The organism is Vibrio sp. YT-15, from assembly GCF_033337445.1.
In the GTDB taxonomy this organism is placed as follows: domain Bacteria; phylum Pseudomonadota; class Gammaproteobacteria; order Enterobacterales; family Vibrionaceae; genus Vibrio; species Vibrio alginolyticus.
In genome coordinates, this window is sequence record NZ_JAWOQR010000005.1 from 230,686 (window position 1) to 311,992 (window position 81,307).

At 45.1% G+C, this 81,307-nt stretch carries 64 protein-coding genes (1 of these 64 cut by a window edge); 30 read left to right on the forward strand and 34 right to left on the reverse strand.

Going from position 1 to position 81,307, the window contains the following annotated elements; translation table 11 throughout:
* From R7D93_RS12185 to R7D93_RS12235, 11 genes are all read left to right on the forward strand, one after another.
* On the forward strand, window positions 1-3,013 hold the 3' portion of the coding sequence (locus tag R7D93_RS12185) for a response regulator (protein WP_005380036.1). 374 nt of this gene lie to the left of the window's left edge; the window shows 3,013 of its 3,387 coding nt (coding positions 375-3,387); its start codon lies off the left edge, out of view; the stop codon is at window positions 3,011-3,013.
* 781 nt (window positions 3,014-3,794) lie between these two features.
* A complete protein-coding gene (locus tag R7D93_RS12190; RefSeq protein WP_005380037.1) occupies window positions 3,795-5,477 on the forward strand; it encodes an ABC transporter substrate-binding protein in 1,683 nt (560 codons plus the stop codon).
* Between the two features lie 170 nt (window positions 5,478-5,647).
* The gene (locus R7D93_RS12195) at window positions 5,648-6,634 is read left to right on the forward strand and encodes an ABC transporter permease (protein WP_005380038.1); all 987 of its coding nucleotides are present in this window, start codon (window positions 5,648-5,650) and stop codon (window positions 6,632-6,634) included.
* 2 nt (window positions 6,635-6,636) lie between these two features.
* On the forward strand, window positions 6,637-7,662 hold the full coding sequence (locus R7D93_RS12200) for an ABC transporter permease (RefSeq protein ID WP_005380039.1): 1,026 nt from the start codon (window positions 6,637-6,639) through the stop codon (window positions 7,660-7,662).
* A 2-nt stretch (window positions 7,663-7,664) separates the two neighbouring features.
* On the forward strand, window positions 7,665-8,648 hold the full coding sequence (locus tag R7D93_RS12205; RefSeq protein ID WP_005380040.1) for an ABC transporter ATP-binding protein: 984 nt from the start codon (window positions 7,665-7,667) through the stop codon (window positions 8,646-8,648).
* 47 nt (window positions 8,649-8,695) lie between these two features.
* Window positions 8,696-9,691, forward strand: a complete 996-nt coding sequence (locus R7D93_RS12210) for an ABC transporter ATP-binding protein (protein ID WP_005380041.1) — start codon at window positions 8,696-8,698, stop codon at window positions 9,689-9,691.
* 63 nt (window positions 9,692-9,754) lie between these two features.
* Entirely contained in the window at window positions 9,755-11,494 is a 1,740-nt protein-coding gene (locus tag R7D93_RS12215) for a glycoside hydrolase family 9 protein (protein ID WP_005380043.1), read from the forward strand.
* A gap of 2 nt (window positions 11,495-11,496) precedes the next feature.
* A complete protein-coding gene (locus R7D93_RS12220) occupies window positions 11,497-12,387 on the forward strand; it encodes an N-acetylglucosamine kinase (protein WP_005380046.1) in 891 nt (296 codons plus the stop codon).
* Between the two features lie 8 nt (window positions 12,388-12,395).
* The gene (locus R7D93_RS12225; RefSeq protein WP_005380048.1) at window positions 12,396-14,315 is read left to right on the forward strand and encodes a beta-N-acetylhexosaminidase; all 1,920 of its coding nucleotides are present in this window, start codon (window positions 12,396-12,398) and stop codon (window positions 14,313-14,315) included.
* 84 nt (window positions 14,316-14,399) lie between these two features.
* The gene (locus tag R7D93_RS12230) at window positions 14,400-16,808 is read left to right on the forward strand and encodes a GH36-type glycosyl hydrolase domain-containing protein (protein ID WP_149192415.1); all 2,409 of its coding nucleotides are present in this window, start codon (window positions 14,400-14,402) and stop codon (window positions 16,806-16,808) included.
* 125 nt (window positions 16,809-16,933) lie between these two features.
* Window positions 16,934-18,346, forward strand: a complete 1,413-nt coding sequence (locus tag R7D93_RS12235) for a phosphoglucomutase/phosphomannomutase family protein (RefSeq protein ID WP_017635906.1) — start codon at window positions 16,934-16,936, stop codon at window positions 18,344-18,346.
* A 157-nt stretch (window positions 18,347-18,503) separates the two neighbouring features.
* On the opposite strand, the gene R7D93_RS12240 is transcribed toward R7D93_RS12235, so the two are convergent.
* The 10 genes from R7D93_RS12240 to hrpB all read right to left on the reverse strand — a co-directional run bounded on the left by R7D93_RS12240 (window position 18,504) and on the right by hrpB (window position 34,830).
* Window positions 18,504-19,535 carry an ABC transporter ATP-binding protein gene (locus R7D93_RS12240; protein ID WP_005380055.1) on the reverse strand — a complete coding sequence of 344 codons (1,032 nt, stop codon included), beginning with the start codon at window positions 19,533-19,535 and terminating at the stop codon, window positions 18,504-18,506.
* Complete coding sequence (locus tag R7D93_RS12245) at window positions 19,535-21,160, reverse strand: ABC transporter permease (protein WP_005386564.1); 1,626 nt, start codon at window positions 21,158-21,160, stop codon at window positions 19,535-19,537. The genes R7D93_RS12240 and R7D93_RS12245 overlap by 1 nt, the downstream gene beginning before the upstream one ends.
* 99 nt (window positions 21,161-21,259) lie before the next feature.
* Window positions 21,260-22,273: a Fe(3+) ABC transporter substrate-binding protein gene (locus R7D93_RS12250; RefSeq protein ID WP_005386566.1), complete on the reverse strand. Its 1,014-nt coding sequence runs from the start codon at window positions 22,271-22,273 to the stop codon at window positions 21,260-21,262.
* Window positions 22,274-22,425: 152 nt separating this feature from the next.
* Window positions 22,426-23,655, reverse strand: coding sequence for an ammonium transporter (locus tag R7D93_RS12255; RefSeq protein WP_005386568.1), 1,230 nt, complete (start codon window positions 23,653-23,655; stop codon window positions 22,426-22,428).
* Window positions 23,656-23,682: 27 nt separating this feature from the next.
* Window positions 23,683-24,021 (reverse strand): P-II family nitrogen regulator, encoded by a 339-nt coding sequence (locus R7D93_RS12260; RefSeq protein WP_005386570.1) that lies wholly within the window; start codon window positions 24,019-24,021, stop codon window positions 23,683-23,685.
* 188 nt (window positions 24,022-24,209) lie between these two features.
* On the reverse strand, window positions 24,210-24,578 hold the full coding sequence (locus tag R7D93_RS12265; protein ID WP_054579081.1) for a YacL family protein: 369 nt from the start codon (window positions 24,576-24,578) through the stop codon (window positions 24,210-24,212).
* 99 nt (window positions 24,579-24,677) lie between these two features.
* Window positions 24,678-27,275, reverse strand: a complete 2,598-nt coding sequence (gene acnB / locus R7D93_RS12270) for a bifunctional aconitate hydratase 2/2-methylisocitrate dehydratase (RefSeq protein ID WP_005380009.1) — start codon at window positions 27,273-27,275, stop codon at window positions 24,678-24,680.
* A gap of 268 nt (window positions 27,276-27,543) precedes the next feature.
* The gene (locus R7D93_RS12275; protein ID WP_047102650.1) at window positions 27,544-29,874 is read right to left on the reverse strand and encodes a patatin-like phospholipase family protein; all 2,331 of its coding nucleotides are present in this window, start codon (window positions 29,872-29,874) and stop codon (window positions 27,544-27,546) included.
* Between the two features lie 122 nt (window positions 29,875-29,996).
* Window positions 29,997-32,369 carry a penicillin-binding protein 1B gene (mrcB, locus tag R7D93_RS12280; RefSeq protein ID WP_005380020.1) on the reverse strand — a complete coding sequence of 791 codons (2,373 nt, stop codon included), beginning with the start codon at window positions 32,367-32,369 and terminating at the stop codon, window positions 29,997-29,999.
* A complete protein-coding gene (hrpB, locus tag R7D93_RS12285; protein ID WP_213868670.1) occupies window positions 32,362-34,830 on the reverse strand; it encodes an ATP-dependent helicase HrpB in 2,469 nt (822 codons plus the stop codon). Before hrpB ends, mrcB begins: the two co-directional genes overlap by 8 nt.
* A gap of 66 nt (window positions 34,831-34,896) precedes the next feature.
* Here hrpB and sfsA point away from each other — a divergent pair, with 66 nt between their 5' ends.
* The 7 genes from sfsA to panC all read left to right on the forward strand — a co-directional run bounded on the left by sfsA (window position 34,897) and on the right by panC (window position 40,843).
* Complete coding sequence (gene sfsA, locus R7D93_RS12290; RefSeq protein ID WP_017635909.1) at window positions 34,897-35,613, forward strand: DNA/RNA nuclease SfsA; 717 nt, start codon at window positions 34,897-34,899, stop codon at window positions 35,611-35,613.
* A 136-nt stretch (window positions 35,614-35,749) separates the two neighbouring features.
* The gene (gene dksA / locus R7D93_RS12295) at window positions 35,750-36,196 is read left to right on the forward strand and encodes an RNA polymerase-binding protein DksA (protein WP_005386584.1); all 447 of its coding nucleotides are present in this window, start codon (window positions 35,750-35,752) and stop codon (window positions 36,194-36,196) included.
* Between the two features lie 95 nt (window positions 36,197-36,291).
* Window positions 36,292-37,155 (forward strand): tRNA glutamyl-Q(34) synthetase GluQRS, encoded by an 864-nt coding sequence (gluQRS, locus tag R7D93_RS12300; protein WP_005386586.1) that lies wholly within the window; start codon window positions 36,292-36,294, stop codon window positions 37,153-37,155.
* A 102-nt stretch (window positions 37,156-37,257) separates the two neighbouring features.
* Entirely contained in the window at window positions 37,258-38,625 is a 1,368-nt protein-coding gene (pcnB, locus tag R7D93_RS12305) for a polynucleotide adenylyltransferase PcnB (protein ID WP_225496684.1), read from the forward strand.
* On the forward strand, window positions 38,622-39,107 hold the full coding sequence (folK, locus tag R7D93_RS12310) for a 2-amino-4-hydroxy-6-hydroxymethyldihydropteridine diphosphokinase (RefSeq protein ID WP_017635910.1): 486 nt from the start codon (window positions 38,622-38,624) through the stop codon (window positions 39,105-39,107). Before pcnB ends, folK begins: the two co-directional genes overlap by 4 nt.
* Window positions 39,108-39,131: 24 nt before the next feature.
* Window positions 39,132-39,926 carry a 3-methyl-2-oxobutanoate hydroxymethyltransferase gene (gene panB, locus R7D93_RS12315; RefSeq protein WP_005386592.1) on the forward strand — a complete coding sequence of 265 codons (795 nt, stop codon included), beginning with the start codon at window positions 39,132-39,134 and terminating at the stop codon, window positions 39,924-39,926.
* Between the two features lie 11 nt (window positions 39,927-39,937).
* Window positions 39,938-40,843, forward strand: coding sequence for a pantoate--beta-alanine ligase (panC, locus tag R7D93_RS12320; protein WP_005380005.1), 906 nt, complete (start codon window positions 39,938-39,940; stop codon window positions 40,841-40,843).
* 53 nt (window positions 40,844-40,896) lie between these two features.
* On the opposite strand, the gene R7D93_RS12325 is transcribed toward panC, so the two are convergent.
* From R7D93_RS12325 to R7D93_RS12340, 4 genes are all read right to left on the reverse strand, one after another.
* Window positions 40,897-41,826: a Kdo(2)-lipid IV(A) acyltransferase gene (locus tag R7D93_RS12325; RefSeq protein ID WP_104975578.1), complete on the reverse strand. Its 930-nt coding sequence runs from the start codon at window positions 41,824-41,826 to the stop codon at window positions 40,897-40,899.
* Window positions 41,827-41,953: 127 nt separating this feature from the next.
* Window positions 41,954-42,724 (reverse strand): ABC transporter permease, encoded by a 771-nt coding sequence (locus R7D93_RS12330; RefSeq protein ID WP_005380002.1) that lies wholly within the window; start codon window positions 42,722-42,724, stop codon window positions 41,954-41,956.
* A complete protein-coding gene (locus R7D93_RS12335; RefSeq protein ID WP_005380000.1) occupies window positions 42,725-43,642 on the reverse strand; it encodes an ABC transporter ATP-binding protein in 918 nt (305 codons plus the stop codon).
* Between the two features lie 250 nt (window positions 43,643-43,892).
* Window positions 43,893-45,563, reverse strand: coding sequence for a SulP family inorganic anion transporter (locus R7D93_RS12340; RefSeq protein ID WP_005379997.1), 1,671 nt, complete (start codon window positions 45,561-45,563; stop codon window positions 43,893-43,895).
* Window positions 45,564-45,844: 281 nt separating this feature from the next.
* On the opposite strand from R7D93_RS12340, the gene can reads away from it, so the two are divergent.
* Complete coding sequence (gene can, locus R7D93_RS12345; RefSeq protein WP_005379996.1) at window positions 45,845-46,513, forward strand: carbonate dehydratase; 669 nt, start codon at window positions 45,845-45,847, stop codon at window positions 46,511-46,513.
* Between the two features lie 77 nt (window positions 46,514-46,590).
* Here can and hpt read toward each other — a convergent pair whose 3' ends face one another.
* Window positions 46,591-47,121 (reverse strand): hypoxanthine phosphoribosyltransferase, encoded by a 531-nt coding sequence (hpt, locus tag R7D93_RS12350; RefSeq protein WP_005379995.1) that lies wholly within the window; start codon window positions 47,119-47,121, stop codon window positions 46,591-46,593.
* Window positions 47,122-47,440: 319 nt separating this feature from the next.
* Between hpt and opaR the strand changes: the two genes are divergently transcribed.
* Window positions 47,441-48,055: a transcriptional regulator OpaR gene (opaR, locus tag R7D93_RS12355; protein ID WP_005379994.1), complete on the forward strand. Its 615-nt coding sequence runs from the start codon at window positions 47,441-47,443 to the stop codon at window positions 48,053-48,055.
* A gap of 145 nt (window positions 48,056-48,200) precedes the next feature.
* On the opposite strand, the gene lpdA is transcribed toward opaR, so the two are convergent.
* From lpdA to ampD, 5 genes are all read right to left on the reverse strand, one after another.
* The gene (lpdA, locus tag R7D93_RS12360; RefSeq protein ID WP_005379993.1) at window positions 48,201-49,628 is read right to left on the reverse strand and encodes a dihydrolipoyl dehydrogenase; all 1,428 of its coding nucleotides are present in this window, start codon (window positions 49,626-49,628) and stop codon (window positions 48,201-48,203) included.
* A gap of 267 nt (window positions 49,629-49,895) precedes the next feature.
* Window positions 49,896-51,794 carry a pyruvate dehydrogenase complex dihydrolipoyllysine-residue acetyltransferase gene (aceF, locus tag R7D93_RS12365; protein WP_225496686.1) on the reverse strand — a complete coding sequence of 633 codons (1,899 nt, stop codon included), beginning with the start codon at window positions 51,792-51,794 and terminating at the stop codon, window positions 49,896-49,898.
* A gap of 19 nt (window positions 51,795-51,813) precedes the next feature.
* Window positions 51,814-54,477 carry a pyruvate dehydrogenase (acetyl-transferring), homodimeric type gene (gene aceE, locus R7D93_RS12370; RefSeq protein WP_005386612.1) on the reverse strand — a complete coding sequence of 888 codons (2,664 nt, stop codon included), beginning with the start codon at window positions 54,475-54,477 and terminating at the stop codon, window positions 51,814-51,816.
* A 48-nt stretch (window positions 54,478-54,525) separates the two neighbouring features.
* Window positions 54,526-55,293, reverse strand: coding sequence for a pyruvate dehydrogenase complex transcriptional repressor PdhR (gene pdhR / locus R7D93_RS12375; protein ID WP_005379989.1), 768 nt, complete (start codon window positions 55,291-55,293; stop codon window positions 54,526-54,528).
* Window positions 55,294-55,698: 405 nt separating this feature from the next.
* On the reverse strand, window positions 55,699-56,250 hold the full coding sequence (gene ampD, locus R7D93_RS12380) for a 1,6-anhydro-N-acetylmuramyl-L-alanine amidase AmpD (RefSeq protein ID WP_042521337.1): 552 nt from the start codon (window positions 56,248-56,250) through the stop codon (window positions 55,699-55,701).
* A 92-nt stretch (window positions 56,251-56,342) separates the two neighbouring features.
* Here ampD and nadC point away from each other — a divergent pair, with 92 nt between their 5' ends.
* The 8 genes from nadC to yacG all read left to right on the forward strand — a co-directional run bounded on the left by nadC (window position 56,343) and on the right by yacG (window position 63,558).
* Entirely contained in the window at window positions 56,343-57,230 is an 888-nt protein-coding gene (nadC, locus tag R7D93_RS12385; protein ID WP_054576329.1) for a carboxylating nicotinate-nucleotide diphosphorylase, read from the forward strand.
* 261 nt (window positions 57,231-57,491) lie between these two features.
* Window positions 57,492-57,950, forward strand: coding sequence for a pilin (locus R7D93_RS12390; RefSeq protein WP_047008977.1), 459 nt, complete (start codon window positions 57,492-57,494; stop codon window positions 57,948-57,950).
* Window positions 57,951-57,955: 5 nt separating this feature from the next.
* A complete protein-coding gene (pilB, locus tag R7D93_RS12395) occupies window positions 57,956-59,641 on the forward strand; it encodes a type IV-A pilus assembly ATPase PilB (protein WP_225496688.1) in 1,686 nt (561 codons plus the stop codon).
* Window positions 59,642-59,664: 23 nt separating this feature from the next.
* On the forward strand, window positions 59,665-60,888 hold the full coding sequence (locus R7D93_RS12400; protein ID WP_193838125.1) for a type II secretion system F family protein: 1,224 nt from the start codon (window positions 59,665-59,667) through the stop codon (window positions 60,886-60,888).
* Between the two features lie 64 nt (window positions 60,889-60,952).
* Window positions 60,953-61,822 carry a prepilin peptidase gene (locus R7D93_RS12405; protein WP_017635919.1) on the forward strand — a complete coding sequence of 290 codons (870 nt, stop codon included), beginning with the start codon at window positions 60,953-60,955 and terminating at the stop codon, window positions 61,820-61,822.
* Complete coding sequence (gene coaE, locus R7D93_RS12410; RefSeq protein WP_047102660.1) at window positions 61,823-62,437, forward strand: dephospho-CoA kinase; 615 nt, start codon at window positions 61,823-61,825, stop codon at window positions 62,435-62,437.
* Window positions 62,438-62,464: 27 nt separating this feature from the next.
* The gene (gene zapD, locus R7D93_RS12415; protein WP_005373086.1) at window positions 62,465-63,205 is read left to right on the forward strand and encodes a cell division protein ZapD; all 741 of its coding nucleotides are present in this window, start codon (window positions 62,465-62,467) and stop codon (window positions 63,203-63,205) included.
* A gap of 158 nt (window positions 63,206-63,363) precedes the next feature.
* Window positions 63,364-63,558, forward strand: coding sequence for a DNA gyrase inhibitor YacG (yacG, locus tag R7D93_RS12420; RefSeq protein ID WP_017635922.1), 195 nt, complete (start codon window positions 63,364-63,366; stop codon window positions 63,556-63,558).
* A gap of 482 nt (window positions 63,559-64,040) precedes the next feature.
* Here the strand turns inward: yacG and rplS are convergent, their stop codons facing one another.
* The 5 genes from rplS to ffh all read right to left on the reverse strand — a co-directional run bounded on the left by rplS (window position 64,041) and on the right by ffh (window position 67,643).
* Window positions 64,041-64,394, reverse strand: coding sequence for a 50S ribosomal protein L19 (gene rplS, locus R7D93_RS12425; RefSeq protein ID WP_005379971.1), 354 nt, complete (start codon window positions 64,392-64,394; stop codon window positions 64,041-64,043).
* Between the two features lie 41 nt (window positions 64,395-64,435).
* A complete protein-coding gene (gene trmD / locus R7D93_RS12430) occupies window positions 64,436-65,197 on the reverse strand; it encodes a tRNA (guanosine(37)-N1)-methyltransferase TrmD (RefSeq protein ID WP_005385420.1) in 762 nt (253 codons plus the stop codon).
* A gap of 27 nt (window positions 65,198-65,224) precedes the next feature.
* Window positions 65,225-65,773 carry a ribosome maturation factor RimM gene (gene rimM, locus R7D93_RS12435; protein ID WP_005379964.1) on the reverse strand — a complete coding sequence of 183 codons (549 nt, stop codon included), beginning with the start codon at window positions 65,771-65,773 and terminating at the stop codon, window positions 65,225-65,227.
* 29 nt (window positions 65,774-65,802) lie between these two features.
* Window positions 65,803-66,051, reverse strand: coding sequence for a 30S ribosomal protein S16 (gene rpsP / locus R7D93_RS12440; RefSeq protein ID WP_005379962.1), 249 nt, complete (start codon window positions 66,049-66,051; stop codon window positions 65,803-65,805).
* Window positions 66,052-66,260: 209 nt separating this feature from the next.
* The gene (gene ffh / locus R7D93_RS12445; protein WP_005385423.1) at window positions 66,261-67,643 is read right to left on the reverse strand and encodes a signal recognition particle protein; all 1,383 of its coding nucleotides are present in this window, start codon (window positions 67,641-67,643) and stop codon (window positions 66,261-66,263) included.
* Between the two features lie 224 nt (window positions 67,644-67,867).
* On the opposite strand from ffh, the gene R7D93_RS12450 reads away from it, so the two are divergent.
* Together R7D93_RS12450 and R7D93_RS12455 are read left to right on the forward strand one after the other, a co-directional pair.
* Window positions 67,868-68,662, forward strand: a complete 795-nt coding sequence (locus R7D93_RS12450) for an inner membrane protein YpjD (RefSeq protein WP_005379950.1) — start codon at window positions 67,868-67,870, stop codon at window positions 68,660-68,662.
* A 124-nt stretch (window positions 68,663-68,786) separates the two neighbouring features.
* Window positions 68,787-70,067 carry an HlyC/CorC family transporter gene (locus tag R7D93_RS12455; protein ID WP_005379948.1) on the forward strand — a complete coding sequence of 427 codons (1,281 nt, stop codon included), beginning with the start codon at window positions 68,787-68,789 and terminating at the stop codon, window positions 70,065-70,067.
* A 68-nt stretch (window positions 70,068-70,135) separates the two neighbouring features.
* On the opposite strand, the gene luxS is transcribed toward R7D93_RS12455, so the two are convergent.
* The 9 genes from luxS to R7D93_RS12500 form a co-directional block, all read right to left on the reverse strand.
* Window positions 70,136-70,654, reverse strand: a complete 519-nt coding sequence (gene luxS, locus R7D93_RS12460; protein WP_017820391.1) for an S-ribosylhomocysteine lyase — start codon at window positions 70,652-70,654, stop codon at window positions 70,136-70,138.
* Between the two features lie 84 nt (window positions 70,655-70,738).
* Window positions 70,739-71,344 carry a hypothetical protein gene (locus R7D93_RS12465; protein ID WP_171343190.1) on the reverse strand — a complete coding sequence of 202 codons (606 nt, stop codon included), beginning with the start codon at window positions 71,342-71,344 and terminating at the stop codon, window positions 70,739-70,741.
* Between the two features lie 23 nt (window positions 71,345-71,367).
* Window positions 71,368-72,936 (reverse strand): glutamate--cysteine ligase, encoded by a 1,569-nt coding sequence (gshA, locus tag R7D93_RS12470; RefSeq protein WP_213868683.1) that lies wholly within the window; start codon window positions 72,934-72,936, stop codon window positions 71,368-71,370.
* Between the two features lie 156 nt (window positions 72,937-73,092).
* Window positions 73,093-75,936, reverse strand: coding sequence for a M16 family metallopeptidase (locus tag R7D93_RS12475; RefSeq protein ID WP_017820389.1), 2,844 nt, complete (start codon window positions 75,934-75,936; stop codon window positions 73,093-73,095).
* A gap of 9 nt (window positions 75,937-75,945) precedes the next feature.
* Window positions 75,946-76,407, reverse strand: a complete 462-nt coding sequence (locus R7D93_RS12480) for a YqaA family protein (RefSeq protein WP_005379938.1) — start codon at window positions 76,405-76,407, stop codon at window positions 75,946-75,948.
* Window positions 76,401-77,351 carry an NADP-dependent oxidoreductase gene (locus tag R7D93_RS12485; RefSeq protein ID WP_005385434.1) on the reverse strand — a complete coding sequence of 317 codons (951 nt, stop codon included), beginning with the start codon at window positions 77,349-77,351 and terminating at the stop codon, window positions 76,401-76,403. Before R7D93_RS12485 ends, R7D93_RS12480 begins: the two co-directional genes overlap by 7 nt.
* Before the next feature lie 123 nt (window positions 77,352-77,474).
* A complete protein-coding gene (locus R7D93_RS12490) occupies window positions 77,475-78,605 on the reverse strand; it encodes a sodium ion-translocating decarboxylase subunit beta (protein WP_005379935.1) in 1,131 nt (376 codons plus the stop codon).
* A 9-nt stretch (window positions 78,606-78,614) separates the two neighbouring features.
* The gene (oadA, locus tag R7D93_RS12495; protein WP_213868690.1) at window positions 78,615-80,399 is read right to left on the reverse strand and encodes a sodium-extruding oxaloacetate decarboxylase subunit alpha; all 1,785 of its coding nucleotides are present in this window, start codon (window positions 80,397-80,399) and stop codon (window positions 78,615-78,617) included.
* A gap of 22 nt (window positions 80,400-80,421) precedes the next feature.
* Window positions 80,422-80,679 (reverse strand): oxaloacetate decarboxylase subunit gamma, encoded by a 258-nt coding sequence (locus R7D93_RS12500; protein ID WP_005379932.1) that lies wholly within the window; start codon window positions 80,677-80,679, stop codon window positions 80,422-80,424.
* Window positions 80,680-81,307: the final 628 nt, after the last annotated feature.

The window sequence follows — 81,307 nt, forward strand, 5'->3', positions numbered from 1 at the left end:
CTCAACGTTACCCGAGTCATCCAACTATGTAGGAAGTGAACGTTACCGACTTTTGCATAAACGCTATCATTGGGCCTACTTGGAGCTCCTCAAGCGCTCTGATTTTAATGACATTTTGCTGGTCGACATCAATGGTAACGTCACCTACTCGATCAACAAAGACGATAACTACGGAACGAACTTGTTATCAGGCCCCTACAAAGACTCGGCACTTGGCAAAACTTTCAAGCGTCTCGCCGATGATGTGACTGAACGTCGAAAAGTAAACGAAGACTACACTCCTGTGATTGTGTCTGACTTCGAGCTGGAAGGGGGTAAATCAGTCGCTTGGCTAGGTGCACCAATTGTTCAGCAAGGTTATCTACACAGCTATGCCATGTTCCGCTTGCCAAATAATGGCATCACTAAGTTAGCCGCAGACGCTAATCGAGAGTCATCCATTAACACCTTGCTGGTTGGAAATGATCACCAACCTCGCACAATTAACACGAAACAAGACGACATTAAGAACAGTTTAGAAGTGATCGATAAAGCACTCTCTGGTGCATTTGGTGTCGGCACTTACACAAACGGTTTAGGTGAAGAGATCATCGCGGCTTATGCACCGATTGAAACTCGTGGTGTGATTTGGGCGCTCGTCGTACAGTTACCAGAAAACGAAGCTTTCGCTCGTATCCATCAACTCGAAAAACTATTCGTTATCGCTATGTTGATCGCCATTATCCTTGTGGTGATCGCTTCTCACTATTTATCAAACTTTATCACTTCTCCGTTGCTGAAATTGACTTGGGTTGCCGAAAAGGTCTCTGCAGGGGATCTTGATGACACGTCTTTTAATACGGTTCGTAAAGATGAAATTGGTCGGCTTGCGTTAAGCTTTGAACGAATGCAACGCTCTATTCGAGAGAAGATTCAAACCATTAAGAAGCAAAATGAAGAACTAGAAAGCAACATACAGATCATTCAAAAACAGAATGAAGAACTGCAATTGGCCGATAAATTAAAAGATGAATTCTTAGCCACGACTTCTCATGAACTTCGTACACCGTTACACGGCATGGTCGGGATTGCTGAAACCTTAGCGTCCGGCGCCAATGGTGCGATCCCCGCTAGCCAGAAATATCAGCTTGATATCATCATTAAAAGTGGTCAGCGTCTCGCTAATCTAGTCGATGACTTGTTGGATTATCATAAAATGCGTTATGGAAGCATGGATATCCAGAAATCAGCAGTGAGTTTGGGCAGTGCAACACGATTGGTTTTAGAGCTTTCTAGTCATTTACTTGGAAGTAAAACCATCCGCATCATCAACCAAGTCCCAGCGGATTTAAAAGCAGTATCAGCTGACCCGCAACGCCTTGAACAAGTGCTATATAACCTGATTGGCAATGCGATTAAATACACCTCAGAAGGTAAAATTGTTATCTCCGCTAATGTGGTAGATGATCATGTACGCGTACAAGTCGTGGATACTGGACAAGGAATTCCCGCAGAACAACTTGAGCATATTTTTGAACCACTTATCCAAGCAGGGCAAGACGCGAGCCGTTATCGTCAAGGTGCAGGGCTTGGGCTCTCCATTAGCCGGCAATTGATCGAATTAATGGGAGGCTCGTTATACGTCAGTAGCCAACCAATGGTCGGAACTACCTTCAGTTTCACTTTACCGCTCGCCAGTGAAGAAGAAATCCAAGCAACCCAGACTCTAGCTGCGCACGGACACTTCCAAATCCCTGAAGTTAATGTAGAGAACAGTGAAGACTTATCACTTCCAGAGAACCCAGACGGCCCGTTACTGTATGTTGCTGACGATGAACCAGTAAACTTACGCGTGCTTGAAAGCTTTTTACGTTTAGAGGGCTATCGTGTGCGTACCGTCTCCGATGGGCCAGAAACGTTAGCGCTCGTCGAGCAAGAGAAGCCGGAACTTCTGTTATTGGATATCATGATGCCAGGCATGAGTGGCTACCAAGTTTGTAGTGAACTACGTGAAACCTATGATCATGCCGAGTTGCCAATCATTATGCTCACCGCACTCAGTCAAACAGAAGATCGTGTAAGAGGTTTTGAGGCAGGAGCCAACGACTATTTATCGAAACCATTTAATAAACAAGAGTTGGCGGCACGTATCCAAGCGCATTTAACGGCAAGTAAAGCAGAAATGCGCCATATGGAAAACAAAGTGCTAGAGTCTGAACTTAGACAGCGTGCAGTCGTTGAAGCAAGCTTACTTGAGACTCAAGGTCGTTTGTTGGAACAGCTAGAATCGGCTCCTGAAGCTATCATCTGTCTACGTGAAGACAAGCGTATTCGCTTTGCTAACGAAGCTGCTTGTAAGCTATTCAAGCGCAGCTTAGAACAGCTAAAGCGCTCATCTGCTGATGAGCTGATTGCCCCTAAATATCTGACCGTCAAACAACCTCATTACTGTGGCAAGATTGATATCTATATTGAAGATATTCGTCAGAACATCGAAGCAGACATTCTTAAGCTCCCTGAAGGTTCAGGGTTAGATATCATGTACATCTTTAATGTCGGCGGTGGAGCCAGTGCCGCTCGCATACATAATCTAGAAACCGCCGTAGAAGTGCTTTCAAGTTATGCATTTGATGGTGACAAAGACCAATTGCAAAAGCTAAAAGAGCTTGGCGGAGAATTTACGCGCCTTGCAGACAAAGCGCTCGGTAATAAAAAAGACAAGCAAGAACTTATGCGAGAAGTTCTAGTAGACGCAATGACACATGCTTTAGAGTATTGGGAATCTGTAACGGGTGAAAGTAAGTTCGCATTTGCAGAGCAAAGTGGCTTGTGGCGCGTTTATCTAGACCGTAGTACTTTGCAAACACGCACTTTAGATAAATACATGCGTATAGAAACATTACCCAAAACACCACGTTGGAGAACGGTGCTAAGCTCGATAGAGTTCATTCTCGAACACTGCAAAGAACAGAGCCCCGAGAGAGCATACATAGAAGCACAACGAGATAAACTACAGCGACTATTGACCAGCTAATATTTATCAAAAAAACTAGCCCAGCGTGCATGCTGGGCTTTTTTGTTATTCGAGTATTCCCTTCCTAGAGATAAAAGAGACCGCCTCTTCCTACCCCATTAACATATTTCCAATAACGAACATTCGGTTAGACATCGCTATCTATTGTTGGTCTTCAAAACGTACGATCTTATCCATTTAACTGGCCTTAATTAGGTAAGTTCGAGCAACCAAAAAACTTCATTCATACAATAAAAAAAGGACGACAAACGGAAGAAAACTGTCGATAAAAAAGGCCATTTTTCAGATAACAAGCGGATTTTGACGAACTATTGATAGAGATTGCGAACTTAATCACAACAGAACGGCAGATTAATTTTTAGCTGATTAATTAACACCATTTCTGCATGTGAGCGAGATCTCCGAACCTAGAAACCAAGCAAGAAACGTATATTTTAAATGGATTACCAGGTTAGTAATCACCAACACTCATTATTAACAAGGATATAAACTGCGACGCATATCAACGTTTATTTTTTGTCCCTCTACTGGTTAAAATTAGCCAAAATAACGTTTATAACGGAGAGCTCAGAGATTTTAACGTTTTTAACGGGAATCAAGTTTGATTATTTTATGGATAAGGTGTTTTCTTACTCCTGCCTAAGGCCTACAGGCCACTCTTGGCGAAACTCAATGTTGTAATGAGTAAGGCATGTACAAGAGGTAGGTCTTAGAGAGTGTTTATCAATTGATGACATTCAATTCCATTTAGTGAAATGAAAGCAAATAGTAAGGAACAGCTATGCTTGCCAATATTAAAAAAACAGCACTAGCAACAGCAATTATTGCAACGGCTACTACAGGTTTTGCATCGGTAGCTACTGCGGCTGAACGCAGTGAACTGACTATCCACCCTAAAGAGTTTACAACTTTCGTTCGTAACTTTAACCCTTTCTTGGGTGCAACTAACCTGCACACAACAACCGACTTTATTTACGAGCCGCTCGTTGTTTTTAACGAAATGCACGGTAACACGCCTGTATTTCGTCTAGCAGAAAACTTTACCATGGCTGATGACCTGATGAGCGTAACCTTCGATATCCGTAAGGGCGTAAAATGGTCTGATGGCAAAGCGTTTACCGCTGATGATGTTGTTTACTCTTTCAACCTAGTTAAAGAGAAGCCAGAGCTAGACCAATCTGGTATCAACTCTTGGGTGACTGGCGTAGAAAAAGTTAACGACTACCAAGTTAAATTCCGTCTAAGCGAAGCAAACTCAAACGTTCCTTACGAAATTGCGAAAGTACCCGTCGTACCTAAGCACGTATGGAGCAAAGTAAAAGATCCAGCAACATTCACAAACGAAAATCCAGTAGGCAGTGGTCCATTTACCGAAATCGACACTTTCACACCGCAGCTATATATCCAGTGTGAGAACCCGAATTATTGGGATGCAGACAACCTAGATGTAGACTGTCTGCGTGTCCCGCAAATCGCGAACAACGACCAATTCTTGGGCAAAATCGTTAACGGCGAAATGGACTGGACGTCTTCATTCGTACCAGACATCGACCGTACGTACGCTGCAGCAAGTCCGAATCACCACTACTGGTACCCACCAGCGGGTACTCAAGCATTTGTAGTGAACTTCAAAAACCCAGACGCTGCGAAAAACGAAGCGCTAACTAACGTTGACTTCCGTCGTGCGTTCTCTATGGCGCTAGACCGTCAAACTATTATTGATATCGCTTTCTACGGCGGCGGTACAGTGAACGACTTCGCATCTGGCCTTGGCTACGCATTCGAAGCTTGGTCTGATGAAGAGACGCACAACAAGTACAAAGGCTACAACACATACAACGCGGAAGGTGCGAAAAAGCTTCTAGCTAAAGCTGGCTTCAAAGATGTAAACAAAGATGGCTTTGTGGATACACCATCTGGCAAGTCTTTCGAGCTTCTAATTCAATCACCAAACGGTTGGACTGACTTCAACAACACAGTACAACTAGCCGTTGAGCAACTAGCAGAAGTGGGTATTAAAGCTCGTGCTCGTACACCGGACTTCTCGGTATACAACCAAGCAATGCTAGAAGGTACTTACGACGTTGCTTACACCAACTACTTCCACGGTGCAGATCCACACTTGTACTGGGATAGTGGCTACAACTCGAAGCTACAAGCTGGTGACGGCATGCCTCGCTTTGCAATGCACTTCTACAAGAACGATAAGCTAGACGGTCTTCTTAACAGCTTCTACAAGACAGCAGATAAGCAAGAACAGCTAGAGATCGCTCATGGCATTCAGAAGATCATTGCTCAGGACCAAGTAACTATTCCTGTGCTATCTGGCGCGTACATGTACCAATACAACACAACTCGCTTCACTGGTTGGTGGAACGAAGAAAACCCTAAGGGCCGTCCAAACATTTGGGCAGGTATCCCAGAGCGTCTACTTCACGTACTGGACCTAAAACCAGTTAAATAAGTAGAAGTTCATTTCAAGCGGCATACATCCCGTGTGCCGCCTATAAAAATCCCTTGTTAACGAAACCAATATGTGGCGCTCGTCGTCAGGGGATTTTTCGCTCTAAATTTCGCTAGGAGCGACCTGAAACCAGAAACAGGGAAAAAATCTGGGTGAGTAAGGTGTGAGTTATGGGTTATTTTTTAAGACGTTTGTCGTTCTATCTTGTCGCGCTCTTAGTTGCAGCGACGTTAAACTTTATTATTCCGCGAGCAATGCCTGGTGACCCAGTTACCATGATGTTTGCTAATGCTTCAGTACAGGTGACTCCAGAACGAATCGCAGCAATGAAAGAACTGCTCGGTTTCGTTGATGGGCCAATTTACATTCAGTACTTCTCGTACATTAAAAACATTCTAAGTTGGGAATTGGGCACCTCAATCCAGTTCTACCCACTTTCAGTTAATTCTTTACTAGGTAGTGCATTTGGCTGGTCACTATTTCTAGCTGGTACTGCGGTTGTACTTTCTTTCTCCATCGCTTCTGTCCTTGGTATTTTTGCCGCCTGGAAGCGCGGTAGTAAGTACGATGCATTCGTAACGCCTGGCACATTGATCATTCAAGCTATTCCACAAATGGTTATCGCAATGTTAGCGCTGTTTACCTTTGCGATTGGCCTGAAATGGTTCCCATCTGGCTATGCTTACACGCCAGGTACTATTCCTGATTGGACAAGCTGGGAGTTCATCAAGAACGTGGGTTACCACGCTGTACTACCTCTATTCTGTGCAACCATCGTTCAAATTGGTGGCTTCCTAGTTAACATGCGTAACAACATGATCAACCTTCTCGCCGAAGACTATATCACGATGGCTAAAGGTAAAGGGCTGAGTGAAAACCGCGTCGTCTTTAATTACGCCGCACGTAACGCACTACTTCCAAGTGTTACCGCACTGTCTATGTCTTTAGGTATGGCCATTGGAGGTCAATTAATCATCGAGATGATTTTCAACTACCCAGGCCTAGGTACTGTTCTATTGAACGCAATTCACGCTCGTGACTACCAAGTACTTCAAGGTCAGTTAATTATCATGACGATGTTCATGCTGTGCTTCAACTTAATGGCTGACATGCTGTACATGATTCTAGACCCTCGCCTACGTACGGGAGGCAAATAATCATGAAAGAACTATTCAAACTTATTTTAGGTAACTCATTCGCTCGAATCGGTCTTGGTATTGTTACCGTATTCGTATTCGTTGCGATCGCAGCTCCTTTACTTACGAAACATGCGCCAGACAAGCGAACCGGTAATCCACACGAATACCCTAGCTTTGTCGTAAAACAGGCACAAAACAACCCTGATGGTTGGGTCGCTAAAAACCTAGCAGACGATCGTCGTACACTGCTTATGTCTAAAAAGGCCGACCACGTATTAGGTACTAGCCGAATGGGTCGCGATATCTGGTCGCAGGTGGCTTACGGTGCACGAGTATCACTGGGTGTAGGCTTTGGTGCTGGCATCATCGTGTGTTTCTTAGCAACAGTCATTGGTATATCGGCAGGTTACTTCGGCGGTAAAGTGGATGACATATTGAGTGCCGCAATGAACATCATGTTAGTAATTCCGCAGTATCCATTGCTATTCGTGCTGGCGGCCTTTATCGGTGAAGCAGGCCCACTCACCATTGCCTTGATTATCGCTGGTACTTCTTGGGCATGGGGTGCACGTGTTGTCCGCTCTCAAACTATGGCACTACGCGAGAAAGAGTTCGTTAAAGCTGCCGAAGTATTGGGAGAGTCTTCATTCCGTATCATCTTCGTTGAGATTTTACCAAACCTTATCCCGATTGTCGGTGCGAGCTTCATTGGCTCAGTAATGCTGGCGATCAACACTGAAGCGGTCATTTCGTTCCTAGGTTTGGGTGATGCCAACACGATCAGTTGGGGCATCATGCTTTACAACGTGCAAACCTCATCAGCCATGCTGATTGGCGCATGGTGGGAAGTACTAGCACCTTGTATTGCCCTAACACTACTGGTTACTGGTCTTGCTCTGTTGAACTTTGCCGTTGACGAAATTGCGAACCCTCAACTTCGTTCTCACAAAGGCATGAAACGCTGGAAAAAACTAGCAGCAAAAGACAAGAAAGAACGTGAGCCTGAACTGGCACCACAAAATGCACTATGGAGCGGAGATAAATAATCATGACTGCACCACTAATTTCCATCCGTAACCTATGCGTAGACTACATCACAGACGCGGGCGATGTCCGCGCCTGTAACAACGTGAGCTTCGACATTGCACCAGGTGAAGTATTCGGTCTGGCTGGTGAATCTGGCTGTGGCAAATCCACTGTTGCCTTCTCACTAATGCGCCTTCATAAGCCGCCAGCGTTTATCACAGGTGGTGAGGTGATCTTCAACGGTGAAGATATCCTTCAGTACAGCGATGATCGCATGCAAGCGTTCCGCTGGAGTGAAATGTCGATGGTATTCCAGAGTGCGATGAACGCTTTGAACCCTGTTCTAACCATGGAAGAGCAGTTCTGTGACGTCATCATGCGTCATACCAATATGACTCGCGCTCAAGCAAAAACACGCGCTGAAGGTCTGCTGGAAATCGTTGATATCCACCCTAGCCGATTGAGTGATTACCCGCACCAGTTCTCTGGTGGTATGCGTCAACGTCTAGTAATCGCAATCGCTTTGGCTCTGAACCCAAAAATGATCATCATGGACGAACCGACTACCGCATTGGATGTAGTGGTTCAACGTGAAATTCTACAAAAAATTTACGCGCTTAAAGAAGAGTTTGGTTTCTCAATTCTGTTCATCACACATGACTTGTCATTGATGGTCGAGTTCTCGGATCGTATCGGCATCATGTACTCAGGTGAGTTGATTGAAGTCGCGCCTTCTAAGCAAATTCTGGAAAGTCCTTACCACCCTTACACCAAAGGTTTGGGTAGCTCTTTCCCTCCACTAACTGGACCAAAGACCAAATTGACTGGTATTCCAGGTAACCCGTTGAACTTGCTAGAAGTACCACGGGGCTGCCGCTTCCAAGCTCGTTGCGATCGCGTACATGAAGCATGTACACGTGTACCAACCCAATTACGTCAAATTGAACCAGGTCGCCTCTCAAATTGCCATTTGTACGGCGACACCATTGCTCAAGCTAAGGTTTAACAACAAAAAAACGCTAGCTAAGAACAAAAATTACACTGGAGAGAATTATGAGCAAACAATTCGGCGAACTGCTGATTGAGGGTAAAAATGTCGTTAAGGACTTCCCTTTAAACAGTAACTCAATCAAACAATCTAAGATGCGCGCAATCAACGACGTCTCTTTCAAAATGTACAAGAGCCGCGGCTTGTCAGTGGTAGGTGAATCTGGTTCAGGTAAGTCTACTACTGCAAAAATGATTGCAAAAATGTACGCACCAACCGATGGCATCATTGAATACAAAGGTCGTGATATCCAAGACATCACCTCTCGTCACGATTTAATGACCTACCGTGAAGGTGTACAAATGGTGTGGCAAGACCCGTTTGGCTCGCTAAACCCAACGCACAATATCTTCCACCATATTGCGCGCCCGCTGCTGATTCATAAGAAAGTAGCACCGGGCAACAAGAAAGAACTGGAAGAGCGTGTGTACGACCTACTTGAACAAGTTGGTCTTATTCCACCAAAAGAAACGGCGCAAAAGTTCCCGCACCAGCTATCTGGCGGTCAGCGTCAACGTGTAAACCTAGCTCGTAACATCGCAGTTGGTGCAGAAGTGGTATTGGCGGATGAGCCAACATCGATGCTCGATGTATCAATCCGTGCCGGTGTTCTGAACTTGATGGAAGAGATGAAGTTCGAGAAACAAATGTCTCTGCTTTACATCACTCACGACATCGCAACAGCGCGTTACATTGCTGAAGATCTCGCGGTCATGTACGTAGGTCACATGGTTGAATGGGGCGATACTGAAGAAATCATTCACGATCCTCAACACCCATATACGCAACTGTTGGTATCTGCGGTTCCAGATCCATCGAAGTCTATTCACGAGAAACTGAAAGGCAACAAAGGGGAAATCCCACTTTGGACACCAGAATCTGTCGGCTGTCCATTTGCTGGACGTTGTGTACACGCTACCGACAAATGTCGCGAACGACTACCGGGCGTCACTCAACTGTCCGACAACCACTTTGTCCGCTGTTACTTATTTGAAGATTAATCATAACGAGGGTCAGGTTCAGCCTGGCCCATTCCTGTTTTTATCGTTTCCCGGAGACATTGAATGCTGCTACTGACTAACCACATTGGTTATGAACGTCTGGGCCCAAAGAAAGCCATTATCCAGACCGAACAACCACACTTGTCTTCTTACACTGCTCAATTGATTTGTGCCACTAGCGAGCAAACCGTGGCAACTTTTGCGGTTGAAGAACAAGGTAAAGTGGCGAACTGGCATCAGGGCTATTTCTACCTCATCGACTTTTCCTCTTTCACAACGTCAGGTGACTATTTCTTGCAAGTAGAAGATACGCGCTCTTCCTCTTTCATCGTTGGCGAACACATTCTGTTGGATCAAACTTTGTCAGATGTGATCCACTACTTCAAATCGCAACGTTGCGGCGGGATCTTCGATCAACAAGATCGACAACTTCCAGTACTAAACTCCAATAAAAAGGTTGATGTACACGGCGGCTGGTACGACGCATCAGGAGACGTTAGCAAGTATTTAAGTCACCTTTCATACGCGAATTATTTGAATCCTCAACAAACCCCAATGGTGGTTTGGAACATCCTAAAAGGGGTTTCGTTGCTTGAAGGAAGCGAAGACATTGCAGCTTTCACACGTACACGTCTGATTGAAGAAGCCCTGGTCGGTGCAGACTTTCTTGTGCGTATGCAAAACGAAAAAGGCTTTTTCTACATGACGGTCTTTGACAAGTGGAGCAAAGATACTGCGCAACGCGAGATTTGCGCGTACGAAACTCAACTTGGTCACAAATTTGACGACTATCAAGCAGGCTTTCGACAAGGTGGCGGTGTCGCCATTGCAGCGCTAGCGGCAGCATCGCGTTTAAGTGTTCACGGTGAATACGATCAACAAAAATACCGCAACGCTGCCGAAAATGGTTACTGGCACTTAAAAGAGCACAATACGCAGTACCTCAATGATGGGGAAGAAAACATTATCGACGAATACTGTGCGCTACTGGCTTGTGTAGAACTGTTTAAAGCAACCAAAGAAACTCGCTACTTGGAAGAGAGCCGTTTGTGGGCGCAACGTTTAGTTGCACGCCAAATGAGCGACGAACAGATTCAACACTTTTGGTCAGCAAACCAAGACGGCAGCCGTCCATATTTTCACGCAGCCGAAGCTGGTCTACCAGTTATTGCCCTATGCGAATATCTATCAATTGAAGACGACTCAGCACGAGCGGAATCGGTAAAACGTATCGTAAACCTAGCGTGTGAGTTTGAGATCACAATATCGAATAGAGTGATCAACCCATTCGGTTACCCTCGCCAATATGTTAAAGGCGTAAATGAGTCAAAACGCGAGGCATTTTTTGTCGCACACAACAATGAATCCGGCTATTGGTGGCAAGGCGAGAATGCTCGACTGGGCTCACTCGCGACCATGGCGTACCTTGCTCAACCGCATATAGCGTCGCAAGAAGTACAGCAACAACTTTCTGTGTTTGCTCAAGATGCATTGAACTGGGTTGTAGGCTTAAACCCATACGACATGTGCATGCTAGATGGCCATGGTCGTAACAACCCTGATTACCTCCCTCAATATGGTTTCTTCAACGCAAAAGGTGGCGTGTGTAACGGAATCACTGGCGGCTTTGAAGACGAGGAAGACATTGCATTTAACCCACCAGCACAAAAAGAAGACGTGTTACAAAACTGGCGCTGGGGCGAACAATGGATCCCGCATGGCGCTTGGTACTTACTCGCGATAATGAGTCAAGCTCAGCATGTTTCTCAGTTGGCGACCTCTAAAAATATGAAGGAAGAATAATCATGGGAATGTATTTTGTCGGTATCGATGGTGGCGGCACGTCATGTCGAGCCAGGATTAAAGATTCACAAGGTAATTTTCTTGGCGAGGCCAAAAGCGGCAGTGCCAACATCATGCTAGGTGCTGAAATAGCAATGGCTTCGATTCTTGAATCCATCACTTCGGCTACCGAGCAAGGCGGTCTGACACAACAAGATTTCGCGTCGATGCACGTCGGCTTAGCCCTTGCTGGCGCAGAGCACAAAGCATCTTGGCAAGCCTTCATGTCTCTTCCTCATCCATTTGCCAGTATGACTCTGAATACCGATGCTTACGGTGCGTGCGTTGGTGCGCACAATGGCGAAGATGGCGCAATCATGATTGCGGGAACCGGTTCTTGTGGCATCTACCTTAACGGATTGGAGCAACATGTTGTCGGTGGTCGTGAGTTCCCTATTTCGGATCAAGGTGGCGGCGCAGTGATGGGGCTACGCCTAGTTCAGCAAGTTTTGTTAGCTGAAGATGGCATCAGAGAAAAAACGCCCCTAGCACAACACGTTATGACGCATTTCGAAAATGAGGTCGACAACGTGGTGGCGTGGTCAAAACAGGCGCTTCCTCGTGATTATGGGCAGTTTTCTCCGGCTATTTTCCAACATGCGGAACAAGGCGATGCACTGGCCATTGAAATGCTGAAGCAAACCGCAGCGGATATAGAAATGTTTCTCGTGGCATTAAACAAGCGCGGCGCAACACGTATTTGTTTAATGGGCAGCATAGCTGAACGCATTGTACGTTGGCTTTCACCACCAGTTCAGCAATGGATTGTTGAGCCACAGTTTGACGCGATTGAAGGCGCAATTATGTTTGCTGGCAAACCAGAACATAACCTTTACTCGCTCAGTGCGGCGTAGGAGTAGATATGGAATATCGTGTTGATCTCGTAGTCCTTTCTGAGCAGAAACAAAACTGCCGCTTTGGCCTCACCTTTCATAACTTGAGCGACCAAGACCTAAACAGCTGGAGCTTAACTTTCGCTTTCGATCGTTACATTCTTCCAGACAGCGTTTCAAATGGTCAACTGACTCAAATTGGTAGTTTTTGCACACTTAAGCCAGAAGGGGTGGTACTGGCTGCCAACCATCACTATTACTGTGAATTCAGTATTGGTTCGAACCCATTCCGTTATTACTCGGATGGCTTTAACGAAGCGATGATCAACTTTGTCGTTGATGGAAACCCACAGCGCGCACAAGTGGATGTCACGCCTATCGTATTAGCTTCACCATACCGTGAACGCAGTGAGATTCCTGCAAGTTTAACCCATGCACAGCCCTTGCTGCCAAAACCAAACCATATTGAGGTCAGCGATCACTATTTTAGCTTTGATCATCATGCTGGCGTCGCGGTTTATTCAAGCCTGGCCAATTCAGCTAAAGAATGGCTACTTGATGAGCTTAAGCGCATTCACCAATTTGAGTTCGCATCAGACAATGGCAGTCAGATCATCTTCAAAGGCAACCCAACCTTGGATGAAGGCGCTTACAAACTGAAAGTAGCCGAAGAGTCAATCAAAATTGAAGCAGGATCTTCGTCTGGTTTTACCCATGCTTGTGCAACGTTATTACAACTAATCAAAGTTGGCGATCAACCTAACTCAATGGAAGTAGTTTGCTGTTCAATCAAGGACAGGCCACGTTTTCGTTACCGCGGTATGATGCTGGATTGTGCTCGTCATTTTCACTCCGTTAAGCAAGTCAAACGCTTGATCAACCAACTGGCTCATTACAAGTTCAATACGTTCCATTGGCATCTTACCGACGATGAGGGTTGGCGAATTGAAATCAAATCACTGCCTCAACTGACCGATATTGGTGCTTGGCGCGGATTGGATGAGATCAATGAACCACAGTACACGCACTTTGATGAACGTTACGGCGGCTTCTACACACAAGAAGACATCAAAGACGTTATCGAATTTGCATCGCAACGCGGCATCACCATCATTCCTGAAATTGATGTACCTGGTCATTGCCGAGCCGCCATCAAGTCGTTACCACACCTATTGGTAGAAGCGGAAGATACCACCGAATACCGCAGTATTCAGCATTACAACGACAACGTCATTAACCCTGCTCTGCCGGGGAGTTATGAATTTATCGACAAAGTGCTAGAAGAAGTCTCTGCACTTTTTCCTGCGCCTTACGTTCATATTGGTGCCGACGAAGTACCTAACGGCGTATGGTCAAAAAGCCCAGCATGCCAAGCACTAATGGAACAACTGGGTTACAGCGACTACAAAGATTTGCAAGGACACTTCTTGCGTTATGCCGAAGACAAACTTCGTAAATTGGGCAAACGCATGCTGGGCTGGGAAGAAGCTCAACACGGCGACAAAGTCAGTAAAGATACGGTGATCTACTCATGGCTAAGCGAAGAAGCGGCATTGAACTGTGCTCGCCAAGGCTTTGATGTGGTGCTGCAACCAGCACAAACCACTTACCTAGATATGACCCAAGACTACGCACCTGAAGAACCGGGCGTGGACTGGGCAAACCCACTGCCACTAGAAAAAGCTTACAACTACGAGCCGCTCGCTGAAGTGCCTGCTGACGACCCAATACGTAAGCGCATTTGGGGCATTCAAACAGCATTATGGTGCGAAATTATCAATAACCAACCTCGCATGGACTACATGATCTTCCCTCGTTTAACTGCAATGGCAGAAGCATGTTGGACAGACAAACAACACCGAGATTGGACCGACTATTTATCACGCTTGAAAGGCCATCTACCTCTGCTTGATTTGCAGGGAGTGAATTACCGTAAACCGTGGAAGTAATACAAAACTGATGTCGAAACATCACGCTTGAAGAGTTTTTAAATTTTGGCTGCTGATGCAGCTTCGTAAAAAGGAAAGACACAAATGAAATACGGCTATTTCGATAACGAGAATCGCGAATACGTCATCACTCGCCCTGACGTACCAGCACCATGGACCAACTACCTAGGTACTGAGAAGTTCTGTACGGTTATCTCGCACAACGCGGGGGGCTACTCGTTCTACAACTCTCCAGAATACAACCGTGTTACTAAATTCCGTCCAAATGCGACATTCGATCGCCCAGGACACTACGTTTACTTGCGTGATGATGAGACAGGTGATTACTGGTCAATCTCTTGGCAACCAGTTGCGAAGAGCCTAGACGAAGCAAACTACGAAGTTCGTCACGGCTTGTCTTACTCTAAGTTCAAATGTGAATACAGCGGTATTACCGCAACAAAAACTCTGTTCGTGCCAAAAGGCGAAGACGCTGAAATCTGGGATGTAGTGATTAAAAACACCTCTGACAAACCACGTACGATCAGTGCATTCTCATTTGTTGAGTTCTCATTCAGCCACATTCAATCTGATAACCAAAACCATCAGATGTCTCTGTACTCGGCAGGTACGGCTTACAACGAAGGCGTGATAGAGTACGACCTGTACTACAACACCAACGATTTCGAAGGCTTCTACTACCTAGCTTCAACATTTGCCCCAGATTCATACGACGGCCAACGTGACAGCTTCCTAGGCCTATACCGTGACGAAGCAAACCCGTTAGCGGTAGAACAAGGTAAGTGTTTCAATACAGCGCAAACTTGTTACAACCACTGTGGCTCTTTGCATAAGCAATTTACTATTCAGCCGGGTGAAGAAGTTCGCTTTGCTTACATTCTCGGTATCGGTAAAGGCAACGGAGAGCGTCTGCGTGCTAAGTACCAAGACCTTGCAGAAGTCGACAACGCATTTGCGGGTATCAAAGCACACTGGGATGAGCGTTGTGGCAAGTTCCAAGTGAAATCACCAAACGAAGGTCTAGATACCATGATCAACGCTTGGACGTTATACCAAGCGGAAACGTGTGTGGTGTGGTCTCGCTTTGCTTCATTCATCGAGGTGGGAGGCCGTACTGGTCTTGGTTACCGCGATACAGCGCAAGATGCAATCTCAGTTCCTCACGCTAACCCAGCAATGACGCGCAAACGTATCGTTGACCTACTGCGCGGCCAAGTAAAAGCGGGCTACGGTCTACACCTATTCGATCCAGATTGGTTTGATCCAGAAAAAGCTGATGTTAAACCATCTAAATCTCCAACCGTAGTTCCAACACCTTCTGATGAAGACAAAATTCACGGCATCGAAGACACCTGTTCTGATGATCACCTATGGCTAGTTCCAACCATCTGTAAGTACGTGATGGAAACCGGTGAGCACAGCTTCTTCGACGAAGTGATCCCTTACGCCGACAGTGGCGATGCAACGGTTTATGACCACATGAAAGCCGCGCTAGACTTCTCGGCTGAATACGTAGGTCAAACCGGTATCTGTAAAGGTCTGCGTGCAGACTGGAACGACTGTCTGAACCTAGGTGGCGGCGAATCTTCAATGGTGTCGTTCCTACATTTCTGGGCACTGCAGGAGTTCATCGACCTAGCGAAATACCTAGGTAAGGAAGCCGACGTTGAAAAATACACCGAGATGGCAGCAAACGTGCGTGAAGCGTGTGAAACACACCTTTGGGACGAAGAAGGCGGCTGGTATATCCGTGGTCTAACGAAAAACGGCGAAAAGATCGGTACAGCGCAACAAAAAGAAGGTCGTGTACACCTAGAGTCAAACACACTTGCGGTACTTTCTGGTGCGGTATCTCAAGAGCGCGGCGAAAAAGCGATGGACGCTGTCGATGAGAACCTATTCTCTGAATACGGCCTCCACCTAAACTCACCATCTTTTGCAACACCGAATGATGATATCGGCTTCGTAACTCGTGTTTACCAAGGCGTAAAAGAGAACGGTGCGATCTTCTCGCATCCAAATCCATGGGCTTGGGTAGCTGAAGCGAAACTGGGTCGTGGTGATCGTGCAATGAAGTTCTACGATGCACTGAACCCATACAACCAGAACGACATCATCGAAAAACGTATTGCAGAACCTTACTCATACGTACAGTTCATCATGGGTCGTGACCACCAAGACCACGGTCGTGCAAACCACCCATGGTTAACAGGTACGTCAGGCTGGGCTTACTTCGCTGTTACCAACTTTATCCTTGGTGTGCGTACAGGCTTCGATGGCCTAACTATCGATCCATGTATCCCAACGAACTGGCCTGGTTTCGAAGTGACTCGTCAATGGCTAGGTGCAACGTACAACATCAAAGTAGTTAACCCAAACTCAGTAAGCAAAGGCGTTAAGTCGATTACTGTGAACGGTGAAGCAGTGAATGGTGCCTCTGTCCCAGTTCAAGCGGAAGGTTCAGTAAACGAAGTTATCGTTACTCTAGGTTAATCATCTTTTGGGGGAGTCCTTCTCCCCTTTTGATTTATCCGGTGCATTTATGTTTTACAAGTGCATCGGTTCGCTAGCAAAGATTTAAGACGCGGTGGGATGCCGCTCTTATCGAGGATCGAATCATGATCAAATTTGGTACAGGCGGTTGGCGTGCATTTATCGGTGAGGAGTTCACCAAAGATAATGTACGTTTGGTCGCTCAAGCAGTTGCAAACATCACGAATAACGAATCGGTTGCCGATCGCGGTTTTGTGATTGGCTATGACCGTCGTTTTCTTTCCGATAAAGCAGGTCGTTGGTTCGCTGAAGTTCTAGCAGCAAACGGCATTGTGGTCAGCTTTATCGACAAATTTGTCCCAACACCTATCGTAATGTTTAAAGCGAAAGAAATGGGCTGCGCATACTCGGCATGTATTACCGCATCACACAACCCTGCCGATTACAACGGCATTAAAGTCTTCATTGAAGGCGGTCGTGACGCAGATGAAATCATCACCCAAAAAATCGAATCACAAATAGACGCGCTCACTGCGCAAGATGTAAAAAGCGTCGACTTTGAACAAGCGGTTGAAGATAAGCTGATTGAAATCATTAATCCGATGAACGAATTCGTTGACTCAATCATCGACTTTATCGACATCGAAGCGATCAAGAAGGCGAATTTACGTGTTTTGATCGACCCAATGTTTGGTGTCGCGAAAAACGCACTGCAAACCGTATTAATCAACGGCCGCTGTGACGTTGATGTGATTAACGATGGCAAAAACCCAGATTTCGGTGGGTTAATGCCTTCGCCAAGCGCTGCAACACTCTACCGTTTGATGCACCTAGTGAAAGAGCAAGGTTACGATATTGGCATCGGTACTGATGGCGATGCGGACCGTCTTGGTATTATCGACGAAAAAGGTAACTTCATTCATCCAAATGAAGTGCTACTGCTGCTTTACTACTACCTACTTGAATACAAAGGCTGGAAAGGCTCCGTGGTACGTAACATCGCAACCACACACCTTCTCGATAAAGTCGCCGAAGATCATGGCGAGAAATGCTTTGAGGTTCCTGTAGGCTTTAAGCACATCAGCTCCAAAATGGAAGCGGATGACTCACTGATTGGCGGGGAAAGCTCTGGCGGCCTAACCATTCGCGGCCACATCAAAGGTAAAGACGGCGTATTCGCATCAAGTCTATTGGTAGAAATGATTTCAGTAACCGGCAAGAAGCTGTCTGAGTTGCTGGATGAAATCTACGGCAAGTACGGCTATGCCTACATGGCAGAAGGCGATTGCAAGTTCAAACCAGCGCAAAAAGACGTACTGTTCAACAAGATTTATGTTGAAAAGCAGTTGCCTGAGTTTGAGTTTGAAATCGAAAAAGTCAGCTATGAAGATGGTGCGAAAGTCTACTTCAAAAACGGCGGTTGGATCATCGCTCGCTTCTCTGGCACTGAGCCACTGCTACGAATTTTTGCAGAGATGCAAGATAAGGACACTGCGGAACGTGTTCTTCAACAGTTTAAAGACTTCTTGTCTTTATAACTGAACCTTGTGCCCGCTTCGAGCACTATGATGAGAGTCAACGCTGTCTGAAAAGGCGCTCATCAACAGGAGAAGAGCACTTGCCCGGCTCCACAGCCGGGCTTTTTTATTGTATGTTGGAAAGTCGTAAACGAGATAGCAAAGATACTCAGGAGCGTTAAGCAAATGCCAGGACGCCTTGCGTTTCAATTTTCACCGCGACGGACTCACCTATATTTAATGCTTGCGAAGCTGTAGCTAACAAACGGTCACCATTCGCGTTAATCACATAACGGCAGTGATCACCCATAAAATGCTGTTCCAATACGGTTACCGAACTATCTTCATCGGATTGAATTTGTACATGCTGCGGTCTTAGCAGTAAAGAGCACTCCGCCTGTACTGGAATATCTTGTTGAGCCGTGGCTTCAACCACGCCCAAGTGGGTTTCATATTCTGAATTCGAAACTCGTTTAGCAGCAAGGTAACTGCCACCACCTAAGAAATCAGCGACAAATTTACTTGAAGGTTGGTAGTAAAGCTCAGATGCTGTGCCATATTGCTCGATGACTCCATTGTTCATCACTGCCATTTTATCGGCGAAAGCAAAAGCCTCTTCACGGCTATGCGTAACAAAAATGGCAGTCACACCTTGGGCCTTAAAAATCTTACGGATCTCACTTATCAACTCATGGCGAACTTGCGTATCAATATTAGAAAACGGTTCATCCAGTAACAGTAAGTCTGGGCTGTAAGCTAATGAGCGAGCAATCGCAACACGCTGCTGCTGTCCACCAGACAATTGATGAGGATAACGATCGCCATAACCTTGAAGATGCACGAGTTCTAACATCTCTTGAACTTTGGCATTTTTCTCTTTTGTCGAGCACTGCTTTAAGCCAAAGGCAATGTTTTGCTCCACCGTCAAGTGAGGAAAAAGTGCGTAATCTTGGAAAATCATCCCTATATTACGCTGTTCTGGCGGCAACCAGTTTTCCCCATCATCAATTGTGACGCAATTTAGACTCATTTCGCCTGACGTTAACGGCAATAATCCCGCAACGGCCTTTAATAGTGTTGTTTTCCCACAGCCACTAGCTCCTAGCAAACAGACAATCTGCCCTTGTTCTACCTCAAGAGACAATGATTCGAGTACGGTTTGATCATCATATTGGCACGTTAGGTTTTTAATTGATAATGCACAGCTCATCAGTGATTTTGCTCCAGTGAACGGTTAACAACAACAAGCGGGATCAACCCAACAAGAACCAACAGGACCGCTGGTAAAGCGGCCAATTCTAAATGCTCATCCGAGGCGAAGTTATAAACGTATGTGGCTAGTGTTTCAAAGTTAAACGGACGAAGTAACAAAGCCGCATTGAGCTCTTTCATTGACTCGATAAACACTAATAAAGCCGCAATCAGTGCACCGCGCTTAACCAGCGGAAAGTGCACGCGCCACAGCATGGCATTGGGCTTACAACCCATAGTGCGCGATGCCATATCTAACGACGGAGAAATTTTATTTAAATTACTTTCGATACTACCAATCGCTACCGCGGAAAAGCGCACAACCATGGCAAATACTAGTGCGAACATGGAACCAGAAAAGATAAGTCCCGGCCTTCCCCACTCCATGGCTTTAGCAACGTCGTTGACACGATGATCCATAAACAGCACAGCGACCATCACACCGATGGCTAGTACCGTTCCTGGTACTGCATAGCCCATAGAAGAAAGACGCATAAATGCCAAGCTTTCTCGTTTACCATTGACTCGATGGGTAAAGTTAACGATCAGTGCGACAGCAACACCAATAATCGCAGCAATAACAGACACAACTAAGCTATTCCATGCGTATTCACGAAACTCTGAGGTCCAACTCTGTGCAAAATAAGTGATCGCATAATCAATCAGCTGTAGTAGCGGCAAAATAAACGCGACCGAAACCAAGCCCCAGCACCAAACTAGTGCGGTCCACTTTTTCCAGCCCGTCAACTCGTAACGAAAATCTTCGTGACTGTTAAATTGGCTTTGAAAAAGCTTTTGTTTACGGCGGCTGTATCGTTCGGCACTAAGAAGCAGTACTACAATGACGAGCATCATGGCAGAAATCTTGGCTGCCGCATTAAGATTAGAGTACCCCAACCAAGTATCGTAGACCGCTGTGGTTAACGTATTCACCGCGAAGTAACTTACCGTACCAAAGTCACCAATGGTCTCCATTGCGACCAATGATAAACCCACTGCGATAGAGGGTCTTACTAACGGCATCGAGATGCGCCAAAAACTTTCCCATGGAGAGCACTTGAGCAAACGCGCGCTTTGCAATAAAGAGACATTTTGCTCCATAAACGCAGCCCGGCACAATAAATACACGTAAGGATACAACACCAAAGCCAACACAAAGGTCGCACCAGGCAACGTACGAATGTCAGGGAACCAATACTCGCCAGGTCCCCATCCGGTTACATCACGCAAAAAGATCTGAATCGGGCCTGCAAAATCAAACCAATCAGTAAAAATATAACCAATGATATAACCTGGCATTGCAAGAGGTAGTACCAATGCCCACTGCAACCATTTTTCGGTCGGCAGTTTACACATGGCCATTATCCAAGCGCTTGGAATACCAAGAATTAAGGACAGCACCATTACGCCAACAGTTAGCGCAACCGTGTTAAAAATATAAGTCGGCATGACCGTTGCCATTAAATGAGCAAACAAATCATCCGTTTCACCAATCGCGGTGTAGAAGATCGCTAAGATCGGCAAAACCAGTAGCAGAGTTATTACCCCACTACTGGTTTTCCATAAAGAGTGTTTATCTTTCATCGCCTAATTACTGCAAGGCTGTATGAAATACAAATGCTGTTGCAAATACATCTCATATCCTTTAATCAAATGGGGGTACTGTTATACCCCCACAAGGAATTAAAGGTCAAATTTCACTTCGTCTAATAGCTTAATTGCCGCTTCGTGGTTGGCTGCAATATCGTCTAGAGAAAGCTTGTCTGCTTTAAAGTCACCCCAAGATTCCACAAGCTCAGAACGCTTCACGCCTTCTTTAACTGGGTACTCATAGTTAACTTCTGCGTACATTTGCTGCGCTTTGTCACCCGTTAGGAATTCCATTAGCTTCACAGCATTGTCTTTGTTTGGAGAGTACTTCGCCATCGCCATACCAGAGATATTCACGTGAGTGCCTGTAGTCTCTTGGTTAGGGAAGTTGATGTAAACTGCATCAGCCCAAGCTTTTTGCTCTTTGTCGTTAACCATTTTACCTAGGTAGTAGCTGTTACCTAGAGAAACATCACATAGGCCTTCTTTGATCGCTTTAACTTGTGCACGGTCGTTGCCTTGTGGTTTGCGAGCAAGGTTTGCTTTCACGCCTTCCAACCACTCTTTGGTTTCTGCTTCGCCATTGTGAGCAATCATTGCTGAAACTAGAGAAACGTTGTACGGGTGCTTACCGCTACGAGTACAAATTTTACCTTTGAACTCTGGCTTAGCTAAGTCTGCGTAGTTGAAATCTGCGCCTAGTTTACCTACGCGATCACGTGATGAATAAACGCTACGAGAACGTAGAGTTAGAGCAAACCACTCATTCTCTTTATCTTGGTATTGAGCAGGTACGTTTTCTTCAATGATTTTGCTATCGACTTTCTGAACTAAACCTTTGTTTGTCAGTTCAGCTAGACGGCTGATGTCTGTCGTAAGAATAACGTCAGCAGGGCTGTACTCACCTTCTTGAGCTAGCTTTTCTGCTAAGCCTTTTTTAGCAAATTTTACGTTTACTTTGATGCCAGTTTCTTTAGTGAACTCATTGAACATAGGTTCAACTAGGAAAGGTTGACGGTAAGAGTAGACGTTCACTTCTTCAGCAGCCATTGCTGTTGGAGCTAGAGTAGCGCAAGTTAGTGCTGAAAGAGTTAGCAGTTTTTTCATTGTTTAATCCTTTACCATGCTAATGATAACGTTTATCAGTTGCGTTATTATATGTATGTTCAATAAGAAGACAATGACGAATATTAAAAAACCTGCTCATCGGAGCAGGTTTTATTGTGTTAAGTGTGTAACCATTTATTACAAGCTAATGATTATTTCACCGTAACAAACTCTGGGTAAGCACCAACACCACAATCATGCATGTCCATACCTTCCATTTCTTCATCTTCTGTAACGCGAATCCCAACGGTTGCTTTCAAGATTGCCCACACAACTAGGCTGGCACCAAATACCCAAGCAAAGATAACTACGGCACCTAAAAGCTGTGCACCAAACGTTGCATCACCGTTGCTCAGTGGCACTACCATTAGGCCGAAGAAACCACACACACCGTGAACTGAGATAGCACCTACTGGATCGTCAATTTTAAGTTTATCTAGAGCAATGATACTGAATACAACTAGTGCACCCGACACCGCACCAATCGCAACCGCGTACAGTGGTGATGGCGATAGAGGGTCTGCAGTGATGGCAACCAAGCCAGCTAGCGCGCCATTGAGAATCATCGTTAAATCGGCTTTACCCCAAGTAGTTTTACAAACGAATAGCGCCGCAATTGCACCGGCAGCCGCTGCTGCGTTAGTGTTTAGAAAGATCTGACCTACCGCTGTAGCATTCTCAAAATCTGAAACCATCAACTGAGAACCACCGTTAAATCCAAACCAGCCAAACCAAAGGATAAAAGTACCCAACGTTGCCAAAGGCATGTTAGAACCTGGAATCGGATAGATTTCACCATTTTTACCGTACTTACCCTTACGCGCGCCAAGCAGTAACACACCAGCAAGAGCAGCAGAAGCACCTGCCATATGTACGATACCAGAACCCGCAAAGTCACTAAATCCAGCTTCTGCTAGGAAGCCTCCACCCCATGTCCAGTAACCTTCCATTGGATAGATAAACGCAGTTAAAATCGCAGAGAAAATCAAGAAAGACCAAAGCTTCATGCGCTCAGCTACCGCACCAGAAACGACGGACATGGCAGTTGCAACGAAGACAACTTGGAAGAAGAAGTCAGACTCTAAAGAGTGGTCGGCCCCTTCACCTTGAGTACCAATTAGCGTACCAAATGAAGGTAACCAGCCTCCTTCTCCATTATCGACATACATGATGTTATAACCGACAATCAGAAACATCGTACATGCGATGGCGTACAAACAGATGTTCTTCGTAAGAATTTCTGTTGTGTTTTTAGAGCGCACAAGGCCAGCCTCTAGCATCGCAAAGCCTGCTGCCATCCACATTACCAACGCACCGGAAATGAGGAAGAAAAAGGTGTCAAGTGCGTAACGTAACTCGGTTACTGTTGTTGTTAATTCCATAATAAGTATCTCCAATCCTTTGAATTCTTAAAGTGCTTCTGCGTCCATTTCGCCAGTTCGGATACGCACCGCTTGGTTCAAATCGTAAACAAAAATTTTACCGTCGCCGATTTTTCCGGTTTGCGCAGCTTTTGTAATTGCTTCAACAACGCGATCTACATTGTCTGCGTGAGTCGCGATTTCAATTTTCACCTTTGGTAGAAAATCGACTTGATACTCTGCACCGCGATACAATTCCGTGTGACCTTTTTGACGACCGAACCCTTTAACTTCTGATACTGTCATCCCTTCGATACCGACATCAGCCAATGCTTCTCGTACATCGTCTAATTTAAACGGCTTAATAATGGCATTGATTATTTTCATTGAGTTATCTCCGAAGCTTTCATCCTGAAACACTTCTTATAATCCAATCTACGTGCCAAGTTTTTAAGTTATTGAATAATAAAAACTAACCTCAATTTACATATCTATAAACAAAAAGGGCGCACCATATCGGTGCGCCCTTTTCACAAATTTAAAGCAACGGCAGAGAAGTTACCCAAAACTGTGCATTAAATGTTCAAAAAGTCTTTCCACTGTTCGATAAGTGCCATGAAATCCTCTATCCCACAACTTGCTGTACTTTCTGCATTGTAGAAGTCGAACTCACTTTCCATCTCGACATCATATTCATGGGCTAATGCGTTTTCTTGTACAAGAACTTCGTCGCCCTGAATCATCAAGCTAATTTCCGTGCCTGTTAGGTTATGCTCCTGAGAAGGCGCTAAAAATGACCGCTCAATTAGCTTTTCAACCTGTGCAATCTTCATCGGATCTTTGCCAATTTCTTCTTGCAACCAGCGCCCTACAATCTCATGTCCCATGCTACATTTTACGTAGTACTCGCCCATCAACGTGTTACGAATGAATTCAAATTCCACCGAGATTGCCTATTTCGTATCAATTTGGTGCGAGTATAGCGAATTGCTCCCATAAAAAAAGCACCTCATGTGAGGTGCTTTTGAATTGTGCATTTCTGATTATGCCGGTTCTTGGAAGATCACTTCGTCCGCTTTCTTGGTGTATTGATCCATTTTATGGAAGTTCAAGTAGCGGTACGTATCCGTTGCCGTAGCGTCGATTTGCTTCGCGTATTCTAGGTATTCTTCTTTGGTTGGAATCTTACCTAGAATTGCACCTACTGCAGCTAGCTCAGCTGACGACAGGTAAACATTCGCACCAGTACCCAGACGGTTCGGGAAGTTACGCGTTGAAGTCGACATTACTGTTGATTTATCTGCAACACGCGCTTGGTTACCCATACAAAGTGAACACCCTGGCGTTTCAATACGCACCCCTGCACGTCCGAAGATACCGTAGTAGCCTTCTTCAATCAGTTGGTCTTTATCCATTTTTGTTGGTGGCGCTACCCAAAGGCGCGTTGCTAACTGGCCATTGAACTTATCAAGCAATTTACCTGCTGCGCGGAAGTGACCGATGTTCGTCATACAAGAACCGATGAACACTTCATCAATCGCTGTGCCTTGTACTTCAGACAACAAACGAGCGTCATCTGGATCATTCGGTGCACATAGTACTGGCTCATTGATTTCAGCCATATCGATTTCAATCACATGTGCGTATTCAGCGTCTTTATCTGCTTGCATCAGCTCAGGGTTTGCTAGCCACTCTTGCATTGCAGTAATGCGGCGCTCGATAGTACGGCGATCACCGTAACCTTCAGAGATCATCCACTTCAGCATCACGATGTTAGAGTTTAAGTACTCTTCGATCGACTCTTGAGACAATTTCACAGTACAACCTGCCGCCGAACGCTCTGCAGATGCATCAGAAAGCTCAAATGCTTGCTCAACCGTTAGCGTTTCTAAGCCTTCAATCTCAAGGATACGGCCAGAAAATTCGTTGATCTTGCCCGCTTTTTCTACCGTTAGTAGACCTTGCTGAATCGCGTAGTAAGGGATGGCATGAACAAGATCACGCAGTGTGATACCCGGTTGCATCTCACCTTTAAAACGAACCAAGATTGACTCTGGCATGTCTAGCGGCATAACGCCTGTCGCAGCTGCAAAGGCAACCAAGCCCGAGCCGGCTGGGAATGAAATACCTAGAGGGAAACGAGTATGTGAGTCACCACCCGTACCGACAGTATCCGGTAGTAGCATACGGTTCAGCCATGAGTGGATAATACCGTCACCAGGACGAAGAGATACACCACCGCGGTTCATAATAAAGTCCGGAAGTGTATGGTGAGTGTTAACGTCTACTGGCTTTGGATAAGCCGATGTGTGACAGAAAGACTGCATGACAAGATCAGCAGAGAAGCCGAGACACGCCAAGTCTTTAAGTTCATCACGAGTCATAGGGCCTGTAGTATCTTGCGAACCTACTGTCGTCATTTTCGGCTCACAGTAGGTTCCAGGACGGATGCCTTCTACGCCACATGCTTTACCAACCATTTTCTGTGCAAGCGTGTAGCCTTTACCAGAATCTGCGATTTCACCAGGTTTGCGGAATACGTCCGAAGGCTCAAGACCTAGAGACTGGCGCGCTTTGTCTGTCAAACCACGACCGATGATCAATGGGATACGACCACCAGCACGAACTTCATCAATCAGTACTTCTGTTTTTAGCGAGAACTCAGCTAGAACCTCACCAGTTTCGTGGTTGCAAACTTTACCTTCATATGGGTAAACATCGATAACATCGCCCATGTTGAGCTTAGTTACGTCAACTTCGATTGGTAGTGCGCCAGCATCTTCCATTGTGTTAAAGAAGATAGGGGCAATTTTGCCACCAAGCACATACCCACCAGCTCGTTTGTTTGGAACGTAAGGGATATCATCACCCATAAACCAAAGCACTGAGTTGGTTGCAGATTTACGTGAAGAGCCAGTACCAACAACATCACCAACGTAAACCAATTGATGACCTTTGTCTTTTAACTCTTCAATTTGCTTGATCGGGCCAATAGTACCCGGTTGATCAGGGTTTATTCCTTCACGCTCGTTTTTAAGCATCGCCAGTGCGTGTACTGGGATATCAGGGCGAGACCAAGCGTCAGGTGCAGGTGAAAGGTCATCCGTGTTCGTTTCACCTGTTACTTTAAATACGGTTAGAGTGACTTTTTCTTCAAGCTTAGGCTTAGAAAGGAACCACTCAGCATCAGCCCATGATTGAAGTACTTTCTGTGCATGCGCATTGCCTGCTTTCGCTTTCTCTTCTACGTCATAGAAAGCATCAAACATCAGCAGCGTATGAGACAGCGCTTTTACTGCGATCTCTGCCAGTGCTTCATCATCCAATAGCTCAACTAGCGGTTCGATGTTGTAACCACCTTGCATAGTGCCTAGCAGTTCAGCCGCTTTTTCACGACTCACTAATGGTGATTTAACTTCACCTTTTGCTACTGCTGTTAGGAAACCCGCTTTTACATAAGCAGCTTCATCAACACCTGGAGGGATACGGTTTTCAAGTAGGTCAAGAATGACTTCTTCTTCACCTTGCGGGGGATTTTTCAGAAGTTCTACAAGTCCAGCAACTTGTTCTGCGTCTAGCGGTTTAGGAACAACTCCTTCAGCAGCACGCTCTTCGACGTGTTTACGGTAGGCTTCAAGCACGACTTTTTCCTCTCATTGCGGTTCCTCCTCTATTATTACTATTGTTAAAGTAAAGGAGTGAACATCCTTGGAAACTTGGCTCTCCATTGCCCTTGTTTTCATTCAATTATGATTGAGAAACAGCGCCGTAGAGGCCAAACTGTGGGCAAAATAATAGCAAATTTAACCTTAAATTAAAATCTTATCATTTTGACCAACATAGCAACTTACGACTAAAGTTCTGCTAATTTTGACCAAATATGCCAAGTTTTTGCTTTCTCATACCCGGTTAATTAAACGATGTTCCTACGATCAAATACACAGCATCCAAATCTTGCTCGGTACGACCGTATGCCAACATTATTGGTCCTATTGGTGAGTCAACACCAAAGAAGATGGAGCCAGCATTGTAAAGCGGCGCTTCGTTTAGTTTCAGATCATTATCAGACCAAACACCGCCATATTCGACCGATGCGCCCAGGTAGACTGGAGCTTCAAACAATCCGAAATCATTATCAAACCACTTATATCGGTACACCAAACTGCTGAAAAATAAGTTCTGTCCGATCAGGCTATTTCTTGGGATTCCCGATAGGCTTAAGAAGCCGCCCAACTCTCTGGGATCAAGCGGTAAAGATGAGTTTTTACTCTCTACAAAACTATATTCAGCATGTCCGACTAAAGTATGACGCTGATGACTCACTGCACCTTTAAATCGTGCAGAGATTTCATAAACGGTATCTTCAATAATTTTGTCAGTCTCTAAAAGGCTAACGCCCTGAGGACTTTGATCATGAGACACTAAATATTCGAGATCGACTAAAAGTCCACGAGTCGGAAATGCGAAATCATCAAGTGTATCTAGACGATAATTGGCAAACAGTCCACGACGTTCAAAATCCAATTTACCAGCAGAAGCCAAAGTAGAAAGCTCAATATCTCCGGTAGAGTAGCGAGCGCCAAATCGAAGTTCTTGCCACAATGTGGGTTGGATACCTATCGCTAACTCTGTTGTAAAATCATCGTAAGTGACCGGAAAAAAATCATTTACTGACTCTAAATCTGGTGCTTGAGGCTCTGTTAAAGGTAAGTTTCGGCTCTCACTGCCATAGGAAATACGCCCCGATACAAAAAGTTCTTGGCTAGATAAAACAGGGGAATACAACTCAGCTTCAATCAGCTTATCCGTGCCCATTTCTACGTTGAACGCCAACTCCGCGCCATGAGAGTTCAAGTTGGTAAAGTTGGTTGATATCCCTATGCCGTACTGGCTATCTGTATCGAAGTCATCTTCAAGAAAAAATCGGAAGTTGAGATAATTAGGCCCCCACGACTTCTCGTTAACATCAAAAACCAACAATGTCTCACCATCAACCTCTTCAAAGTGATAAGTGATGAGCTCGAACCGATCTAACGCGTAGAGGTTTTCAACGGCTTTCTCAATTTCGGCCGTTGAAATACGACGTCCGGTTTCTAATTCAATACGATTCGTCAACAACACATCGCTGTAGTGCGTGTTATTTACAATCACAATGTCATCAACCACACGCTGATCGCCATAAATCAAAGTTTTACGAACTTCTTGTTTGCGGTCGATGTATTTTTGATAGTCCGCGTTGGACAAGCGTAACTCTTTCAGCTTGTCTTTTAACTGCTTGGTAATATCGTACCCAGCTTGAAAAGCCCAAGGCATTTTGTCGAACTCGACAGTTTCCATGGTGCCCACATTGGGACGAATATAGATATCTTGAGGTTCAAGCTCGTCCACTTGCTGTTGTGTACTACGACGAACGAGATAGTTAGAGAGTTGGTCCGCGACAGTAAACAGCCCCGTAAATTCATCTTCGGTTTTGTAATCGGTGCTAATATCGACGGCAATAACGACATCAGCCCCCATGGCGCGAGCCACATCGACAGGCATGTTATTGACGACGCCGCCATCAACAAGCATATGGCCATTGAGCTTATAGGGAGGAAGCGCTCCTGGTACAGACATGCTAGCCATCATGGCGTCCACAAGGTAACCATTGCCCAATACGACTTCTTCTAAGGCAAGAATATCTGTCGCAACAGAACGATAAGGAATGGCAAGATCATCAAAAGAATCGAATCGCCCTAAGTTCCCTGTAGTCTCACGCAATACTCGCAACATGTTCTGGCCTTGCACCACACCCGTTGGTGCTCGTACCTCACCGAACCTTAAGCCGAGATCGGTATTAATTTGATAGCGGTCTTCATACTCTTTGTCACGAACTCGACGTTGGCTACGGTCAACACGATCTCGATAACCGCTGCCCCAATCGACGGTGTAGATAAAACTCTCAATTTCATCAGCACTCATCCCCGTGGCATAGAGCCCACCCACATAGGCGCCCATACTGGTACCGGTCACAATATCGACAGGGATCTGCATTTCTTCCAATGCTTTTAAAACCCCAATGTGTGCCGCCCCTTTCGCTCCGCCACCAGCGAGCACAACCGCCACCTTTGGTCGAGGTTCCAAGTCATCCGTTTTTGTTAGAGAGTTTGCGAGGGAAACAGAAGGAGTGATCATCAAAAAGGTACTAACCCAAAGCGCAAAGTTGCGAACCGATGGGCTTGATAACAGCTTTTTGAACATTCACTTCTTCCTTTATTGAATATCTGATCAAGTAGGGCGTGCTAGCAGTACTGTACTAACACGCCCTAATATGTACTAAGAATTAATCAGATAAACAAGCTAATGTTGTTGATTTGGCGATGCTACCAATCAAATATGCTATTTAACCAGTTTGATTTCTTCTCACACTGTTGCTTTATCTGACCGGTTTTATCCCAAACCGGCAGTTTGTAATCACTACGGCAGTTCATTTCTAAACCTCCATCAGATGTAGGCTTGAACCCTAATGTGGTGATTTCTCTTGGCCATGGGAGCTCTAAGCGCTCAGGAATACGCTGCTTCAAGTACTCTGCGTACACTCGTAATGCACCACTCGACCCCGTTAGATTCACGGGTTTATTATCGTCGCGGCCTAGCCAAATTGTCGTCACCTCACGACCATCAACACCGACAAACCAACTATCGCGGTTGTCATTACTGGTACCCGTTTTTCCTGCCAATGCAGCCCAACCAAACTGGCTTTGTAAGAAGCGGCCAGTGCCTTGAGCAACCCCTTGTTTCATCGCGTAGGTCGTTAGCCATGCAGCTTGTTCATCCACGGCTCTTGATGAACGAGGCAAGGATTGATACAGCACATTACCTTCCATATCCATGACTGAGCGCAGAGCGGTCAGTTTTGCACGCTTACCTGAATTCGTCAGAGTCTGATACATCTGTGCGACTTCGAATGGCGTCAAAGAAAACGAACCCAAAAACATCGAAGGCACTGGGCGAATTTCGTCTTTGTTCACGCCCAAACGCTCTAAAGTATTGGAGACTTCAGGAATGCCAAGTGCCATACCTAAGCGCACGGTTGGTACGTTAAGTGATTTCGCTAAAGCAATGTAAAGTGGCACATCACCACGATATTTTCTATCGTAGTTGCGCGGCGTCCACACGTTACCTTTACTGCTCTTCAGACTTAACGGCGTGTCGTGTAGCGTCGTGCCTAGGTTGTATTTATCCGGTTGTTCTAGAGCCGTTAAGTAAATCGCTGGTTTCACTAAAGAACCAATTGGACGACTGGCATTGAGCGCGCGGTTAAAGCCTTCATAACCGACACGTTTACCACCAACCATCGCACGGATTTCACCACTATGGCGATCAACGGCCACAGCAGCGGCTTCTAACTCTTTACCACCCCGTTTAGCTAGTTCTGGGATCTTTTTCGCGATAGCTTGTTCCATTTTGCTTTGCGATACTGGGTCCAGAGACGTAAACACGCGCAGTCCGGTCTCTGCTTTAAATCGCTCCCCAACTTTTTCTTTTAATTCAATGCTCAATTGTTGGAAATAAGCTGGCTGACGGCTCGCAATACGTGGCTTGCTTTGCGTATCGAGTGGACGACTTACAGCTTGTTCATACTGCTCTGAAGTCAACATGTTTTGCTGCATTAACAGGCGCAGAACGAGATCACGACGCTCTTTCGTTCTCTCAGGGTAACGAATTGGGTTGTAGTAAGACGGTCCTTTTACCATCCCAACTAACATCGCCAATTGATCGATTCGCAACTCCTGAATTGGCTGCCCAAAATAGTAACGCGACGCCAAGCCAAACCCGTGGATCGCTTCACCTCCACTTTGACCTAGGTACACTTCGTTTAGGTAGGCTTCTAAGATACGATCTTTGCTGTAACGGTAATCCAAAATTAGCGCGATATACGCTTCTCGAACTTTACGCCACAGTGTTTTATCACGAGTCAAAAACAGGTTTTTTGCCAATTGCTGAGTCAGCGTACTACCACCTTGAACAGTACGACCCGCCTTAATGTTCGCAACCAATGCACGTGCAATCGCGAGCGGTGACACCCCGTCATGTTGATAAAAATCCCGGTCTTCGGTCGCAAGCAGTGCATCCACCAAAATTTCAGGGAACTGATCACGACGTAAGAAAAGGCGCTGTTCATCACGGTCTTTCTCCAGCATGCCCAACATCTTCGGTTCTAGGCGCAAGTAACCAAGGTCTCCTCGAGATTCTAAAGACTGAATACGTTGCAAGCCGGAATCAGAGAAATGCAGCATAATGTGACGATCCGGCTCGGGACCATCGGCAAACTCGAATGGACGACGAATCAATTCAATCCGAGTGGAAGAAGAGGAATATTCGCCTGGGTAACGAGGTTGACTCACTTTACGGTAATTCAACACATCTAGCTCGTTGCGCAGTTCTTGGATGGTGATATTCTCACCAGGGCTTAGATTCAAGATACGGGCATAAACCACCGTTGGCAGCTCAAACAGCTGACCTTCAAAGCGTTCTTTCACCACACTATCTAAGTAAATCCCAACAAACAGCAAAACAGCGGCAAGTGCAACGCCAGCTTTCCAGCTAAACGACCACAGAACTTTCAACCACGAACGTTTCTCGTTAGTCGGCTTTTTACTCGGCGTACGTCGAGTCTGTTTTGCGGTTCCTTTATTGGTTGTACTTTTCTTCGCTGGCGCTTTTTTCGCGCTAGGCTTCTTGCTGTCAGTCATTATTCAATTGTCTTTTTGTTTTCGTTGTTGCTACATGATTGGCAGGATCATCTGGCCAAACGTGTTTTGGGTAGCGCCCTTTCATCTCTTTTTGAACGTCTTTGTAGCTTCCGTTCCAGAAAGCCGCCAAGTCCGACGTTACTTGCAATGGACGTTGTGCCGGTGAAAGCAGTTCAAGCACCAAACGCTTGCGGCCAAGAGCTACCGTTGGGGAACCACTCTCCCCAAATACTTCTTGCATACGCACCGATAATATCGGCTCATGGCCATATTGGTAACGGATACGCTTCTTTGAACCTGTGGGCAGTTGGTAATGCTCAGGTAACCATTCATCCAGTTGTTGATTGAGTGACCAACCTAATCGAGCATTAAGCGCTTCGACCAAGTTTATCTTGCTCAGGTCTTTAACCGAACTGACAGACGTCATGTATGGTTCTAACCACTCCTCTAATGAATCCAGCAAACTGACTTCATCAAACATTGGCCATGACTGCTCAGGTAACCATTCCACCGCACAACGAATCCGAGCTAACAAGCTCTCCGCTGCCGGTGTCCAGTTTAGACTCTGTAAGCCCTGGCGGCGGACATACGTGAGTAAAGCTTGTGTCATTTTTTCTTTGCCAGGGCTTGGCAACGGCTCGCGTTCAACGACCAGCAGACCGAGTTTTGTTTGTCGCTCAGCTATTAGACGGCCTCTTTTTTCATCCCAGTCCACTACCTCTTCAGACGAAAATAGCGTATCAAAGGTCGTTCGCAATATATTGAGATCCAATTCACATGCCGAATGAATTTGACTTGAATTAGAATGAGAACGCATTAAGTCAACGGCAACCAAATACTCACAGCCACCTAGCATGTCTTCCTGACGACATTCTGCACCATGACCATTAGCCAAAGTAAATCGCCCAAATTGATTTGTGCGCTGCTGCGCAATGCGATCTGGAAATGCCAAACTTAACACCAGCGGTAATGCATCTTCATCCACGCCTTTCAGGTCAAATACCGTATCCAATTTGTACGCCAGAGATTGAGCACGCTTGAACAACATCGACTTTTTTGGATGAGTACCAACAAGCCAACGATGCAAGCTATGAGCGATATTGGTAACATTTCTCTCTGGCTCTTCAATCAGTGCGACCGCCGCCAAAGCAGCATTTAACATCTTATCACTGTAAGATTGCGCTTTAATTAGCATCGCAGCCGCACGAGGCTCAACGCCTAGTTCATGCGCCTGTTTTCCTTCGGACGTTAATTGCCCTTTTTCCGTCAGTAGTCCCAATGACACCAATAGCTGCTTCGCTTGTTCCAATGACGCATTAGCGGGAACATCAAGCCACTTTAGATCGTGGATATCACTCGCTCCCCAAAAGGCAAGCTCCATAACTAAACTAGCTAAATCGGAATGCAAAATTTCGGGTTGGGGAACCAGCGGTTGCTGCTTGAACTGGTTTTCAGAATAAAGACGAACACAAATGCCCTCTTCTATTCGTCCCGCTCGTCCTGCACGCTGAATCGCTGAAGACTGTGCAATGCGTGTTTGCTCTAAGCGTGTTAAACCGTTTTTCAAATCAAAGCGGGCAATACGCTCTAACCCAGAATCAACGACGAGGCGAATGCCTTCAATCGTTAGTGAAGTTTCTGCAATGTTGGTCGCTAGAACGACTTTACGCTTACCTTGTTCTGCTGGCGTAATCGCTTTTTGTTGATCTGCAAAGCTCAGTTGACCATAAAGTGGGCATACGTCGATATCATCCGCTAAATGAGACAACCGCTCTTCAACTTGTTTTATGGCACCAACACCCGGTAGGAAAGCTAACAAAGATCCAGACTCTTTGTTCATAAGACTTTCTATTGTTTTTGCCATACTCGTAGGTAAATGCTCGTTCACACCTAACGGCTGGTAGCGCATTGCCACATCAAAGCTGCGCCCTTCAGATTCAATGTAACTGGCTTCTGGCAACAACGATTGTAATGCTTGTTGGTCAAGCGTTGCCGACATTACCACCAGCTTGAGATCGTCTCGCAATGCCTCTTGAACTTCTAAACTGAATGCCAAAGCGGTATCGGCATGAATGCTGCGTTCATGAAACTCATCAAAGATCAGTAGATCAACCCCATCCAACTCCGGGTCCGTTTGGATCATCCTGGTCATAATCCCTTCGGTTACGATCTCCAGCTGCGTTGCAGAACTTACCTTTGCCTCGCCACGGACTCGATAACCCACGCGTTGACCTACTTGCTCTCCCAATTGCTCAGCAAGATAACGGGCAATGTTACGCGCCGCGAGTCGTCTTGGCTCAAGCATGATGATTTTTCCAGCAACCGAATGATTTAAGAGTAACTGCAAAGGGAAGTAAGTCGACTTACCGGCACCAGGCGCCGCTTTTAAGATCACTTGATGTTGATTTTTGACCGCCGTCAGCAAGTCAGGCATCACGGCTTCAATCGGCAATTGTGACAAAGGAAATACCTTATGGTGTAATGGTGGCAACATTGTACATAAAAAATTTTTTGTCTAAATAAGCAAATGCATTTCACACCCGCTTTAGAGTCCGCCACTCTACTCAAACGTTATAAACGCTTTCTTGCCGATATCGAGCTCGATACTGGTGAAATCCGTACAATCCACTGCGCAAATACAGGTGCAATGACGGGTTGTGCAACGCCCGGAAACAAGGTTTGGTTTTCTACTTCCGACAACCCGAAACGAAAATACCCCAATAGTTGGGAGTTGAGTGAAACCGAACAAGGCCACCGTATTTGTATCAATACCGCACGCGCCAATCAATTAGCCGTAGAGGCTATTGAAAATAATGTCATTTCAGAGCTTTGTGGTTATGACACACTTCAAACTGAGGTGAAATACGGCAATGAAAATAGCCGAATTGATATCTTGCTCAGCGCAGACGACAAGCCAAAGTGCTATATAGAAGTGAAAAGCGTCACTCTTCTTGATGAGACCGACTCTACTGGACAAGGATACTTCCCAGATGCGGTCACGACTCGGGGACAAAAACACCTGAGAGAGCTCACAGAAATGGCACAAAATGGAAGTAGAGCCATACTTTTGTTCACTGTTTTACATTCAGGTATTGAAAAAGTATCCGCGGCGCACCATATAGACGCGAAATATTCACTATTACTCAAACAAGCACAAGACGCTGGAGTGGAAGTTCTCTGCTACAAAGCTGAACTGAGCGATACTGGAATGAAGCTGATTTCCGCTATTGATTTTATCAATTAAGAGAAAAAATGATGTCGTCTTCACATTGACGATAACTTTGCGATTCAGTATTTGCTTGCACCGCCTCTTTTTGCTATAGATACCCGCCTTAAATTGACTGCGTAGCAGTTGACTAGGTGTAAGTAGGAGATGCTGTATGCCAGAATCAAAGAAGAAAACGATAGGCATCCTAGCCATTGCCGGCGTGGAGCCATATCAGGAAAAACCTGGTGAAGAGTACATGTCACCAGAGCAGGTTGAACACTTTACGAAAATCTTAACAGCTTGGCGCGACCAGCTAAGAGCTGAAGTGGATCGTACTGTTCACCACATGCAGGACGAAGCAGCAAACTTCCCAGATCCAGTTGACCGCGCCTCTCAAGAGGAAGAGTTCAGCCTAGAACTGCGTAACCGTGACCGCGAACGCCGTTTGATCAAGAAGATTGAAAAGACTTTGGATAAAATCAAAGAAGACGATTTTGGCTTCTGTGAGTCTTGTGGCGTAGAGATTGGCGTTCGCCGTCTTGAAGCACGTCCAACCGCTGACCTTTGTATTGACTGTAAAACACTTGCAGAAATCAAAGAGAAGCAAATGCAAGGTTAATCACCCAGCATTATGATTGTTGAAGGGAGCTCAGGCTCCCTTTTTGTTTTGGCTATCTTCGCACCCTATTTGTTTACTAAATTCGAGATACACGCATGACACGCTATGTAGGTCGATTCGCCCCATCTCCTTCTGGTCCACTGCATTTTGGTTCACTGATTGCCGCTCTTGGCAGTTATTTTCAAGCGAAAGCACAAAACGGAGCTTGGTTAGTACGTATTGAGGACTTAGACCCACCAAGAGAAATGCCAGGTGCAGCGCAACTTATCCTAGAGGCACTCAAGGCCTATCAGCTGCATTGGGATGGAGAAGTGGTATACCAGAGCGAACGTCACGACCTTTACCAAGCTCAAATAAACAAATGGCTCGAAAATGGGGAAGCCTATTATTGCCAATGTACTCGTAAGCAAATTAAAGAGCATGGCGGTTTTTATCCTGGCACTTGCCGCGATAAAAACTTGAAAGACGGCGCGATTCGCCTAAAAATGACCAAGCCTGTCGCTCATTTCCTCGACCAAAAGCGGGGAACCATTACTATTCCAGAGCAACTCGTTAATGAAGATTTCATTATTAAACGTCGAGATGGATTATTTGCTTATAATCTTGCGGTAGTATTGGACGACATCGACCAAGGCGTCACAGAAGTCGTGCGAGGTGCAGACTTAATCGAGCCGACAGGGCGTCAAATTAGCCTGTACCAAATACTTGGTCAGCCTGAAGTTAGCTACTTGCATTTACCATTGGCGATGGACAACAACGGCAATAAATTGTCGAAACAAAATCACGCGACGGCTATTGATATAGATACACCAAAACCTACTCTATTGCGCGCCATGACATTTTTAGGTTTCGAGATACCTGAAACCGTAAGGGCGGCCAACATAGAAGATATTCTTCGTTGGGGCTGCGAAAACTGGCGCTTGGAACAGCTTCCAGCAGAGATCGAGATCACACCGTGATTCTCAAATGGCATTGTGTAGGCTATCATTAGCCGCAAATTAGGCCCTAGAGGCGTATAAAACTAACCAAAGCAAGATTGGATTAAACCCAGTTATTGCCAGATGCACATGAATACAAACGACTATACACCAAGCGAACCTGCCACAATTCCAGAGCTCGCTCTCAATGTAATAACTCGTGAAGAGCACAACATTTCGCGTAAGCAGATCAGTGATAATGCGCTGAAGGTACTGTACCGCCTAAATGGTGCTGGTTTCGATGCTTTTCTTGTGGGTGGCGGGGTTCGAGACTTACTGCTTGGACAAAAACCAAAAGATTTTGACATTGCGACCAACGCAACGCCGGAACAGATCAAACAGCTATTTCGTAACTGCCGTTTGATTGGTCGCCGCTTCCGCTTGGCTCATATTATGTTTGGCCGAGACATCATTGAGGTTGCGACATTCCGTGGTCACCACCAAGAGCAAAAGAATAAGAGCATTTCTCAGCAATCAAAAGAGGGTATGCTGCTGCGTGACAACGTCTACGGCACCATCGATGAAGATGCTGAGCGCCGTGATTTCACGATTAACTCGATGTACTACAACATCGCAGATTACTCGATTCACGACTACGCACGTGGTATTGAAGATTTAGAAGATCGCCTAATTCGACTGATTGGTGATCCAGAAACACGCTACCGTGAAGACCCTGTGCGCATGCTGCGTGCGGTTCGTTTCGCGGTAAAACTAGACTTTGATATTGAAGAAGACACCGCAGCGCCAATCGAACACATGGCTCCGTTGCTCGGTGACATTCCGTCAGCGCGTCTTTTTGAAGAGTCACTCAAATTATTGCAATCCGGTCATGGCTTAGAAACCTACCACCTACTGCGTGAGTACAACCTATTCCAGCAACTATTCCCGACGATTGCAGCGCACTTTACAGAAGATTACTCCTCTCACACTGAGCAGATGTTGGATCTTGTCCTAGATTCTACCGACATGCGCATCGAAGATGGGAAACGCATCAATCCAGCATTTATGTTTGCTGCAATGCTGTGGTACCCACTGTGTGCGAAAACCGATGAACTGATGGAAGAGCGCAACTTAGGCCATTACGACGCCATTATGGAAGCGAGCAACACCATTCTTGACGAGCAAGTTCGCACAATTGCCATTCCAAGACGCCACACCGCAACCATTCGCGAGATTTGGCAGTTACAGCTTCGTCTTCCACGACGTAACGGTAAACGTGCATTCCGTCTTATGGAGCTCAATAAATTTAGAGCTGGCTTTGATTTTCTTGAAATGCGCGGTGAAATTGAAGGTGGTGACACTCAGAAGCTTGCCAAGTGGTGGGAAACTTTTCAAAATGCAGGCCGAGAAATGCGTCAAGCAATGGCTGCCGACTTAGACGGTCAATCACCGAAAACAGGCCAGCGCCGCCGTAAAACTTATCGCAAGAAAAAGAGTAAGCCCAAATCATGATTACAGCGTACATTGCGGTAGGCAGTAACTTGGCTGATCCTGTCAGCCAAGCAAAGCAAGCGATTGAAGCATTAAAAACGCTGCCTAAATCAGAGTTTGTTCAAGCTTCTTCGCTATACAGCAGCACGCCAATGGGGCCACAAAATCAACCGGATTACATCAATGCGGTTGTGTCTATTAACACCAGTTTGACGCCTATTGAATTGCTCAATTGCACACAAGCTATAGAGCAAGAACAAGGGCGTGTCCGTAAAGACGAACGCTGGGGACCAAGAACCTTGGACCTCGACATTGTGCTTTATGGCAATGAGGTGATTAATTCCGAGAGGCTGATCGTTCCTCATTATGGAATGAAAGAGCGTGAATTCGTACTCTACCCTCTTGCGGAAATTGCACCAAGTTTACAACTCCCTGATGGGACCGAGGTCTCTGAACTACTGGAACAAGTAGATAGAAACGGCCTCAGTATCTGGCAGTCATAGCCAACTCCTAGTAAGGATAAAACCATGAAAAAAATGACCATCAACGACCTAATCAAGTGGAAGCAAGAAGGTCGTAAATTTGCTACTTCAACCGCTTATGATGCGAGCTTTGCCCAACTGTTTGAAAGCCAAGAAATGCCAGTACTTCTTGTTGGTGATTCTCTAGGTATGGTTTTGCAAGGTCACAACGATACTCTGCCAGTAACGGTCGATGATATCGCTTACCATACTCGTTGCGTACGTGCTGGTAGCCCAAATTGTTTGTTGATGGCAGACATGCCATTCATGAGCTACACCACGCCAGAGCAAGCTTGCGAAAATGCGGCTAAACTGATGCGTGCTGGTGCCAATATGGTAAAAATTGAAGGTGGTGACTGGCTTGTCGACACGGTGAAAATGCTCACTGAACGATCAGTTCCAGTTTGTGCTCATCTTGGTTTAACTCCTCAAGCTGTTAATATTTTTGGTGGTTACAAAATCCAAGGTCGCGATCAAGAAAAAGCAGACCGCATGGTAAAAGACGCATTAGCGCTGCAAGAAGCAGGCGCTCAAATAGTCTTACTAGAATGCGTACCAGCTGAGCTTGCTGAACGTATTACGCAAGTGCTTGACGTTCCTGTTATCGGTATTGGTGCAGGTAACGTAACAGATGGTCAAATTCTCGTAATGCATGATATGTTTGGTATTTCTGCCAACTACATGCCGAAATTCTCCAAAAACTTTCTTGCTGAAACAGGTGATATGCGCAAAGCCGTTACTAAATACATTGAAGATGTAGCCAACGGTGTATTCCCAGACGACGCTCATACCATTGCCTAGAGGATAAATGCATGCAAACTTTTGCGGAAATCTCAGCAGTTCGTGAACACCTTAAAACCTTTAAACGTGAAGGTCGTAAAGTGGCGTTTGTCCCTACCATGGGCAACCTTCACGAAGGCCACTTAACTTTAGTGCGTAAAGCACGCGAATACGCTGATATCGTTGTCGTAAGCATCTTTGTTAATCCGATGCAGTTTGATCGTGCTGACGATTTAAATAATTACCCACGCACGCTAGAGGAAGACTTAAGCAAGTTAACCTCTGAAGGGGTCGATGTGGTATTTACGCCAACACCAGAAGTTATCTACCCAGAAGGTCTGGATAAGCAAACCTTCGTCGATGTCCCTGGCCTATCAACAATTCTCGAAGGCGCGTCTCGACCAGGTCATTTCCGTGGCGTGACGACGATTGTGAATAAGCTGTTTAACATCGTACAACCGGATGTCGCGTGCTTCGGCGAGAAGGACTTCCAACAACTTGCTGTTATCCGCAAGATGGTTGATGACCTAGCAATGGACATTGAAATCATCGGTGTACCAACCGTACGTGAAATGGACGGTTTAGCAATGAGTTCACGCAATGGCTTGCTTACGCTGGACGAGCGTCAACGTGCGCCTGTACTTGCTCGTACAATGCGTTGGATCAGTAGTGCCATTCGCGGTGGCCGCGATGACTACGCATCGATCATCGAAGATGCAAGCGACCAACTTCGAGCTGCAGGTCTGCACCCTGATGAGATCTTCATTCGTGATGCTCGTACATTACAAGTGATCACACCAGAAACGACACAAGCTGTCATTCTGATGTCTGCGTTCCTAGGCAAGGCTCGTCTTATCGATAACCAAACGGTAGATATGGTTGTCGAAGCGAAGGAAGAAGCTGAATCTAACAATACAAACTCAGAGAGCGCAGAGTAAGCTCTGAGTCATAAAAGTAAAAAGGTCGACTCTTAGTCGACCTTTTTTATACTCTACGTATAGACGCAATCTAACCCTTCAGGGCGAGTTTTAAACCGCTTGTGCAGCCACATCCACGCTGGAATATCACGTTTTATCATTTTCTCAAGCTCTTGGTTCAAGATGCTTGCCGCTTTAACCGCATTACGTCTCTCGAAACGCTCGCTAATGTCTTTTCCAATGTACAGCGTGTAATGGTGATTTTTACTCACTGTAACGCCAGATATAACCGCGCACTTTGTTGCATCAATGAGAACACTAGACCCGACGGTACTCGCCGCTTGTTCAACAGCAAAAAACGGCGCAAAAACAGAATGGCTAACGCCATAATCATGGTCGGGCAAATACCAAAGTCGATGACCATTCTTCAGAACTTTGAGCATTGATTTCACGTCTTTTCGATCAATCATTTGATGTCCAAAACGAGTTCGACCTCGATGTTGAATAAACTCATAAGCAGGATTCGAATTTGGGCGATAAACGCCATAACCTTGGGCAAACTGGCTAAAAATACGAGCGGTTATCTCCAAGTTTAAATGGTGACTGCACACCACCAACACACCACGTCCATTATTTTCCTCAGCGAGTAAACGATCTTTTCCAACAATAGAGGTTATCCGACGTATCCGCCAATCTGGCCAAAACCAAGCGATACCGGTTTCGATGATCGCCATTCCAGTATATTGAAAGTTTTTTCGTACTACGTCCTTACATTGCCAATCCGTAAAATCAGGGAAACACAGCTGGAGATTACGCAGAGCGATCTTGTGTCGGCGCTTCATTACATGCATCGCAATACAGCCGATGCTTCTACCTAAGATTCGCAATACTACGTATGGCAGTACATTAACAAGAATCGCTAAAGATCCAAATGCCAGCCATACAGACCAATATTTGGGCTTAAGTAACTGATAGGAGAAAGGCGGCGGCGGGACAATATTCATAGGATCACTCATTTATTACAAATGATTGAAACCTACCATGATAAAAACCGAAAAATTGTATGGGTATGTATTGTTATGCATGCGAAAGAGCAGCGTGAATCGCCGCTCTTTGCTTTATGAGAATGGCTTAGCTTCTTAGCCCAATCCCTTTGGTTACTAGATAATGCGCAATGGCATACAGTGCAACAACAAACACTGCAAGTACACTAAATGAAGTGATAATGCCTACATCCGAGACACCTAAAAAGCCGTAACGGAACGCATTCACCATGTAGACGATTGGGTTGATCTTAGAAACGCCTTGCCAAAATTCAGGCAGCAGACTAATCGAATAAAAGACTCCTCCCAAGTAAGTTAAAGGAGTCAATACAAACGTAGGGATGATCGAAATATCGTCAAACGTTTTTGCGTAAACCGCATTGATCAAGCCACCGAGAGCAAATACCACCGACGTCATGAAGACAGTCGCGACAATAATGCCCCAGTGCTCCACTTGCAAATCAACGAACAAAAGTGACACACAAGTAACAATTGCACCGACCAACAAACCTCGAGTCACGCCGCCCATCACATAGCCAGCAATAATCACATAGTTTGGTACCGGTGCCACCAGCAGTTCTTCAATATTCTTCTGTAGCTTTGCACTAAAGAATGACGACGCCACGTTCGAGTATGAGTTAGTGATCACCGACATCATGATCAAACCTGGAACAATGTACTCCATGTAACTAAAGCCGCTCATCTCACCAATTCGAGAGCCAATAAGATTGCCGAAAATGATGAAGTACAACGTCATCGTAATGGCTGGCGGCACTAAGGTTTGCACCCAAATACGTGTAAAACGAGTGACTTCTTTGCTCAGCAAGCTGCGAAATGCCGTCCAATATAAACCGTACATTTAATTACTCCCCTCTCTTACAATGCTGACAAACAACTCTTCAAGTCGGTTGGCTTTGTTACGCATTGAGAGAACTTTAATGCCATGCTCTGTTAACTGACTGAATACCGAATTCAATCCTTGGCTCTTATCTAGTTCTATCTCTAAAGAGCCATCAACAATACTTTGTCGATTAACACCTTCAAGCTCAGGCACCTCGACTTCTGACTCAATATCCAAGATAAATGTCTCGACGCTTAGCTTACCTAGTAACGCCTTCATGGTGGTATTTTCAATCAGCTCACCACGATTAATAATGCCGATATTTCGACACAGCATCTCCGCTTCTTCTAGGTAGTGTGTCGTTAAAATAATCGTAATTCCTTGCTCTTGGTTGATCTCTTTCAGAAACCCCCACATTGAGCGGCGTAGTTCAATATCCACTCCAGCCGTTGGTTCATCTAAAATGAGTAATTGCGGCTCGTGCATCAAAGCTCTTGCGATCATTAAACGACGCTTCATCCCACCGGATAGGTTACGAGCACGCTCTTGGCGTTTTTCCCATAAATCCAATTTTTTCAGGTATTTTTCTGCTCTTTCTTTGGCTAATACTTTAGACACACCGTAATAGCCAGCTTGCTGCATCACAATTTGCTCAACGGTTTCAAACTGGTTGAAGTTGAACTCTTGTGGCACCAAGCCTAAATTCTGCTTGGCCAATTCGAGGTCGGTATCAATGTCATAACCGAAAACTTTCGTCGTTCCGGAGGTTTTATTCACTAAGGAGGAAATGATGCCAATCGTGGTCGATTTTCCTGCACCATTGGGACCCAGAAGCGCGTAGAAGTCACCCTTTTTCACTTGGAGACTTATACCTTTTAACGCCTCAAAGCCACCTGCATACGTCTTGCGCAGTTGTTCAATTTCTAATGCGTACATAAGGTCTTGATTGCCGTTTGTTTGTGATTACTAATACCGACTAATATTTAGCAGCGGTTTACTACAAAATCGCCTTGGGTATCGTATTGGAGGTCCATCAGTTTATCGTTGAATAACGATGATTACAAATAAACCTTTCGATAATATTGGAAATATACCCCTTACCTCGTAAAGGTTATCTCTGAGTAAGACAAAATAGAGCATAAAAAAACGCAACAGGACACTGTTGCGTTTTTAACTGTCAGAATGATTACGCCGTTATGCGCTGATACTGGTCTGCCTCAACATGTGCCACCGCCGCATTCAATGCTTCGTAACGGAATTGGTACATATTTTCATCAGGCACAAGGTCAATCACATGGAATTTCTCTAGCTGTTCTCGTGTTCGCTCATTCGGGCATAATAAATACACGGCACAATTGGCATCGAGAGCATCCTTAATCGCATTCTCTAACGCCAAACCGACGGTCACATCAATCATTGGTACATCCGTAAGATCGAGAATCATCACGTCATAGTCCGAAATACTAGAGTGCTGACGTGAAATGGCTTTAGAAACACTAAAGATCATCGGACCGGAAAGATAAAAGAACAGCACTTTACCATTAGCACGATCCAACAAACCACGCTCGCTGTCAGTCAGCGGCACATCATCTTCATCCGCGTCGCTGATCGCTTTTACTTGTCGCGCCTGCTCTCGGCTCAAACGCTCGATGATGATAATGTTCGAGATAAAGACGCCTAAACCCACCGCAACGATAAGATCAACGAATACTGTAAGCAGCATAACGCCATACATCACCGCCATTCCGGAAAAGCTTACCTTATGTGCCCTCTGAATAAAGCTCCAGTCTAGGATATTAAAGCCAACATACACCGCAATGCCTGCTAACACAGCCATCGGGATTGGCTCTGTTAACCCGCCAGCAACCAGTACAACCAACGCCAACATTAGTGCGCGAATCACACCAGATAATGGCGAGCGAGCCCCAACTTGAATATTCGTTACCGTCCCCATGGTAGCTCCCGCCCCCGGCAGCGCACCAAACAAGCCTGAGATCATGTTAGCTAACCCTTGACCTCGCAGCTCTTTATCTGAGTCGTGTTCTTTACGAGTTAATGAGTCACCGATAACCGCCGTTAACAAAGTATCAATACAACCTAACGTGCCGAGCACTAATGCATCAATGACCATCTCGACAAACATATCTGTGTCAATATAAGGGGCGACGAGAGAAGGTAACCCAGCAGGAATTTCACCGATACGACGAATATCTTCTGTATCAAAGAGAATCACAGACAATAAAGTTACCGCGACCAATGCCACGAGCTGTGCAGGAACGTATTTACGATATTGCTTAGGGAAGAAAAAAAGAATCCCCAAAGTCAGTAGTCCCAAAAACAACTCACTGAATTTAAGGTTAGAAATGGTCTCCGGCAAAGCAGATAACGTTCCGAGTACTCCCCCTGAAGGCGCAGCATGTCCCATCAAAGGCGATAACTGTAGAATGATAAGAATCACACCAATGCCAGACATAAACCCGGAAATAACGCTATAAGGCATTAAGGTAACGTATTTACCCAGTTTTAACGTCCCCAATAGGATTTGGAACGCGCCAGCCATCATGACAACCGTGAAAGTCATAGCCATGCCCGTTTCTGGGTATTTCGCCATCATACTGGTTAATACTGCGGTCATGATTACCGTCATTGGCCCTGTCGGTTCTGATATTAACGTATTAGAACCACCAAATAACGAGGCAAACAAACCGACCATTATTGCCCCCCAAAGGCCGGCCTCAGCACCGGCTCCGGATGCAACACCAAACGCTAACGCCAGAGGGAGAGAGATAATCGCCGTGGTTACCCCGCCAAATACATCCCCTTTGAAATTGATATCTTCAAAACGACTACCGAACACTGCTGATTTTCCCTGCATTCAATTTTAAAAAGTAAAATATCACTACTTTAACGAGCTAGGCGAAAATTTAAACCATAAATAGATTAAGGCTAAATTCACACCACAAATAGTTTCACCAGATTTTACTTTTTTCTTAATGAAAACTAGTCAGATGAGTCCTATCTGACGAATATTTAACGAGATCGAAATTGTAACATTGTGTATAGTTACAACACTGATCGCTTGCATGTGCACACAAACAGCGGCAGCGATTTTGTCTTTTAAGGGAAGTAGTTTGCAAAATGCCGGAAATAAAACAGTTATTTGAAAACAATTCGAAATGGTCTCAAGAGATCAAATCTGATCGACCTGAATACTTCGCAAAACTCGCAGAGGGGCAAAAGCCTGATTTTCTTTGGATTGGCTGCTCTGATAGCCGCGTTCCTGCCGAGCGACTAACCGGACTATACTCAGGTGAACTCTTTGTTCATCGGAATGTTGCAAACCAAGTTATCCATACTGATCTCAACTGTCTATCGGTCGTCCAGTACGCCGTAGATGTTCTTAAGGTTAAACACATCATTGTCTGTGGACACTATGGATGTGGTGGCGTAAATGCAGCCATTGATAACCCTAAGCTAGGTCTTATTAATAATTGGCTGTTACATATCAGAGATATCTATTTCAAACACCGCACTTACCTAGATCAAATGCCGCAACAAGATCGAGCGGATAAACTAGGCGAGCTTAATGTTGCAGAGCAAGTGTACAACTTGGGTAACTCAACCATCCTGCAAAACGCTTGGGAGCGTGGGCAAGATGTTGAAATTCATGGTGTGGTATACGGAATTGAAGATGGTCGCTTAGAGTACTTAGGCATTCGTTCTAACTCTAAGGAAACCGTAGAAGCGTCTTACCAGAAAGCTCTTTCGACGATTCTAAATACAGACAACAAGCTCCTTTGTCGCTAAGTCATATCTAAAAGTTGAACGAAAAACGCCCATCTTAGATGGGCGTTTTTTTATATTTTAAATGCTGAACTCAATGATTATTCTTGAGGTACAACTTTACCGATGTATGGTAAGTGGCGGTATTTCTGCGCGTAATCAATACCCACCCCAACGACAAATTCATCTGGAATTTCGAAACCAATCCAATCCACAGGAACATTCACTTCACGACGAGATGGCTTATCTAGGAGCGTACAAATCGCGATAGACTTCGGCTCACGTAGCGAAAGAATCTCACGGATTTTATTTAGTGTGTTACCAGTGTCAATGATGTCTTCAACAAGCAGAATGTCTTTACCTTTGATGTCATCATCCAAATCTTTCAAGATACGAACGTCACGTGAGCTTTCCATCGTATTGCCGTAGCTTGACGCTGTCATAAAATCAACTTGGTGAGTCAGTTCGATAGCACGTGCCAAGTCTGCCATAAATACAAATGAGCCACGCAATAAGCCTACCAACACAAGATCTTCACTACCTTGATAACGCTCTGTAATTTGTTTGCCTAATTCACGAACTCGCTCCTGAACTTCTTGCTCAGAAATCATGACTTCTATTGTATGTTTCATACTGTGCTCAATCTAAATTTGTGGGTTGAGGTAAGTCGCACGCAAACGATCACCTAATCTTACGGCGTGTAGTGTATCACCACGTTCATTGGGTTGAAAGTCGCATCCTGTTGCCAAAAAATCTTGGAAGAAGGTCTTAGTTTTATAAAGTTCATAGCTAAATTTATCAATAATAATGACATTACTGTATATAAATTGTTCTACAGATGTTGACCTTGTGCATATGCACCATTACACTCATCACTGCTTTAAGCAACTATTAAAATAATCAATTAGGGGGTTACCCCCAATATCAACTCAAATGGCAAGGAAAATGGATATGGACTCAATTGCAAAGAGACCTAGAACTAGGCTTTCTCCAATTAAGCGTAAGCAACAGTTAATGGAAATCGCATTGGAAGTATTTGCGCGCCGCGGCATCGGTCGTGGTGGTCACGCAGATATCGCAGAAATTGCTCAAGTTTCTGTGGCGACTGTTTTTAACTACTTCCCTACACGCGAAGACTTGGTGGATGAAGTTCTCAATCACGTCGTACGTCAGTTCTCAAACTTCCTATCGGATAACATAGACCTAGACTTACATGCACGTGAAAACATCGCCAATATTACTAATGCGATGATCGAGCTTGTCAGCCAAGACTGTCACTGGCTAAAAGTATGGTTCGAGTGGAGTGCTTCAACACGTGATGAAGTATGGCCATTGTTTGTTTCAACTAACCGTACTAACCAGTTGCTGGTACAAAACATGTTCATTAAAGCAATTGAACGCGGTGAGGTGTGTGACCAGCACGATTCAGAACACTTGGCAAACCTGTTCCACGGTATTTGTTACTCACTGTTTGTCCAAGCGAACCGCGCTAAAGGTGAAGCGGAACTGAAACATCTAGTGAATTCATACTTAGATATGCTTTGCATTTACAACCGTGAACACTAAAGCTTAACTCGTGATATATGTCAGCCCACCGTTTGGTGGGCTTTTTATTGTCTACTGTCAGATCAGCACACATTTATATTTCTATATAACAAGCATAAAAAAACCGCTGCACTGCAGCGGCTTCTATCATTCAGTCAGAAAAAGCTTACTTCTTCTTAACTGCTTTTTTGTTTGGCAGGTCAGTGATTGAACCTTCAAATACTTCAGCAGCTAGACCTACAGACTCGTGTAGAGTTGGGTGAGCGTGGATAGTCAGAGCGATATCTTCTGCATCACAGCCCATCTCAATTGCAAGGCCGATTTCACCAAGTAGTTCACCACCGTTAGTACCAACGATAGCACCACCGATTACGCGGTGAGTTTCTTTGTCGAAGATTAGCTTAGTCATACCGTCTGCGCAGTCAGATGCGATTGCACGACCTGATGCTGCCCATGGGAATGTTGCTACTTCGTACTTGATGCCTTCTTCTTTCGCTTCTTTTTCAGTCTTACCAACCCAAGCCACTTCTGGCTCAGTGTACGCAATTGAAGGGATAACTTTAGGGTCGAAGTAGTGCTTCTTACCAGAGATAACTTCAGCAGCTACGTGACCTTCATGCACACCTTTGTGAGCAAGCATTGGTTGACCAACGATATCACCGATCGCGAAGATGTGAGGAACGTTAGTACGCATTTGCTTATCAACGTTGATGAAGCCGCGCTCGTCAATTTCTAGACCCGCTTTTTCACCGTCGATTAGCTTACCATTTGGTACACGACCGATAGCAACTAGAACCGCATCGTAACGCTCAGCTTCAGCTGGTGCTTTCTTGCCTTCCATTGAAACGTAGATACCGTCTTCTTTTGCTTCAACTGCTGTTACTTTCGTTTCTAGCATTAGCTTGAACTTGTCTTTGATACGCTTAGTAAATACTTTAACGATATCTTTGTCTGCTGCAGGAATTACCTGGTCAAACATTTCAACAACTTCAACTTTAGAACCTAGAGAGTGGTAAACCGTACCCATTTCTAGACCGATGATACCACCGCCCATGATAAGCAGTTTTTCTGGCACTTCTTTTAGTTCAAGAGCGTCAGTAGAGTCCCAAATACGTGGGTCTTCATGCGGGATAAATGGCAGTTTGATTGGACGAGAACCAGCCGCAACGATTGCGTTGTCAAAGTTAACAACTGTTGGCTCACCTTCGCCTTCTACAAGGATAGAGTTAGGGCCAGTGAACTTACCGTAACCGTTAACTACTGTTACGTTACGCATCTTAGCCATACCGCTTAGGCCGCCAGTTAGTTGGTTAACAACTTTTTCTTTCCAGATGCGGATTTTGCTGATGTCTGTTTGAGGCTCACCGAACACAACGCCGTGGTCAGCCATCGCTTTCGCTTCTTCAATTACTTTAGAAACGTGAAGCAGTGCTTTAGATGGGATACAACCCACGTTCAGACATACACCGCCAAGCGTGCTGTAACGTTCAACTAGTACAGTTTCAAGACCTAAGTCCGCACAACGGAATGCAGCGGAGTAACCAGCAGGACCAGAACCAAGTACAACAACTTGGGCTTTAATTTCTTTGCTCATTTTGACCTCTTGTAGTCATTATCCCTAACAGGCTGAGTGGGTATCGATTTTTTATGTTTAAGAGAGATTTGTTTTAAACAGTTATTTTCAGACCGCTAACAGTTTACAGAGATGTTAATGGTGTGAAAAGTAAATCAATTTAGCCTGTGAGCTAGACAACAATTCGATTGTGAAAACCCTGAACGAAGCAAGGCTGATAACCAAATTGTCGGTAATTATGATTAGCAGAGGCGGCTAAGTTGCCGCCTCTCATTCATCTAATTTCTATTACAGAACTAGACGACGAATGTCAGATAGACATGAGTTTAGGTAAGTGATGAAGCGCGCACCTTCAGCACCATCGATCACACGGTGGTCGTATGATAGAGACAGTGGAAGTTGTAGACGCGGTTCGAACTCTTTACCGTTCCATACCGGTTTCATTTCTGACTTAGACACACCTAGGATACCAACTTCTGGCGCGTTTACGATTGGAGTAAACGCCGTACCGCCGATACCGCCTAGGCTAGAGATAGTGAAACAGCCACCTTGCATGTCAGCCGCAGTTAGCTTACCAGCACGTGCTTTCTTAGAAACCGCCATTAGCTCTTCAGATAGCTCGTAGATGCCTTTCTTGTTCACGTCTTTAAATACAGGAACAACTAGACCGTTTGGTGTATCTACCGCGATACCAACATTCACGTATTTCTTCAGAATTAGGCTCTCACCGTCTTCTGATAGAGAAGAGTTGAACGCTGGGAACGCTTCAAGCGCTTTAGCTACCGCTTTCATGATGAACACAAGTGGTGTGATCTTCATGCCAGTGTCTTTCTTCGCTTCAATCGCGTTTTGCTCTTTACGGAATGCTTCAAGAGCCGTGATGTCTGCGTTATCCCACTGTGTAACGTGCGGGATCATTACCCAGTTACGGTGTAGGTTTGCGCCAGAGATCTTCTTAATGCGAGATAGCGGTTGAACTTCTGTCTCACCAAACTTGCTGAAGTCCACTTTTGGCCATGGTAGTAGACCAAGAGCCGCGCCGTCGCCTTTGCCAGATGCTGCTGCACCTGCACCTGCGCCAGACTCAAGACGCTTAAGTGCATCTTTCACGTAAGCTTGAACGTCTTCTTTTAGGATACGGCTCTTACGACCAGAACCTTTAACCTTAGAAAGATTAACGCCAAATTCACGCGCTAGACGACGAACAACTGGAGACGCGTGAGCGTACTCATCGTTTTCTTTGAAATCGCCAGTCGCTGCTGGAGCTGCTGCCGCTGGAGCTTCTGCTTTAAGAGCTGGAGCTGCAGGTGCTGCCGCTTGAGCTGGAGCTGCTGCAGGAGCAGGTGCTGCGCCCGCCACTTCGAATACCATGATTAGTGAGCCAGTAGACACTTTGTCGCCAGCTGCAATCTTGATTTCTTTAACTGTGCCAGCGAATGGTGCAGGAACTTCCATAGAAGCTTTGTCACCTTCAACAGTGATTAGAGATTGCTCTTCTTCCACTGTGTCGCCAACCGCAACCATGATCTCAGTAACTTCAACTTCGTCGCCGCCGATATCTGGAACGTTCACTTCTTTTGCCGCAGACGCTGCTGGAGCTGCTGCCGCAGGAGCTTCAGCTGCCACTGGTGCTGCTGGAGCGCCTGAACCTGCTGTTTCGAATACCATGATAAGTGAGCCAGTCGATACTTTATCGCCTGCTGCAACTTTGATCTCTTTTAGAGTACCTGCGAATGGCGCTGGAACTTCCATAGAAGCTTTGTCGCCTTCAACAGTTAGAAGAGATTGCTCTTCTTCGATGCTGTCGCCAACGGCAACCATGATTTCAGTAACTTCTACTTCATCACCACCGATGTCTGGTACGTGAACTTCTTTTAGTTCTGCCGCTGCTGCTGGAGCTGGAGCTGCTGCTGGAGCTGCTTCTGCCGCAGGAGCAGGTGCAGCGTCAGCTGCACCCTCGGCTTCGAAAATCATGATTAGAGAACCAGTAGAAACCTTGTCGCCTTCTGCAACTTTGATTTCTTTAACGATACCCGCTTGAGAAGCAGGAACTTCCATAGAAGCTTTATCGCCTTCAACTGTGATCAGAGACTGCTCTTCTTCAACCTTGTCGCCAACGCTTACAAGAATCTCAGTAACTTCAACCTCATCCGCACCGATGTCTGGTACATTAATTTCGATTGCCATTTCTTATCTACCTTCTTAATTAAGCGTATAGCGGGTTTGTTTTCTCTGTGTCGATGTCGAATTTCTTAATTGCTTCTGCAACTACAGATTTCTCAACTTCGCCACGTTTCGCTAGTTCAGTTAGCGCTGCTACTACTACGTAACCTGCGTTCACTTCGAAGTGACGACGTAGGTTTTCACGGCTGTCTGAACGACCGAAGCCATCAGTACCAAGAACTTTGAAAGACTCAGCAGGAATGTATGCACGAACCTGCTCTGCGTAGTTCTTCATGTAGTCAGTTGCTGCGATAGCAGGTTCAGTACCCATTACTGTTTGGATGTAAGGTACTTTCGCTTCCGCTTCTGGGTGAAGCATGTTGAAACGCTCTGCATCTTGGCCATCGCGAGTTAGTTCGTTGAATGACGTTACAGAGTAAACATCAGAAGCAACACCGTAATCTTCGCTTAGGATTTGAGCTGCTTTACGTACTTCATTCATGATAGTACCAGAGCTCATTAGCTGAACTTTCGCTTTGTCGCCCGTGTAAGTTTCTAGCTTGTAGATACCTTTACGGATGCCTTCTTCAGCGCCTTCTGGCATTGCTGGCATTGCGTAGTTTTCGTTCATTAGCGTTAGGTAGTAGAACACGTTTTCTTGTTCTGGACCGTACATACGACGGATACCGTCTTGCATGATTACTGCTACTTCGTACGCGAATGTTGGGTCGTAAGAAATACAGTTAGGAACCGTACCCGCCAAAATGTGCGAGTGGCCGTCTTCGTGCTGTAGACCTTCACCGTTCAACGTTGTACGACCCGCAGTTGCACCTAGTAGGAAACCACGTGCTTGTTGGTCACCAGCCATCCACGCCATGTCGCCAACACGTTGGAAGCCGAACATTGAGTAGTAGATGTAGAACGGGATCATTGGTAGGTCGTTTGTCGAGTATGAAGTCGCAGCAGCAACCCATGAAGACATAGCACCTAGCTCGTTGATACCTTCTTGTAGAACCTGACCTGAAGTCGCTTCTTTGTAGTAAGAAACAACGCCACGGTCTTCTGGTGTGTAAGTTTGACCGTGCGGGTTGTAGATACCGATTTGACGGAACAGACCTTCCATACCGAATGTACGTGCTTCGTCAGCAATGATAGGAACGATGTTCTTACCAATGTTCTTGTTCTTAAGTAGAACGTTTAGTGCACGTACGAATGCCATAGTAGAAGAGATATCACGCTTCTGTTCTTCTAGTAGTGGCTTGAATTCTTCTAGCTCAGGAACGATGAATTCTTGAGTGAATTTTGGTAGACGCTGTGGCGTGTAGCCGTGTAGCGCTTTACGACGAGCGTGTAGGTATTCGTACTCTTTTGAACCTTCTTCAAGTTTCAGGTACGGAAGTTCTTTCACTGCTTCGTCAGTTAGGATGTCTTGAAGACCTAGACGGTCACGTAGGTGTAGTACGTGAGTCATGTCCATCTTCTTAACTTGGTGCGCGATGTTCTTACCTTCAGCCGCTTCACCCATGCCGTAACCTTTAACAGTCTTAGCTAGGATTACTGTTGGACGACCTTTAGTTTCTGCCGCGTTTTTGTATGCCGCGTATAGCTTAGAAGACTCGTGACCACCACGCTTAAGTGCGAAGATTTCGTCATCAGTCATGTCAGCAACAAGTGCAGCTGTCTCTGGGTACTTACCAAAGAAGTGCTCACGTACGTACGCGCCATCTTTTGATTTGAATGTTTGGTAGTCGCCGTCGATCGTTTCATTCATAAGCTGTAGAAGCTTACCAGTCGTATCTTTCGCTAGTAGTGAATCCCAGTTGTTACCCCAGATTACTTTCACTACGTTCCAACCAGCACCTTTGAACAGTCCTTCAAGTTCTTGAATGATCTTACCGTTACCCATTACAGGGCCATCTAGACGCTGTAGGTTACAGTTGATTAGGAAGCATAGGTTATCTAGTTTCTCACGCGCAGCAAAAGAGATAGCACCACGTGATTCTGGCTCATCCATCTCACCGTCACCTAGGAACGCGTAAACGCGCTGCTCTGAAGTATCTTTAAGACCACGGCCTTCTAGGTACTTAAGGAAACGAGCTTGGTAGATAGAAGCGATTGGACCTAGGCCCATCGATACTGTCGGGAACTGCCAGAATTCAGGCATCAGTTTAGGGTGCGGGTATGAAGGAATACCTTTGCCGTCTACTTCTTGACGGAAGTTATCTAGCTGCTCTTCAGTTAGACGACCTTCAACGAATGCACGTGAGTAGATACCTGGTGAAATGTGACCTTGGTAGTAAACTAGGTCGCCACCATCCTTCTCGTTTGGCGCACGGAAGAAGTGGTTGAAACATGTCTCGTAGAACGCAGCAGAAGACTGGAAAGACGCCATGTGGCCGCCTAGCTCTAGGTCTTTCTTAGATGCACGTAGAACGATCATGATAGCGTTCCAACGAATAATTGAGCGAATACGACGCTCAAGTGTTGTGTCACCTGGGTATGCTGGTTCTTGGTCTGCAGGAATCGTGTTGATGTAGTTAGTTGTGATACCTGTTGGCATATCAACACCGTCTAGACGTGCTTTATCTAGAACTTGCTCTAATAGGAATTGAGCACGCTCTAGACCTTCTTCACGTACAACTGACTCAAGCGCTTGTAGCCATTCTTGAGTTTCCAGTGCATCTACGTCATGCTTCATATCAGACATGGCGATCTATCCTTCTGTTGGTTGGATCTACTTATTTAAGTAACGCTCTTACGAGTCATTACCCTGCTGAATTCGACGTAGAGAACGCTCTCGTCGAGACTCTTCTCGAGTCAAATCCAACAATGTTTCTTCGATGTAAGCCAAGTGCGAGTGGGACATTTCTCGCGCCTTTTCAGGCTGACCAGAAACAATCGCATCCACGATGTTGGCTCGGTGTTTACTGACTTTCTCGACCGCTTCTGGGCGGCGACGTAGTAATTTAAAATTTTGTAGAATATTTTGCTCAAGCAAAGGGGCTAAGCTTCGAACAATGTGCAACAAAACCACGTTGTGCGCGGCTTCTGTCAAAGCGATCAAAAATTGCATCACTTCCGCAGATTCAGCTTCGATATCGTTGTTTGCTTGCTCTTGGCTAATGCGCTCAAGGCAACCTTGAATACGCGCAAAATCTTCTTCGGTACCACGTAAAGCTGCAAAGTAGGCTGAAATTCCTTCCATCGCATGACGAGACTCAAGCACATCAAGCTGGGTTTCAGAATGACTAGACAACAAATTCAACAAGGGATCTGAAAAGCTCTTCCAGATATTCTCACTTACGAATGTTCCGCCACCTTGGCGACGAGTCAACAAACGCTTCGCTTCCAAACGTTGAATGGCTTCTCGGACTGAAGGACGAGACACATCGAACTGTTTTGCCAGTTCACGCTCTGGAGGCAGTTGTTGCCCCGGAGACAATGTTCCTTCCACTATCAACCTTTCTAACTCTTGTTCTATAACATCAGAGAGTTTTGGCTGACGAATCCTTTGATAAGCCATAATTTATTGTTCTTCTACTCTTGCAGGTAATTGGTAATACCAATTTTAAGTTGGTGCAGAAATTAACATAATTAAAACGCCACTGTCCAGCCGAAAATTGACCTAAATCATAGAACGAGCTTGCTTCCAACACTCTGATAACAATCGACTGTTAAAACAGCAATAGAATTGGTATGACCAATTACATAAAGCATACAAATGGGAAGTCGACGTGCTAGCAGTTTTGGAAAAGAAATACAGAAAATGACAAAATTATCAGTCTATTTATTCACCAAAACGGCATGTGCGAGCGTAAAAATGTAGTTAACTTTTAACAATCATTAATATTTCTGGTATCAAAAAAAGGCATACCTGATCGTATGCCTTATTTATTTCGCTTTTTTGAATTTACACTTTCGCTACAAATCAACGCTGTATAAGCAGTCTATATTTCACCCAATCAAAGCTTAGACCAGGATCGCTTTTTCTCAAGGGCGCAATATATTGATGACCGGTAATTCGTGGCGGGGTGATTTGAGGATAAGACTGCATAATCACCTCAGTGATCTCTGCAAGTGATTGATATTGCGCTTCTGTGTAGGCAGTAAATTCTGTCCCTTCAAGCTCGATACCAATGGAATAGTCATTACAACGCTCCCTGCCTGCGAAACTGGATTGACCGGCATGCCATGCTCTATCAAGAAAAGAAACAAATTGAACAACCTCGCCGTTTCTTTTAATCAAGCAATGTGCAGAAACGCCCATTTTGTGAATAACTTCAAAAAATGGATGTTCATTTGGGTCTAGCTTGCCAGTGAAGAAGTCCTCTATGTATGGTCCACCAAACTGCCCAGGAGGCAAACTGATATTGTGTACCACCAGCAGAGAGATGTCGTTTATATCAGAGCGGGCATCAAAAAATGGTGACGGAACATGCTTTGCTTGTGTCAGCCAGCCATTCTCGATAATTGGGCGCATATCAACCTCTCTACTTTGCAAATTAACTGCTGAAATTATTGACACCGGAGAGTATCATTCGTTGCCATCTCCCTTTCAAGACAAGATTTGCGATGAAGAACACACACAACATTCAAGAACGCCTAGAATACCTTAAACAACAACTCCCTTTAGAGATCACTCGCTCTGTCGCTGATACCTTAAAAGAAGATCTAGGTGGCAGTGTCGACGCAGATAATGACATTACTGCATCTTTGATCCCTGCCGATGCGGTTAATACCGCAACGATTATTACTCGTGAGTATGGTGTGTTCTGTGGTCAAGCATGGGCAGATGAAGTTTTTAAGCAGCTCGGTGGCAAGGTCAGTATTGAATGGCACGTAAAGGACGGCGATAAAGTCGAACCTAACCAAACCCTTTGCACGCTGACAGGCCCTGCTCGTGACTTGTTGACTGGTGAGCGTAACGCAATGAACTTCATCCAAACGTTGTCTGGCTGCGCAACAGTTACCGCAGAGTACGCTGAAAAAATCGCGCATACTGAGTGTCGTCTACTAGACACACGCAAAACCATTCCTGGTCTGCGTAGCGCACTAAAATACGCCGTGACGTGTGGTGGTGGCTTTAACCATCGCATCGGCGTGTTCGACGCTTACCTCATTAAAGAAAACCACATTATTGCTTGTGGTGGCATCACTCAAGCCATCCAAAAAGCGAAAGAGCTTAACCCAGGCAAACCGGTAGAAGTAGAAACGGAAAGCTTAGAAGAGTTGAAACAAGCGATAGAGGCTGGTGCCGACATCATCATGCTCGATAACTTCACAAAAGAAATGATGCGTGAAGCCGTAGCGATTAACGCAGGTCGTGCCGCTTTAGAGAACTCCGGCAACATTACGCTAGAGACCATCGCAGAATACGCAGAAACCGGTGTCGATTACATTTCGGTAGGCGCGTTGACTAAGCATTTAAAAGCGATGGATCTTTCGATGCGCTTCAAATAATAAAAGCAACAAATCTGAAATTACTTCAACTAACTCAGTGAGTTGTGAGTAATTCATCATTTAAAAGGGCCAATTGGCCCTTTCTTTTTATCCACTAAAAAAATAGTACTACTCGCAAAACTCTGCATGCGATATGCAACTTTTCACCAAAGAGTTTTATCTCACTCGAGAGCCCATCCCTTCCCCATTTTCAACCCACCTTAACTCTCCATAATCTTTCGCCAATGCAAGAGCATTATTAATTTTTAGGAAAGGGTTAAAATGAAAAACAGTAAACAAAAAAAACAACAGGGTTTTACTCTGATCGAATTGATGATCGTGGTAGCAGTTATCGGTGTTTTAGCAGCGATTGCAATTCCTCAATATCAAAAATATGTAGCGAAATCAGAAGTCGCATCCGCATTAGCTACATTAACTGGTGTAAAAACTAACGTTGAAGCTTACGCTGTAGAAAATGGTGCTTTTCCGGATGGTTCAACAGCTAACCAAACAGAAGCAGATCTAGGTGTACCGAGCACAATCCCTTCAGGTGTTATCGCATTTTCAACTGCTAGTTCAGCTGGTGGCACTATCAAGTTCACGTTCAATGCCTCAGGCGTAAGTAACCTTATCACTAGCAAAAACTTTGAGTTGGTTCGTGCTTCTGATGGTACTTGGACATGTCAAGGCTCCTCAGCTAGCCCTGTTACAGACGATTTGTTACCAAAAAACTGTCGATAGTATAGATGCTAACCAACCTCTCAACCATTCTTCGCCAAAAAGGGTTACTGACGTTTTCCCAAGAAGAATCGTTAATAGAGCAAGTCAAAGCTTCTGGCATTTCGATGCCAGAGGCTTTACTCAGTTCTGGATTATTTACATCAAGCGAACTCGCTGAGCACTTAAGTTCTCTCTTTGGTTTAAATCAGCCCGAGTTATCTCAGTACGAGTATGCTTCGCTTTGTCAGCAACTTGGCCTTAGGGAATTAATCACGCGGCATAACGCACTCCCACTCCAGCGTACGTCTTCAACGTTATTACTCGCCGTTGCCGACCCCACCAACCAACAAGCCGAAGATGACTTCCGCTTTGCCACTGGTTTACAGGTTGAATTGGTCTTGGGGGAATTTAGTCAACTCAGCGCGGCAATTCGACGCTTGTATGGTCGTTCATTGAGTCATGAGAAGTCCGGGTTAAAAGAGATCAACCAAGAAGAGTTAGCCAATCTGGTTGACGTGGGCGCAGATGAAATCGACAACATTGAAGACTTGAGCCAAGATGAGTCTCCTGTTAGCCGTTACATCAACCAAATTCTATTGGACGCTGTGCGCAAAGGCGCATCCGATATCCACTTTGAGCCTTATGAAAAGATGTACCGCGTGCGCCTGCGCTGTGATGGCATCTTAATTGAAACACAGCAGCCACCAAGTCACTTGAGTCGCCGCTTATCCGCTCGTATCAAAATCCTCTCTAAGCTTGATATTGCAGAGCGACGTTTACCACAAGATGGGCGTATTAAGCTCAAGTTGAATCAAGACACCGCAATTGATATGCGTGTATCCACGCTGCCTACTCTATTTGGAGAGAAAATTGTACTACGACTGCTCGACAGCAGCTCTGCGTCACTGGATATCGACAAGCTTGGTTATAGCGAACAACAAAAACAATTGTACTTGGATGCGCTCCGTCGCCCACAAGGCATGATTCTGATGACAGGCCCAACTGGGAGCGGGAAAACCGTTTCTCTGTACACTGGGCTGAGTATTCTCAATAAACCAGAAATCAACATTTCCACGGCAGAAGACCCAGTAGAAATTAACTTATCGGGCATTAACCAAGTTCAAGTTCAGCCTAAGATTGGTTTTGGTTTTGCCGAAGCCCTGCGCTCTTTCTTACGTCAAGACCCCGATGTAGTAATGGTCGGTGAGATTCGTGATTTAGATACCGCCGAAATCGCTATAAAAGCATCGCAAACCGGTCACTTAGTACTTTCAACCTTGCATACCAATTCTGCGGCTGAAACGGTGATTCGTTTATCAAACATGGGCGTAGAAAGCTTTAACTTGGCCTCATCTCTTAGTTTGATTATTGCCCAGCGCTTGGCCCGAAAACTGTGCTCGCACTGCAAACAGTCGCAAGAGCTTACCGTTCAGCTACAACATCTCGGAATTCAAACAAGCGACAACATTTTTAAAGCCAATCCCGATGGATGCAATGAGTGTACCCATGGTTATTCCGGCCGAACGGGGATTTATGAAGTGATGCGCTTTGATGAATTTCTTTCCGAAGCGCTTATTAAAGGCGCCTCGGTACATGAACTAGAAAAACTCGCCATCGCAAATGGTATGAGCACGTTACAAATGTCGGGCATAGAAAAACTCAAACAAGGGATCACAAGTTTTAGTGAACTACAGCGCGTACTTTATTTTTAATCCTTTAATCAGCAGTCACCTCTATGAAAAGCACTACACCACAACTTAAAAACTTCCGCTGGAAAGGCATCAACAGTTCAGGCAAAAAGACATCTGGGCAAACCCTCGCGATGACAGAAATTGAAGTACGCGAGCGTCTAGACGCACAGCACATCAAGATCAAGAAGTTAAAGAAAAGCAGTATTTCGTTTCTCACTAAACTCAGCCATCGCGTGAAAGCCAGAGACATCACGGTGTTTACCCGTCAGATTTCGACGATGTTGATAACCGGTGTACCCTTAGTTCAGGCTTTAAAATTGGTATCAGAAAATCACAAAAAAGCAGAGATGAAATCCATTTTGATGAGCGTGACACGCGCCGTTGAAGCGGGGACGCCCATGTCAAAAGCCATGCGCACTGCAAGTGAACACTTTGACCCACTCTATACCGATCTTATCGCCACAGGTGAGCAATCCGGTAACTTAGCGGAAGTGTTCGAGCGCTTAGCCACCTACCGAGAAAAAAATGAACAACTCCGTGCGAAAGTGATCAAAGCACTGATCTACCCAGCGATGGTAGTACTAGTCGCGTTAGGCGTGTCGTTTATCATGCTCACCAAAGTCATTCCCGAGTTTGAAAAAATGTTTGTTGGTTTTGGTGCTGACTTACCGTGGTTTACCAGGCAAGTATTAGATCTTTCCGCCTGGACACAAAACTGGAGTCCGTTTATCGCACTAGGCTCCATTAGTTTATTCATTTCGGCGAGAATCCTCTCTAAGCGTTCAGATTCTTTTCGCTTAATGCTCAACCGCTCTGTGCTTAAATTTCCGGTCCTTGGGCCTGTATTATCAAAAGCCGCTATCGCCAAATTTAGTCGAACACTCGCCACAAGCTTTACAGCGGGTATTCCAATTCTAACCAGTTTAAAAACCACATCAAAAACCTCAGGAAACTTACACTATCAACTCGCCATAGAAGAAGTTTACCGTGATACCGCCGCAGGTATGCCAATGTATGTTGCCATGCGTAACTGTAATGTGTTCCCTGAATTGGTGTTACAAATGGTTATGATCGGTGAAGAGTCTGGTCGACTTGACGATATGCTCAATAAAGTTGCAACGATCTACGAGTTTGAAGTCGACAACACCGTCGACAACCTTAGTAAAATTCTAGAGCCACTAATTATCGTATTTTTAGGTATCGTTGTTGGCGGATTAGTGACAGCAATGTACTTGCCAATCTTTAACTTAATGAGTGTATTGGGCTAGAATGAGCTGTTAACTCCTTTAAAACAGCATCTTGCTGATTTCACTCATCGCTCAAGAGACAAATATGGAAGTATTCCAGTACTACCCTTGGCTATTCGTTGTGTTTGCCACCATCTTCGGTCTGATCGTGGGTAGCTTCCTCAATGTGGTTATTTATCGACTACCTAAAATCATGGAACTAGAATGGCGACGCGAATGTGCCGAGTCATTTCCTGAATACAAAATAGAACCTCCTAAAGAAGTGCTGACCTTGAGCGTCCCACGCTCCTCCTGCCAGAAATGCGCAACACCGATACGTATTCGCGACAACATTCCTGTGATTAGCTGGCTGCTTTTAAAAGGCAAATGTCACAACTGTCAGGCAACCATTAGTGCACGCTATCCACTGATTGAACTGCTCACCGCGTTCTGTTCAGGCTTTATAGCTTATTACTTTGGTTTTAGTTACTTTACCGTTGCCCTACTCTTTTTTACTTTTATCTTAATCGCCGCAACATTTATCGATCTCGATACTATGTTGTTACCTGACCAATTAACATTACCATTAACTTGGGCTGGCATTGCCTTAGCATTAGTCGAAATAAGTCCTGTTACTCTACAAGATTCTGTCATTGGTGCTATTGCTGGTTACCTATGTCTCTGGTCCGTTTACTGGGGCTTTAAGTTACTTACCGGTAAAGAAGGAATGGGGTATGGTGATTTTAAACTACTAGCGGCACTAGGAGCTTGGCTAGGTTGGCAGTCACTGCCGATGATCATTCTACTTTCTTCTGTGGTTGGCATCGTATTTGGCATCATTCAACTACGCTTGCAAAAGCAGGGAATTGAAAAAGCTTTCCCTTTCGGTCCTTACTTAGCAATTGCTGGTTGGATAAGCTTAATTTGGGGCGACCAGATTTTAAACTGGTACTTTACTTCAGTTCTAGGAGTGTAAATGGCTTTGGTTATTGGTTTAACAGGTGGTATCGCTAGTGGAAAAACAACCGTCGCGAATCTGTTCAAACAACAATTTAAAATCGATATCGTCGATGCCGACATTGTAGCAAGAGAAGTTGTCGAGCCAGGTACTCCCGGCCTAAACGCGATTATTGAACACTTTGGTCACGATATCGTTCGTGAAGACCAAACTTTAGATCGCGCAAAGCTGAGAGAAAAAATCTTTTCGAATTCAGATGAAAAAGCATGGCTCAACGCACTGTTGCACCCGATAATTCGTGAAAAGATGATCGAAGATTTGCAGCAAGTCACTTCAGAGTATGCGTTACTTGTGGTGCCGTTGCTCGTAGAAAACAAGCTAGATAGTTTGTGTGATCGCATTCTTGTCGTCGATGTAGAACCGAATACACAGATATCTCGCACGATGAAACGAGACAATGTGAGTGAAGATCAAGTTCGCGCCATCCTTGCCTCTCAAGCATCAAGGGAGCAAAGGCTCGCGCTTGCAGACGATGTGGTTAAGAATAATCCAAGTGACCCTGATCTTTTGCTTCAAATCACAGATTTGCACGAAAAGTACCTAGCCATGTGTAAGAAAAATCTGCGAAAATAGGAACGAAACTCACAAAGGCTTATGTCGATGACCACGCACAAATTTGAACATCCGTTAAATGAGAAAACTCGTATTTATCTAAGAGTGGAGTCTCTGCTGCGTCAGGCTCACTTGGCCTCTGGGTTTAGCGAAAATCACCAGTACCAACTGTTTTTCCGTGCGTTATTCGATATGGTTGAAATCTTCGAACAGATCCAGCTGAAAAGTGAACTGGCCAAAGATTTAGAGAAACAACGACTGTCGTACCGCCATTGGCTAAATGTTGATGGCGTCGATCAAGACGCATTAAACACCCTACTACAAGAGATAGATGTCGTTCATAGCCAACTGATGGGTGCAGAGCGTTTTGGTCAAGCACTAAAAGAAGATCGCTTCTTAAGCTCTATCCGCCAACGCTTTAATCTACCGGGTGGTTCATGCTGTTTTGACCTGCCAGCATTACACTACTGGCTTCATCTACCTATTGAACGTAAAAAGCGTGATGCACAACAGTGGCAAGCAAGCTTAAAGCCCTTATCTGATGCGCTTTCGTTATGGTTAAAGCTCACTAGAGAAACCGGACATTTCAAAGCTCAAATCGGTCGTGCAGGTTTCTTCCAAAGTGACGCTGATGAAGCCAACATTCTAAGACTTCACATCCCAATGGAATATGGCGTTTATCCTATGATTTCAGGCCATAAAAACCGCTTTGCGATCAAGTTCATGTCGTTTGAAAACGGTCAAGCGTGCACACAAGATATTGAATTTGAACTTGCTGTGTGCAGCTAAGACGACACTACGCCTCGCCTCCATAATCTAAAATTCAACGCTTTATTGCGCTTATATTTGATAAAATTTCGTAGCAGCAATAGCGCGTTGAATAAGCCATCTTTAATTCGTTTAGGTATACTACCCTTTAACACCAATTAGTAATGGGACGCTCAACTATGTCTAAAGTTACCATCGTTCAATGCCCACAATGTGGCGCCGACGTAGAATGGGGAGAACAAAGTCCTCATCGCCCTTTCTGCAGTAAACAATGCCAAATGATTGACTTTGGTGAATGGGCAGATGAAGAAAACACCATCCCAGGCGCACCCGATATGTCCGATAGTGATGGCTGGTCTGAAGACCAGTATTAAATTGAGACCTAGGGTAAAGGAATACCCTAGGTTCCTTCTGGGGAATCTGAATCACGCTCCTTCGTCGCTGTCCAGAATGACGAATTTTAACCTCGGTGCTATATAATCTTTGACCATCATTTTCCGTCATTCCGAGGAGCCATAGCGACATCAGGAATCTACTCACAGTAAGGATGAAGCTAACAACTTAAACACTTGCATGCTCGACTAGTAGATTCTGAATCACGCTCCTTCGTCGCTGTCCAGAATGACGAATTTTAACCACGGTACTCTATAATCTTTGACCATCATTTCCTGTCATTCCGAGGAGCCATAGCGGCATCAGGAATCTATTCACAACAAGACAGAGGCGTGGAGTGTACGTCAGTGCATGAGCATCGACAGTGCAGGTCGGGTGAAAAGAAACGAGCAAGCTAATTACACAAATAAAAAAACGGAGCCCTAAAAGGACTCCGTTTAAGATGAGAACGCTAGTTATAGCATTACTTCTTAGCAAGTTTCTCTTTGATACGAGCAGACTTACCAGAACGCTCACGTAGGTAGTACAACTTGGCACGACGTACTGCACCACGGCGTTTAACTTCGATGCTATCAACGATTGGAGAGTGTGTTTGGAACGTACGCTCAACACCTTCACCGTTAGAGATCTTACGTACAGTGAAAGCAGAGTGTAGACCACGGTTACGGATTGCGATTACAACGCCTTCGAAAGCCTGTAGACGCTCACGGTCACCTTCTTTTACCTTAACTTGAACTACAACAGTGTCACCTGGTGCAAATTTAGGTAGGTCTGATTTCATTTGCTCTTCTTCAAGAGCTTTGATGATGTTACTCATTTTTTAAATTCCTAGAATAAACTGATACTAAATAAATTAGGTTACTTTGCGTTATGTTCTTTAATGGCTTTATGCTCATTAACAAACTCAGCAAGTAATTGTTCCTGTTCGTCAGTCAGAGCTAGGTTTTCCAGGAGCTCTGGTCTTCTTAGCCAAGTACGGCCCAACGACTGCTTGAGTCGCCATTGACGAATGTCCTTGTGATTGCCTGACATCAGTACCGCTGGTACCTCTTTGTCATCCAATACTTCTGGACGCGTATAGTGAGGGCAATCTAACAAGCCATTCGCAAAAGAGTCTTCTTCTGCTGACGCGAAATCCCCTAGTACACCCGGAACAAACCGAGAGACAGAGTCGATTAACGTCATGGCTGGTATCTCACCACCCGTCATCACAAAATCACCAATCGACCATTCTTCGTCGACTTCAGATTGAATGATGCGCTCATCTACCCCTTCATAACGACCACAAATCAGAAGCAAGTTCTCATTCGTTGCCAGTTCTTCCACTCCTTTCTGGTCGAGCTTGCGACCTTGAGGAGAAAGGTAGATGACTTTCGTCTTGCCCGGTGAGGCTGCTTTCGCGGTATGAATGGCATCGCGCAAAGGCTGAACCATCATTAACATACCAGGGCCACCACCGTAAGGTCGGTCATCGACTGTGCGATGTTTGTCGTGAGTGAAATCTCTAGGATTCCAAGTCTCAATCGACAAAAGACCTTTTTTAACCGCTTGACCTGTTACTCCAAAATCAGTAACAGAACGGAACATTTCTGGAAAAAGGCTAATAACGCCAACCCACATGTTTATCTCGCTCTGTAATTTTGGAGATTAGAATCCAGGATCCCAGTCAACTTCGATCCGTTGAGCTTCGCGATCAACATTAATGATCACTTGCTCTTCAAGGAACGGGATTAATCGTTCCTTCTGCCCGAAAGCATCTTTAAGATTTGCTTTAACAACCAGAACATCGTTTGAGCCAGTTTCTAGCATGTCAGTAACGACACCTAGATCGTAACCTTTAGTAGTTACAACTTGCATCCCAAACAATTCGCGCCAGTAGAACTCATCTTCTGACAATTCAGGAAGTACCGCAGGGTCAATAGCAATTTCAAAGTTCGTCATTAGATGTGCGTCTTCACGAACATCCATGCCTTCCAACTTAGCCACCATACCTTTGTTATGGCGCTTCCAGCTTTCTACTTTGTACTCAACCCACTTGCCCTTTTGGTTAATGTACCAAGGGCTGTAATCGAAAATGCTTTCAGCATTGTCTGTGTAGGAAAAAACCTTAAGCCAACCACGAATGCCGTAAGTAGCACCAAACTTGCCTACAACAATCTTTTCGTTGCTCATTGTTTCTTTACCTTTCATCGACATAAACTAGTTTCTACTTTTCAAGTAAAAAATTAAGCCGCTTTTTGAGCGTCTTTAACTAGCTTAGCAACACGGTCAGATACTGACGCGCCTTGACCAACCCAGTGGTTAACGCGGTCTAGGTCTAGACGTAGACCTTCTTCTTGACCTTTAGCAGTTGGGTTGAAGAAACCAACTTTCTCGATGAAACGGCCAGTTGCAGCGTTGCGGCTGTCCGCTACTACGATTTGATAAAATGGACGCTTTTTAGCGCCGTGACGTGCCAAACGAATGGTTACCATGTCGTCCTCTTTGCTTTCTCAAAAATAAAATTAACCCCAAAAACCATTCAAGAAATTAAACAGTTTGGGGTCTCGTGCCAAAATAAAGCTCCGGAATTTTACTCTTCTCCCGGAGCAATGCAAGGAGTTTAGTTACTTTTTCACCAACATAAATTGAATTTAAAGTTTGTGACGTACCTAACACCCTGAATCTATGCGTGATCGATTAATTAACGACCAAATGGGTTGAAGCCACCGCCACCACCCATGCCGCCCATCATGCCTTGCATGTTGCGCATCATGCCTTTCATGCCACCTTTTTGCATCTTTTTCATCATTTTCTGCATTTGGGTGAACTGTTTTAGTAAGCGGTTTACATCTTGAACCTGCACACCAGAACCAGCCGCGATACGCTTCTTGCGCGAGCCCTTGATAATTTCTGGGCGTTGACGTTCTTTCATTGTCATGGAGCTGATGATCGCTTCCATCTGTTTGAACATCTTGTCATCGACTTTGTCTTTCACATTGTCTGGTAGCTGGGACATTCCTGGAAGCTTATCCATCATCCCCATCATGCCGCCCATGTTTTGCATCTGGCCTAGCTGTTCACGGAAATCTTCAAGGTCGAAACCTTTCTTCTCTTTGAACTTCTTCGCTAACTTTTCTGCCTTTTCTTGGTCAACGTTGCGTTGAAGGTCTTCAATCAAAGACAGAACGTCACCCATGCCAAGAATACGTGAAGCAACACGATCTGGGTGGAACGGTTCTAGCGCGTCAGTTTTTTCACCGACACCCAAGAATTTGATTGGTTTGCCCGTGACATGGCGTACTGAAAGTGCCGCACCACCACGAGCATCACCATCAACCTTAGTTAGAACTACACCGGTAAGAGGTAGCGCATCGCCAAAGGCTTTTGCTGTATTTGCTGCGTCTTGACCCGTCATGGCGTCAACAACAAATAGCGTTTCTACTGGGTTGATAGCTGCGTGAAGATCTTTGATCTCCCCCATCATCTCTTCATCAATTGCCAAACGACCTGCGGTATCGACAATAAGTACGTCGTAGAATTTTTTCTTCGCATGGTCAATCGCTGCATTGGCGATATCAATAGGCTTTTGGTCTGGTGATGATGGGAAGAAGTCAACACCGATGTCTGATGCCAGTGTTTCAAGCTGCTTGATTGCCGCAGGACGGTAAACGTCGGCAGACACAACCAAGACTTTCTTCTTGTCCCGTTCTTTTAGAAGCTTAGATAACTTACCTACCGATGTGGTTTTACCCGCACCTTGTAGACCAGCCATAAGAAGCACAGCAGGTGGTTGAGCAGCAAGGTTTAGCGCCTCATTCGACTCACCCATTACGGCTTCAAGTTCTGTTTGAACGATCTTGATAAATTCCTGACCTGGAGTCAGAGATTTAGAAACTTCTACGCCCACCGCTTTTTCTTTAACGCGGTTCACAAATTCACGAACGACCGGAAGCGCAACGTCAGCTTCAAGTAGAGCCATTCGGACTTCACGTAGGGTTTCTTTAATGTTGTCTTCGGTCAGACGACCTTTGCCACTGATATTTTTCAGCGTTTTGGATAATCGATCCGTTAAATTCTCAAACATCTTTGTCTCTTCGCTAAAATGGCGATTAATTAGTGTGAGTATACATTAGCCAAGGTCTGAGTCATACCCGTACCGCTGTCCTATTCTTGTCTCTATTTATATATGGTGCGATAACTTATTAATTTCAATATCTCATCTCTCACGATTGATGTCGGATATAACGTAGCCCCAAAGTGTAATGCAAGGTATAATTTCTCCATCGTGCACAATAATATTTAGGATTCATGGATAGCTTAATAGCCATCGCGGCCGCCATACTTTATGTCTTGGCGATTGCGACCATCATACCCGGACTCTCACAACAGTCAGGAATCAAAGCAAAAACAGTGTTTGCTAGTGCTGCCTGTGCGCTTGTTTTTCATGCGTGGATTTTGAGTGATCTGATTTTTGATGGTTCAGGTCAAAACCTGAGTATTCTCAACGTGGCTTCTTTGATCAGTTTTATTATTTCTCTGGTCATGAGCCTTGCTATGTTGAAAAACCGACTGTGGTTTTTATTGCCTGTCGTTTATAGCTTTGCTGCCATCAATTTATCTGCTGCCACATTTTTGCCAAGCACGTTTATAAAGCACCTAGAGAATGACCCTAAGCTACTCATTCATATTTCATTTGCGCTCTTCTCATACGCGACTTTAACTATCGGGGCACTCTATGCGCTTCAGTTGGCTTGGCTGGATCACAAACTGAAAGCAAAAAAATCTTTGGCGATTAACCCAAACCTGCCGCCTCTATTAATGGTGGAGCGTCAACTCTTCAAAATTATTTTGATCGGTAACTTATTGTTAACTGCCACGCTCATTACTGGCTTTGTCTTTGTGCAGGATATGTTTGCCCAAGGTAAGGCACATAAGGGCATTCTTTCTTTCATCGCTTGGGTGGTGTACTCAATACTGCTTTGGGGTCACTATCAAAAAGGCTGGCGTGGTAGAAAAGTCACATGGTTCGCTGTTGCAGGAGCAACACTGTTAACTCTGGCATATTTTGGCAGTCGCTTTGTAAAAGAAATCATCTTGAATTAAGGAGCTCTAGGGCTCCTATCCTTTATATTTTAGGCTAGATAAAATACAGTACGCCTTAACTCTTTGACTTAACGGACTTACTCAACCGTTATATAACCCAATACTTACAAGGAACAGCAACGTTTTGGACGACATCTCTACGGGTATCTTGTTTGCGCTACTCGCGTGTCTTATCGTCATATCAGGTTACTTTTCCGGTTCAGAAACAGGGATGATGTCTCTGAATCGTTATCGCTTAAAACACTTAGCCAAAAACGGGCATAAGGGTGCTAAGCGAGTCGAAAGACTATTAGACCGTCCAGATCGTTTGATTGGTCTTATTCTTATCGGCAACAACCTCGTTAATATTCTCGCGTCCGCGATCGCGACCATTATTGGTATGCGTTTGTATGGTGACTTAGGTGTCGCTATCGCAACCGGTGCACTAACTATGGTTGTATTGGTTTTTGCCGAGGTTACCCCTAAAACAATTGCAGCGCTTTACCCTGAACGTGTGTCCTACGCGAGCAGTATATTATTGACCATACTGATGAAGTTACTGTCGCCTTTAGTGATGCTTGTTAACTTTATTACGAATGGCTTTATCCGCTTACTTGGTGTAAGAGCGGATCACTCAGCAGAAGATCATCTTAGCTCCGATGAGCTGCGTACGGTGGTAAATGAAGCTGGCGGTTTGATCCCTCGCCGACACCAAGACATGCTAGTGTCTATTTTAGATCTTGAGCACGTCACCGTGAACGACATTATGGTCCCACGCAATGAAATTACCGGTATTGATATTAACGACGACTGGAAATCCATTGTTCGCCAGCTAACCCACTCACCACATGGACGCATAGTTTTCTATCGTGACCAAATTGATGAAGTGGTTGGCATGCTGCGCTTGCGTGAAGCTTATCGTCTGATGTTGGAAAAGAACGAATTCAACAAAGAAACGCTATTACGTGCTGCTGATGAGGTCTATTACATCCCAGAAGGCACACCACTGAACGTGCAAATGTTGAAATTCCAACGCAACAAGCAACGTATCGGTCTGATCGTGGATGAGTACGGTGATATCATCGGTCTAATCACTCTTGAAGATATTCTGGAAGAGATCATTGGTGAGTTCACGACGTCAATTTCTCCAAGCCTCTCTGATGAAATCAGTCCTCAAGGTGACGGAAGCTTTCTTATTGAAGGCAGCACCAATATTCGAGATATTAACAAAGGCCTGAAATGGGATTTACCAACGGATGGCCCAAGAACGTTAAACGGTCTTATTTTGGAGCACCTGGAAGATATTCCAGAGAGCCATTTAAGCGTGAGAGTAGCGGGTCACCCAATGGAACTTGTTGAGATTGAAGAGAACCGAATCAAGCTCGTTCGTGTTTATCCGAAGAAGAAAAAATCGACATCCAAATAACCAAAAGAAAAGCCTGACTCATGTCAGGCTTTTTTACTTATTGGGGCAATATGCTTCTTAATGAGCACCTAGTCGATGCGCAACTCTTTTAACATCGACTCAGGCAAAGCAAGTTCATCATTTTTGTTCACCGAAACACCAGCATCCAAAATGTTCTTTGCGATCTGTTGTGCTTCTTTTAAAGAGTGCATTGCTGCCGTGCCGCATTGGTATTCGTTAAGTTCAGGGATCTTATTCTGACTTTCTACCTTCAGCACGTCTTCCATTGCTGCAATCCAAGCATCTGCGACTTGCTGCTCTGATGGTGTGCCAATCAGACTCATGTAAAAACCTGTGCGGCAACCCATAGGCGAAATATCGATGATCTCAACAGAATCACCGTTTAGGTGATTACGCATAAAGCCTGCATAAAGGTGCTCTAGGGTGTGAATACCTTTTTCAGAAAGAATGTCTTTGTTTGGCGCAGTAAAGCGTAAGTCGAAAACAGTAATCGTATCCCCTTTTGGGGTCTGCATGGTTTTCGCCACTCGCACTGCCGGTGCATTCATACGAGTGTGGTCCACGGTAAAACTATCGAGTAAAGGCATTACATCTCTCCTGATTGTAACTCCAGTACCTTTCGGTAATGGATAAATGTCATTCATCCCTACAGCACATGAACAGACTGTGGGCTAAAAGAACCAGCTGCTGTTGTCTTCTAATTCCTGACGACATTGCTTCAGCTGCCAGCCATAAGTTTTCGCTGTTTGTTCAACACGTCGAGCGACTTTGATTAAACTAGGTTTTCGATTATAAGTGCCTCGCTTATATCCACCTCGCCCTTCATGATAAGCCAGATACTGGTTATAGGGATCCCATAATGAAATCCCTAGCTGACGCCGTGTTTCATGAGTGTACCAACCGACAAACATCATAGAATCATCGAAGTTGGTACGAGAGCCCCCCTGACCTGTCGCATCTTGGAAGTCTTCCCAAGCAGGGTCTTGAGCTTGAGCATAACCATACGCACTGCTGACTCGTCCCCAAGGAATAAACCCTAGCAAATAATCTTTAGGTGGTTTTGCATCGTGCCGAAAGCTGCTTTCTTGTTTAATGATGGCCATAGCGACATGAATAGGGGTACCCCATTCATCTTCCATATCTTTGGCATCATCGTACCAACCGGATTTCTCTCGGAATATCTCGCATAAGTTATTCTGCTGCTTTGGCGGTGCCGTAGCACAACCTGCAAGTAACACGCTTCCAAGTACCGCTACTACTAACGACTTAATGTTCAACCCCACCAATCCTTAGTTAGTCATTACTGCTTCAGGTAAGCAAAGTAATCTTCCAAAAAATCATCAAAAGAAAGCGTGTCACTCTGCTCTGCTTGCTTTTGTTTTTCCACGGACGACGCTACTTCCGTTTCCATCGTATCTTGTGAGTAGTACTGATAACCGTGCGCTAGGTTTTCATCACGGTACTTCATACCAAGAGTGCAGCCGACTTTACCTAGCCCACCTAGATCTTTCGTTAGCTCTAATAGTTGACCAGAGATCGTTAGTTCTGGGTTATCAATCCATGTCTCGAGTTGATTACACACATCTTGGTATGCACTGCCACCAGCGGTCATATCCATTTGCTGTGCTATTTGACGTAACTCGACGAAAACTCGGTGTGCCCAATCTTGTAGAGATAGACGTTCACCTTGACAACCAATTTGCAGCATTAGACCTTTTTCTCGGCCAGAAACAATGACTTTATTCCAGTTATCGCGCCAACACTCTAATTCACAGTTATCCATAGGATCTGAGTCTGACAAGGCCGCCCAGGTAAGGAAGAGATCCAAGAATCGTACTTGCTCTTCATTTAAGCCCACTGCGCTGAATGGGTTAACATCTAGAGAACGAACTTCAATGTATTCGACACCACCGCGTCGTAACGCATCTGAAGGCTTCTCACCACTTTTCGATACACGTTTTGGACGAATCGGAGCGTACAGTTCATTCTCAATTTGTAAGATATTGGAATTAAGCTGGCGGTATTCACCATCCACTTTTACCCCAATTTTCGCAAACTCTTCTGATGGGTGGCGAATCGCATCACTCAAACCATCGAGGTATTGGTCAATGCTGTTAAAACCAATTTTCAGCACACTTTGAGCACTATTGGTATAGCCAAGATCGCTCAAACGCAAAGACGTCGACTTCGGCAAATATAATGTCCCGCCAATCTTCTCGAATGGCAGATCGGTTTCACGACCTTGAATAAAAGAGCCACATAACGCTGGTGATGCACCAAAGAAGTAGGGAATCATCCAGCCAAAGCGGTAGTAATTACGGATCAACGCAAAGTACGCATCAGACTTAGCATCTTGGCGGGCTTGTTCATCTTGCTCGCCATAGAGCGCATCCCAAAATGTTTCAGGAAACGAGAAGTTAAAATGGACACCTGAAATAATTTGCATCAGGCTGCCATAGCGACGCTTTAGGCCTTCTCGGTACAGCGTTTTCATTTTCGCTGCATTCGAAGAGCCATACTGGGCTAACTGAATATCATCCTCTGAGCCTACGTAGCAAGGCATTGATAGTGGCCACATTTTCTCTTCACCCATTTTGGTTTGAGTGAAATGATGGATATCTTTCAGCTGTGCCATCAGTTCTGGAATTGCATGTGACACAGGCGTAATGAACTCTAACAATGATTCCGAAAAATCCGTTGTGATCCATTGATTTGTGAACGCAGAGCCTAACCCTTCAGGATGAGGAGTTGTAGCTAGATGTCCATCCTGACGATAGCGCAAAGTTTCTCGCTCAACACCGCGTCCAAACTGCTTAAATACTTCGGGGTTTGATGCAACTTTTTTTAGTCGCGCAGCAAAATCAGTCAAAATGAGGTTCGCTTATATTGGGAGCAGGACACTTGTTACATAACACAAGTGTAAGCTAAGTTATTGATAGTTAATGCATCTAGATAAATAACCCACGAAAAGTTGCTTATCTAGATGAATAGCGGAGAAACGTTTCTCCGCTATTAAATGTGTACTCTATCGAATGATTTCAAGCTCTTCTACGTCTTTCCCCAACTTTTCTAATTGAGGACGCAACGATTTAGCATCACCAACGACGATAATTTGATAGTCATTTGGATCAAACCATTTCTGAGCCAGCGCATTCAACGTCTGCTTATCGACTTTTTCTACGATAGCGTTTCTTTGCTGCAAGTAATCATGATCGAGGTTGTACTTAAGAATATCACTGATGAGCTCCGCTTTTTGTGTTGGCGTTTCATATTTCAGTGCATCTTTTTGACCGACCGCTTGACGCATAAATTTCATCTCTTCATCAGTAATACCTGACTGCGAGTATTCATTTAGCTCATTTTCCATCTCAATGATCGAAGCAACCGTTGCATCCGCTCGTACTTGCGCGGTGAAAACCACCGAGCCTGTTTCTGGATTACCAGAGAAGTAGCCGTAAGCACCGTATGTGTAACCCTTGTCTTCACGTAGATTTTGGTTAATGCGGCTATTGAAGTTCCCAGCTAAGTTGAAGTTTGCCAGTTGGCTTAGGTAAAAATCGCCCGTTGCGTCGTAAGGCATACCTTGACGAACCATCATGACCACACTTTGCGGCGCTCCTGGTTTATCAACAAGATGGATCTTTTGCTCACCTAATGCAGCAATGCTTTGCGGTGCATACAATGGCGCAGCTTCATCTTGCCAGTTTTTCCAGAACGTCAGTTGCTGCTCAATTTCCTGTTTATTGATGTCACCAACAACGACGATTTGCGCACTTTGTGGCGTGTAATGCTTCGAGTAGAATTCACGGACATCATCCAACGTTAATGCACTGACACCTGCTTGCGTGCCGTCTTTTGGTCGAGCAAAAACCGAATCCCCATAGAGCACCTGACGACTCGCTTGTGACGCCATCCAACTTGGATTTTGGTGCTCATATACCAGGCCTTCTAGCGCTTGCATTTTTACACGCTCGAAATCATCTTGATTAAATGCAGGAGACAGCAACATCTCTTCGACAATTTTTAACGTCGGCTCTAAGTTCTTTTCTAGAGCAGAAACACTGATGTTTGTTGTATAACCTGTGGCATTAACAGAGATAACACTACCTAGTTTATCAAGCTCAGCTTGAATCTCTTCGACACTGCGTTTCGTTGTACCTTCTTGCAACATCGCAGCGGTCAATTGGGCAAGACCTTCTTTACCCTTTTCAACAAAACGTGTCCCTGCAGGTAAACTAAATTGCATCATCACCGTCGGCGTTTCATCGCTAACTGCACCAAGCAGCTCTGAGCCATTCTTGAAATGTAACTCGTACAGCTCTGGCATCGTCGCTTTCACTGGTTCTCCTACTGGCGGTTGCACTGAGCGATCGAAGTTATCGGTCGCACGACGATACGCCAATTGGTCATCGGAAATCTTCTCATATTCTGGCAGCGTACGCTTTGGTGTCACAAAGGTCGCAGGTTTTACGACAAGGTCTGTTTTTCCTTTTGGGACCACGCTTAGGGTCACTTTGTTCTTACCTTGGATAAAGTCCGTATACGCTTTTTCTACCGAAGTCGGCGTAACTGCACGGATTTGTTCAAGCTGTTGCTCAAGACGATCAGGATCGCCGAAAAATGTCTCGTTGGAAGCCAACTGAGTCACTTTACCTTTAACGCTTTCTAGCGCAAAAATAGCATCCGCTTCCGCTTTACCCTTCAACTGCTCAAGGCGATCCTCTGTCACGCCTTTTTCCGCAAACTGATTTAGTGATTGTAAAAGCTCGTCGTACAGTTTTGATAGGTCGCCTTTGTCTCCAGAATCACCCATTGCGTAAACGTAAAAGTTACACGCCAGTTCAGCACAGTCATGGAATGAACCAGCATCGACCGCTTTTTGAGTCTTCACTAGGTCTTGATAGAGCACGCTGTTGGTACCGCCACCCAATACTTCCGATAATGTATCGAGAGACGCTTGGCTTTCTTCGCCGTTGTAGGTTGTTGGCCACGCGATCATCACCATAGGTTGTTGAATACGATCTTCTAGAGTGATGTATTTATCTTCTTGCAGTTTTGCAGGTTGTTTCGGCGCATTTTCAACCTCAGGGCCACGAGGAATCGAACCGAAGTACTTATTTACCCACTCTAGAGTTTGTTCAACGTCTAAGTCACCACCGATCGTGATAGTCGCATTGTTTGGGCCATACCAACGCAAGAAAAACGCTTTGAGGTCGTTCACATCAACACGATCAAGATCTTCAACATAACCAATGGTTTGCCACGAATACGGATGACCTTCAGGATATAGCGCTTCGGACATGCGCTCCCAAATTAAGCCATAAGGACGATTATCGTAACGCTGAGCTCGCTCATTTTTTACAGTAGAACGCTGAATTTCAAATTTGCGTTGAGAAACCGCATCCAACAAAAAGCCCATACGGTCAGACTCTAACCACAGCATTTTCTCGAGCTGGTTAGCAGGGACAGTTTCAAAGTAGTTAGTACGATCGCGGTTTGTTGTACCATTTAACGTGCCGCCAGCCTCTGTGATGATTCTGAAGTGCTCTTGGTCACCAACGTTCTCTGAGCCTTGGAACATCATGTGCTCAAAGAAATGCGCAAAACCAGACTTACCCACTTCTTCACGAGCTGAACCAACATGGTAAGTCACATCCACATGAACCAATGGGTCAGAATCTTCAGGAGCTAAGATCACCGTTAAACCATTATCGAGTTTATACTTTTGGTATGGAATCTTAACTTTGCCTTCTTCAGCTTTCGATGACTCAACGAAAGTTACCCCTTTCGGCAGTGATGAAACTGGCGTATTTGATGCACAGCCCGTGATCACCAACAGTGAACACGCGCCAACCCAAAACATCTTCATGTACTTTCCTTAAAATAATCCGAGATAGATGGCCGCAAGTAAGCTATACCTAGCAGCCTTTCCTAAAAAAATTAAAATCACGCAAGGCAGAAACTTCATTCTGAGCCACCCTGCGGCTAAACACAGCGGGTCTCCAATTACAGGTAACCAGCTAAAAAATAATCCCCAATAGCCATACTTAGAGAGCCACTTTAATGCGGTATGACCGTGCTTTTCCTCTTGTGCTTTGTTGGGAATCCACAAGCCAAGCCAATAATTTGTTAAGCCACCAAGCGTATTACCGATAGTAGCGACCATAACAATTGAAGAAACGGAGTATTGATTTAATGAGAGAGTGGCAACTAAGCCCGCCTCAGAACCACCAGGCAACAACGTGGCACTGAGAAAACCGGTCATGAAAAGCACCCATAATGCTGAATCTGAAAACCAAAGCGCTAAACTTTCAAAACTCGTGTTAAATGCTTCTAGCATGTCATATCAAGCAACACCTTGCCTCTGGTTCTTCCTGATTCGACCTGCTGGTGAGCACCAATGACATCACTCATAGGATAAACCTGTTGAATTTCAGTCTTCAGTAAGCCAACGCCGACCATGTACAACAAGGTATCTAACTGCGCAGGGTCTGGTTCAACCAACATGCCACTAGCCTCAAAGCCTAGGAGTTTGGCTTTTTCACAAATCAGCTCAGCAGTTATGGTTGGAACGGTGATGACTCTCGCATTGTCTTTCAGGCATTTAAGCGCATCTAACGCAGCATCTCCGCCTACTAAATCAATCAAAACATCAACATCTTCAACACGTTCTGACACTGGTGCAAATTGATAGTTCACTGCATGAGCACCGAGCGTCGCAAGGTAGTCTAGATTTCGTTCGCTGCAGGTGGTAAATACTTCCGCTTTCGTCGCGATCGCAATTTGTACCGCGAGGTGTCCAACACCACCGGCACCAGCGAGGATAAGTACGCGATCGTTTTCCGTCACATTAGCCTTACTGAGAGCTTGTGCCGCAGTTTGTCCCGCCAACGGTAATGCAGCAGCTGCCTCTAAAGTGACAGAGCTAGGAACATGACTTAACTCAGTTTCTGGAACACATATGTATTGACTGTAACCACCGCCTCGAACTGGGAAACCAATAAATCCAGCCACCTCATCACCTTCATTAAAACGTGATGCCCCCTCTCCACAAGACATCACTTTTCCTGAGATGTCGTAACCTGGCACCCAAGGTAAATTATCCTTATTCTGCGCTGCTGCCCAACCGAGCCCAGCTCGAGTTTTGACATCAATAGGATTTACGCCTGAAAAAGCGACTTTTACTAAGACTTCACCAGGCTGTGGTGATGGTGTAGAAGCATGTTGAATCGCGAGTACGTTGGCATCACCAAACTCAGTGATAACGATCTGTTTGTGTTCCATAAACCACTCCCTGCAAGAAAACAAAAAGGGATGCGAAAGCATCCCTTTGACTATAAACCATTTTGTTAACCTAAGTTAATCGTGATTTTGTAAATTGGTTGATCATTCCATTTTCAATAATGTCTAACCAACAAGTGCTAACAATATACCAGCCGCAACGGCTGAACCCAGCACACCAGCAACGTTTGGTCCCATCGCATGCATTAACAAAAAGTTTTGCGGGTTAGCTTGTAAACCAACTTTGTTTACGACTCGCGCGGCCATTGGTACCGCAGAAACGCCAGCCGCACCAATAAGTGGGTTGATGTCTTCTTTCGAGAACTTGTTAAGCAGTTTCGCCATCAGAACGCCCGCACCAGTACCGATACTAAATGCAACTGCGCCTAACCCCAAGATACCTAACGTTTCTAGGTTCAAGAACTGCTCAGCTTGCAGCTTAGAACCAACACCAAGACCTAAAAAGATAGTCACTATGTTGATCAATTCATTTTGAGCAGTTTTCGATAAACGATCGACCACACCAGCTTCACGCATCAAGTTACCCAAACAGAACATACCAACCAATGGCGTAGCTGAAGGTAAGAACAGAATCGTCATCAGTAATACGGCAAGCGGGAAGATGACTTTCTCCCATTTACCAACATGACGAAGCTGAGCCATCTTGATTTGACGCTCTTCCTTGGTTGTCAGTGCTTTCATGATTGGTGGCTGGATGATCGGCACCAATGCCATATAGCTGTATGCCGCGACTGCAATCGCACCTAACAGATCTGGAGAGAGCTTACTCGCCAAGAAAATCGCTGTTGGCCCATCAGCACCACCGATGATCGCGATAGACGATGCATCCGCCATGGAGAACTCCATGCCAGGTACATAGTTGAGCAAAATAGCGCCAAACAGTGTTGCAAAAATACCAAACTGCGCAGCCGCACCTAACCACAACGTTTTTGGGTTTGCGATCAAAGCACCAAAGTCAGTCATCGCGCCCACACCCATGAAGATCAATAGCGGGAACACACCCGATTCAATCCCAATGTAGTAAACGTAGTAGAGCAAGCCACCAGGCTCAGTAAAGCCAGCATTTGGAATATTCGCCAAAATAGCACCGAAACCAATCGGCAATAACAGTAAAGGTTCAAATCCTTTTTTAATTGCCAAAAACAGCAAGGTACAACCAACCAGCATCATACAGATTTGGCCGAACTCGAAGTTAGCGATCCCTGTTTCTGCCCAAAGGGTTAACAATCCGTCCATGATACTCCCTTACGCCAGGCTCAACAGAGGCGCACCTACTGTGACAGCATCGCCTTCTTTAACGTTCAGCTCTTGAACCACACCACCACGCGCCGCTCGTACTTCAGTTTCCATTTTCATCGCTTCAAGGATGAGCAATACATCGCCTTCAGCTACCTCAGCACCAGGCTGAACATTCACTTTGAAGATGTTACCTGCAAGAGGAGCAGGCACCGCTTCAGCTGAAGCATTAGAAAGTGTGCTAGGTGTAGCCGATTTTGCCGGTGCATTAGAAGGAGCAACAGATGTCAGTTCACCTTGAGGGCCAACTTCCACCTCATACACCTGCCCGTCAACACGTACACTATAAGTTTCTACACCACCAGTTGCTGGTTGAGCTGCAGGTACAGCAGGCTTCGCAGCTTCTAGCGTTGGTGCAGGCTCAAATGCTTCTGGGTTTTCACGATTCTTAAGGAACTTAAGCCCAACTTGAGGGAAAAGTGCATAAGTGAGTACGTCATCAACACGCTCACTTGCTAGCTTAATGCCTTCTGATTTCGCTTTCTCCATCAGATCAACCGTAAGCGTCTCCATTTCAGGCTCAAGTAAATCGGCAGGACGACAGGTAATTGGCTCTTTACCATCAAGCACTTTCGCTTGCAGTTCTGCATTTAACTCGGCTGGTGCTTGACCGTACTCACCTTTCAATAGACCTGCGGTTTCCTTGGTAATACTCTTATAGCGCTCGCCAGTAAGAACGTTAATCACCGCTTGCGTACCGACGATCTGTGAAGTTGGAGTCACCAATGGAATGAAACCAAGATCTTCACGTACACGAGGGATCTCTTCTAATACTTCATCAATGCGATCCGCAGCGCCCTGCTCTTTCAACTGGCCTTCCATATTGGTCAGCATACCACCAGGCACTTGAGCAATCAGGATGCGTGAATCGACTCCTTTTAACTGGCCTTCCCACTTCGCATACTTCTTACGTACCTCACGGAAATATGCGGCGATAGGTTCCAGTTGCTCGAGTTTTAAATTGGTATCTCGCTCGGTGCCTTCTAGCATAGCGACTACCGTTTCAGTCGGTGTATGACCGTAAGTACAACTCATTGAAGAAATCGCAGTATCGAGAATATCAATACCGGCTTCTACTGCTTTTACCGCTGTTGCTGTAGACAGCCCCGTTGTTGCATGACAATGAAGTGCCAATGGCACATCACAAGACGCTTTGATACGCGTGATAAGCTCTTCCGCTTCATAAGGCTTAAGTAAGCCAGACATATCTTTAATACACAGCGAATGACAACCTAAATCCTCTAGGCGTTTTGCCAAGTCAACCCAAGTGTCTGCGTTATGCACTGGGCTCGTTGTGTAAGACAACGTACCTTGAGCATGCGCACCAACATCAACCGTTGCTTTAACGGCTTTCTGGAAGTTTCGCACGTCATTCATTGCATCAAAAATACGGAATACATCCATGCCGTTAGCATGCGCGCGTTCAACAAACTTCTCTACTACATCGTCGGCATAATGGCGGTATCCTAAAAGGTTTTGACCACGCAGTAGCATTTGCATTGGTGTATTAGGCATCGCTTTTTTTAGTTCACGTAGACGCTCCCAAGGGTCTTCTCCTAAGAATCGAATACAAGAATCAAATGTTGCACCACCCCAAGTCTCTAGAGACCAGTAACCAACCTTATCCAACTCAGCTGCGATAGGCAGCATATCCTCAATACGCATACGCGTAGCAAATAGTGATTGATGGGCATCACGAAGGACCACATCAGTAATAGCTAGTGGTTTAGACATGCTCTTAAACTCCTTTTTAATCCTACTTCGCGAATGAGGCGCGATGTTTATGAATCGCAGCCGAGATCGCCGCCACTACTTGTGGACTAACAGCTGAAGAGGTTGATTGAATATTAGTGTTTGTTTTTGGTGCTGCGATCGGCTCTGGTACTTCTTCTGGTACCAATTTCGACATTAACCGAACGAGATAAACAAGAATAGTGAGGAAAATAAATACGACCGCCATCCCCGTTAGCATCAGGGTGGCCGCATCTACTAGCAGGCTTCCTATATTAGTCATGTTGCTTCCTTTCTTTGTCATCCTGACAACGTGCAGGACTTTAATAGTGTCAAATCCCGACCCATGGATTATCTCGATTGGTTAAATTTTGTCAATTTTGTTTAAGGAAGGTTTGTAGTAATCCTGATAAATGATTATTTATTCACTACCCAGATCACAGTTCATGACAAAATAATCACTTCAAATCGCTATCACCTTACGAACAGAGTAAAGGAGGACATAAATAAAAACTGCGATTTAGATTTCAAAATCAAATCGGGACTCACGCAGTAAAAACCAACAAAAACAAAAAGATGAACAAGATTAACAATAAATAAACAAATAACAAACAAAGTGACTACATGAGAGTAATTGAAATGAAAAATGGAAGTCAGTGTATAGGAGGGATAATCAAGATGATTTCACACAATGCGACAGAAACTTGATAGCAAATTGCTTAGATACGCACATATTCGCTTTTAAAAAAGAGGAACATAGGCTCTAGTGATCCTACGCCATATTTCAGATGTCTAGATACAAAAAAGCCTCGCAATTGCGAGGCTTTTTCAATGAGTGGCGCGTCCTGGAGGATTCGAACCTCCGACCGCCTGGTTCGTAGCCAGGTACTCTATCCAGCTGAGCTAAGGAC

Bases quoted from the DNA above. Each gene is read 5' to 3' on its own strand.
- R7D93_RS12190 (WP_005380037.1), top strand. From the start codon at position 3,795: ATGCTTGCCAATATTAAAAAAACAGCACTAGCAACAGCAATTATTGCA.
- R7D93_RS12195 (WP_005380038.1), top strand. From the start codon at position 5,648: ATGGGTTATTTTTTAAGACGTTTGTCGTTCTATCTTGTCGCGCTCTTA.
- R7D93_RS12200 (WP_005380039.1), top strand. From the start codon at position 6,637: ATGAAAGAACTATTCAAACTTATTTTAGGTAACTCATTCGCTCGAATC.
- R7D93_RS12205 (WP_005380040.1), top strand. From the start codon at position 7,665: ATGACTGCACCACTAATTTCCATCCGTAACCTATGCGTAGACTACATC.
- R7D93_RS12210 (WP_005380041.1), top strand. From the start codon at position 8,696: ATGAGCAAACAATTCGGCGAACTGCTGATTGAGGGTAAAAATGTCGTT.
- R7D93_RS12215 (WP_005380043.1), top strand. From the start codon at position 9,755: ATGCTGCTACTGACTAACCACATTGGTTATGAACGTCTGGGCCCAAAG.
- R7D93_RS12220 (WP_005380046.1), top strand. From the start codon at position 11,497: ATGGGAATGTATTTTGTCGGTATCGATGGTGGCGGCACGTCATGTCGA.
- R7D93_RS12225 (WP_005380048.1), top strand. From the start codon at position 12,396: ATGGAATATCGTGTTGATCTCGTAGTCCTTTCTGAGCAGAAACAAAAC.
- R7D93_RS12230 (WP_149192415.1), top strand. From the start codon at position 14,400: ATGAAATACGGCTATTTCGATAACGAGAATCGCGAATACGTCATCACT.
- R7D93_RS12235 (WP_017635906.1), top strand. From the start codon at position 16,934: ATGATCAAATTTGGTACAGGCGGTTGGCGTGCATTTATCGGTGAGGAG.
- R7D93_RS12240 (WP_005380055.1), bottom strand. From the start codon at position 19,535: ATGAGCTGTGCATTATCAATTAAAAACCTAACGTGCCAATATGATGAT.
- R7D93_RS12245 (WP_005386564.1), bottom strand. From the start codon at position 21,160: ATGAAAGATAAACACTCTTTATGGAAAACCAGTAGTGGGGTAATAACT.
- R7D93_RS12250 (WP_005386566.1), bottom strand. From the start codon at position 22,273: ATGAAAAAACTGCTAACTCTTTCAGCACTAACTTGCGCTACTCTAGCT.
- R7D93_RS12255 (WP_005386568.1), bottom strand. From the start codon at position 23,655: ATGGAATTAACAACAACAGTAACCGAGTTACGTTACGCACTTGACACC.
- R7D93_RS12260 (WP_005386570.1), bottom strand. From the start codon at position 24,021: ATGAAAATAATCAATGCCATTATTAAGCCGTTTAAATTAGACGATGTA.
- R7D93_RS12275 (WP_047102650.1), bottom strand. From the start codon at position 29,874: ATGTTCAAAAAGCTGTTATCAAGCCCATCGGTTCGCAACTTTGCGCTT.
- mrcB (WP_005380020.1), bottom strand. From the start codon at position 32,369: ATGACTGACAGCAAGAAGCCTAGCGCGAAAAAAGCGCCAGCGAAGAAA.
- sfsA (WP_017635909.1), top strand. From the start codon at position 34,897: ATGCATTTCACACCCGCTTTAGAGTCCGCCACTCTACTCAAACGTTAT.
- dksA (WP_005386584.1), top strand. From the start codon at position 35,750: ATGCCAGAATCAAAGAAGAAAACGATAGGCATCCTAGCCATTGCCGGC.
- gluQRS (WP_005386586.1), top strand. From the start codon at position 36,292: ATGACACGCTATGTAGGTCGATTCGCCCCATCTCCTTCTGGTCCACTG.
- pcnB (WP_225496684.1), top strand. From the start codon at position 37,258: ATGCACATGAATACAAACGACTATACACCAAGCGAACCTGCCACAATT.
- folK (WP_017635910.1), top strand. From the start codon at position 38,622: ATGATTACAGCGTACATTGCGGTAGGCAGTAACTTGGCTGATCCTGTC.
- panB (WP_005386592.1), top strand. From the start codon at position 39,132: ATGAAAAAAATGACCATCAACGACCTAATCAAGTGGAAGCAAGAAGGT.
- panC (WP_005380005.1), top strand. From the start codon at position 39,938: ATGCAAACTTTTGCGGAAATCTCAGCAGTTCGTGAACACCTTAAAACC.
- R7D93_RS12325 (WP_104975578.1), bottom strand. From the start codon at position 41,826: ATGAATATTGTCCCGCCGCCGCCTTTCTCCTATCAGTTACTTAAGCCC.
- R7D93_RS12330 (WP_005380002.1), bottom strand. From the start codon at position 42,724: ATGTACGGTTTATATTGGACGGCATTTCGCAGCTTGCTGAGCAAAGAA.
- R7D93_RS12335 (WP_005380000.1), bottom strand. From the start codon at position 43,642: ATGTACGCATTAGAAATTGAACAACTGCGCAAGACGTATGCAGGTGGC.
- can (WP_005379996.1), top strand. From the start codon at position 45,845: ATGCCGGAAATAAAACAGTTATTTGAAAACAATTCGAAATGGTCTCAA.
- hpt (WP_005379995.1), bottom strand. From the start codon at position 47,121: ATGAAACATACAATAGAAGTCATGATTTCTGAGCAAGAAGTTCAGGAG.
- opaR (WP_005379994.1), top strand. From the start codon at position 47,441: ATGGACTCAATTGCAAAGAGACCTAGAACTAGGCTTTCTCCAATTAAG.
- lpdA (WP_005379993.1), bottom strand. From the start codon at position 49,628: ATGAGCAAAGAAATTAAAGCCCAAGTTGTTGTACTTGGTTCTGGTCCT.
- aceF (WP_225496686.1), bottom strand. From the start codon at position 51,794: ATGGCAATCGAAATTAATGTACCAGACATCGGTGCGGATGAGGTTGAA.
- aceE (WP_005386612.1), bottom strand. From the start codon at position 54,477: ATGTCTGATATGAAGCATGACGTAGATGCACTGGAAACTCAAGAATGG.
- pdhR (WP_005379989.1), bottom strand. From the start codon at position 55,293: ATGGCTTATCAAAGGATTCGTCAGCCAAAACTCTCTGATGTTATAGAA.
- ampD (WP_042521337.1), bottom strand. From the start codon at position 56,250: ATGCGCCCAATTATCGAGAATGGCTGGCTGACACAAGCAAAGCATGTT.
- nadC (WP_054576329.1), top strand. From the start codon at position 56,343: ATGAAGAACACACACAACATTCAAGAACGCCTAGAATACCTTAAACAA.
- R7D93_RS12390 (WP_047008977.1), top strand. From the start codon at position 57,492: ATGAAAAACAGTAAACAAAAAAAACAACAGGGTTTTACTCTGATCGAA.
- pilB (WP_225496688.1), top strand. From the start codon at position 57,956: ATGCTAACCAACCTCTCAACCATTCTTCGCCAAAAAGGGTTACTGACG.
- R7D93_RS12400 (WP_193838125.1), top strand. From the start codon at position 59,665: ATGAAAAGCACTACACCACAACTTAAAAACTTCCGCTGGAAAGGCATC.
- R7D93_RS12405 (WP_017635919.1), top strand. From the start codon at position 60,953: ATGGAAGTATTCCAGTACTACCCTTGGCTATTCGTTGTGTTTGCCACC.
- coaE (WP_047102660.1), top strand. From the start codon at position 61,823: ATGGCTTTGGTTATTGGTTTAACAGGTGGTATCGCTAGTGGAAAAACA.
- zapD (WP_005373086.1), top strand. From the start codon at position 62,465: ATGACCACGCACAAATTTGAACATCCGTTAAATGAGAAAACTCGTATT.
- yacG (WP_017635922.1), top strand. From the start codon at position 63,364: ATGTCTAAAGTTACCATCGTTCAATGCCCACAATGTGGCGCCGACGTA.
- rplS (WP_005379971.1), bottom strand. From the start codon at position 64,394: ATGAGTAACATCATCAAAGCTCTTGAAGAAGAGCAAATGAAATCAGAC.
- trmD (WP_005385420.1), bottom strand. From the start codon at position 65,197: ATGTGGGTTGGCGTTATTAGCCTTTTTCCAGAAATGTTCCGTTCTGTT.
- rimM (WP_005379964.1), bottom strand. From the start codon at position 65,773: ATGTCGATGAAAGGTAAAGAAACAATGAGCAACGAAAAGATTGTTGTA.
- rpsP (WP_005379962.1), bottom strand. From the start codon at position 66,051: ATGGTAACCATTCGTTTGGCACGTCACGGCGCTAAAAAGCGTCCATTT.
- ffh (WP_005385423.1), bottom strand. From the start codon at position 67,643: ATGTTTGAGAATTTAACGGATCGATTATCCAAAACGCTGAAAAATATC.
- R7D93_RS12450 (WP_005379950.1), top strand. From the start codon at position 67,868: ATGGATAGCTTAATAGCCATCGCGGCCGCCATACTTTATGTCTTGGCG.
- luxS (WP_017820391.1), bottom strand. From the start codon at position 70,654: ATGCCTTTACTCGATAGTTTTACCGTGGACCACACTCGTATGAATGCA.
- R7D93_RS12475 (WP_017820389.1), bottom strand. From the start codon at position 75,936: ATGAAGATGTTTTGGGTTGGCGCGTGTTCACTGTTGGTGATCACGGGC.
- R7D93_RS12480 (WP_005379938.1), bottom strand. From the start codon at position 76,407: ATGCTAGAAGCATTTAACACGAGTTTTGAAAGTTTAGCGCTTTGGTTT.
- R7D93_RS12485 (WP_005385434.1), bottom strand. From the start codon at position 77,351: ATGGAACACAAACAGATCGTTATCACTGAGTTTGGTGATGCCAACGTA.
- R7D93_RS12490 (WP_005379935.1), bottom strand. From the start codon at position 78,605: ATGGACGGATTGTTAACCCTTTGGGCAGAAACAGGGATCGCTAACTTC.
- oadA (WP_213868690.1), bottom strand. From the start codon at position 80,399: ATGTCTAAACCACTAGCTATTACTGATGTGGTCCTTCGTGATGCCCAT.
- R7D93_RS12500 (WP_005379932.1), bottom strand. From the start codon at position 80,679: ATGACTAATATAGGAAGCCTGCTAGTAGATGCGGCCACCCTGATGCTA.